This is a genomic window from Burkholderia sp. MS455, assembly GCF_016899445.1.
GTDB lineage: Bacteria > Pseudomonadota > Gammaproteobacteria > Burkholderiales > Burkholderiaceae > Burkholderia > Burkholderia pyrrocinia_C.
Map to the genome: position 1 here is coordinate 57,672 of NZ_CP041778.1, position 111,069 is coordinate 168,740.

Annotated in this window: 113 protein-coding genes and 2 pseudogenes (2 of these 115 running past the window's edge); 56 read left to right on the forward strand and 59 right to left on the reverse strand. The window is 65.4% G+C overall.

Annotated elements, in window-relative coordinates; translation table 11 throughout:
* On the reverse strand, positions 1 to 475 hold the beginning of the coding sequence (locus FPJ27_RS04635; RefSeq protein ID WP_175959858.1) for a patatin-like phospholipase family protein. The gene continues 740 nt to the left of window position 1, outside the view; the window shows 475 of its 1,215 coding nt (coding positions 1–475); it begins with the start codon at positions 473 to 475; its stop codon lies beyond the left edge, outside the window.
* A gap of 86 nt (positions 476 to 561) precedes the next feature.
* On the opposite strand from FPJ27_RS04635, the pseudogene FPJ27_RS04640 reads away from it, so the two are divergent.
* A pseudogene (locus tag FPJ27_RS04640) lies at positions 562 to 690 on the forward strand (RNA-guided endonuclease TnpB family protein); the annotation flags it as partial.
* A 61-nt stretch (positions 691 to 751) separates the two neighbouring features.
* Here the strand turns inward: FPJ27_RS04640 and FPJ27_RS04645 are convergent.
* Positions 752 to 1,537, reverse strand: coding sequence for a 3-hydroxybutyrate dehydrogenase (locus tag FPJ27_RS04645; RefSeq protein ID WP_204422164.1), 786 nt, complete (start codon positions 1,535 to 1,537; stop codon positions 752 to 754).
* Positions 1,538 to 1,587: 50 nt separating this feature from the next.
* Positions 1,588 to 2,328, reverse strand: coding sequence for an acetoacetate decarboxylase (locus FPJ27_RS04650; RefSeq protein ID WP_166955753.1), 741 nt, complete (start codon positions 2,326 to 2,328; stop codon positions 1,588 to 1,590).
* Positions 2,329 to 2,767: 439 nt separating this feature from the next.
* Here FPJ27_RS04650 and FPJ27_RS04655 point away from each other — a divergent pair, with 439 nt between their 5' ends.
* On the forward strand, positions 2,768 to 3,349 hold the full coding sequence (locus FPJ27_RS04655; protein ID WP_175959857.1) for an undecaprenyl-diphosphatase: 582 nt from the start codon (positions 2,768 to 2,770) through the stop codon (positions 3,347 to 3,349).
* Between the two features lie 26 nt (positions 3,350 to 3,375).
* On the opposite strand, the gene FPJ27_RS04660 is transcribed toward FPJ27_RS04655, so the two are convergent.
* The 3 genes from FPJ27_RS04660 to FPJ27_RS04670 form a co-directional block, all read right to left on the reverse strand.
* Positions 3,376 to 3,609 (reverse strand): hypothetical protein, encoded by a 234-nt coding sequence (locus tag FPJ27_RS04660; RefSeq protein WP_034181811.1) that lies wholly within the window; start codon positions 3,607 to 3,609, stop codon positions 3,376 to 3,378.
* 212 nt (positions 3,610 to 3,821) lie between these two features.
* The gene (locus FPJ27_RS04665; RefSeq protein ID WP_175959855.1) at positions 3,822 to 4,643 is read right to left on the reverse strand and encodes a siderophore-interacting protein; all 822 of its coding nucleotides are present in this window, start codon (positions 4,641 to 4,643) and stop codon (positions 3,822 to 3,824) included.
* A gap of 37 nt (positions 4,644 to 4,680) precedes the next feature.
* Positions 4,681 to 5,391: a PadR family transcriptional regulator gene (locus FPJ27_RS04670; protein ID WP_204422165.1), complete on the reverse strand. Its 711-nt coding sequence runs from the start codon at positions 5,389 to 5,391 to the stop codon at positions 4,681 to 4,683.
* An 808-nt stretch (positions 5,392 to 6,199) separates the two neighbouring features.
* On the opposite strand from FPJ27_RS04670, the gene FPJ27_RS04675 reads away from it, so the two are divergent.
* From FPJ27_RS04675 to FPJ27_RS04695, 5 genes are all read left to right on the forward strand, one after another.
* Complete coding sequence (locus FPJ27_RS04675; RefSeq protein WP_204422166.1) at positions 6,200 to 7,201, forward strand: FHA domain-containing protein; 1,002 nt, start codon at positions 6,200 to 6,202, stop codon at positions 7,199 to 7,201.
* Positions 7,198 to 11,238: a TOMM system kinase/cyclase fusion protein gene (locus FPJ27_RS04680; protein ID WP_204422167.1), complete on the forward strand. Its 4,041-nt coding sequence runs from the start codon at positions 7,198 to 7,200 to the stop codon at positions 11,236 to 11,238. Before FPJ27_RS04675 ends, FPJ27_RS04680 begins: the two co-directional genes overlap by 4 nt.
* A 33-nt stretch (positions 11,239 to 11,271) precedes the next feature.
* On the forward strand, positions 11,272 to 11,616 hold the full coding sequence (locus tag FPJ27_RS04685; protein WP_204422168.1) for a BMA_0021/BMA_0022 family TOMM bacteriocin: 345 nt from the start codon (positions 11,272 to 11,274) through the stop codon (positions 11,614 to 11,616).
* A gap of 16 nt (positions 11,617 to 11,632) precedes the next feature.
* Positions 11,633 to 11,995: a BMA_0021/BMA_0022 family TOMM bacteriocin gene (locus tag FPJ27_RS04690; protein ID WP_072445120.1), complete on the forward strand. Its 363-nt coding sequence runs from the start codon at positions 11,633 to 11,635 to the stop codon at positions 11,993 to 11,995.
* 90 nt (positions 11,996 to 12,085) lie between these two features.
* Positions 12,086 to 14,323, forward strand: a complete 2,238-nt coding sequence (locus tag FPJ27_RS04695) for a TOMM precursor leader peptide-binding protein (protein ID WP_204422169.1) — start codon at positions 12,086 to 12,088, stop codon at positions 14,321 to 14,323.
* A gap of 137 nt (positions 14,324 to 14,460) precedes the next feature.
* On the opposite strand, the gene FPJ27_RS04700 is transcribed toward FPJ27_RS04695, so the two are convergent.
* The 6 genes from FPJ27_RS04700 to FPJ27_RS04725 all read right to left on the reverse strand — a co-directional run bounded on the left by FPJ27_RS04700 (position 14,461) and on the right by FPJ27_RS04725 (position 20,299).
* Positions 14,461 to 15,033 carry an AidA/PixA family protein gene (locus FPJ27_RS04700; RefSeq protein WP_072445118.1) on the reverse strand — a complete coding sequence of 191 codons (573 nt, stop codon included), beginning with the start codon at positions 15,031 to 15,033 and terminating at the stop codon, positions 14,461 to 14,463.
* A 317-nt stretch (positions 15,034 to 15,350) separates the two neighbouring features.
* Complete coding sequence (locus FPJ27_RS04705) at positions 15,351 to 16,442, reverse strand: porin (RefSeq protein WP_204422170.1); 1,092 nt, start codon at positions 16,440 to 16,442, stop codon at positions 15,351 to 15,353.
* A gap of 177 nt (positions 16,443 to 16,619) precedes the next feature.
* Positions 16,620 to 17,342 carry an SDR family NAD(P)-dependent oxidoreductase gene (locus FPJ27_RS04710; protein ID WP_072445116.1) on the reverse strand — a complete coding sequence of 241 codons (723 nt, stop codon included), beginning with the start codon at positions 17,340 to 17,342 and terminating at the stop codon, positions 16,620 to 16,622.
* Positions 17,320 to 18,441 (reverse strand): 2,3-butanediol dehydrogenase, encoded by a 1,122-nt coding sequence (locus tag FPJ27_RS04715; RefSeq protein WP_204422171.1) that lies wholly within the window; start codon positions 18,439 to 18,441, stop codon positions 17,320 to 17,322. Before FPJ27_RS04715 ends, FPJ27_RS04710 begins: the two co-directional genes overlap by 23 nt.
* A gap of 1 nt (position 18,442) precedes the next feature.
* Entirely contained in the window at positions 18,443 to 19,747 is a 1,305-nt protein-coding gene (locus FPJ27_RS04720) for an MFS transporter (RefSeq protein WP_204422172.1), read from the reverse strand.
* Positions 19,748 to 19,765: 18 nt separating this feature from the next.
* Positions 19,766 to 20,299 carry a 2,4'-dihydroxyacetophenone dioxygenase family protein gene (locus FPJ27_RS04725; protein ID WP_072445113.1) on the reverse strand — a complete coding sequence of 178 codons (534 nt, stop codon included), beginning with the start codon at positions 20,297 to 20,299 and terminating at the stop codon, positions 19,766 to 19,768.
* Between the two features lie 185 nt (positions 20,300 to 20,484).
* Here FPJ27_RS04725 and FPJ27_RS04730 point away from each other — a divergent pair, with 185 nt between their 5' ends.
* The gene (locus tag FPJ27_RS04730; RefSeq protein WP_204422173.1) at positions 20,485 to 21,465 is read left to right on the forward strand and encodes a helix-turn-helix domain-containing protein; all 981 of its coding nucleotides are present in this window, start codon (positions 20,485 to 20,487) and stop codon (positions 21,463 to 21,465) included.
* A gap of 75 nt (positions 21,466 to 21,540) precedes the next feature.
* Here FPJ27_RS04730 and FPJ27_RS04735 read toward each other — a convergent pair whose 3' ends face one another.
* From FPJ27_RS04735 to FPJ27_RS04750, 4 genes are all read right to left on the reverse strand, one after another.
* On the reverse strand, positions 21,541 to 23,106 hold the full coding sequence (locus FPJ27_RS04735) for a GMC family oxidoreductase N-terminal domain-containing protein (protein WP_204422174.1): 1,566 nt from the start codon (positions 23,104 to 23,106) through the stop codon (positions 21,541 to 21,543).
* A 152-nt stretch (positions 23,107 to 23,258) separates the two neighbouring features.
* Complete coding sequence (locus FPJ27_RS04740; protein ID WP_072445111.1) at positions 23,259 to 24,227, reverse strand: helix-turn-helix domain-containing protein; 969 nt, start codon at positions 24,225 to 24,227, stop codon at positions 23,259 to 23,261.
* A 249-nt stretch (positions 24,228 to 24,476) separates the two neighbouring features.
* On the reverse strand, positions 24,477 to 25,424 hold the full coding sequence (locus tag FPJ27_RS04745; RefSeq protein ID WP_175959839.1) for an aldo/keto reductase: 948 nt from the start codon (positions 25,422 to 25,424) through the stop codon (positions 24,477 to 24,479).
* Between the two features lie 380 nt (positions 25,425 to 25,804).
* Positions 25,805 to 26,425 (reverse strand): LysE/ArgO family amino acid transporter, encoded by a 621-nt coding sequence (locus tag FPJ27_RS04750; protein ID WP_034181470.1) that lies wholly within the window; start codon positions 26,423 to 26,425, stop codon positions 25,805 to 25,807.
* Between the two features lie 109 nt (positions 26,426 to 26,534).
* On the opposite strand from FPJ27_RS04750, the gene FPJ27_RS04755 reads away from it, so the two are divergent.
* On the forward strand, positions 26,535 to 27,428 hold the full coding sequence (locus FPJ27_RS04755) for a LysR family transcriptional regulator ArgP (protein WP_072445109.1): 894 nt from the start codon (positions 26,535 to 26,537) through the stop codon (positions 27,426 to 27,428).
* A gap of 48 nt (positions 27,429 to 27,476) precedes the next feature.
* On the opposite strand, the gene fnr is transcribed toward FPJ27_RS04755, so the two are convergent.
* The 3 genes from fnr to FPJ27_RS04770 all read right to left on the reverse strand — a co-directional run bounded on the left by fnr (position 27,477) and on the right by FPJ27_RS04770 (position 29,772).
* On the reverse strand, positions 27,477 to 28,223 hold the full coding sequence (gene fnr, locus FPJ27_RS04760; RefSeq protein WP_072445108.1) for a fumarate/nitrate reduction transcriptional regulator Fnr: 747 nt from the start codon (positions 28,221 to 28,223) through the stop codon (positions 27,477 to 27,479).
* 103 nt (positions 28,224 to 28,326) lie between these two features.
* Positions 28,327 to 28,794 carry a universal stress protein gene (locus FPJ27_RS04765; RefSeq protein WP_204422175.1) on the reverse strand — a complete coding sequence of 156 codons (468 nt, stop codon included), beginning with the start codon at positions 28,792 to 28,794 and terminating at the stop codon, positions 28,327 to 28,329.
* A 567-nt stretch (positions 28,795 to 29,361) separates the two neighbouring features.
* Positions 29,362 to 29,772, reverse strand: a complete 411-nt coding sequence (locus tag FPJ27_RS04770; RefSeq protein ID WP_072445105.1) for a DUF3005 domain-containing protein — start codon at positions 29,770 to 29,772, stop codon at positions 29,362 to 29,364.
* A 278-nt stretch (positions 29,773 to 30,050) separates the two neighbouring features.
* On the opposite strand from FPJ27_RS04770, the gene FPJ27_RS04775 reads away from it, so the two are divergent.
* Together FPJ27_RS04775 and epsC are read left to right on the forward strand one after the other, a co-directional pair.
* Complete coding sequence (locus FPJ27_RS04775) at positions 30,051 to 30,284, forward strand: hypothetical protein (protein ID WP_034181465.1); 234 nt, start codon at positions 30,051 to 30,053, stop codon at positions 30,282 to 30,284.
* Between the two features lie 139 nt (positions 30,285 to 30,423).
* A complete protein-coding gene (epsC, locus tag FPJ27_RS04780) occupies positions 30,424 to 31,344 on the forward strand; it encodes a serine O-acetyltransferase EpsC (protein WP_034181464.1) in 921 nt (306 codons plus the stop codon).
* Between the two features lie 36 nt (positions 31,345 to 31,380).
* On the opposite strand, the gene FPJ27_RS04785 is transcribed toward epsC, so the two are convergent.
* The 3 genes from FPJ27_RS04785 to FPJ27_RS04795 all read right to left on the reverse strand — a co-directional run bounded on the left by FPJ27_RS04785 (position 31,381) and on the right by FPJ27_RS04795 (position 33,838).
* Positions 31,381 to 32,184 (reverse strand): SDR family oxidoreductase, encoded by an 804-nt coding sequence (locus FPJ27_RS04785; RefSeq protein WP_204422176.1) that lies wholly within the window; start codon positions 32,182 to 32,184, stop codon positions 31,381 to 31,383.
* Positions 32,184 to 32,813, reverse strand: a complete 630-nt coding sequence (gene folE / locus FPJ27_RS04790) for a GTP cyclohydrolase I FolE (protein WP_034181462.1) — start codon at positions 32,811 to 32,813, stop codon at positions 32,184 to 32,186. Before folE ends, FPJ27_RS04785 begins: the two co-directional genes overlap by 1 nt.
* A 98-nt stretch (positions 32,814 to 32,911) precedes the next feature.
* Positions 32,912 to 33,838, reverse strand: coding sequence for a LysR family transcriptional regulator (locus tag FPJ27_RS04795; RefSeq protein WP_034181461.1), 927 nt, complete (start codon positions 33,836 to 33,838; stop codon positions 32,912 to 32,914).
* A 116-nt stretch (positions 33,839 to 33,954) separates the two neighbouring features.
* Between FPJ27_RS04795 and pobA the strand changes: the two genes are divergently transcribed.
* The 7 genes from pobA (at position 33,955) to FPJ27_RS04830 (ending at position 40,972) form a co-directional block, all read left to right on the forward strand.
* Positions 33,955 to 35,187 (forward strand): 4-hydroxybenzoate 3-monooxygenase, encoded by a 1,233-nt coding sequence (pobA, locus tag FPJ27_RS04800; protein ID WP_204422177.1) that lies wholly within the window; start codon positions 33,955 to 33,957, stop codon positions 35,185 to 35,187.
* A gap of 142 nt (positions 35,188 to 35,329) precedes the next feature.
* Positions 35,330 to 36,046: a 3-oxoacid CoA-transferase subunit A gene (locus FPJ27_RS04805; RefSeq protein ID WP_034181459.1), complete on the forward strand. Its 717-nt coding sequence runs from the start codon at positions 35,330 to 35,332 to the stop codon at positions 36,044 to 36,046.
* 13 nt (positions 36,047 to 36,059) lie between these two features.
* Entirely contained in the window at positions 36,060 to 36,716 is a 657-nt protein-coding gene (locus FPJ27_RS04810; protein ID WP_047903702.1) for a CoA transferase subunit B, read from the forward strand.
* 88 nt (positions 36,717 to 36,804) lie between these two features.
* Entirely contained in the window at positions 36,805 to 38,178 is a 1,374-nt protein-coding gene (locus FPJ27_RS04815; RefSeq protein WP_204422178.1) for a 3-carboxy-cis,cis-muconate cycloisomerase, read from the forward strand.
* Positions 38,178 to 38,963, forward strand: a complete 786-nt coding sequence (gene pcaD, locus FPJ27_RS04820; protein WP_175959826.1) for a 3-oxoadipate enol-lactonase — start codon at positions 38,178 to 38,180, stop codon at positions 38,961 to 38,963. The genes FPJ27_RS04815 and pcaD overlap by 1 nt, the downstream gene beginning before the upstream one ends.
* 10 nt (positions 38,964 to 38,973) lie before the next feature.
* A complete protein-coding gene (gene pcaC, locus FPJ27_RS04825; protein WP_046548861.1) occupies positions 38,974 to 39,360 on the forward strand; it encodes a 4-carboxymuconolactone decarboxylase in 387 nt (128 codons plus the stop codon).
* Positions 39,361 to 39,613: 253 nt separating this feature from the next.
* Positions 39,614 to 40,972, forward strand: coding sequence for an MFS transporter (locus tag FPJ27_RS04830; RefSeq protein ID WP_072445100.1), 1,359 nt, complete (start codon positions 39,614 to 39,616; stop codon positions 40,970 to 40,972).
* 57 nt (positions 40,973 to 41,029) lie between these two features.
* Here the strand turns inward: FPJ27_RS04830 and FPJ27_RS04835 are convergent, their stop codons facing one another.
* Together FPJ27_RS04835 and FPJ27_RS04840 are read right to left on the reverse strand one after the other, a co-directional pair.
* Positions 41,030 to 41,278 carry a hypothetical protein gene (locus FPJ27_RS04835; RefSeq protein WP_034181454.1) on the reverse strand — a complete coding sequence of 83 codons (249 nt, stop codon included), beginning with the start codon at positions 41,276 to 41,278 and terminating at the stop codon, positions 41,030 to 41,032.
* A gap of 106 nt (positions 41,279 to 41,384) precedes the next feature.
* Entirely contained in the window at positions 41,385 to 42,002 is a 618-nt protein-coding gene (locus tag FPJ27_RS04840; protein ID WP_204422179.1) for a LysE family translocator, read from the reverse strand.
* A gap of 374 nt (positions 42,003 to 42,376) precedes the next feature.
* Here FPJ27_RS04840 and FPJ27_RS04845 point away from each other — a divergent pair, with 374 nt between their 5' ends.
* Together FPJ27_RS04845 and FPJ27_RS04850 are read left to right on the forward strand one after the other, a co-directional pair.
* Positions 42,377 to 43,150 (forward strand): isocitrate lyase/phosphoenolpyruvate mutase family protein, encoded by a 774-nt coding sequence (locus FPJ27_RS04845; protein WP_204422180.1) that lies wholly within the window; start codon positions 42,377 to 42,379, stop codon positions 43,148 to 43,150.
* On the forward strand, positions 43,137 to 44,183 hold the full coding sequence (locus FPJ27_RS04850; RefSeq protein WP_204422181.1) for a methylated-DNA--[protein]-cysteine S-methyltransferase: 1,047 nt from the start codon (positions 43,137 to 43,139) through the stop codon (positions 44,181 to 44,183). The genes FPJ27_RS04845 and FPJ27_RS04850 overlap by 14 nt, the downstream gene beginning before the upstream one ends.
* An 823-nt stretch (positions 44,184 to 45,006) precedes the next feature.
* Here FPJ27_RS04850 and FPJ27_RS04855 read toward each other — a convergent pair.
* Positions 45,007 to 45,567, reverse strand: coding sequence for a RidA family protein (locus FPJ27_RS04855; protein WP_204422182.1), 561 nt, complete (start codon positions 45,565 to 45,567; stop codon positions 45,007 to 45,009).
* The gene (locus FPJ27_RS04860; protein WP_239483231.1) at positions 45,564 to 46,631 is read right to left on the reverse strand and encodes an acyl-CoA dehydrogenase; all 1,068 of its coding nucleotides are present in this window, start codon (positions 46,629 to 46,631) and stop codon (positions 45,564 to 45,566) included. The genes FPJ27_RS04855 and FPJ27_RS04860 overlap by 4 nt, the downstream gene beginning before the upstream one ends.
* Between FPJ27_RS04860 and FPJ27_RS36290 the strand changes: the two genes are divergently transcribed.
* Positions 46,617 to 46,754, forward strand: coding sequence for a hypothetical protein (locus tag FPJ27_RS36290; RefSeq protein WP_233465565.1), 138 nt, complete (start codon positions 46,617 to 46,619; stop codon positions 46,752 to 46,754). The genes FPJ27_RS04860 and FPJ27_RS36290 overlap by 15 nt on opposite strands.
* 41 nt (positions 46,755 to 46,795) lie before the next feature.
* Here the strand turns inward: FPJ27_RS36290 and FPJ27_RS04865 are convergent, their stop codons facing one another.
* The 5 genes from FPJ27_RS04865 to FPJ27_RS04885 form a co-directional block, all read right to left on the reverse strand.
* Positions 46,796 to 47,806, reverse strand: a complete 1,011-nt coding sequence (locus tag FPJ27_RS04865; protein ID WP_204422184.1) for a class I SAM-dependent methyltransferase — start codon at positions 47,804 to 47,806, stop codon at positions 46,796 to 46,798.
* 23 nt (positions 47,807 to 47,829) lie between these two features.
* Positions 47,830 to 49,353 carry a class I adenylate-forming enzyme family protein gene (locus tag FPJ27_RS04870; protein WP_204422185.1) on the reverse strand — a complete coding sequence of 508 codons (1,524 nt, stop codon included), beginning with the start codon at positions 49,351 to 49,353 and terminating at the stop codon, positions 47,830 to 47,832.
* Positions 49,343 to 50,563, reverse strand: a complete 1,221-nt coding sequence (locus FPJ27_RS04875) for an MFS transporter (RefSeq protein WP_175694251.1) — start codon at positions 50,561 to 50,563, stop codon at positions 49,343 to 49,345. Before FPJ27_RS04875 ends, FPJ27_RS04870 begins: the two co-directional genes overlap by 11 nt.
* Positions 50,564 to 50,670: 107 nt before the next feature.
* Entirely contained in the window at positions 50,671 to 51,057 is a 387-nt protein-coding gene (locus tag FPJ27_RS04880; protein WP_072438009.1) for an ectoine synthase, read from the reverse strand.
* Positions 51,058 to 52,044: 987 nt separating this feature from the next.
* Positions 52,045 to 52,656, reverse strand: a complete 612-nt coding sequence (locus FPJ27_RS04885) for a TetR/AcrR family transcriptional regulator (RefSeq protein WP_204422186.1) — start codon at positions 52,654 to 52,656, stop codon at positions 52,045 to 52,047.
* 177 nt (positions 52,657 to 52,833) lie between these two features.
* On the opposite strand from FPJ27_RS04885, the gene FPJ27_RS04890 reads away from it, so the two are divergent.
* From FPJ27_RS04890 to FPJ27_RS04945, 12 genes and pseudogenes are all read left to right on the forward strand, one after another.
* Entirely contained in the window at positions 52,834 to 53,007 is a 174-nt protein-coding gene (locus tag FPJ27_RS04890) for a hypothetical protein (RefSeq protein ID WP_204422187.1), read from the forward strand.
* A 128-nt stretch (positions 53,008 to 53,135) separates the two neighbouring features.
* Entirely contained in the window at positions 53,136 to 53,723 is a 588-nt protein-coding gene (locus tag FPJ27_RS04895) for a tetratricopeptide repeat protein (protein WP_072438012.1), read from the forward strand.
* A 120-nt stretch (positions 53,724 to 53,843) separates the two neighbouring features.
* Positions 53,844 to 54,671: a hypothetical protein gene (locus FPJ27_RS04900; protein WP_204422188.1), complete on the forward strand. Its 828-nt coding sequence runs from the start codon at positions 53,844 to 53,846 to the stop codon at positions 54,669 to 54,671.
* Positions 54,672 to 54,786: 115 nt separating this feature from the next.
* A complete protein-coding gene (locus tag FPJ27_RS04905; RefSeq protein WP_204422189.1) occupies positions 54,787 to 55,809 on the forward strand; it encodes a hypothetical protein in 1,023 nt (340 codons plus the stop codon).
* Between the two features lie 356 nt (positions 55,810 to 56,165).
* Positions 56,166 to 56,321: a hypothetical protein gene (locus tag FPJ27_RS04910; protein WP_165948038.1), complete on the forward strand. Its 156-nt coding sequence runs from the start codon at positions 56,166 to 56,168 to the stop codon at positions 56,319 to 56,321.
* A gap of 534 nt (positions 56,322 to 56,855) precedes the next feature.
* Positions 56,856 to 57,041 carry a hypothetical protein gene (locus tag FPJ27_RS04915; protein WP_204422190.1) on the forward strand — a complete coding sequence of 62 codons (186 nt, stop codon included), beginning with the start codon at positions 56,856 to 56,858 and terminating at the stop codon, positions 57,039 to 57,041.
* On the forward strand, positions 57,042 to 57,308 hold the full coding sequence (locus FPJ27_RS04920) for a DUF1488 domain-containing protein (protein ID WP_034181437.1): 267 nt from the start codon (positions 57,042 to 57,044) through the stop codon (positions 57,306 to 57,308).
* A 249-nt stretch (positions 57,309 to 57,557) separates the two neighbouring features.
* Positions 57,558 to 59,234, forward strand: a complete 1,677-nt coding sequence (locus tag FPJ27_RS04925) for a SagB/ThcOx family dehydrogenase (protein ID WP_239483232.1) — start codon at positions 57,558 to 57,560, stop codon at positions 59,232 to 59,234.
* A gap of 67 nt (positions 59,235 to 59,301) precedes the next feature.
* Positions 59,302 to 59,550: a hypothetical protein gene (locus FPJ27_RS04930; RefSeq protein WP_239483233.1), complete on the forward strand. Its 249-nt coding sequence runs from the start codon at positions 59,302 to 59,304 to the stop codon at positions 59,548 to 59,550.
* A 65-nt stretch (positions 59,551 to 59,615) separates the two neighbouring features.
* A pseudogene (locus FPJ27_RS04935) lies at positions 59,616 to 60,334 on the forward strand (Crp/Fnr family transcriptional regulator).
* A gap of 248 nt (positions 60,335 to 60,582) precedes the next feature.
* On the forward strand, positions 60,583 to 60,786 hold the full coding sequence (locus tag FPJ27_RS04940) for a hypothetical protein (protein ID WP_072438017.1): 204 nt from the start codon (positions 60,583 to 60,585) through the stop codon (positions 60,784 to 60,786).
* Between the two features lie 496 nt (positions 60,787 to 61,282).
* Positions 61,283 to 62,155 carry a slipin family protein gene (locus FPJ27_RS04945; RefSeq protein WP_072438018.1) on the forward strand — a complete coding sequence of 291 codons (873 nt, stop codon included), beginning with the start codon at positions 61,283 to 61,285 and terminating at the stop codon, positions 62,153 to 62,155.
* Between the two features lie 307 nt (positions 62,156 to 62,462).
* Here FPJ27_RS04945 and FPJ27_RS04950 read toward each other — a convergent pair whose 3' ends face one another.
* On the reverse strand, positions 62,463 to 62,642 hold the full coding sequence (locus tag FPJ27_RS04950; RefSeq protein WP_072438019.1) for a hypothetical protein: 180 nt from the start codon (positions 62,640 to 62,642) through the stop codon (positions 62,463 to 62,465).
* Positions 62,643 to 62,668: 26 nt separating this feature from the next.
* Between FPJ27_RS04950 and FPJ27_RS04955 the strand changes: the two genes are divergently transcribed.
* Positions 62,669 to 62,887 (forward strand): hypothetical protein, encoded by a 219-nt coding sequence (locus FPJ27_RS04955; RefSeq protein WP_204422191.1) that lies wholly within the window; start codon positions 62,669 to 62,671, stop codon positions 62,885 to 62,887.
* A gap of 72 nt (positions 62,888 to 62,959) precedes the next feature.
* On the opposite strand, the gene FPJ27_RS04960 is transcribed toward FPJ27_RS04955, so the two are convergent.
* From FPJ27_RS04960 to FPJ27_RS04990, 7 genes are all read right to left on the reverse strand, one after another.
* Positions 62,960 to 63,301, reverse strand: a complete 342-nt coding sequence (locus tag FPJ27_RS04960) for a hypothetical protein (RefSeq protein ID WP_072438021.1) — start codon at positions 63,299 to 63,301, stop codon at positions 62,960 to 62,962.
* A gap of 46 nt (positions 63,302 to 63,347) precedes the next feature.
* Positions 63,348 to 63,554: a hypothetical protein gene (locus tag FPJ27_RS04965; RefSeq protein WP_110281321.1), complete on the reverse strand. Its 207-nt coding sequence runs from the start codon at positions 63,552 to 63,554 to the stop codon at positions 63,348 to 63,350.
* A gap of 10 nt (positions 63,555 to 63,564) precedes the next feature.
* Entirely contained in the window at positions 63,565 to 63,777 is a 213-nt protein-coding gene (rpsU, locus tag FPJ27_RS04970; RefSeq protein ID WP_034181433.1) for a 30S ribosomal protein S21, read from the reverse strand.
* A gap of 33 nt (positions 63,778 to 63,810) precedes the next feature.
* Positions 63,811 to 64,020, reverse strand: a complete 210-nt coding sequence (locus FPJ27_RS04975; protein WP_072438495.1) for a hypothetical protein — start codon at positions 64,018 to 64,020, stop codon at positions 63,811 to 63,813.
* A 47-nt stretch (positions 64,021 to 64,067) separates the two neighbouring features.
* Positions 64,068 to 64,352, reverse strand: coding sequence for a hypothetical protein (locus FPJ27_RS04980; protein ID WP_072438497.1), 285 nt, complete (start codon positions 64,350 to 64,352; stop codon positions 64,068 to 64,070).
* Positions 64,353 to 65,087: 735 nt separating this feature from the next.
* Positions 65,088 to 65,291: a cold-shock protein gene (locus FPJ27_RS04985; protein WP_034181431.1), complete on the reverse strand. Its 204-nt coding sequence runs from the start codon at positions 65,289 to 65,291 to the stop codon at positions 65,088 to 65,090.
* A gap of 297 nt (positions 65,292 to 65,588) precedes the next feature.
* Entirely contained in the window at positions 65,589 to 65,873 is a 285-nt protein-coding gene (locus tag FPJ27_RS04990) for a hypothetical protein (RefSeq protein ID WP_072438023.1), read from the reverse strand.
* An 842-nt stretch (positions 65,874 to 66,715) separates the two neighbouring features.
* Here FPJ27_RS04990 and FPJ27_RS04995 point away from each other — a divergent pair.
* The 4 genes from FPJ27_RS04995 to FPJ27_RS05010 all read left to right on the forward strand — a co-directional run bounded on the left by FPJ27_RS04995 (position 66,716) and on the right by FPJ27_RS05010 (position 69,091).
* The gene (locus FPJ27_RS04995) at positions 66,716 to 66,931 is read left to right on the forward strand and encodes a hypothetical protein (protein WP_072438024.1); all 216 of its coding nucleotides are present in this window, start codon (positions 66,716 to 66,718) and stop codon (positions 66,929 to 66,931) included.
* 413 nt (positions 66,932 to 67,344) lie between these two features.
* Positions 67,345 to 67,617 (forward strand): metal/formaldehyde-sensitive transcriptional repressor, encoded by a 273-nt coding sequence (locus FPJ27_RS05000; RefSeq protein ID WP_072438025.1) that lies wholly within the window; start codon positions 67,345 to 67,347, stop codon positions 67,615 to 67,617.
* Between the two features lie 11 nt (positions 67,618 to 67,628).
* Positions 67,629 to 68,903 (forward strand): CDF family Co(II)/Ni(II) efflux transporter DmeF, encoded by a 1,275-nt coding sequence (gene dmeF / locus FPJ27_RS05005; protein WP_204422192.1) that lies wholly within the window; start codon positions 67,629 to 67,631, stop codon positions 68,901 to 68,903.
* 2 nt (positions 68,904 to 68,905) lie between these two features.
* Complete coding sequence (locus tag FPJ27_RS05010) at positions 68,906 to 69,091, forward strand: DUF1289 domain-containing protein (RefSeq protein ID WP_175959801.1); 186 nt, start codon at positions 68,906 to 68,908, stop codon at positions 69,089 to 69,091.
* 150 nt (positions 69,092 to 69,241) lie between these two features.
* Here FPJ27_RS05010 and FPJ27_RS05015 read toward each other — a convergent pair whose 3' ends face one another.
* Genes FPJ27_RS05015 through FPJ27_RS05025 form a run of 3 tightly spaced genes read right to left on the reverse strand, consistent with a single transcriptional unit; the run spans position 69,242 to position 71,712 of the window.
* A complete protein-coding gene (locus FPJ27_RS05015) occupies positions 69,242 to 69,976 on the reverse strand; it encodes a polysaccharide deacetylase family protein (RefSeq protein WP_072438028.1) in 735 nt (244 codons plus the stop codon).
* A gap of 24 nt (positions 69,977 to 70,000) precedes the next feature.
* Positions 70,001 to 70,561 (reverse strand): hypothetical protein, encoded by a 561-nt coding sequence (locus FPJ27_RS05020; RefSeq protein ID WP_204422193.1) that lies wholly within the window; start codon positions 70,559 to 70,561, stop codon positions 70,001 to 70,003.
* Between the two features lie 5 nt (positions 70,562 to 70,566).
* Positions 70,567 to 71,712 carry a glycosyltransferase gene (locus FPJ27_RS05025; RefSeq protein WP_204422194.1) on the reverse strand — a complete coding sequence of 382 codons (1,146 nt, stop codon included), beginning with the start codon at positions 71,710 to 71,712 and terminating at the stop codon, positions 70,567 to 70,569.
* 517 nt (positions 71,713 to 72,229) lie between these two features.
* Here FPJ27_RS05025 and FPJ27_RS05030 point away from each other — a divergent pair.
* From FPJ27_RS05030 to FPJ27_RS05040, 3 genes are all read left to right on the forward strand, one after another.
* Complete coding sequence (locus FPJ27_RS05030; protein ID WP_204422195.1) at positions 72,230 to 73,534, forward strand: dicarboxylate/amino acid:cation symporter; 1,305 nt, start codon at positions 72,230 to 72,232, stop codon at positions 73,532 to 73,534.
* Positions 73,535 to 74,075: 541 nt separating this feature from the next.
* A complete protein-coding gene (locus FPJ27_RS05035; protein ID WP_072438031.1) occupies positions 74,076 to 76,010 on the forward strand; it encodes an SMP-30/gluconolactonase/LRE family protein in 1,935 nt (644 codons plus the stop codon).
* Positions 76,011 to 76,321: 311 nt separating this feature from the next.
* Positions 76,322 to 77,179: a peptidyl-prolyl cis-trans isomerase gene (locus FPJ27_RS05040; RefSeq protein ID WP_204422196.1), complete on the forward strand. Its 858-nt coding sequence runs from the start codon at positions 76,322 to 76,324 to the stop codon at positions 77,177 to 77,179.
* 22 nt (positions 77,180 to 77,201) lie between these two features.
* Here FPJ27_RS05040 and FPJ27_RS05045 read toward each other — a convergent pair whose 3' ends face one another.
* Positions 77,202 to 77,639 (reverse strand): GNAT family N-acetyltransferase, encoded by a 438-nt coding sequence (locus tag FPJ27_RS05045; protein WP_072438034.1) that lies wholly within the window; start codon positions 77,637 to 77,639, stop codon positions 77,202 to 77,204.
* A 43-nt stretch (positions 77,640 to 77,682) separates the two neighbouring features.
* Positions 77,683 to 78,216: a hypothetical protein gene (locus tag FPJ27_RS05050; protein ID WP_204422197.1), complete on the reverse strand. Its 534-nt coding sequence runs from the start codon at positions 78,214 to 78,216 to the stop codon at positions 77,683 to 77,685.
* 353 nt (positions 78,217 to 78,569) lie between these two features.
* Between FPJ27_RS05050 and FPJ27_RS05055 the strand changes: the two genes are divergently transcribed.
* Both FPJ27_RS05055 and FPJ27_RS05060 read left to right on the forward strand, forming a co-directional pair.
* Positions 78,570 to 79,862, forward strand: coding sequence for an MASE1 domain-containing protein (locus FPJ27_RS05055; protein ID WP_204422198.1), 1,293 nt, complete (start codon positions 78,570 to 78,572; stop codon positions 79,860 to 79,862).
* Between the two features lie 13 nt (positions 79,863 to 79,875).
* The gene (locus FPJ27_RS05060) at positions 79,876 to 80,691 is read left to right on the forward strand and encodes an alpha/beta fold hydrolase (RefSeq protein ID WP_072438039.1); all 816 of its coding nucleotides are present in this window, start codon (positions 79,876 to 79,878) and stop codon (positions 80,689 to 80,691) included.
* Positions 80,692 to 80,737: 46 nt separating this feature from the next.
* On the opposite strand, the gene FPJ27_RS05065 is transcribed toward FPJ27_RS05060, so the two are convergent.
* The 7 genes from FPJ27_RS05065 to FPJ27_RS05095 form a co-directional block, all read right to left on the reverse strand.
* Positions 80,738 to 81,760, reverse strand: coding sequence for a MerR family transcriptional regulator (locus FPJ27_RS05065; RefSeq protein ID WP_204422199.1), 1,023 nt, complete (start codon positions 81,758 to 81,760; stop codon positions 80,738 to 80,740).
* Between the two features lie 147 nt (positions 81,761 to 81,907).
* Positions 81,908 to 82,897, reverse strand: a complete 990-nt coding sequence (locus FPJ27_RS05070) for an amidohydrolase family protein (RefSeq protein ID WP_204422200.1) — start codon at positions 82,895 to 82,897, stop codon at positions 81,908 to 81,910.
* Between the two features lies 1 nt (position 82,898).
* Positions 82,899 to 83,846 (reverse strand): YncE family protein, encoded by a 948-nt coding sequence (locus FPJ27_RS05075; protein ID WP_204422201.1) that lies wholly within the window; start codon positions 83,844 to 83,846, stop codon positions 82,899 to 82,901.
* 50 nt (positions 83,847 to 83,896) lie between these two features.
* The gene (locus FPJ27_RS05080; RefSeq protein ID WP_204422202.1) at positions 83,897 to 85,189 is read right to left on the reverse strand and encodes an MFS transporter; all 1,293 of its coding nucleotides are present in this window, start codon (positions 85,187 to 85,189) and stop codon (positions 83,897 to 83,899) included.
* Between the two features lie 196 nt (positions 85,190 to 85,385).
* Positions 85,386 to 86,303, reverse strand: coding sequence for a dihydrodipicolinate synthase family protein (locus FPJ27_RS05085; protein WP_204422203.1), 918 nt, complete (start codon positions 86,301 to 86,303; stop codon positions 85,386 to 85,388).
* A gap of 8 nt (positions 86,304 to 86,311) precedes the next feature.
* On the reverse strand, positions 86,312 to 87,484 hold the full coding sequence (locus FPJ27_RS05090; RefSeq protein ID WP_204422204.1) for an L-rhamnonate dehydratase: 1,173 nt from the start codon (positions 87,482 to 87,484) through the stop codon (positions 86,312 to 86,314).
* A 59-nt stretch (positions 87,485 to 87,543) separates the two neighbouring features.
* Positions 87,544 to 88,590 carry a 4-hydroxythreonine-4-phosphate dehydrogenase PdxA gene (locus FPJ27_RS05095; protein WP_204422205.1) on the reverse strand — a complete coding sequence of 349 codons (1,047 nt, stop codon included), beginning with the start codon at positions 88,588 to 88,590 and terminating at the stop codon, positions 87,544 to 87,546.
* Positions 88,591 to 88,757: 167 nt separating this feature from the next.
* Between FPJ27_RS05095 and FPJ27_RS05100 the strand changes: the two genes are divergently transcribed.
* Positions 88,758 to 89,702: a LysR family transcriptional regulator gene (locus tag FPJ27_RS05100; RefSeq protein WP_204422206.1), complete on the forward strand. Its 945-nt coding sequence runs from the start codon at positions 88,758 to 88,760 to the stop codon at positions 89,700 to 89,702.
* 123 nt (positions 89,703 to 89,825) lie between these two features.
* Here the strand turns inward: FPJ27_RS05100 and FPJ27_RS05105 are convergent, their stop codons facing one another.
* Both FPJ27_RS05105 and FPJ27_RS05110 read right to left on the reverse strand, forming a co-directional pair.
* On the reverse strand, positions 89,826 to 91,100 hold the full coding sequence (locus FPJ27_RS05105) for an MFS transporter (protein WP_204422207.1): 1,275 nt from the start codon (positions 91,098 to 91,100) through the stop codon (positions 89,826 to 89,828).
* A gap of 442 nt (positions 91,101 to 91,542) precedes the next feature.
* On the reverse strand, positions 91,543 to 92,415 hold the full coding sequence (locus FPJ27_RS05110) for a LysR family transcriptional regulator (RefSeq protein ID WP_239483235.1): 873 nt from the start codon (positions 92,413 to 92,415) through the stop codon (positions 91,543 to 91,545).
* A 194-nt stretch (positions 92,416 to 92,609) separates the two neighbouring features.
* Here FPJ27_RS05110 and FPJ27_RS05115 point away from each other — a divergent pair, with 194 nt between their 5' ends.
* The gene (locus FPJ27_RS05115) at positions 92,610 to 93,647 is read left to right on the forward strand and encodes an NAD(P)H-quinone oxidoreductase (protein WP_204423060.1); all 1,038 of its coding nucleotides are present in this window, start codon (positions 92,610 to 92,612) and stop codon (positions 93,645 to 93,647) included.
* Positions 93,648 to 93,781: 134 nt separating this feature from the next.
* On the opposite strand, the gene FPJ27_RS05120 is transcribed toward FPJ27_RS05115, so the two are convergent.
* On the reverse strand, positions 93,782 to 93,937 hold the full coding sequence (locus FPJ27_RS05120; RefSeq protein WP_072438058.1) for a DUF3309 family protein: 156 nt from the start codon (positions 93,935 to 93,937) through the stop codon (positions 93,782 to 93,784).
* 195 nt (positions 93,938 to 94,132) lie between these two features.
* On the opposite strand from FPJ27_RS05120, the gene FPJ27_RS05125 reads away from it, so the two are divergent.
* The 6 genes from FPJ27_RS05125 (at position 94,133) to FPJ27_RS05150 (ending at position 99,740) form a co-directional block, all read left to right on the forward strand.
* Positions 94,133 to 94,807, forward strand: a complete 675-nt coding sequence (locus FPJ27_RS05125; RefSeq protein ID WP_204422209.1) for a histidine phosphatase family protein — start codon at positions 94,133 to 94,135, stop codon at positions 94,805 to 94,807.
* A 19-nt stretch (positions 94,808 to 94,826) separates the two neighbouring features.
* Entirely contained in the window at positions 94,827 to 95,858 is a 1,032-nt protein-coding gene (locus FPJ27_RS05130; protein WP_204422210.1) for a phosphotransferase, read from the forward strand.
* A 67-nt stretch (positions 95,859 to 95,925) separates the two neighbouring features.
* Positions 95,926 to 96,690, forward strand: a complete 765-nt coding sequence (locus FPJ27_RS05135) for an SDR family oxidoreductase (protein WP_204422211.1) — start codon at positions 95,926 to 95,928, stop codon at positions 96,688 to 96,690.
* Between the two features lie 7 nt (positions 96,691 to 96,697).
* Entirely contained in the window at positions 96,698 to 97,456 is a 759-nt protein-coding gene (locus tag FPJ27_RS05140) for a glucose 1-dehydrogenase (protein WP_204422212.1), read from the forward strand.
* Positions 97,457 to 97,489: 33 nt separating this feature from the next.
* Positions 97,490 to 98,734, forward strand: a complete 1,245-nt coding sequence (locus FPJ27_RS05145; RefSeq protein ID WP_204422213.1) for an acyl-CoA dehydrogenase family protein — start codon at positions 97,490 to 97,492, stop codon at positions 98,732 to 98,734.
* 100 nt (positions 98,735 to 98,834) lie between these two features.
* Positions 98,835 to 99,740, forward strand: coding sequence for a LysR family transcriptional regulator (locus tag FPJ27_RS05150; protein WP_204422214.1), 906 nt, complete (start codon positions 98,835 to 98,837; stop codon positions 99,738 to 99,740).
* Between the two features lie 34 nt (positions 99,741 to 99,774).
* Here the strand turns inward: FPJ27_RS05150 and FPJ27_RS05155 are convergent, their stop codons facing one another.
* From FPJ27_RS05155 to FPJ27_RS05165, 3 genes are all read right to left on the reverse strand, one after another.
* Complete coding sequence (locus tag FPJ27_RS05155) at positions 99,775 to 100,902, reverse strand: J domain-containing protein (protein ID WP_204422215.1); 1,128 nt, start codon at positions 100,900 to 100,902, stop codon at positions 99,775 to 99,777.
* A gap of 86 nt (positions 100,903 to 100,988) precedes the next feature.
* On the reverse strand, positions 100,989 to 101,312 hold the full coding sequence (locus tag FPJ27_RS05160; RefSeq protein ID WP_072438072.1) for a DUF4148 domain-containing protein: 324 nt from the start codon (positions 101,310 to 101,312) through the stop codon (positions 100,989 to 100,991).
* Positions 101,313 to 101,521: 209 nt separating this feature from the next.
* Positions 101,522 to 103,906, reverse strand: a complete 2,385-nt coding sequence (locus FPJ27_RS05165) for a DNA polymerase II (RefSeq protein WP_204422216.1) — start codon at positions 103,904 to 103,906, stop codon at positions 101,522 to 101,524.
* Positions 103,907 to 104,253: 347 nt separating this feature from the next.
* Between FPJ27_RS05165 and FPJ27_RS05170 the strand changes: the two genes are divergently transcribed.
* The gene (locus FPJ27_RS05170; RefSeq protein WP_204423258.1) at positions 104,254 to 105,171 is read left to right on the forward strand and encodes a hypothetical protein; all 918 of its coding nucleotides are present in this window, start codon (positions 104,254 to 104,256) and stop codon (positions 105,169 to 105,171) included.
* A gap of 81 nt (positions 105,172 to 105,252) precedes the next feature.
* Here FPJ27_RS05170 and kdgT read toward each other — a convergent pair whose 3' ends face one another.
* Positions 105,253 to 106,272: a 2-keto-3-deoxygluconate transporter gene (gene kdgT / locus FPJ27_RS05175; protein ID WP_204422217.1), complete on the reverse strand. Its 1,020-nt coding sequence runs from the start codon at positions 106,270 to 106,272 to the stop codon at positions 105,253 to 105,255.
* A gap of 280 nt (positions 106,273 to 106,552) precedes the next feature.
* Between kdgT and kduI the strand changes: the two genes are divergently transcribed.
* From kduI to kdgR, 3 genes are read left to right on the forward strand one after another with little or no spacing between them, the layout of a single operon-like run.
* The gene (kduI, locus tag FPJ27_RS05180) at positions 106,553 to 107,389 is read left to right on the forward strand and encodes a 5-dehydro-4-deoxy-D-glucuronate isomerase (RefSeq protein WP_204422218.1); all 837 of its coding nucleotides are present in this window, start codon (positions 106,553 to 106,555) and stop codon (positions 107,387 to 107,389) included.
* 4 nt (positions 107,390 to 107,393) lie between these two features.
* A complete protein-coding gene (gene kduD / locus FPJ27_RS05185; protein ID WP_204422219.1) occupies positions 107,394 to 108,200 on the forward strand; it encodes a 2-dehydro-3-deoxy-D-gluconate 5-dehydrogenase KduD in 807 nt (268 codons plus the stop codon).
* Positions 108,201 to 108,259: 59 nt separating this feature from the next.
* Complete coding sequence (kdgR, locus tag FPJ27_RS05190; RefSeq protein WP_204422220.1) at positions 108,260 to 109,141, forward strand: DNA-binding transcriptional regulator KdgR; 882 nt, start codon at positions 108,260 to 108,262, stop codon at positions 109,139 to 109,141.
* Between the two features lie 48 nt (positions 109,142 to 109,189).
* Here the strand turns inward: kdgR and FPJ27_RS05195 are convergent, their stop codons facing one another.
* Positions 109,190 to 110,788: an EAL domain-containing protein gene (locus FPJ27_RS05195; RefSeq protein ID WP_204422221.1), complete on the reverse strand. Its 1,599-nt coding sequence runs from the start codon at positions 110,786 to 110,788 to the stop codon at positions 109,190 to 109,192.
* Between FPJ27_RS05195 and FPJ27_RS05200 the strand changes: the two genes are divergently transcribed.
* Positions 110,745 to 111,069 carry the 5' portion of a hypothetical protein gene (locus FPJ27_RS05200; protein WP_204423260.1) on the forward strand. The gene runs 8 nt beyond the window's last position, so only the first 325 of its 333 coding nucleotides appear in the window; the start codon lies at positions 110,745 to 110,747; its stop codon lies off the right edge, out of view. The two genes, FPJ27_RS05195 and FPJ27_RS05200, sit on opposite strands and share 44 nt — an antisense overlap.

The window sequence follows — 111,069 nt, forward strand, 5'->3', positions numbered from 1 at the left end:
TTTCCGGATGGTCGGATACGCCCGGCAGCGGCGGCGGGAAGCGCGGCGAGAAGAAGCCCTGCTGGCCCTGCATCATCGCGCTTGCAGCCTGCGACGCGGTGAAGAACGTGCGGATCTGGTCGATGCTGTTGAACAGCGCGAATTCGAACGCGGCCGGTATCGCCGGAAAGAACGCCGGCTGGCAGATCGTTTCCCAGAACTCGCGCAGCCGCTCGACGCGATGCTCGGGCGCATTGCCGGCGATCAGCGCGGTGTTGAGCGCGCCGATCGAGATGCCCGCGATCCAGTCGAGCGGAATGCCCGCCTCGTGCAGCCCTTCGAACACGCCGGCCTGATACGCGCCGAGCGCGCCGCCGCCCTGCAGGACGAGCGCGATCGTTTCGTACGGCAATGACCGCGCAGCGGTCGGCGCGCCGGCTTCGTGCAGGTCCGTCTCATCGACGGCCTGCTTTTCTGTACGGGCATGCGGTTTCATCAGTTGCTCCGAGAAATCCCGCCATCGATGGCGGAGAGGAAAGGAGTGACGTCGACAGACGGCATTCCATCGTTAGAATGACCAGCATGATCCTTGTCTACCGCTATCGCGTGAAGTCGCTCAACGGACTCCTGAACAAGCAGAGCCGTGCGGTGAACTACGTCTGGAACTTCTGCAACGACACATGGAGGCACACGCTCAAGCGGAACAGGAAGTCCCGATGCGGACGTGCATCGCCAGGTGTGGGAATCGCCTCCCTTTAGGGAGGCGAGGACGTTACTGCATGAACCAGCCGTGGCTGACGATGAACGACTGGCCGGTGAGCGCGGCGCTCGGGAACGCCGACAGGAACAGCACCGTCTGCGCGACGTCCTGCACCGTCGTGAACACGCCGTCTACCGTGTTGCCGAGCATCACCTTCTTCACCACTTCCTCTTCGCTGATCCCGAGTTCCTTCGCCTGCTCCGGAATCTGCTTGTCGACCAGCGGCGTGCGCACGAAGCCCGGGCACACGACGTGCGAGCGCACGTTGTGCTTCGCGCCTTCCTTCGCGAGCACGCGTGCGAGGCCGAGCAGGCCGTGCTTGGCCGTCACGTATGCCGACTTCAGCGGCGACGCTTCGTGCGAGTGCACCGAACCCATGTAGATCACGACGCCGCCGCGATCGTCCTTGTACATGTGCTTGAGCGCGGCCTTCGTCGTCAGGAATGCGCCGTCGACGTGGATCGCCTGCATCTTCTTCCAGTCGGAGAACGCGTAGTTCTCGATCGGGTTGACGATCTGGATGCCCGCGTTCGACACGAGGATGTCGATCGAGCCGAACGTTTCGGCGACCTTGTCGATGCCGCTGTTCACGGCTTCCTCGTTCGTCACGTCCATCGCAACGCCGATCGCCTTGCCGCCTGCCTTGTTGATCTCGTCGGCGACCGCATTGGCGCCGTCCTGGTTCAGGTCGGCGATCGCGACAGCCGCGCCCGCTTTCGCGAGTTCCAGCGCAATTTCCTTGCCGATGCCGCTCGCGGCGCCCGTGACGACTGCGGTCTTGCCATTCAGGTTGCTCATTTCGAATTCCCGTGGTGAAAGGATTGACAGGGAGAAGGACTGCGGACGTGTTACTGAGCCAGGTAATCGTAGACGACTTCGCCGAGACCGAGTGTCAAATCTGCGACGAGATGCCGGGCTTCGACGATCTCGAGCACGGGCAGATCGGCCACCGGCGCGAGCGCGTGCGGCGCCAGCTCGAGCGATGCGGGGCCCGTCCACGCGCCCTTCATCTTGATGTCCTGCATGTAGTAGCGCACCAGTTCGCACACGCGCGCGGTGCCGTCGACGTGCGGAATGATCTTCAGCAGGAAATTGGGGCCGGCGAGACGCTTCGTCTGCTCGTCGATGTCGAGTTCCTTGTGCTTGTAGCCCATCGTGCCGGTCGCGACGCGCACCTTGCCGTAGTCGAGCGTGCCGAGGAGGTGATCGGTGTTCACGTGCAGGGTGGGCGACGCGAGCTTCTTCGGGAAGCCCCACAGCTCGCGGCCGCCGGCGATCGGCGGGTGATCGTCGAGATACATCGCGAGCGTGTAGCCGCCCGGCTGGCCGTCGTATTCGACGGGAATCACCTGGCCGCTTTCGGTGTAGTCGCCGAAACCGGTCGAATCGGCCATGCGGATGAATTCGTAATGCACGAGCGGCTCGGTGACCTGCAGCGGCTCGGGGACAATTTCGCGGAGACGGTCTGGATCGGTGCGATACGTGATGATCAGAAACTCACGGTCGACGAAACGGTACGGGCCCATCGGGAAGGCAGGGCTGGTCAACGGCATCGCAAACGCTTTCGATCGGACATCGCTGGGTTTCATGCGGACTCCTTGTTGTTGATCGCTTCGTGGATGAGTGCTCGTAATCGTATGCCTGTGCGTTGCCGTTGTGCGATGCCGCATTTGGAATTAATTGTTGCCGATTTCGACGGATTTACCGCGCAAATATTGAGACGAACGACGCAAACGGCCTGAATGGCGCCCGGCGCCCCGATGCTCGCACGCGTCGATGACGCCACGATGTGAAAAAGGTGAGTCTTTACGGGATGTCAGGTGAGCCTTTCCGGGAGACGGTCGCGCGGGAATATGACAATTTCGTGAACTTGTATTGAGCTGCAGGCTCTAAGTGCGTTCGCCGCGGCGGTCGCGCCCTGTCCCGCAGGCCTGCCGCATTAAGCATCGCTTAAGCGGGCGCGCCCTAGCATCGTTCGTGTCCGATCGGGCAACCGGTCGAATCTTTATGCCCCACGCAACCGGATTCATGCAGAACCTCAATCTCGCCCTCTTTTCCGCCATCAACGCCGGGCATGCGCCGCAGCCGGGTATGGCTCGCGTTGCGATCTTCGCCGCCGACTGGCTTGTCTATGCGCTGCCCGCGATGCTGCTGCTGACCTGGATCTTCGGCACGCGCCCGACGCGGCGCCAGGCGATCGAAGCCGGCGTCGGCGTATGCGCGGCGCTCGCGCTCGCGCAGCTGCTCGGACATTTCTGGTTCTCGCCGCGGCCGTTCATGGCCGGCGTCGGCGCGCAGCTGATTCCGCACGCGCCGGACAGCTCGTTTCCGAGCGATCACATGACGTTCGCATGGAGCATGGCGCTTGGCCTGATGCTCGGCGGCACGACCCGGCTCACCGGGTTCGTGATGGCCGCGATGGCCGCGGCGATTGCGTGGGGGCGTATCTATGCGGGCGTGCACTGGCCGTTCGACATGGCGGGCGGCGTGCTGGTCGGCACGGCCGGCGCGCTGGCTGCGCACCTCTACGGGCAACGTGTGACTGCGCTGCTCGAACGGTTCGGCGATTCGGTGCACGCGGCCGTGATGGGGCGCCGGCACGCGCCGTAAGCGGAAGGACGTCGGGCAGGAGGCCGTCAGCCGGGCGAGCCCGGCGTGTGGGCCGATTCGGCCGATGCGGACGGGCCGCCGCCCGCATCGTGCAGTTCGGGCGTATCGGCCGGATGCTGCGCGGCGTCGCGTTCAAGGGCGCTTTCCTTCAGGATTGCGCACATCGCGACGAACAGCGCGAGTACGACCGCGGCGAGGCCGCAATAGCCGGCGATCTTCAGGTTGCGAAGGAACGGCGAAGCGTGGCTTTCTTTTGTCATGACCGGGCGCTCCTGGACGGGCTGCGGCGGCTGTCGCGTGACAGCGGCGACGCAGACGTACATATATACCAGCCGCGATGCCGATGCCAAGCCCGTTGGTGCGCCGGCGCCACGGTCGCATCACCCGTTCGCCGGCCGGGTGCGCGTACGCCGGATGCCCGTATGCCGGATGCCCGTATGCCGGATGCCCGTATGCCCGTATGCCCGTGGCGTCAATCTTCCAGCGTTTCGTGCACGGCCGCCGCGCCGCGCTTCCAGTAGGCCGCCGCGCGGATGCGCGACTTGTCGACGCCGCGCTCGCCGGTCAGGTGCTGGCGCACCGCGCGCATCGACAGCGCTTCGCCGGCCGCCCACACGTAGCCGTCGCCGGACGGCGGCAGCGGCAGGTCGCGAACCGCATTCAGCAGCACGTCGCCGTCCGCCGCGTCGGCTTCCGCGCGGAAGCGCCAGATTTCATGCACGTCGGCGCGCGTATCGAACGAAATCTGCGCGGTGCGGTCCGCGACTTCCAGCACGGCCACCGCGCGCGCGCCGGCCGGCAGTTCCTCGAGACGCCGTGCGACAGCCGGCAGCGCCGTATCGTCGCCGATCAGCAGGTGCCAGTCGAAACCGGTCGGGACGACGAACGAACCGCGCGGGCCGCCGATACCCAGCCATTGGCCGACGCGCGCCTGCGCTGCCCACTGCGACGCGGGGCCAGGATGGTTCAGCACGAATTCCAGATCCAGTTCGCACGCGGCATGGTCGAAGCGGCGCGGCGTGAAGTCGCGCGCGACCGGCTTCGGTTCGCCTTCGGGAAACTCGGGGCCGTTCGCGCCGAGCGTCGGCATCGCGGGCCGTTCGGCGCCGGGCGGCGGGAAAAATACCTTCACGTGATCGTCGAACGATGCGGATTCGAAATCCGCGAGATCGGGGCCGCCGAGCGTGACGCGCAGCAGATGCGGCGTCACGGCATGCACGCGCAGTACCTGCAGCAGGCGGAACTTGAGGGTATGGCGCACGCGGGTCACGGTGCGCTCGGATGTGTTCTGCATCAATCCGTTCTCCTGATGTTTGACGGGGCGGCGCGGATTACGCGCCGGTGCCGCCTTCGATTTCGGCTGTTGCGCGGCGCATGATTGCCGCGATGCGGCGCTGTTCGTCGGGGCCGGCGGCGCTCTTGTGCAGCAGCGCCCGCTTGAGCGCGACGCGCGCCTCGACGAACTCCGGCAGCCAGCCGGCCTGCGATTCGTCCTGAGCTTCGTTGCCCGCCGATTCCCCGGCGAACGCGCGGCGCATGAATTCCATCTTGCGTGCGAGGTGCGTGAGGCGCGCGAACAGCGTGTCGACGCGTTCGCGCTGTGCGTCGAGATGCGCGCGGCCGGCGTCGGTCAGCGCATAGCGCTTGCGATTGCCTTCCGCCTGCGATGCGACGAAGCCGACTTCCTCGAGATAGGTGAGCGCCGGATACACCATGCCGGGGCTCGGGCTGTAGAAACCGTTCGAACGCGTGTCGAGCGCCTTGATCAGCTCGTAGCCGTGGCTCGGTTGCTCGGCGACCAGCGCGAGCAGCAGCAGCTGGAGATCGTCGGACGTGAACTGGCGGCCGCGCGGCATGCCGTCGTCGCCGAAATCGCCAAAGCCGCCGCGCCCGCCACGGCCGCCGAACGGGCCGCCGCCGAACGGATCGTGGCCGCGACGGTGGCGGCCGATCGCGTACCAGAGACCGGCGAACCAGTCAGGGCGGGCATGCGCACCATGACCGTCGCATCGGGCATGGCCGCGGGAGGGATTGTGTCGCATGATCGTGTCCTATATATCGTAAAACATATCTAAAGATATATATCGAAAGATAGGTCGTCAAGGGGATTTATTGGGGTGGGATGGAGGGGCGACCGTTTCCGTCTGCTTGCGATGAGGGTTCCCGTCGATGCGTTCCCTCAACCTCTTTGGCGAGTCGATCGGACGATCGCCGTAAGGTCTGATTTCGCCGTTGCTGCGAGCCGTTGATCGTGAGGCACAACCATGCCGCCCCTCATTCGCCTGCCGATGGCACAGCGAGAAACTCGCCGTTGTGCAACGGCCTCTCGGAATGAATGGAGCAATTCTAATTTCAAAAACGTTTACGGCAATTATTTTAATTGCCGAAATGGTTTAATTTATTTCCGATTCATCAAACAAAATTTCCGCGGCAGCAAAGGTGTTTGAATCCACCCCGTCATTCAATGTGATCTCATTCCGGCAACGCACGTCGGCCATGGCTTGCACGTCGATGAAGATTTTCGACCCTTTATTTGCAACCCGAAAATTCATCGAAAATGTAAAGCATTGCAATATAAAACCCGGAATTGAGTATTCCGATTGCGGCGCGTGATTTTATTTGGCAGGATTTTCAACAAGTTGCTCGATTTTAAAACAACAAAACGGTCGACCATTCAATTGACCGAAATAACAGGTGCTGGATGAGCAACGATTCGAAAGGAAGCTGACGAGAAATTTGGTAACGAGGCGGCGAACAGTCGATATTGTTCGCGATCATCGAATCAATCGCTCGCCCGGCAGCGCCGATGCGTCACTCGAGCGATCCGGGCGAATCCGACGCGGGGCGACCATGGCGATACTCAAGAACGATTCATCCGGAGCAGCGTGCCTGCTCCGCGCCTATCACGTGTTCGGCCGCGATGCCGCGCGCTGCGACACGGTCATCCGGGACGCGTCGGTGTCCCGGGTCCATGCCCATATCCGCTGGATCGGCGGGCGGTGGGAGCTCCACGATCACAGCAGCAACGGCACGTCGGTTTCGGGCGTGCCGTTGCGCCACGGCGAGCACGTGGTGCTTCAGCCAGGCGACGTAATCCGGTTCGGCAGGGCGGGTATCGCGCCATGGCGCGTCGATGCGCTCGACGATCCGGCCGATACGCTGTGGCCGATACGAGGCGCCGCGCATCCGATCGTGCTCGCGCCGCGCCAGATCCTGGCCACACGCGCCGCGCAGCCGGTCACGATCGTCCGGTCGCCGGCCGGCGAATGGCTGTGCGACGACACGTTGCCGCCGCGCGCGCTTCATGACGGCGATGAAGTATCGACCGGCGACGTCACGTGGCGCCTGGCGGTCGTGCGCAATGGCTCGACAATGATGCTCGCCGCGCCCGCGGATCCGGCCGCGCCGGCGCAATTGCTCGAATTCTTCGTCAGCCGCGACGAAGAGCACGTGCGCATGCTGTTGCATGTCCGCGGCGGCGTGGTCGACCTCGGCGAGCGCGCCCATCACTACAGTCTCGTCACGCTCGCCCGGGCGCGCGCGGCCGACATGCAGGCCGGCTACGACGCCGCCACGCAAGGCTGGATCGAACTCGACCGGCTGGCGCGCATGCTCGGCATCGACACGTCCCATGTCAACGTGCAGATTCACCGCGCCCGGAGCCAGTTTGCGGCCCTGCCGGGGCTGGACGCGAGCCAGCTCGTCGAGCGCCGGCGCGGCAGCGTCCGGTTCGGCGAATTTCCGTTCCGCGTCATGCGCGGCGAGCATCTCGAATGCCAGTCGGTGCCGGCCGCCCTGCCGCGTATCGGCGTGCATCGTCCGGCGCCCGACCCGGTCGCCCAATACTCGTGAGCACGGGAGAACCGGCCGTGTTGTCGACCGTGTCCCGCGCGCCCGTCGTGCCGGAAGCACTTGAACCCCGGCAACCCCGCCAGCCCGCCGCGCCTTTCGCGGAACTTGCCGGCAAGTGGCATTACCGGCTCGGCTCGCTGCTCGGCGAAGGCGGCAATGGCATGGTGTTTCGCGCGACCTGCGGCGAGACGGGGCAGGACGTCGCGATCAAGCTGATGCGGGACGACGCCGCGCGTACCGCGACGGAGCGCGCGCGCCAGCGTGTGCGCTTTCAGCGCGAGACGAGCCTGTGCGAAGCGCTGCGGCACCCGAACATCGTGGCGTTGCTGGACAAGGGGGTAGCGCCCGACGGCCGGCTGTTCGCCGTATTCGAGCTGGTACAGGGCCGGACCTTGCGCGATCGGCTCGCGGCTCAGGGGCCGTTGTCGGCCGCCGACACGGGCCGGCTGATGACGGAGGTGCTCGACGCGCTCGCGGCCGCGCATCGGCGGGGCATCGTGCATCGGGACCTGAAGCCGCAGAACATCGCGATCACGATGGCCGACGACGGGCCGCACGCGAAGCTTCTCGATTTCGGCATCGGCGCGTTGCTGCCCGGCATGGAAGACATCGCGCGTCAGACTTCGACACTGGCGACCGAGGTGCTCGGCTCGCCGCCCTACTGCGCGCCCGAGCAATTGCGCAACGAGCCGCCGACGCCCAGGAGCGATCTGTATGCGTGGGGCCTGATCGTGATCGAATGCCTGACGGGCGATGTCGTCATGCACGGCGCGAGCGTGGCCGACATTCTCTATCAGCAGCTCAGCCCGGTGGATGTCGCGCTCCCTCGGTCGATCGCGTCGCATCCGCTCGGCTCGGTATTGCGGCGTGCGCTGAGCAAGAATCCGGAACAGCGCGCCGCGTCGGCCGACGAACTCGCGGAGCCGTTTCGCGCGCTCAACTTCGCCGCGCTCGTCGGCCAGTTCGATGCCGGCCGCGCAAGCGGGCAGACGCGTCCGCGCCCGTTCGCGCCGCGCGGCGAGACGATCGCAACGGTGGGCGAGTACCGTCAGATCACCACGCTGTGCTGTTGCGTGACGATCACGGGAGAGGGCCGGCGGCGCCACGGCGGAACCGATCACGGCGACTTGCTCGACGGCTACGAGGAGCAATGGCTGACGAAGTGCGCCGACATCGCCGTCGGTTATGGCGCGCAGGTCGACGGACGGCTCGGCGACACGTTGCTGTTCCATTTCGGCCTGCGCGGCGACATCGACCGGCCGGCGCGCCGTGCGGCGCGCGCGGCGCTCGACATGGTGCGGGTGGCCGAGCGCGCACGGCTGCCGGCGTCGGTAGCGGCCGGCGGCGAAGGCTGGCGCGTCGAAGTGGCTGCCGCGATTCACGTCGGGCAGGTTCTCGCTCATGCGTCGCGCATGTCAGGCATCTCGACGCCCGCCGCGGCGGCGCGGCTGCTGCGGCTTGCCGGGCCCGGGCAGATCCTGATCAGCGACGATGCGCGGCTTGCGCTCGAACGGCATGCCGACTATCGGCCGACCTCGTTGCGGCTGGCGCGGGCGGGCCTCGTGCCGCAGCCGGTTCATGAATTGCTCGGCGAGCGTCGCGCCGATACGCCGTTCGATTCGCTCGATGCCGGCATGCGGGCACCGATGGTTGGCCGCGCGCGCGAACTCGACGCGCTGTTGCGCGCGTGGCGGGAGACGCTCGCACGGCATCGTCGGGTGATGCGTGGCGAGCCTGCGCCGCACGGTGTGCCGCGGCTCGTCGTCGGCGACGCGGGAATCGGCAAGTCGCGCCTCGTGCACGAGTTGTGCGAGGCTGTCCGGATTCAGGGCCACGCCTTCGCGCATTGCGGGTGCCTGCCCGAGCGGGAGAATCATGCGCTGTTTCCGATCCTGCGATTCATCGGCGCGCATTGGCATATCGACGCCGACAGCCCGGCCGGTCCCGCGCTCGCGGCGATCGACGCCATGATCGCGCCGCTCGAATGCGATCACGCGGCGGCCCGTGTCGCGCTCGCGACCTGGCTGGGGCTGCCCTGCGATGCGAAGGGGATCCTGTGGTCGAGTGCGCGCGAGCAGCACGCGCTGTTCGACGTCCTCGGGCAACTGATCGTGTCGCTCGGCAACGGCGCGCCGGTACTGCTCGTTGTCGAGGACGTCCAGTGGATCGATCGCTCGACCGAGGACTTTCTTGCGTACCTGCAGCGCTCGCCGCGCGCAGCGGCGCTCGGCATCGTGTTCACGTCGCGCCCCGACAAGCTCGGGCGCTGGCGCGGCGCGACCGAACGCGTGGTGCTGCGCCGCCTGCCGCGCGACGACGCGCAGCGCCTGATGTCGGCGTGTCTGGGCCAGGGCGTGCTCGATCCGGCCTGGCTCGACCAGCTCGCCCAGCGCACGGCGGGCATCCCGCTGTTCATCGAGGCCGTAGCGCGCGAGTTGACGATGAGCGGCACGGACGGCTCGCTCGCGGGGTTGCGGGAAACGGACGCTTATCCGCTTCCGCTCAGCCTGGGCGGCATGCTCGGTCTCGCGTTCGACCGGATCGACGACGCGCGCGATACCGCGCAGCTCGCCGCGACCATCGGGCTCGAGGTGGATGCGCAATTGCTCGCCGACGCGTCGCCGCACGATCGCGCCACGCTCGACGCGCATCTGCGGCTGCTGCTCGAAGAGCGGATCGTGTACGCGCAACATCGGCGCGATCGCGTGTTCTATTCGTTCCGCCACGCGCTGATTCGCGATGCGGCGTATGAATCGATGCCGCCCGCCGTACGGCGCGGCAACCACGCACGCGTCGGCCGCGCGCTGGTCGCGGAGGCCGACCGCGGTGCCGGTGCGCATGCGTTCGGCGTCGCCGGGCACTTCGCGCGCGCGGGTGCCTTCGCCGACGCGATCGCTCACGGCATCGACGCGGCACGCCGCGCACTCGAACGTTCCCGGTACGACGACGCGATCCGCTACGGGCAGTCCGTGTTCGACTGGCTCGGCAACGCCGACTACGCGCACCGCGAGCACGACAGCGCGCGGATCCGCGCCACGTTGACGCACGCGACGATGGCGCGGTTCGGCTGGGCGGATCCGCAGGTGCGCGAGCATGCGGAGCAACTGTTGCGGCAGATGCAGACGCTCGACGACCCGGAGCTCGAGATCAGCGCGCTATGGACGCTGTCGACCTACTACCACGTCGCCGGCGATCGTCCTACCGTACGCGGGATCGGCATGCGGCTCGACGCGCTCGCGACCGAGCGCGGCGATGCCGGCGTCCAGGTCGCGGCGGACGCGATGCGCGGCATGAGCCTGTGGGTCGACGGCGACTATGCGCGCGCCCGCGCCGCGTTCGATGCGGTGCTGGCCGGCTACGACGTGCGGCGCGACGCGGACCATCGGCGCATCCTGGGGCTCGATACGCGCGCGTGGACGATGGCGTCGCTCGCGAGCGTGCGCTGGTGCATGGACGACGATCCGCGAGCCGCGCTCGCGATGGCGCGCGACGCGGTGTATTGCGCGACCTGCCTCGATCATCTGCCGACGCTCGGCGTCACGATGATGTACCTCGCACGCACGCATCAGTTGGTGGGCGATCGCGACGCGGCCCGCACGCTGTCGGAAGCGATTCTCCGTCTGTCGGACGTGCATCGGCTGCGCGCGGTCGAGCACTACGCCGCGATCATTCATGCGTGGGCGCAAGGGAATCGTGCGGGCGTCGTCGCGCATCTCGATGCGCAGCGGCGGTCGGGCGGCCTGCTCGGCCTGACCTACTATGCGTCGCTGCTTGCCGAGCTGGACGCCGGGCGCGGCGATTACCACGCCGCGCTCGCGCAGATCGAGCAGTGTCTCGCGTGGTGCGAGTCGACCGGGGAACGGTATTACGAAGCACAGCTGCTGCTGAAGAAGTCCGAGTACTTGCGCCAGGCCGATCCGCGATGCGGCGGCGTGGCCGCGCTGGCCGCGTGCCGGCGTGCATGCGAAGTCGCGACAACGGCGGGCATGGGCCGCATTGCCAGGCTCGCCGAAGCGATGTTGCAGTCGTTGCCGTAAGTGGTCCCATTCGTCAATCAGGAGAACATACCGATGAGCAAGGATCTTCGATTACCGACGTACGAACAGTTTCTCGAATACCGGGCAACCGTCATCCGGGCGATCGCCCTCGCGTGGCATTCCCAGGCGTTTCTCGACGAACTCGAGGCCGATCCGGTCCACGCGTTGCGCGAGCATTTCGGCTATCACTTTCCGTTCAGCCTCGACCTGAAGGTGCAGACCAAATCGTCGGCCTGGACGCCGGGCGTCAACGGCGACTGGACGGGCGGCCGGAAAAACAAGCTCACCCTGTTTCTGCCGCCCGCACCGGCGGACGAGGCGCAATTCGCGCAGGCGCTGGCCGCGTACAACGCGAACCACATCACCATCATGGAATGACCTCGGGGAAACCGACATGGCAAAGGACAACGCTAATCCGACGCTCGAATCGATGCTGGAGTTTCAGAAGGTCTATCTGCGTGCGATCGCGCTTTCATGGCGGAACCCGGAGTTCAAGAGCGAGCTGCTGGAGAAGCCGCTGGAGACGCTCGCGAAATACTTCGGTTACCAGTGCCCGTGGATCATCGACATCGAGGTCGTCAAGACGGACGGCGATCATGGCTGGACGAGCCACGGAAACGGCAGCGGGAGCTGGAACCTGCCGCGCAACGTGATGACGGTCGGCATACCGGCGCAGCCGACGAACCTGGACGAAGAGGCCGTCGCGCTCGCGGCCTACTGCGACGCCGGGCCGAGCTACCTGTTCACCTGCTGCTGACCTGGCGCGGCCGAGCCGCGCACCGTCGCGTGCCCTGGGCCGGCTGCCCGGGGCACGCGATGTTTTTTACCCGCCGCACGGAACCCGACGATGCTTGATGACCTTTCGCGCGTGTTGCGCTTCAAACCGCATTTGCTCGTGCTCGATGCGGGCCCCGAGACGCTGTTCGTCGTCGACGAATTCAAACGCGCGATGCTGTCCGGTGCGATCTTCGTTCAGATCGCCGCTTGTTTGCGGGCGCGGATGACGATCGCCGAGATCGTGACGTCGCTTGCCGGCCAGTTTGGCGAATGGGATGTGCTCGCGCGGCTCGATCACCTGGTGCGTCGCGGATACGTGCGAGCCGACACGCCGCACGACGACGATGCGGCGCGCGGCTTCTTCGAGCGCGCCGGACTCGACGGCGACGCGGCCTGCGCGCGCGTCGCTCATCTGCGCGTCGCGGTCGAGGCGTTCGGCGCCGACGATGCGGCGCTCAGGCGCGCGTTCGACACGGCCGGCATCGATGTCGTGCCGGACGCCGAATTGACCGTCGCGATCGCCGATACGCACGACCGCGACGATCTCGCCGCGTGCGCCGCCCGCGTGGCAGCGCGCGGCGGCGCATTGCTCGTCGTGGCGGCCGGTGGCGTGCAGACGCTGATCGGGCCGTTGCTCGCCGGCCGCGGTGCGCTGGCCGACGCGCCATGCATCGAATGCGTGCGCTACTGGATTCGCATCAACCGGCCGGTCGAGGCGCTGCTTGCGCGCCATCACGGCAGCGACGCGACGCGTCTGCCGCCGGCCGCCTCGCGTGCCGGGGCAGCTGCAGCGGCGGCGCTCGTGGCGGCGACGGTCGAGCAGATCGCGGTCAGCCGCACGGCATCGGAACGATCGCAGACGCATATCGTGGCGCAGCGCATCGACACGTTGGCCGCCGAGCGGCACCGCGTGCTGAAGCGTCCGCAATGCCCATGCTGCGGCAATCCCGCATGGATGCGCGAGCAGGCGGCGCAGGCGCCGCGGCTCGCCGATCATGCGCCGTTGGCGCGCGCCGACGGCGGCTACCGTACCGCCGATCCGCAACAGGTGTTCGAGCGTTACGCCCATCTGATATCGCCGGTCAGCGGCGCGATCGCGTATCTGCACCCGATGCCGAAGCGGCACGCGGGCCTGCGCAAGGTCTATGCGTCGGGTTTTCTCGTGTGCCCGGCCGCCGTACCGGGCAGCAACCGGTTCGACAGGATCTGCTCGGGCAAAGGCCGTACCGACGATCAAGCCCGTGTGAGCGCGCTATGCGAGGCGCTCGAACGATTCAGCAGCGTGTATCAAGGCGACGAGGCGACGCTGACCGGAAGCATGGAAAGCTTGCTCGCCGATCCGGCATGCGACGCCCTACCGATTCACGTGAACGATCTTCAGCAGTTCAGCGAACGGCAATTCGACGCGCGCGACGCGATCAACGCATTGACCCGCGATGTTCGAAAGCAGGTACCGCCGCGTTTCACCGCGCGCGACGTCATCGACTGGACGCCGGCCTGGTCGCTCGTGACCGGCAGGCGCCATCTCGTGCCGCTGAGCTACTGCTATGCGGAAACGCCCGACAGTGCGCGGGTGCATGCCGCATGCGTGCACAATCCCAACGGCTGCGCGGCGGGATCGAACGTCGACGAGGCGATTTTGCAGGGCATGCTCGAATTGATCGAGCGCGATGCGGTCGCGATCTGGTGGTACAACCGGATCCCGCGCCCCGGCATCGATCTCGCAAGTTTCGACGATCCGTATTTCGATGCGCTCGTGCGCGAATACGCGACGTTCGGGTGGCGTTTGTGGGCGCTCGACATCACTACCGATCTCGGCGTGCCGACCGTGGCCGCGCTGGCGGAAAATCCGCAGGACGGGCGCTTCTCGATCGGCTTCGGCTGCCATCCGGACGGCCGAATCGCGGTGCAGCGGGCGCTGACTGAAGTCAACCAGTTGCTCGATGTCGCCGCCGAGGCGCCGCACCCGTGGGATCGCGACAGGCTCCCCGCAACGGAATTTCTGTACCCCGCGACGGACTTGCGCTGCACGACGCGCTCGACGTGGCGGCCGATCGACGCCGCGTCGTTGCCGGCGGCGATCGCGGATTGCGCCGGACGCATCGCGGCGGCCGGCATGGACGTGCTCGTCGTCGACAAGACGCGGCCCGACATCGGCTTGTCCGTGGTGCAGGTCATTGCGCCGGGGCTGTGCCATTTCTGGCCGCGTTTCGGCGCGCGACGGCTTTACTCGGTTCCGGTGGAACTGGGATGGCGCGCGCGGCCGTGCGGCGAACAGGAACTGAATCCGGCGCTGCTGTTTCTGTGACTTGACCGGTTGTCGTTTCATCGCGGCGGGATGGCTTCGCCGGCGGAAAGCGGCGGGCGGGCCGATTGCTCCCGCCCGGTGCTGCCGGGCGCCTCGCGCCGATCACGCCGCGGTCTTGTCGAGGCGCCGGTTCGAGATCACCCGTGGCTGATGGCGAGGTAAGCCTTCCAGGTGACGTAGCCCTTCAGGTGCGCGTGCCGGTCGTAAACGGCAGCGACAAACGCATAGGTCTCTTGGCCGGGACTGAGCACGGTGGCTTGCGCCCAGTAGTCTGCGCGCAGCTCTGTTTTCACACTGTTGTTGTCGGGCCAGCCCTGTTCCGGGTAAGGCTCGGTGGTGTTCTCGGTCATGTGCGAAACATAGCCCAGAAGGTTGCCGCTGATTGCTTGGATGCCGTACAGGAAGCACTTGTAGTTTTCCGTGTCCGTCAGCGACACGGTGCGCCAGTAAATCATGTCGTTGACGTTGGCCTTGAGCATCAAGTTGCTGCCGCCCTCGCCCTGGTACATACCTTGCACCGAGCCTTGGCCAAAGCCAGACGCCGCATCCGCCAGCGGGGTGATCATGTAGACGGTATCGGGGTTGTTCCCGAGCGCGGTCGCCTTTTCCGGCGTCGCGCCGAGCGTATTGTTGTTCTGTTTCAGAATCTCCTGGACATCGAATGCAATCAGGACGTCAATGAATTTGAAGCTATCCAAGGTATGAGACATGACAGTTCCTTTCACGCTTTATCGTTGAAGAACACTCTGCTGAGTGACGACGCCCGTGGCGCCGGCATCTCTCCCATCCTGCGAAGCAGCGCCTGCGGAGAAATCGGGCGCGTGGAAGAGTACCGACAGCGTACGAAGAATTGATCCGCGAATCGATTACACGTGGTTACAGTGCACGCGTGACGAGATGTGCGGCGCGTGCATGTGAATCCTGCATCCGGTGTATGGCTGTACCAGCGTTGCCGGAACCTGCGTCCTGCAGTTGCCCGGACAGGCCGGCCGCGGATCGCCGGCAGGATTCGCCGACAGGCTGGAACCTAGAACCGCGTACTGAACCCGACCCGGGCGATCGACTGCAGCGCGCCGCTCGACGCGCCGTTCGCATCCATCACGCCGTTGATCTGCGCGTTGCTGCCGTGGCTCGCGCGCTGGTGAACGCCTGCCACGTACACCATCGTGCGCTTCGACAGCCAGTACTGGACGGCGGCGAGGAACTGGTGCGCATGCGCGTTGTCGAGCGTGTCGTTGCCCTTCATGTACGTGTAGCTCGCGCCGACCACCCACGCAGGCGACGGATGCCACGCCGCACCGGCTTCCGCCGACCACGCGCCCGCGCCGTTCTGCGCGTTGCGCACGGTCGTGAAGAGTGCCTTCCCCGTGACCGTGCCGAGCGTGTAGTGCACGCCCGCCCCCCAGTTGCGCACGCTGGTCGGCGGCAGCCCCGCCGCCGCGCCGTATTTCTGATTCGTATAGGCTGCGCCCGCGCCGAACGGACCGTTGTCGTAGCTCGCGCCGACGCTGACCGTGTTGTTCGCGCCGACCGACCCTGCAACGTTGCCGAAACCGTACAGTGCGCCGAAGGTCAGGCCCGACAGCGACGGGCTCGTGTACTTGACGGAGTTCGCGACGCGATTGCTGCCTGCAACGCGATCCCAGTCGAACGCACCGGTCGGGTTGTTCGGCAGCGCGAGCTTGTCGAACGGCCCGTTGCGGAAGCCGTACAGGCCGACGAGATCCTGCGCGATCTCGTTGCCGCTCGCGGCGAGCGCATCGACCATGAACTCGTACTGGTTGCCGAGCGTGAGCTTGCCGTAGCGGTCGTTTTCCAGCCCGACGTAGGCCTGCCGCGCGAATAACCCGCCGCCGATGATCGAGCCGTTGCCGAGCGAATACTGATTCACGAGCCGGAAGATCGCACGCGTGCCCGCGCCGAGATCCTCCTTGCCTTCGAACCCGAGCAGGTTCGGAAAGAAGATGTTGTCGTCGAATTTCGCGTTTCCGCGACCGCCTTCGTTGCTGACGTAACTGAGGCCGGCGTCCATCAATCCGAACATCGTCACGCTGCCCTGCGCGAACGCCGCCGCCGGAATCGCGCAGGCCGCGAGTGCCAGAAGGGTCTTTTTCGTCATCTCCAAATGCTCCTCACATGTTTCCGATCGGGTCGGATATTTTTTGATTGGACTACTGAATGACATGAAAAAACATGAACCTGAATGATCCGGATTCAGGTGCAACCGAAAGGGACCGGGTCGCGCACGGCGCATCGGGAGCGGCTGCCTGCCCGCCGACACGCCGCGCGCCGAGCGCTATACCGTCGAATACCCGCCGTCCACCGGCACGACCGCACCGGTCACGAACGACGCGCCGGGCGAGCACAGAAACAGGATCGCTTCCGCGACCTCGTCGGTCGTGCCCCAGCGCCCGAGCGGCGTGCGCTCGAGGATCTGCCGCGACGCGTGCCCGTCGGCCATCAGCCCGCTGCTGAGCGGCGTGTCGATCCAGCCGGGCGCGACCGCGTTCACGCGAATGCCGCGATCGGCCCACGCCTGCGCGAGCGAACGCGTGAGCTGCGCGATGCCGCCCTTGCTCGCGCTGTACGCGGGCCGGTCCTTGCTGCCGAAGTACGTGTACATCGACGCGACGTTGACGATACTGCCGCCGTGCGCGGACAACGCCGGCAACGCGGCGTCGGATGCGCGCATCACCGACGTCAGGTTTACGTTCAGCACGAGCTCGAACTGGTCCATCCGGTATTCGTCCGCGTGCCGGCTGATGCCGACGCCGTTGACGAGCACGTCGAGCCGCGGCAGCGCGGCGATCGTGCCTGTCAGCGCATCGCTGTCGATCACGTTGAGTTCGATGCACCGGATGCGCTCGTGCACGGGCGCATGCGGGCCGGCGGCGTCGAGCCCGAGCGCGACGACCGATGCGCCGGCTTGCGCGAACCGCCATGCGGTGCGCGCGCCGATGCCCGATGTGCCGCCCGTCACGACGACAGTCTTGCCTTCAAACGCCAACGGACGACTCATGCTCGATGCTCCCGACAGTGTGTGCGCGGCGGGCGTACCGCTGCGCGGGGGAAACCAGGATCTTGATCTGGGTGCGATCGGCGAGCAGCGCGTCGAAGCCGTCGGCGACGGCATCTTCGAGCGACACGGTGCGCGTGACGATCGATGTGAGGTCGAGCGCGCCCGACGCGACGATGCGCAGCAGGTCTTCGTATGCATGCCGATAGCCGACGCTTGCCGTGAAGGTCAGCTCGTCGTTGACCGCGCGGAACGCATCGAAGCCCGCACGCGGCATCAGGCCGACCATCACGACGCGGCCGCCCTTGCGCAGCGCGTGCATCGCCGCTTCGAACGTGGCCGGCAAACCGGCCGCCTCGAAGCTCGCATCGACGCCGAGCCCGCCCGACGCCTCGCGGATCGCGTCGCGCAGCACGGCCGCGTCGAGCGAGCGCGCGTTGAACGAGTGCGTTGCGCCGAGACGCGCGGCGGCCGCGAGGCGCTCGGGCGACACATCGACCGCGACGATGGTCGTCGCGCCCTGCAGCTTCGCGAGCTGGATCAGCAGCAGGCCGATCGGCCCGAGCCCGAATACCGCGCAGGTGTCGCCGAGCCGGAGTTCGGCGCGGCGCAACGCATGCAGCGCGACGGCGGCGGGTTCCATCACGGCGGCCTGTTCGAGACTGACGCCGTCGGGCAGCCGATGCAGCATGTAGGCCGGCACGACCGCGAAGTCGGCCATCCCGCCGTCGCCCATCAGCCCGGCGAAGCCCATCGACACGCACAGGTTGTACGACCCCGAGCGGCAGTATGCGCATTGGTGGCAGCGATACTCGGGCTCGACGGCGACGCAGTCGCCCGGGTTCAGCGTCGTCACGCCTGCGCCGACTTCGACGACGGTGCCGCAGAACTCGTGGCCGAGCGTCAGCGGCGCGGTGCGCCGCGACAGCGGATGCGGCGCGTCGACGGGAATCGCGTGCGGGCCGTCCGCATATTCGTGCAGGTCGCTGCCGCAAATGCCGCAATAGGCGACCGCGATGCGCACCTCGCCCGGCCCCGCGCGCGGCGTGTCGATTTCCACGAGACGGACGTCGCGCGGGCCATGCCATTGAAGTGCGCGCATGTCAGCGTCCTCCGAGGTTCTGCGTATCGAGACGGTTCGCGGCGGCGCCGGCGAGCGCGCGCTTGCGCAGCACGGCAGGCGCGGTTTCGACGAGGCCGAACGACAGCCCGCACGCGAGGATCGCGCCGGTTGCCGACGTCCACATCGCGAACTGCAGGCCGTAGCGGTCGGCCGCGAAGCCGGCGACGGTCGGCGCGACGAAGCCGCCGATCAGCTCGCCGGCGCCCATGATCAGCCCGAGCGCGCTGGCGATCGCGCGCGGCGGCACCGTTTCGGCCGGGATTGTCGCCATGAACAGCGTGAAGCAGCCAAGGCCCGTGTAGGTCGCGAGCACGAGCGCGCAGAGCGCCCACAGCGAATTCGCGTGAATCATCGCGACGGGGCACGCGGCGGCGACCAGCGCGAACACGATCATCGTCGGCTTGCGGCCGATCCGGTCGGAGATCGCCGGCACCGCGAAGCCCCAGAACACCCATGCGGCGCCGAGGCAGGTCATCACGACGCCCATGTCGGACGGCGAAAGATGGCGGCTGTCGACGAGGAAGACCGGCGCGAACGAGATGACCACGACGAACCAAGTGAGGAAGAAGCAACTGATCAACACGCAGAGCAGGATGTTGCGTTCCTTCAGCAGCGCCCAGCGGTTGATCGCGGCGCCGCCCGCCGCTGCCGCGCCGACGGTGTCGGCCTGCGCGTGCCGTGCGCCGCCGGGCGGCACTTCGCGAACCCAGCGCCAGATGCAGAAAGCGATCAGGAAGCCCGGAATGCACGATACGTAGAACGCCTCGCGCCAGCCGTATGCGGTCGCAATGCCGATCACGACCGGCGGGCCGATCATCGCGCCGAGCAGGCCGGCGGCCGAGCCTTGCAGCAGGCCCATGTTCAGCCCGCGGCGGCTCGGCGTCGAACTCTCCACCATCAGCGACTGCGACAACGGCAGCACGGGGCCTTCGGCGATGCCCATCAGCGCACGGAATGCGATCAGGCTCGCGAAGCCGCCGACGAACCCCGACAGCGCAGAGCACACGGAAAAGCCGAGCACGGCCGCGATCAGCAGCGGCTTGCGCGTGCCGCGCGCGTCGGACCACGCACCGGTCGCGGCGCCGGACAGCGCCCACGTGAGCGCGAGCGCGGACGACACCATGCCGAGCTGCGCATTCGTCAGGTGCAGTTCGGCCGACATGAACGGGAACAGGAACGACAGCGCGAGGCGGTCGAAGAACACGAAGCCGAACGTCATGAACAGGATCAGCAGCAGCCTGTTCTCGTACGTCCATGCGAGCTTGGGGGAAGGGTGGGATGTCATGGCGGGCCTCGTCGCGCGTCAGCGGAACAGCTTCTCGATCGCTTGCGCGCCGAGGCCGACCTTCTCGTAGTGGGCCTTGCACATCGCGATGTACGAATGCACGTCGAAATAGCCGTCGGGGTTGCCTTCATCGTCGAGCCAGATCAGCGGCCCCTTGACGATGAAGAACGCGCGCATCGGCTCGGGATGGTCGAACGCGACGAGCGTGTGGCCTTCGCCCGGCGTCTCGTACACGAAATCTCCCTTCGTCGCGGTCCATTCGTGTTCCAGGTAGCCCCATTTGCCGGACAGCGTGTATGCGAATACCTCGTGCGGGTGATAGTGCCGGTTCACGAGCCCTGCCTCCTTCGCCATCAGGATGTCGCACCATTTGTTCTGCGACGGCGAGATCCACAGCGGCCGCGACGAAACCGTTTCGGTGAACGGAACGTAATAGCGCTCGTCGTCGGTGGCCGCGTTCGCGATGTAGGCCTCGGGCAGCGCATCGGGCTTGAACGGATTGGCAATCGGCGGGATGTTTTGCCAGAATTCGGCTACGGCTTTGTCGACCACGGCTTGTCTCCTTGTGTATGGGTGTCGTGGGTTCGACTTTAGCCAGCCGGTGCGGGTCGCTCTTGACTGGGCTGGACGAATTGCTTGACCGCGCCGGACAATGCACTGCACGACGTTTAAACGATCCATCCCCCAATTCCGCAATGCATGCCGCTCCGTACGACGGGGCGCCAGCAGGAGGCGACGTGACGAATTCGACCGTTTTTTCACGCACGCGAGGCTCGACGGCCGACGTGCCGGCGCGCGACCGGATGGCGTACTGGGATGCGTTCAACGCGGCGACGCTGGTGGGCCTGCGCTGCTCGTCGCTGTCGCCGGCCGGGCTCGAAGTCGAGAAGACCGACATCGCGCTGCCGGGCCTCGGTATCGCCGACATCAGCGGCCAGGATCACGTGATCGAGCGCAGCCCCGCCTTGGTGCGCCAGTTGCCGAAGGAATCGCTGTTCGCGTGCCAGATCCTGAGCGGGCGAGCGTATTTCATCCAGCGCGACCGGTGCCTGCTCGCGGAAGCCGGCGATGTCGTCGTCTACGACACGCGCGTGCCTTATCTGTTCGGATTCCTGACGCCGATGCGGCAGCTGCTGATCGATATCCCGATCACGACGTTCGACGACCGGCTCGATGCGGAACTGGCGGCGCTGCCGCTGCGGATCGCGCCGAAGCCGGGCGCCGGCGCGATGCTCGGCGCGACGCTGCGCGCGAGCGTCGAGCGGTTCATGAAGGATCCGGTCGAGCGCGATGCCGCGCGCTTTGCAGAGCACACGCGCACGCTGATCGCGGAACTCATCGACGCGGAAGTGAACGGCGCGGGCGCATCGCGTGCGTCGCTGTCGTACCTGCTGACCGCGAAGCAGTACATCGCGACGCATCTCGGCGAGCCGGAGCTCGGGCCGCAGGCGGTTGCCGACGCGGTCGGGCTGTCGCTGCGCCATCTCGGCCGGCTCTTTGCGGCCGAAGGCGAGTCGATCACGCAGCACATCTGGTCGGAACGGTTGTCGCATGCGCATCGCGAGCTGACGGATGCGCGGCTGCGCAAGACGAGCATCGGCGAGATCGCGTTTCGCTGGGGGTTCTCGAGCCAGGCGCATTTCAGCCGCGCGATTCGCGAGCGCTACGGCGCGTCGCCGATGGCGCTGCGCGAGGCGGCGCGCGCGGCCGAGCGCTGACGCCGGCGGGTTGCGGCGGCGCGTATGTCGTGCGCCGTTTTTGTTTTCAGTGCGGTGCGGCGCCCGCGCGCCGCGTCACTCCGCCAGCATGAACTCCGCGCAACGCTCCGCGATCATGATCGTCGGCGCGTTCGTGTTGCCGGACACGATGCGCGGCATCACCGACGCGTCGCAGATCCGCAATCCGTCGATGCCTTGCACCGCGAGGCGCGGCGTGACGACCGCGTGCGCGTCGTTGCCCATGCGGCAGGTACCGGCCGGGTGATAGACGGTTTTCGCGCGGCGCCGCACGTAGTCGGCGAGTGTCGCCTCGGTCAGCGTCTCGGCTTCGCGAACGATGCGCGCGAGCGAGGGCGCGCCGATGATCTGCCGGGCGAGCGCGACGCCGCGCACGAGGCCGTCGACGTCGGCCGGGTCGGACAGCGCGCCGCTGTCGAACCGGATCGGTGCGGCCGGATCGTTGCCGCGCAGTTGCACGGAGCCGCGCGAGCGCGGCCTGAGCAGGCACGGGTTGATCGACAGGCCGTGGCCGGGAAGCGGCTCGCGGTCGACGTCGCCGACGAGCGTCGGCAGCACGTGGAACTGGATGTCCGGCCGGCCGCTGCCCGTCGTATCGACGAACGCGCCGGATTCGACGACGTTCGACGTCAGCAGGCCCGTGCGGCACAGCATCCACTGCAGCCCGTGCCGCAACGCCTTCAGCCCGCGATCCTCGCCCAACAGGCTGACCGGCGCGTGGCTATAGCCGTAGATCGATACTTCGAGGTGGTCCTGGTAGTGCGCGCCGACGTCGCGACTGTCGTGCAGCACGTCGATTCCGTGCGCGTGCAGGTGCGCGCCGGGCCCGATGCCCGACAGCATCAGCAGCTTCGGCGTGCTCAGCGCGCCGGCCGCGAGCACGACGTCGGCACGTGCGGCCGCCGAACCCGTCGCGCCGCTTTCGGTGCACCAATCGACGCCAGTCGCGCGCCGGCCGTCGAACCGGATGCGCGTGACGCGGCAGCCGGTCAGCACGCGCAGGTTCGGATGGCCGATCGCATCGGCGAGATAGGTGGCCGCAGTGCTGCCGCGCTGCCCGTCGAAGATCGTCGTGTGATAGAAGCCGACGCCGTGCTGCGCGGCGCCGTTGAAGTCGTCGTTGTATGCGAGGCCCGTTTCCTGCGCGGCCTTTACGAACGCGAGGCTCAGCGGATGCCGGTAGCGCGTGTCGCCGACCTTCAATGGCCCATCGGTACCGTGAAACGGTTCGGAGAGCCGCAGGTGCGATTCGGCGCGCTTGAACACGGGGAGCACGTCGTCCCAGCCCCAGCCCGTGCAGCCGAGCGCGGCCCAGTCGTCGTAGTCGTCGCGCGTGCCGCGCACGTACAGCATCGCGTTGACCGAACTGCCGCCGCCGAGCGTGCGGCCCTGCGGCACGTAGGTCTTGCGTCCCGCCGCGCCGGGCTGCGGCTCGCTTTCGAACGTGACCGTGCGCCGCGTGCCGAGCACGCGGATGAACGTCGCCGGAATCCGGATGAACAGGCTGTCGTCCTTCGGGCCGTCCTCGAGCAGCAGCACGCGCCTGCCGGCCTTCACCAGCCGATGCGCGACCGTGCAGCCGGCCGAACCGCCGCCGACGACGATATGGTCGTATGTCTCCATCCCGCTTCTTCTCCTTGCTGTCGGGCGGCGGAACGAGTGCCGCCGCGCAGGAAGCCAGCTTAGCGAGCGATATGCGGCCCATTTGACCGGGACGGACGCCGTGCTTGCCTCGCACGGACACGGCGGCGGGTAGCGGGTTTTGCGGCGTCCGGTTACCGCGCGTCGGCTGGCGCGCGCGTGTCGCTCGGCGTCTCGCCGAAGCGTGCGCGATAGCTGCGGCTGAAGTGCGCGCTGTTGTTGAAGCCCCAGCGGAACGCGATTTCGCTGACCGTCAGGTGCTTCAGCGACCGGTCGCGCAGGTCGGCGCGGCAGCGTTCGAGCCGCCGCGCGAGGATGTAGCGCGTGAGCGGCATCCCTTCGATCTCGAACACGCGCGCGAGCTGGCGCGGCGACAGGTTGATCGCGCGGCTCACGGACTGACTGTCGAGATCGTCGTCGGCGAGATGGCTGTCGATGAACGCCTTCGCGCGCGACAACGTGTGGACGGTCGACTTCGTCGGCGACGCATCGCCGTCGCGCAGCCGCAGCATCGACTGCACGAGCTCGAGTATCGCAACGGCGCGCCGCTCGCGCGTGCCGGGCGCCGGCTCCTGCGGTGCGGCGAGCAGCGCGTACACCTGCCGCACAGCCCACGATGTCACGCCGTCGTCGCGATCGATCTTGACGAGGCTGCGGTAGCGCCACGGCCCGACACGTGCTTCGAACACGTCGCGCGGCACGTCGAGCACGGTCATCGCCATGTCGGCGGGAAAGCCGTGCCCGTACGGCACCGACGTGTCGTAGAGGACGATATCGCCCGGCGCGTGCCGCATGCAGTCGACGTCCTGGAACGTATAGCCTTGCCCTTCGTGCATCAGGCAGATGAACAAGGCGTCGCGCTGGTCGGCATGGATGTTGTGCGGCGTACGCACGACCGCGTGCCGGTTCGCGACGATGTCGCATGCGCTGAACAGCCCGAGATCGCGCTTGCGCAGCGTCGCGTCGATGCCTTCGGACGATTTTCCGCTGCATTCGATCCGCACGAGCGTGCGGGCGACATGGTCGACCCAGAAGTCGACGCGCTCGGCGCCGCGTACAGTGCGCGTCGAGATCGTGACGATCCCCGTGCTGGTATCCGGCATGACGTTCTCCCAATGACCGCCCGAGCGGCGCAGTCTCGGGCACGTCGAATGTCGCGGTCAATCCGTGAAAGACCGGGGCCGGTGCGCGACACGCTTGCAGCGGGGCGTTGCGGCCGGACGTGCGATCGATGTCCGGCTGGGTCAACGGAAGCGGCCGTGTCAGTCAAAACGCGAGTGCGATTTTCGGCTACGTAGCGCGCGTATCGCCACGCGCTGCCGACAGGTACCGCCGGCCTGCGGCCCCCGACTTCAGGTTGCGCTGGCCTCGTCGATCTGGCGGATGTCGTCCTGATCGAGCCGGATGCGGATCGCTTCGCCGAGCAATTCGAGCTGCGCGAGCGACGTCGCGCTCGCGATCGGCGCGGTGATCGTCGGCCGCGCGATCTGCCACGCGAGCGCGATCGCGGCCGGCTGCGTGCCGTGCTTCGCCGACACGGCATCGAGTGCCGCGAGAATGCGCAGGCCGCGTTCGTCGAGATAGCCGGCGACGCGATCGCCGCGCACGCTCTTCTTCAGGTCGGCCTCGCTGCGGTACTTGCCCGACAGGAAGCCGCTCGCGAGCGCGTAGTAGTTGACGACGCCAAGCTTCAGGTCGCGCACGACCGGCTCGAGATCGCGTTCGTAGTCGGCGCGGTCGATCAGGTTGTACTCGGGCTGGATGACCTGGTACGCGGGCAGGCCGTCGCGCTTGCTGATGTCGGCGGCTTCGCGCAGGCGCGCGCCGCTGTAGTTCGATGCGCCGATGATGCGAACCTTGCCTGCGTCGATCAGCGTCTGGTACGCGCCGAGCGTTTCCTCGAGCGGGGCCGTATCGGCGAGGTCGCGGTGCGAGAAATACAGGTCGATGTAGTCGGTCTGCAGGCGGCGCAGCGAATCGTCGGCGGCCTGCAGGATGTTGTCTTTCGTCAGGCCCGCGCGTGTCGAAAGCAGGCCGACCTTGGTCGCGATCACGACCTGTTCGCGCTTGCCGGAACGCTTGAGCCACTTGCCGATGATGGTTTCCGATTCGCCGCCGCTGTTGCCGGGCGCCCAGGCCGAATAGACGTCGGCCGTGTCGATGAAGTTGATGCCGGTGTCGGCGAGCGCGTCGAGCAGCGAAAACGATGCGTTTTCGTCGACGGTCCAGCCGAAGACGTTGCCGCCGAACGCGAGCGGCGAAACCTGGATGTTCGACGTGCCGAGAGTGCGTAGTGCCATGTTCTGCTCCGATATCGGTGGGGTGACGGGATTGAACTGCGCGATTGGCCAGGTCGAGCGCGACGAGACGGCGGGGTGCGCGGTGCGGTTCCACCGTTGTCGCAGGACAGCGGACATTCTCGCCGATCGGTTCGATTCGTGCAGGCGGTGCGTCGTCGCGATGACGGACGGCCTGCGACAGATGACGGACGCATCGTCCGTCACGTTGGTGGTCCGTGCGACTGCGTTGGATCTGGAGCTGAATTTCGCTGCGCGATGCGCTGCGGGAAGCGGGATGCCGTGTCGGCGGAAGCAGGCGGGAAGGCGGGACGCCCCCGACGTGGCGCAGGAGCGGATCGGCGCACAGGCGGCAAGCAGCCGCCCGTGCGATGGCGAGTCGGTCAGCGCAACTGCACGGCCGCGAGAAACAGCACCATGCTGCCGATCGCGCCATCCAGCACGCGCCACGCAACGGCCTTGCGGAACCACGGCGCCAGCAATCGCGCACCGTAACCGAGCCCGAGAAACCACACGACGCTGACCGCCATCGCGCCGATTGCGAACGCGAGCCGTGCGCCTTCCGGCTCGCGCGCGCCGGCCGTGCCGATCAGCAGGAACGTGTCGAGATATACGTGCGGGTTGAGCCACGTGAACGCGAGCGTCATCAGCACGATCGCGAGCCCGCTCTGCGGCGGCGGCGCGACCGCGTCGCCGCGCACGTCGAGCGTTGCGTGGCCCGGCTTGAACGCGCGGCGCAGCGCGTTGATGCCGAACCACGCGAGATACGCGAGGCCGACATACAGCACCGCGTGGACGAACGTCGGATAACGCTCGACGAGCACCGATGCGCCGCCGACGCCGGCGCCGATCAGGATCATGTCGGACAGCGCGCACAGCAGCACGATCTTGCCGACATGCGAGCGCATGATGCCTTGGCGGAGCACGAACGCGTTCTGCGCGCCGATGGTGACGATAAGCGATGCGCACAGTGCGGCGCCGTGGGAAAAAGCGAGCCAGTTCATGGTGGTGACAGCAATAGAAGCAGTAGACGGATGAATCGGGTAGCGCTAGTCTGCGGTCAGCATGAGAATAAGAGAAGCTAATTAACCTAATGCGGATTAAGGAAATCTAATGCTCGACTACGCCCTGCTCGATGCCCTCGCGGCCGTGATCCGGTACGGCTCGTTCGAGCGTGCGGCCAAGGAGTTGAACGTCACGCCGTCGGCGGTGTCGCAGCGCGTGAAGCTGCTGGAGGAGCGCGTCGGCAGCGTGCTGGTCAAGCGCGGGCAGCCGTGTGTCGCGACGACGTCGGGCGCACTGCTGTGCCGGCATACCGAGCGCGTGCAACTGCTCGAGGCCGAGCTGGGCGGCCGGATGCCGGCACTGCCGGGCCAGATTGCGAGCGCATGGCCGATGTTGCGCGTGGCCGTCAACGACGACAGTGTCGCGACGTGGTTCATCGACGCGGTCGGGCCGTTCTGCACGGAGCGCGAAACGTTGCTCGACCTCGTGATCGACGACCAGGACTACACGGCGGCGCGCATCCGCGACGGCAGCGTGCAGGGCGCCGTGACCGCGCAGGCCGAGCCGATCCAGGGATGCCGGTCGGAGCGGCTCGGGCGTATCCGCTATCGCGCGGTGTGCTCGCCGGCGTTTTACGAACGCTATTTCGGCGCGGGCATCACGCGCGATGCGCTGCGTCGCGCGCCGTGCGTGATGTTCAATCCGAAGGACGGGCTGCAGGCGCGTTTCATGCGGCGCGTGACGCGCGCGGATCTCGATCCGCCGCAGCACTGGATACCGCACGTCGCGGGCTATCTACGCGCATGCGAAACGGGATTGGGATGGGGGATGTGCCCGGACCGGATGGTCGACCGGCAGCTGGCGGCGGGCGAACTGGTCGATATGTCGCGCGGGCGCACCGTCGACATCGATCTTTACTGGCAGAGCTGGCGTCTGTCGATCGGCTGGCTCGACGATTTCAGCGCGGCGCTGAAGGCGCGCGCCGCGCTGTTTCTCGACTGATCGGTAACGTCACGCGGGCGGCGCGCGAGATGCGCGCGCCGTGCGGGATCAGACGCGATGCAGGCCGTCGAAGTCGATGATCTGCACATGACGGCCCTGCATTTCGATCAGGCCGCGCTTCTGGAACTTGGACAACGTGCGGCTGACCGTTTCGAGCGTCATGCCGAGGTAGCTGCCGATGTCTTCGCGTGTCATCCGCAGGTTGAATTCCGACGGCGAGTAACCGCGCTTCAGGTAGCGCGACGATACGTCGAGCAGGAACGCGGCGACACGTTCTTCGGCATTCAGCGAACCGAGCAGCATCGTCTGCGACGTTTCGCGCACGATCTGTTCGCTCATCAGCTTGTGCATGCGCAACTGCATCGAGCCGGCTTCCGAGCACAGCGCCTTCAGCGCGCTGTACGGAATCACGCAGACGGAGCTGTCTTCGAGCGCGACCGCGGTGCGCGGATGCGTGTCGTCGCAGATGCCGTCGAGGCCGAGCGCTTCGCCCGCGAGATGCAGGCCCGTGACCTGTTCGCGGCCGTCGTGGCGCGTGGCGACGGTTTTCAGCGAACCCGAGCGCACCGCGTACAGGTTGTCGAATGCGTCGCCTTCGCGGAACAGCGCTTCGCCGCGCTTGACGGGGCGCGCCGCGCAGATGACCGATTCGAGGCGGCTGAGCGCTTCGGGTGCCAGGCCCTGCGGCATGCACAGGTGCCGCATTGCGCACGACGAGCAGTGCGCGGCCTGGCGAGGAGCCCAGTTGCCGGCATGAGGCGTGGCGGCGGTACGTGTGGCGACGGGCGTCAGCATGATCGTTTACTCCGGCGTTGAATCGACTGAATCATTGTCCCACCGCAAGTTGTCGCTGTCGGGTGACAAAACGTCGCGACCGGCCGCGGATGCCGAACGCCGTTCATGCGGCTTGCTCGTCCGTGTTGGCGGCGGCCGGAATCAGCAGCACGGGCAGCGTCGCGTGCCGCACGCATTGTTCGGCGATGCTGCCGAGCACGAGACGGCGGAACCCGCGGCGGCCGTGCGTGCCGACCACGAGCAGATCGGCGCCGAACGCGTTCGCGCCCTCGAGGATCAGCTGCGACACATCGTTGAGCGACGTCGCTTCGGCCAGCTTCGTATCGCCTTTCACGCCCGCTGCCTGCATCAGCTTCGCGAAATCCTTCGCGAGCTCGTTGCCTTGCGCGACGAGCTGATCGCGCAGCACGGACGGATCGTAGCCCGGCACGTTGTAGTAGATCGCGGCGTTCTCGACGACGTAGAACGGTTGCAGCTCGGCGCCGTGTGCTTTCGCGAGCGCCAGCGCGGCATCGAACGCATGGCGGGACGTGTTGCTGCCGTCGACGGCAACCAGAATACGCTTGTACATAGTGTCTCCGAGTGGCGGGTTGAAACGAAGTCGGCCGGATGGCCGATCAGTCTGAGCAATGCTGCGAGGCAGGGTAAACCAATGGCGGGGACTTCGCAGTGTGGTGCCTGTCCTGCCGTGCTACAGCAGCGCCTCCGGCACCGCGGCGCACGGCCATGCGCGCAATGCATGCCGCACTGCGCGGCGCGTATCGCATGGCTGCGTCGCATCCGTCGTTCGCGTGGCCGCCGCGCGGTTCGCGACAGCCGGCTCCGAGCGATGGTGGATGAAGACCGCATCGTCGCCGGGAACGGATGCGCGGGTATCGGAATCGCGCGTTGCACAGGTGCACGCATCGCGGCGCGTGCATGCCGCACCGACACGGTGCAACAGCCGCGCCGATGAACCACGCGCATCGTCATTCAATCGCAACCGCGCCGTTTCGACATGACTTCGATCAACGCATGTGCGTCGGCGCGATTCGCGGCATGCATGAAACCGCCGATGCCGACGCGCGGAATCGTTCGCTTGCGCACCCGTCGCGCGCGCCGATCCGCAAACGAACGATCGATTCAAACGCCGCGCCGGCTACCTCGGTACGGCCGTCAACTCGATCACGCGTTCCGGCCGCCGTCCGTGGCCGGGCCAGTACGCGCTGCCGTACATCCGGTGGACGGGGCCGAACTGCGCATCGTCCGCGGGCGACGGCGCGGCGAAGCCTTTCTCGATCATCACGTAGCCCGCGCGTAGCGCGAACGCCGGATGGTTGCCGCCGGCGCGGCTGTCGAAACCGGCGAGGCCGTCGCCGGCTTCGGGCATCGAATCGACGAGCGACGCGTTGCTGCCCGTGATCTGGTCGGGCGAGATCGGCCCGCCGCCGGCGAGAAGCCACGCCTCGCGGTTCTTGCCGTCGGTGTCGACCGTGCTGTCGTGGGTGTCGTCGTTGTCGAGCTCGACGCTGTGCGGATGCAAACGACCTGTTTGACCGGATGATTCCATCACGGCTCTCCTGGCGGCGAAGCGCTTCGGATCGAAGCAAATCCCGTTCCGGGTTCGACGGGAAAAGGCGCGCGGGCGACCGCCGCGGTCGCGCGACGCGCACTGATTTGTCATGATTTATTTCAGCTAGAAGACGCGTTTTCTACAGAGTATGATTCTTTTCCTGCGAAGCGGCGACAGGGGATGCGATCTCGCCGCCTCTGCCCGCGCCGGGGCGCCGCAGCACCCTTAAAGACGGGTAGTGAACAACAAAGCAAGGGACTAGAGGTGGCGGATTCATGCAAGCGACTACTGCCTTCACGCACCGCGGTTATCTGTTGAATTGCGCGCCCGCACGCGCCAGTGACGGTTCGTTCAAGCCCTACGTCGTGATCTCCCGATCGAGCGACGGGGAGTTGGTTGCGAACCGTTTTTTCCCGACCGAGCTCCAGTTCAACGACGAAGGCGCCGCGATCGCGCACGCGCGCGACTGGGCCGTGCGCTGGATCGACGCGAGCAGCATCGTGATCTGACGCCATCGCGTTTCCTGCATCGTCGGCCGTCCGGCCGATCCCCCGGTGTGCCGCTCCCGGACAAAAAACGCGGTAATCTTGCGGAACCCGTCACTTTATTAGCGGCCGTGCGACCGAGCGCGGCCGCCTGCATTTGCATATGTCGACATCACCCGTCCGCCAGTGGGGCCTCGAAGAAATCGTAGCCGGCTTGCGCGAGTCGCGCGAGGAACTCCATCGCACGCGCCATCCGCGCGGCATCCGCGAACTGCCGTCCCGCGATGCGATCTGCAAGATTGTGACCGGCCTGCGCGCGTCGATGTTTCCGACGCATTACGGCGCACCGGATCTCACCGACGAAAGCGTCGACTACTACGTCGGCCACACGCTCGAAAGCACGCTGCGCGTGCTGTGCGAGCAGATTCGCCGCGCGCTGCCGTTCCTGCCCGAGCATGCGGACACGCCGTTCGCGGAACTCGACGAGCGCGCGTTCGAGATCGCGCGCGAGTTCGGCCGGCAGTTGCCGGCGGTCCGCGCGCTGCTCGTCAGCGACATCCAGGCCGCGTACGCAGGCGATCCGGCCGCGCAGCACATCACCGAGATCCTGCTGTGCTATCCGGGCGTGCTGGCGATGATGCACCACCGGCTCGCGCACGCGCTGCACCAGCTCGGCGTGCCGCTGCTCGCGCGCTTCATCAATGAAATCGCCCACTCGGCCACCGGCATCGACATCCACCCCGGCGCGCAGATCGGCCCGAGTTTCTTCATCGACCACGGCACCGGTGTCGTGATCGGCGAGACGGCGATCATCGGCGAGCGCGTGCGCCTGTACCAGGCCGTCACGCTCGGCGCGAAGAGCTTCCCTGCCGATGGCGAAGGTGCGCTGGTCAAGGGCAACGCACGGCACCCGATCGTCGAGGACGACGTGGTGATCTATGCGGGTGCGACGATTCTCGGCCGTGTGACGATCGGGCGCGGCTCGGTGATCGGCGGCAACGTGTGGCTCACGCACAGCGTGCCGCCCGGCACGAGCGTCGCGCAGACCAGGGCCCGCGAAGGCGGCAGCGCCGAGAAGCCGTAACGCGGCGCGCGGCCGCCGGCCGCCGCTGCGCGTGCATCAGTGCTTGCCGGCGGGCGAGCGGTGCTTGTACAGCACGTCCTGGTCGACGCGGATCAGGTTCTGCCCCGCATCCACCACGAAATCCACGCCGTTGTAGGCGTTGCCCGTCAGCAGCAGGATCGCGCTCGCGACGTCGTCGGGGCCCGCGATGCGCGCGAGCGGCGTCGATGCGCGGCTCGCGTGTTCGAAGTCGGCCTGCGTCTGGTCGTCGCTCGGCAGCATCAGCCCCGGGAATACCGCGTTCACGCGCAGCACGGGCGCGCATGACAGCGCGAGCATCTGCGTGAGGTTGCCGAGCGCGGCCTTTGCGACCGTGTAGCTGAAATGGTCGCGGTGAAAGTTTTCCTTGATCTTCTGGTCGACCACATTCACGACGACACCCTGCGTGCCGGCGGCACGCGCCCGTTCATAGAACGCGCGCGTGAGCAGGATCGGCGCGCGGCAGTTGACGGCCCATGCCTGGTCGAACGCCGCGAGATCGAAGCTCGGGAAATGGTCCTGCCAGAACACCGACGCGTTGTTGACGAGCACGTCGAGGCGCCCGAAGCGCGCATACACCTGGTCGATCAGCGAAGTGATCTGCGCGGCATCCGACAGGTCGGCCTGCAGCGCGATCGAATCGTGCCCGCGCTCGGCGATCGCGCGGGCCGCCGCGCGTGCGGCATCGGCCGAACGGTCGTAGTGCACCGCGGTGCGATAGCCGTGCGCGGCGAAATACTCGGCGAACGCGCGCCCGGCCCGGCGCGCGGCGCCGGTCACGAGCACGACGGGCGCATGCACCGTTTGCTTCGTCGACTCCATTACGTATTCGTCAGGTTGACTGAAGAAGGATTGGCGACGATCGACAGGAATTCGCGCCGCGTCGACGGATCGGTGCGGAACGAACCGAGCATGCGCGACGTGACCATCTCGACGCCCGGCTTGTGCACGCCGCGCGTCGAGATGCACTGGTGCGCGGCTTCGAGGATCACGCCGACGCCCTTCGGCTGCAGCACGTCGAACAGCGTATCGGCGATCTGCACGGTCATCTTTTCCTGGATCTGCAGGCGCTTCGCGAACGCGTCGACGAGGCGCGCGAGCTTCGAGATGCCGACCACGCGATGGTTCGGCAGATACGCGACGTGCGCGCGGCCGATGATCGGCACCATGTGGTGCTCGCAGTAGCTCTCGAAGCGGATGTCCTTCAGCACGATCATCTCGTCGTAGCCGTCGACTTCGCTGAACGTGCGCGCGAGGATGTCGCGCGGCTCCACCGCATAGCCGGCGAAGAACTGCTCGTACGCGCGCACGACGCGCGCGGGCGTGTCGACCAGGCCTTCGCGTGCGGGATCGTCACCGGCCCAGCGCAACAGCACGCGGACGGCGGCCTCTGCTTCTTCGCGGCTCGGCCGGGATGCGGCCTGCTCGGGCCGTGCGGATTTTTTACCCATGTAGTGGCTCCATCGAAGGCCGCCTGCGGCGGCCGATATCCGGCAATTGTTTCATGCTTTCGCGGGTCGTGCGTGCTAGCTCGAACAGGCCCTGGCGCTCACTTCGGCCATTCGTCCTGCTCGTCGTTGAACAGCGACGCGACCACGCCGCGCAGCCACGCGGTGCGCGGATCGTTGTGGTACTTGCGATGCCAGTGCTGCTTCAGGTCGAAGCGCGGCAACGCGAGCGGCGGCTCGACGGGCACGATGAACGCATGCTCGGCTGCGTACGCATAGCCGATCGCATGCGGCACCGTCGCGATCAGGTCGGTGCGGCTCAGGATGAACGGCAGGCTCATGAAGTGCGGCGTCTCGAGCACTGCGCGGCGCTGCATGCGCTGCTTCGCCAGGTATTTCTCGAGCACTTCCTGGCTGCGCCCTTCGGCGCGCACCACCGCATGCCCGCACGCGAGGAACTGCTCGACCGTGAACGGCGGCGTCTGTTCGAGCGGATGGCCGCGGCGCATCAGGCAGACGAACCGGTGCGTGAACAACCGTTGCTGGAAGAAGTTGTTGCCGTCCAGATCGGGGAAGTAGCCGACCGCGAGATCGATCGACCCGGCTTCGAGGCCGCGTCCGACTTCGTCGTGCGCGAGCGAGACCGAACGCAGGTTCGCGTGCGGCGCGCGCGTCGCGAACGCCTGCAGCAGCTTCGGCAGGAACACGATCTCGCCGACGTCCGACAGCGCGATCGAGAACGTATGCGTGCTCGCGGCCGGATCGAAGTCGTGCGGCGCGACGAGGCCGCGCTCGATCTGCGCGAGCGCGTCGCGTGCGGCCGGCAGCAGCGCGAGCGCGCGCGGCGTCGGCTCCATCCCGCGCGACGTGCGCACGAACAGCGGATCGCCGAAATACTCGCGCAGCCGGCCGAGCGCCGTGCTCACGCGTGGCTGGCTCACGCCGAGCAGGTCGCCGGCGCGGCTGACGTTGCGCGTGTCGTCGAGCGCGACGAGGTAGGGAATGAGGTTCAGATCGAGCGAATCCATCATCAGGCCAATATCTTCAAAACGTATACAACATATCTCCTGAATCGCGTTGCCGCATAGTCGGGAAAGCGCTCAAATGTGTTCCATTACTCGAACCAATGTTCAGGAGACGAACAATGCGCACCCAAGTCGCGATCATCGGCGCCGGTCCGTCCGGCCTTCTGCTTTCCCATCTGCTGCGCCTGCAAGGCGTCGATTCCGTCCTCGTCGAAGCGCGTTCGCGCGAATACTGCGAGAACCGCATCCGCGCCGGCGTGCTGGAGCAGGGCACGGTCGATACGCTGAACGAAGCCGGCCTCGGCGACCGGATGCGCCGCGAAGGGCTCGAACATCACGGGATCGAGCTGCTGTTCTCCGGGCAGCGCCATCGCATCGACCTGTCCGAACTGACCGGCGGCCGCGCGATCACCGTCTACAGCCAGCATGAAGTCGTGCGCGACCTGATCGCGGCCGGCGTCGAGCACGGCCACCCGATGCACTTCGAAGTCAGCGACGTCGCGCTGCACGACGTCGAAGGCGAACACCCGTTCGTCACGTTCAAGCACGCGGACGGCCGCGCGGACCGCATCGACTGCGACTACATCGCCGGCTGCGACGGCTTCCACGGCATTGCGCGCCAGACGATTCCCGCCGAGCGGCTGAACACGTTCGAGCGCGTCTACCCGTTCGCATGGCTCGGCATCCTCGCCGACGCGGCGCCGTCGCTCGACGAACTGGTGTACGCGCATCACGACAACGGCTTCGCGCTGTTCTCGATGCGCTCGCCGACCGTCACGCGCCTGTACCTGCAATGCAAGCCCGACGAAAACCTCGCCGAATGGTCCGACGCGCGGATCTGGGACGAACTGCACACGCGCTTCTCGAACGACACGGGCTGGACGCCGACCGAGGGCCGGATCACGCAGAAAAGCGTGACGCCGATGCGCAGCTTCGTGTCGGAGACGATGCAGCACGGCCGGCTGTTCCTTGCCGGCGACGCCGCGCACATCGTGCCGCCGACCGGCGCGAAGGGGATGAACCTTGCGGTCGCCGACGTCCGCGCGCTGTCCCGCGCGCTCGGCGCGCGCTACCGGACGGGCGATGCGACGCCGCTCGACACGTATTCGGCGACCTGCCTCGAGCGCGTATGGCGCGCCGAGCACTTCTCGTACTTCATGACGAACATGCTGCATTCGTCGCCGGAGGATTCGCCGTTCGTCAATCGCCTGAAGTTTGCCGAGCTGAAATACGTGACGCGCTCGCGGGCCGCCGCGCAGTCGCTCGCCGAAAACTACGTCGGGCTGCCGTTCGACGATGCAGGGACCCCCGAGGCAACCCGCCTTGACAACGCGCTGTGCACGACTCTATGATCGGCCCATCGTTCGCTAATCGAATCTAGGTTCGATTAGCGAACAAATGCCTGGGTCGAAATCGGCCCGGCGCGGCACGCGGCACGCGCGTGTCCCCTCGACAGGCCGCGCATCGTGCCGCGGGTTCGTATCAGGAAGAGACATGGTCAACAAGATTTTCGAATCGCTTCAGTCGGCGGTTGCCGACATCCACGATGGCGCGACAATCATGATCGGCGGCTTCGGCACGGCCGGCATGCCGTCCGAGCTGATCGACGCGCTGATCGAGCAGGGCGCGCGCGACCTGACGATCGTCAACAACAACGCGGGCAACGGCGAGACGGGCCTGGCGGCGCTGCTCAAGGCGAAACAGGTGCGCAAGATCATCTGCTCGTTCCCGCGCCAGAGCGACTCGCAGGTGTTCGATGCGCTGTACCGCGCGGGCGAGATCGAGCTGGAGCTCGTGCCGCAGGGCAACCTCGCTGAGCGCATCCGCGCGGCGGGCGCCGGCATCGGCGGCTTCTTCACGCCGACGGGTTATGGCACCAAGCTCGCGGAAGGCAAGGAAACGCGCGTGATCGACGGCAAACCGTATGTGTTCGAGACGCCGATCCACGCCGATTTCGCGCTCGTGAAGGCGTACAAGGGCGATCGCTGGGGCAATCTCGTGTATCGCAAGACCGCGCGCAACTTCGGGCCGATCATGGCCAGCGCCGCGAAGGTCGCGATCGTGCAGGTGTCGGAGGTCGTGCCGCTCGGCGCGCTGAACCCGGAACACATCGTGACGCCGGGCATTTTCGTACAGCGCATCGTCGAGGTGCCGCAGGCCGCCCATGCGGCCGAGCTGGCCGCCGAACACGCTGCATCGCAAGCCGCTTGAGGGAGATATCCAGATGAAACGACTGACCCGCGATGAAATGGCCAAGCGCGTCGCGCAGGACATCCCCGAAGGCGCGTACGTGAACCTCGGCATCGGCGTTCCGACGCTGGTGGCGAACCACCTCGACCCGAGCAAGGAAATCTTCCTGCACAGCGAGAACGGCCTGCTCGGCATGGGCCCCGCGCCAGCGCCCGGCGCAGAAGACGACGAACTGATCAACGCCGGCAAGCAGCACGTGACGCTGCTCACCGGCGGCGCGTATTTTCACCACGCCGATTCGTTCGCGATGATGCGCGGCGGCCACCTCGACTACTGCGTGCTCGGCGCGTTCCAGGTGTCCGCGAACGGCGATCTCGCGAACTGGCATACGGGCGCACCCGATGCGATTCCTGCCGTCGGCGGCGCGATGGACCTCGCGATCGGTGCGAAGCAGGTGTTCGTGATGATGGAGCACCTGACGAAGCAGGGCGAGAGCAAGATCGTCGCGCAGTGCTCGTATCCGGTCACCGGCGTGCAATGCGTGAGCCGTATCTATACGGATCTCGCCGTGCTCGACGTGACGGCCGACGGCCTCGCGGTGAGCGAGATCTTCACCGACCTGTCGTTCGACGAACTGCAGAAGCTGACCGGCGTGCCGCTGATCGACGCGACGCAAAAGGCCGCTGCCTGAACCGCAGGCGTGCCGGCGCGCGCGATCGAGCGCACGCCGGCGCGCTTGGGTGGACAATAGGCGCACGCCGTTTCCCCAATCTGATGCCATGCTCGAAGACAGCGCCCGCCTGACCTCCCTCATCTGCGGCACCGAGCCGCTCAACCGGATCTGGTCGCCGCGCGCGACGATCCAGCGGATGCTCGACGTCGAGGCCGCGCTCGCGCGCGCGCTCGCCGCGCAGCAGGTGATTCCCACTGCCGCGGTCGCGCCGATCGAACGGGCGTGCGACGCAAGCCGGCTCGACGCCGACGCGCTCGCGCACGGCGCGGCGCTTGGCGGCAATCTTGCGATTCCGCTCGTCAAGCAACTCACCGCGCAAGTGAAGGCCGACGACCCCGAGGCCGCGAAGTTCGTGCACTGGGGCGCGACGAGCCAGGACATCATCGATACCGCCACCGTGCTGCAGCTGCGCGACACGCTCGACGTGCTCGAGCCGATGCTCGACCAGGTGTGCGCATCGCTCGCGGCGCTCGCGCGCGCGCATCGCGCGACGCCGATGATCGGCCGCACCTGGCTGCAGCAGGCGCTGCCGATCACGCTCGGCCTGAAATTCGCCCAATGGCTCGATGCGCTGCTGCGCCATCGCGCGCGCTTCGCCGAATTGCGCGAGCGCGTGCTGGTGCTGCAATTCGGCGGCGCGGCCGGTACGCTCGCGAGCCTGCGCGAGCACGCGCGTGGCGTCACGGCCGCACTCGCGGCCGACCTGAAGCTCGCCGTGCCGGCCGTGCCGTGGCATACGCAGCGCGACCGCATCGCGGAAGCCGCATCATGCTTCGGGATGCTGACGGGTACGCTCGGCAAGATCGCGCGCGACGTGTCGCTGCAGATGCAGACCGAAGTCGGCGAACTCGGCGAGCCGGCCGCCGCCGGCAAGGGCGGCTCGTCGACGATGCCGCACAAGCGCAACCCGGTCGGCTGCGCGGCCGTGCTGACCGCCGCCGTACGCGCGCCGAACCTCGTCGCGACCGTGTTCGCGGGGATGGTCCAGGAGCACGAGCGCGCGCTCGGCGGCTGGCAGGCCGAATGGGATGCGCTGCCCGACCTCGCGCGGCTGACGGGCGGCGCGCTCGCGCAGATCGCGCAGATCGTCGCGGGCCTCGACGTCAATACCGAACGCCTTGCCGCGAACCTCGACCTGACGCACGGGTTGATCCTCGGCGAAGCCGTGATGCTCGCGCTCGGCGACCGGATCGGCCGGCTCGATGCGCATCACGTCGTCGAGCATGCGTCGAAGGAAGCCGTGCGCACCGGCGCGACGCTGTTCGACGTGCTCGCCGCCGATGCGACCGTGTCCGTCCACCTGTCGCGCGACGCGCTCGCGCGGCTGCTCGATCCCGCACATTACGTCGGCGAGGCGCAGGCCTATGTCGACGCCGTGCTCGCGCTGCATGCGGGTACGACCCAACCAGGAGAACATTGATGCCTTTCGCCACTGTCAACGGCGTGAAACTGCATTACCGGATCGACCGTGCCGCGCGCGACGACGCGCCGTGGCTCGTCTTCTCGAACTCGCTCGGCGCCGACCTGCAGATGTGGGCGCCGCAGATCCGTCCGCTCACGCAGCATTTCAACATCCTGCGCTACGACACGCGCGGCCACGGCCATTCCGACGCGCCGGCCGGTTCGTACACGATCGACCAGCTCGCGGGCGACGTGATCGGCCTGCTCGACCACGTCGGCATCGCGCGCGCGCATTTCTGCGGGATCTCGATGGGCGGGCTGACGGGCGCCGCGCTGGCCGCGCGCTACCCGTCGCGTATCGTTCGCGCGGTGCTGTCGAACACCGCCGCGAAGATCGGTTCGCCGGAAGTGTGGGCGCCGCGTGCGCAGAAGGCGCGCGCCGAAGGCATGGCCGCGCTTGCCGACGCCGTGCTGCCGCGCTGGTTCACCGACGCGTTCGTCGAACGCGAGCCGCGCCTGTTCGACGCGATCCGCGACACCTTCGTGCATACCGACAAGGACGGCTACGCGGCGAACTGCGACGCGCTGAACGCGGCCGACCTGCGCGAAGAGGTGAAGGGCATCACGCTGCCGGTGCTCGTCGTGACCGGCGCGAAGGACATGTCGACGCCGCCCGACCAGGGCCGAGCGCTGGCTGCCGCGATTCCCGGTGCGCTTCACGTCGAATTCGACGCCGCGCACATTTCGAACATCGAGTGCACCGGCGGCTTCAACCGCGCGCTGCTCGATTTCCTGACTGCGTGAGGCACCGGCGATGGACGACCAGGAACGTTACGAAGCAGGGATGAAGGTGCGCCGCGCGGTGCTCGGCGATGCGCACGTCGACCGTTCGCTCGAGAACCGCACCGAGGTGACCGACGAATTCCAGAACCTGATCACGCGCTATGCATGGGGCGAGATCTGGACGCGCGACGGCCTGCCGCGCCATACGCGCAGCCTGCTGACCATCGCGATGATGGTGGCGCTGAACCGCGGCGAGGAACTGGCGCTGCATCTGCGCGCCGCGCGCAACAACGGCGTGACGCGCGACGAGATCAAGGAAGTGCTGCTGCAGACCGCGATCTATTGCGGCGTGCCGGCCGCGAATTCCGCGTTCCATCTCGCGGACAAGATCTTCAAGGAACAGGACGGGGCCGCCTAGGACGGCCGCGTAAGACGGCCGGTCAGGAGCGGTCGGCTGAGGGCGACCGCAACCGATCGTGTGGCCCGCTGTCGCAAGCGGGCCGTCGACGACGGGATCGATGAACGCGCCGGCAGAGTATCGGCGCGCGGCGCACCGGATGGCCGGTGGGCGAACAAAGGAAGGGCGCGGCTGCCATGCCGTATTGCTCATACATATATGGGACCGGAGTAAGCGCTGAAGCGCCAACTCCGGTCGACACAGGAGACTCGCGATGAATCGCGCAACCACGGTCGATGTCCAGACCTTCATCAACGAGCAGCCGTTCGGCGGCTTTCAGTGGCTCGTGTTCCTCATGTGTTTCGTGATCGTGCTGCTCGACGGCTTCGATACGGCCGCGATCGGCTTCATTGCGCCGTCGCTGCTCGGCGAATGGAACCTGACCAAGCCCGATCTCGCGCCCGTGCTGAGCGCCGCGCTGTTCGGCCTCGCGTGCGGCGCGCTCGTGTCGGGCCCGCTGTCCGACCGGCTCGGGCGCCGCTCGCTGCTGCTCGGCTCGGTATTCCTGTTCGGTGTCGCGTGTTTCGTGTCCGCGTTCTCGACGACCATCGGACACCTGACGATCCTGCGCTTCGTCACCGGCGTCGGGCTCGGCGCGGCGATGCCGAACGCGGTCACGATGATGGGCGAATTCTGTCCGGACAAGCGCCGCGCGACCGTGATCAACCTGATGTTCTGCGGCTTCCCGCTCGGTGCCGCGTTCGGCGGTTTCCTGGCCGCGTGGATGATTCCGCATTTCGGCTGGCGCAGCGTGCTGATGCTCGGCGGCGTGACGCCGCTGCTGCTCGGCGTGCTGTTGCTGCTGAAGATGCCGGAATCGGTGCGCTTCATGGTCGCGAGCGGCCAGGCTGTCGACAAGATCCGCGCAACGCTCGCGCGCATCTCGCGCGACGCGCTGAATGCCGGCTCGTTCGCGATGACCGAAGCCGCGCCGCAGACGGGCGGCAAGGGGCTCGGCGTCGTGCTGTCGCGTTCCTACATCGTCGGCTCCGTGATGCTGTGGATCGCGTACTTCATGGGCCTCGTGATCTTCTACGCGTCGATCAACTGGATGCCGATCCTGCTGAAGGATGCCGGCCTGACGCCGAAGAGCGCGACGCTGATCTCGGCGCTGTTCCCGCTCGGCGGCGTGGGCGCCGTGCTATGCGGCGTGCTGATGGACCGCTTCAACGCGAACCGCGTGATCGCCGTGTGCTATGCGCTGACGGCGGTGAGCGTGTATGCGATCGGGCAGGCGGCCGGCAACGTCGGGCTGCTCGTGCTGGTCGTGTTCGTGGCCGGCGTGCTGATGAACACCGCGCAATCGTCGATGCCGGCGCTTGCCGCCGCGTTCTATCCGACCGAGGGGCGCGGCACGGGTGTTGCGTGGATGCTCGGCGTCGGCCGCTTCGGCGGGATTGCCGGGTCGTTCCTCGTCGCCGAACTGACGCGCCGGCACTTCACGTTCGCGGGCGTGTTCGCGACGATCGCCGTCGCGGGCGTGCTCGCGTGCATCGCGCTGCTGATCAAGCAGATGGCGCGGCCGCATGGCGTCGTGCAGCCGGCAGGCAAGATCGAGTCGCTCGGGCATTGAGCGAAGCGCGGGCCGGTGCGATGCGCCGGCCCTCTGTGAGCGGCGCCCTTCGCGCCGCTATTCCTCCGCGTCGTGTTCCTTGACGAAGTTGCGCAGATACGCGCGCAGCGCGGCCTCCCGGCCGCGATGATCGGCGAGGTTCGCGGCGCCCATCTCTTCCTCTTCGCCGAACAGCGTGGGCGGCGCGCAGTAAGTGCCGACTTCGATATTCTCGCGCAGCACGCGGATGTCGTGCGTGAGCGGGCGATACTCGGCGATCCAGTGCATCCCCTCGATGTGCTCGCCCGTCCTCAGCATTGGCTTCATCGGCTTTCTCCCGACAGCAGCGGCGCAACCGCGAAGCGGCTGCGCGCGCCCGTACCGAAAGGGTACGCCTGCATCACATGAATCTCAACGGGCGCGCTGTGAGCGCTCACTGCGGCAGCAGGTGCGCGATGAGCGGATACAGCGACAGGATCAGCAGCACGGCCATCGTCACGTTGAAGACGCGCAACGCGCGGCGGTTCGACAGGAAGCGGCGCAGGCCGAGGCCGAACGCGGCCCACAGGCTGATGCACGGAAAGCCGATCAGGATGAACACGACGGCCATCCACGCGGCGTTCATGCCGTAGTCGGCGGACAGGCGGATCGTCGTCGCGGCGGTCAGCACCATCATCCAGGCTTTCGGGTTGACCCACTGGAACGCGGCGGCTTCGATGAACGTCATCGGGCGCGGCTTGCCGCCGTTCGCCTTCACTTCGCCCGACGTGCCGATGCGCCACGCGAGGTAGAGCAGGTACGCGACGCTCGCGGCTTCGAGGATCGTGTACAGCAGCGGCAGGCGCCTGAACGCTTCGCCGAGGCCGAAGCCGACGCAGAGCATCAGGATCGCGACGCCGATACTGATGCCGAACAGGTGCGGCATCGTGCGGCGGAAACCGAAATTCACGCCGGATGCGAGCAGCATCGTGTTGTTCGGGCCGGGCGTGATCGACGTGACGAGCGCGAACAGCATGCCGGCGGGCAGCGCGCTCAGGGTGAGGAATTCCATCGCGGATTCTCCATTCGGTTCGAGACTGGGATGGAGGTCAGTTTAGCGACGGTTTGCGGTACAGTACCGGTACAGTTGGTTTGACGATTGCCGGTACGGGGGAGGGGGGAGGGCTGGCGATGGTGGGAGGTGGTGTTGTTGTCTCGCAGAAAAGATGTCCGCAGTCTCGATAAGTTGTCTTTGAATAAAAGACGGCATTTCAAGAGTGAAGGATGTGACCTGCGTCGATCTGCGGGAAATAGTCGGAGAATATTTGGTCGCAGGATGCCAGGGGAAGTAACGCGGTGGGACGAAAAAATACCCGTCTGGTTTTCGGTTGTGAGGTCATCGGTCTGAAACTCATACTTGAACCATATCCAAGTGAGGAACATTCCATGAAATTTGCCCAACTCCATCAACAAAACGAACCGCTGCTGCTTGCCAATGTCTGGGATGCCACCAGTGCTCGTGCGGCAGAAGCCGCCGGCTACGCGGCGCTCGGAACCTCCAGTGCAGCTATTGCCGATTTGTTGGGCTATGCCGACGGAGAAGGGGGCAGTTTTCCGGAATTGAAGGCGCTGGTCGCTCGTTTGCGATCCGTATCCGATCTGCCGCTGACCGTTGATGTCGAGGCTGGCTATGGCGCCACACCTGAGGCCGTGGTAGCCAATCTCCGCGAACTGGCCGCTCTGGGCGTGGCCGGTGTCAATCTGGAGGACAGCGTGGTGCGTGAGGGGCAGCGTACCCTTGTGGACGCAGATACCTTCTCGCGGCGTCTGCAAGATATCAATACGGGCTTGCTAGCATCCGGAGTCAAGCTGTTCCTCAACGTGCGCACCGATACCTTCCTGTTGGGCGTCGCCCATGCACGTGAAGAAACCCTTGCTCGCGGTCGGCGCTATGCGGAAAACGGGGCAAATGGTCTCTTTGTGCCCTGCGTAACCGATGAAGCGGATATCGCCGCGATCGTCGACGGTATTTCACTTCCGTTGAACGTGATGTGCATGCCGAATTTGCCGTCGTTCGAGCGATTGGCTGCACTGGGTGTCAAGCGCGTCAGCATGGGCAATTTCTTGCACCAACATGCGCTCCAAGTATTACAGAAACTTTTCATCGACGTGCGAGCAAGCCAGTCTTTCAAGCCGGTATTCGATCATGCAAGTCACTGACACTCGGCAGATCGATACTTATTACCGTGCGCTGGTTGAGCGCGCGGCGGACCATGTCGGCATCTTCTACGTTGGGGTGAAGACTACTGGTGTGTTTTGTATTGCGACATGCCGGGCGCGCAAGCCAAAACGCGAGAACGTTGTGTTCTATACAGAGCTCAAGGAAACACTCAACGCCGGTTATCGACCCTGCAAGGTATGCAAGCCGACCGAGAACGCTAACACTGCGCCACCCGAGGTGGCCGAGGCCATCGACTGGGTGCGCACTCATCCTAAGGAGCGTCTGAGTGACTATCTCCTCAGGCAACGCGGTCTTAGTCCGGAGCGTATTCGTCGCTGGTTCCAGCAGCACTACGGGATGAGTTTCCAAGCGTTCCAGCGTTCGCTGCGGATCAATACGGCGCTGGAGGAACTGAAGGCCGGTCGGAGTACCACCGAGGTCGCATTAGACAGTGGTTACGACTCGCTCAGCGGATTCGGCTACACCTGCAGGAAACTGACGGGGCGCGCGCCGACCGAGGCGACGAATGTCATCCTCATCCATCGCTTCACCACGCCCTTGGGACCGATGTTCGTGTGCGCCAGTGAGCAGGGCGTATGTCTGCTTGAGTTCGTTGATCGGCGGATGCTGGAAACCGAATTCAAGGATCTCCAACGACTCTTGCGGGCACGCATCCTAGCTGGGGAAAATGCTCACACGCGCCAAGCCGAGCGCGAAATCGGCGAGTACTTTGCCGGCACGCGCAAACAGTTTGATCTGACGCTAGACACGCCCGGGAGCCCATTCCAGCAATCGGTGTGGCAAGCGTTGCAGGCCGTCCCCTATGGAAGTACGGCCAGTTACGGTGAGCAGGCGGAGAAACTCGGCAAACCCCTGGCAGTGAGGGCAGTAGCGGGTGCCAATGGGGCTAATCGAGTCTCGATTGTCATACCGTGTCACCGAGTGCTGGGGAAGGATGGGACGCTAACAGGTTATGGCGGTGGCCTAGCTCGCAAGCAATGGCTTCTGGATCACGAGAAGCGCCACGCATAAATGAATGATTTTCTGTTGGTCGACCTTGGAGCGGTCGGCCTTTTTTAATGTCGATGGCCTTGATCACGGTATCGCTAGCAAAATTTCCGTGCCCTCGTAGGACGTACCCTGCGTAGCTCTGTACAGTCGAGCCCTCCTCGCCTGCCTCAAGCGAAACGCCGTAGCGAAGTACGTCGTCAACGTATGCCGCTCACGTGCTTTGTGCCGCACCATGCGCAAGGGAATAAAAGTGGATGAAGTTTATTTAGCTTAGGGGTCTGCTAGCGATGGCTGAAATTGTCGCAGGTTGCTGGTTACTATCGCTCCAATGAGAACGTGCTGTGTCTATAAAGGCTGACGTTCTCGGCGTGGAACATCAGATGGGCGAAACGGAGCGCAGAACGAAAGCGGTGCTCCGGACAGAACCCCCGGGCTGACCCGGGCGATTTGTAAAGCAAACTTAGTGTTGTGCAGTAAACGTTAACGCTTCCGCATTTCAGTGGCAGCTGATGCGGGGCGGCGGCTTCAGAACGCTCACGTTGCCTCGTGCGAATCGCATGAAGCGATTCGAGACATCGAGGTGGGGCCGCGACATTCTCAAGGGCGACTTTTCTGAGAATTTCCGGGGCTACTGACATCTTTTCTGAGACGAGAGGGATGTAGATTTCTCAGAAAAGATGTCCAAGTTCCTGATCTGTATAGAGGACCAAAGACACCTTTCCTGAGAGCCCACAGCGATTGTTGTCTCTCAGAAAAGATGTCCGCGGTCTTAGTAAGTTGTCTTTGAATTGATGATGAAAACGCCTTGGAATAATCCGCTTTAATCCGTGCAATTTTTGGAATTTTACGTCTGCGCCTTACCCCTCGCCGTGAGGCCGCCTTCAGCGGAATCCTGCCAGACGAATGCAACCAGATCCACTTCGACCGCAGCGTATCGAGGCAGCCGGAATGCGCTGAGTGACGTTCTGGCGTGTACGCCCGCTTCGCCGAACACGGAATACACCACCTCCGATGCGCCATCGGCGACGGCACTGTGTTCTTCGAATGCGGGGTCGCTTTGCATGTAGACGCCGATGCGCGGAACTGCCCGGACCCGATCGAGGGTGCCGAGTGACCGTTGTAATAGCGCGATGCAGCGTGCGGCACAGATCATCGCGCCGCGCCGACCATTGTCCACCGACACTTCCGATCCGATCAAACCGCGAATGGTGATTTCGCCGTTAAGCTTCGGAATTTGTCCACTGACGAAGATCTGGTTGTCACAGCGCATGAGCGGAGCGTACCGCCCGGCCGCACCAAAGTCGTCGTCTACGGCGAGTCCCAGCGCATCGGCAATTCCGCGGAATATCGCGTCCCGGTTCATGTCGATCATCTCCGTTTCGTCGTCCGGCGCTGTGGTATTCATTGATACACCGGCGGGGAATCGCGGGAGGTGCCCGTCGAATGCGTGATCGCGTGGCCGCCATACGCAACAGCCGCCGCGTCCCAGCCGACGTCGATGTGCGATGCCATGACCTGCAGGTCGCGCCAGTGACGTTGTGCAGGATGGGCGTCGAATGCCGCGGCGGTGCCCATGCTGCCGATCAGTCGTCGGATCGCGTCGACGCAAAGCTGCGCGATGAATGCGCGATCACGCCTGATGCGGACCGTCTCGGCAGGCGACACCGCGCGCCGCGCGGTGCCGGCCGTGTGCAAGGTGCGGACCAGCGCGTCGTAGAGACGACCCGCGCAGGTGAGCTCCGCGTCGCTTTTCGCGATGTGCCCGCAAAGCATCGCGTCGCAGCTTCTACCGCGGCTGCGGAGCGTATTGATGCAGTGCCGGTACGCGCCCTGTGCGCAGCCTAGAATCGGTCCGATGATCCACGTCGTGCTGTACGGGATGAGCGGCACGTCGTACAGATACGCGTCGGGATGCAGGTCGGCGCCGGCGGGATGCGGGCCAAAATAGTTCGAACGAGCGAAGATCCACTCGTCCGATACGTACAGATTGTCGAATGCAATATCCCTGGAACCTGTCGCGCGCATGCCGGACACGTGCCACGTGTCGAGCGCACGGACGTCTTCACGTCGAACCACGACCTTGAAGATCTCCTGGGCCTCCGGTGCGTCCGTCCCGCTGAGTCGTGCCGAGACGATCACCCAGGTTGCGTGATCGATGCCCGAGCTGTAGCGCCAGATGCCGTTCAACCGGAATCCGCTGCCGTCCCTGGCGAACGTGCCGTTCTGAACCGTGGCCGTCGCGAACAGCTGTCGCGGCCCGTTCGCGAAGATGATGTCCTGACAGGCGGCGGGCAGGCGCGCCGCAGTCGTCACATGTCCGCCGACGACACTTAACATCCAGGCCGTGGACGCGCACGCGGTGGCTGCGAGCCGCGCAGCTTCGACAAGTGTCGGGAAGTCCTGTTGCAATCCGCCGTAGCGGCGCGGTGTCAGCAGGTGGAGGAGCCCGGCGTCGTGCAGTTCGGCCATTGTCTCGGGCGACAGGCGCGCGAACTGATCGGCCGCCTGTGCGCGAGCCTGCCAGCGCGGGAGCAGTTGTTCGATGCGTCGGCCGATCTGCGTGCGCTCGAGTTCGAGCCCGTCCACGCATGACCGGATCGTATCCATTGACATGAGGTCATCATGCAGCTGCATCACGTCGCGTCTCCTCGCGGCCCGGCCACTCTGCGCGGTACGGGGTGATCGAAGCAGAACACGGGCTCGATGCAGGGTTCGCCGAGCAGCGAGACGAATTCCTCGATCGATCGTGCGTCGTTGGAGGCGACGAACTCGTGAAAATTCGTCCCGTTCCAGAGCAGATAGACATGTTCGAACTGCTCGTGGATCGACGCGACGAGCGTATCGAACGTCACCTGTCCGTTTTGCATCTGCGAAAGCATCTGGTTGCGCTTCCAGTCGATTTCCTCGCGGCTGAAGTAATGACTCTTGTGCAGTTCGTCCTTGACGCTCTCGCGCTTGTCGTACTCGTCGAGCGAATCGCAGTTGAGCTTCTCGAGGAAGAAGATCAATCCGTTCGGCTTGAGCAGGCGCGCGACATGACGAATCTGGTCCGCGCGATCCACGCCATAGAACTGAAATGCGGCAGTTTCGTAGATGTAGTCGAAAGTGCCGGAGAAGCGGTCGAGGCGTGCATGCTCCCGGAACAGCCGAGGGGTGACGTGGGCGAATGCCTGCGGGTGGAACGTCGAGAAGTCGTGATTGGCGAACTGGTTGAACGCCGTTTCGTTGGCCGGATTGGGCGAGTTCGTGAAAGTGCGGATCAGGCCGTTCGATCGTTTTGCCAGCGTTCTGCCGTTGGTGCCGTCGAAGGCATCGACTTCGTAAAACTCGAAGTGCTGATCCGCGTGCTGCCTGCGACGTTCGGAATACCGCGTGAGCGCGACGCCGACGCGCGACATTTCCTCCAGTATGGCTGGCACGCTGGCAAGAAAATGCGTGAACAGCGGCCCGGCTTCGGCGACCATCAGGTCGTGATACGCAAGCACGTCCGGATCGCGCAGCAAATGGCGGATGCGGCTCGCGACCGATTGCTTCGGCACCTGCGTCGCGCCCGTCGCAAGGCTGTGAAAATAACTTGCCATCCGGATCATCGACGCGCTTTCCAGGTATTGCTCCGCGCCGTCCTCGATTCCGCTTGACGTCATGGTTGGCCTCTTCACATGTGGTATCAGTTCAAACCCTGGGCGGACACCTTGCCGCCGAACGTTCTTGGCAGCGCTCGCAGGAAGTCGATGCTTGCCGGAACCGCGGCGGAATCCAGATGGCGGCGACAATGATCGAGCAGCTCGATTGCGTTGGCCGCAGATATCGCAGCCGGAACGACATAGGCTTTGGGGACGCGTGCCCCGTCTGACCGAGAAACCGGTACGACGAGCGCTTCCGCAACGGATTCGTGGTCGAGCAATACCCGCTCGACGGCGCGCGGATTCACCGGCACGCCGTCTCGAGTGAACAGGTCGCCCTTCCTGCATTGAAAGAACAGGAATCCGTCCTCGTCCATCGCGAACAGATCACCGGTCATGAACACGCGCGATTCACCGAAACATCCTTTGCGAATGACGCGGGCGGTATCGCTTTCGCGCCCCCAGTATTTCTCCATCAGCAGATCGCCGGCTACCGCCAGTTCACCGACCTGCCAGGGCTGGACCACGAGCGCATTGTCGTTGCCGACGAGGTAGGTTCTGATGCCCGGAATGGCTTTGCCGACCGAGCCGATACGTCGATCGAGTTCGGCGGGCGGCAGGCAGGCGATGCGTTTGCACTCGGTCGAACCGTAGTTGCAGTAGATCAGGACAGCGGGCAGCGCACGCCTGAGCAGGCGAATGTACTTGCCGGGCAACGCCTGTCCGCTGGTCGAGACATACCGCAGCGATTGCAGTCTCGAGGCAGGCAGGTCTCCCGATTCGCACAGACGGAAAAGCGCCGGCGGAAAGACATGCAGGCCGGTTACGCCGTGTCGCTCGATGATGTCGACGATGGCGGCGGCTGAAGCTGGCAACGCCGTCTCGACCACGGCACGGCCCCCGAACAGCAGCGGCATGACCGTGTTGTAAAAGCCGTAGTCCGAGCTCAAGCCCGGGGAGAAACTGAGCACGATGTCGCGTTCGCTATTGGCGAGATAGCCGGAGACCGAGCGGAACGCGGCAATCATGTTCCGGTGTGTGACGAGCACGCCCTTCGAATCGCCGGTCGAGCCGGATGTGTAGAAGATCGTTGCTGCGTCATCCATGGAGGGATTGCCCGCTTCGGATGCGCCGTCGGCCGCGAAGCAGACGACATATTCCGACAGGTCGCCGCGGGTCGCGTCGATCGTGACCGCGCGATGACGGGACGCGATGCGGGGCGAGGTCGATCGCGATGCCACGAGCGCGCTGGCGCCGCAATCCGCGATCTGCTGCTCCAGTTCGGCGGTGTCGATCGTGTGCCTGATGCATGCCAGTACGCATCCGGCCTTCAGGATGCCGAATGCAGCCGCCACCGCATGCACGGACATCTCCGAATAGATCGCGACGCGCGCGCCGGAGGGAATGCCGAGACGGTGAAGCGTATCGGCTATCGTCAACATCACGTCCAGCAATTCGCCGTAGGTTGCCGAACGTCCGTCGACCACCAGCGCGACTTTGTCTCGCCGGCCGCTCGCGCTGCGCTCGAAGTATTGCGGGAATCGTTCAATCATGGCATCAGCCTTCATGTGAGGACACCGAGGCCGACGAGGGGCTGTGGCCTTTTCGAATGCGGGGCGCGAGCGAGACCAGCAACCCGAGGCAACCCATGCACACGGATAGCACCATGATTACCGTGTCTGGTCCGAAACGCGTCGAGAACGCGCCTACCGCGACGCCCGCGAGCGGCTGTGTCATGTTGTTGAGGAGGATGACGACTCCCGTCGTCTTGCCGTAGTCGCGCGCGGGGATGATCTTCTGCCGCGTGCTCCGGATGTACACGTTGAACATCTTGTCGAATCCGACGATCAGGAGGAAGCCGAAAACGTACCCTGCAATTCCCGGGCTGGCTGCCGCGATAACGCCGCCGATACAGATCGAACCGAAGCCGACGAGGCCGAGGACGCGCCTCGGGACATGCAACCTCGCCGTCATCAGCAGAATCGCGATCGTCACGCACGCGCCTGCCGTTTGCAGTCCTGCGTAATAGCGTCCGCTTTCGTGATGAAAGCCGGTGACCATCGCGGCGGATGTCGCGAGCGTGACGCCGATCACGAGGTTCTCCGCGGCAGCCAACATGATGACGGACTTGAGGCCAGGGAGACGGATGACGTGAGACAAGGCCGTCTTGATCGGCGTGAACCAGGTGCCGTGCGTCCCTTCCGGCATCACGAATTCGAACGCGCTGGCCTTTTGCCAATAGGCGAGCGCGACGTCGGCTGTGACAAACAGCACGGCCGCGGCCACCACGACGAATTCCCAGCGCCACCACGACAGCAGGATCGCCGCGAGCATGGGGCCGAGCACCAGACCAAGCTGGTCGGCCAATTGCGAATACGACAACACTTTTTCGAAGCGATGGCTGCTGAATATCTGCGGCAGCATCACCTCGCGCGCAACGATGCCCTGACTCGTCAGCATGCCGCACAACGCGGACAGCGCGATCAGCCATCCGATGCCGCCGACGAGGTCGTAGGCGACGACGCCCGCGACGCATACTGCCGCGCGGAGAACCTGACTGACTCGCATCAGTTTCGTGGGCGAATACCGGTCGCAAAGCGCGCCTAGAAACGGGAAGCACAGGTATCTCGGCAGTGTTTCGAGCGAAAACGCGATGCCCGACCAGGACACGCGTCCTGTCATCTGAAAGATGACCAGCGGCACGAGAAACAACAGAATCTGGTCGGCGAGGCGGGCAAGGAAAAGCGAATGGAAAAAGGCTTGATGCTGGGCGCGCACGAACAGTCACCTTTCTTTTGCGCGGAGCACGCGATGCATGCGCGCTCCTGCGGACGTTGCCGGGAGGTCTGGTACCCCGGGGCCTCTTGGAATGAGCGTATCGAGCCTCAGTAAGCGGACGCTTCTGCAGACCCCAGGTTATGCCGTTCGTGTCCCTTGAGTGGGGGATTGAAGACGCTGACAAGCACCAGATCCCCGTCTTTGCCGCCGCGCAGGTAATGCTGGTCGTGTCGATCGAGCACGTAGATGGTGCCAGGGCGGATCGGAAAGACGTTACCGTTCATGTCCTCGACCTCGCCTTCGCCTGCAATGCAATAGCAGGCTTCGAGATGGTTGCGGTATTGCAGGAGCGATTCTGTTCCCGCACGCACCACCGTATGGCACACGCCGTAGCCCATGCCGTCCTTTTCCGTCAACAAGCGATGGCTTGTGCCGGAGCCCCATTCGACAAGCAGCCCATCTTTTTCGACGTCTCTCAGGTTCCTGACGAACATATTCGCACTCCTTTCTTTTTTGTAAGAAATTATTGTCCTGCTCTCAGCGGAAGCGAAGCCACGAAAAAGCAAGCCAGTGCCCGTAACAGAATGGCCGGCTAAATCATGTAGTTTTTCAACATTAACCGCTGATGGCGTGGCTGGTCAAGAGCGGGATATGGGGGAATTTCCGGTGATTATGTAAATCTACCTTGGAGGTGTTTGGGGTGAGGCTGGGCAGGAGCAATGTAGTTTATCTACATTTTTTGTGGGTTGCCTGGCTTGCCGACATAATCCGTGGCGGTGTTCCCTGGCAGCGACACTGCCTTGCGATCGCGACGTAGCGAACAAGCAGAGCGATTTCCGGTGCGTACCAAGACGTTCTCGTGTGGGCACGGCCGGCCGAGGCCAACTCGGAGTTCCTCCAGTGATTGGCATCGAATGGCGTGGCCGGATCTGACGTGCCGCAATTCGCCGCGACGACCCAGGCGACAATCGCATTTCCTGAACGTCTTCCGTTGGCGGGGGAAACCATGGACATGCAGTTAGCGGGTGAAGAACTGATAGTCAGATTCCGGGAAACAATCGACAAGGGCGTGAGCGGAATTCTGAGGCCGTGGCAGATCAGGCGGGAGGACCGCGCGCGACTGCAGGACCACCTACGCCGAGCTTCGGTCATTAGATCTCACGGTGTGGACGTCTCTTTTGACGGCCGATGACAGTCATCAGCCGCGAGGCGGCGTGACTATGCGGGAGATTTTTCCAAAGACAACTTTTCTGGGAATTCCCGCACCCAAGGACGTCATTTCTGAGACGGGCGATATCGAGTCATCTCGGAAGAGATGTCCGAGTTATTGATTTCAATAGGGTGCCAAAGACACCTTTTCTGAGAGCCCACAGGTGGTCTTTTTGTAGACCCGCAAAGCATGTTTGCCGCGTTACCCGGTCGCCGCTGCTTCGAGCGAACAACAATAGCGAAGCAAGTTATCTACCTATCAGGACAACCCGTCACGAGCGTTGCGTATGGGCGTCCGCATGTTTCGCGTGCCCGGTGCCGCCACGTATTTCCTGTTCCAGAAGCGCTTTCGCGGCTTGCCACGCTCGCCCTGCGGACGCCGAATCGTTGAACGCTCTCGCTTCGACTGTCGCACCGTCCAGCAGCATCATATAAACGGCCGCCAGCCGTTGTGCCGTTTCGGGCGAAACGAGAGCCGCGAGCAGTTCGGCGATCCATTCGACCATCTTGCGGCGATAGCGGATCGCGACATCCGAGATGGGGGCATACGCCGTTCCGAATTCGGCCAACGCGCGCTCGAACAGGCAACCGGCGAATGCCGGCGTATTGAACCACGCTTCGTACCAGTCGAAAATCGTCTTGACCCGCTCGATCGGATCGGTAACGTGCCGCAGTTGCGCGTCGATACTGCCTACGATCAGGTCGTAACGCTGAACCAGCACTTCCCGGATCAGCTCGTCCTTGCTCGGAAAATGCCGGTATAGCGTCATTCGGGCGACGCGAGAATCGTCGATGATCCAGTCGACACCGACCGGATGAAAACCGTGCTTCGAGAACAGTTCGGTAGCTTTATCTACCACCAACTGGCGTTTGCTGGCTCGCACGAACGGCTCCCTCCTTGATCCTTCCGACTGCGTAGATTCAACATTCTAGCATTGTACCGCTCGGTCACATCCGGTCTGGCCACCGACCTCCCTGACTTGGCGGGCCTGGCCCTGATACGCGTTCGCAAGTTGTCTTGACTATGATATAGACCGATATGTATCATTTGAAACTGGAAAATGACGGTCGATGATGCGTGCTTTGAAAAAACAGGAACGCCAGCCATCGATTTACCGCTCGACGGTGCCGCAGCGGGCACCGTGGCGGAATTGAAAGAATGCCGGAGCGGTGCCCTGTGCGCCTCGCCGGCTTCTGACGATGCAGTAGTAATACAAGACGACAAGAGAACCTGAGAGAGCCTTGGGCTGCGTGTCGGCGTTGGCGGATGTATTCGCACGCGCCGTGCGCAAACCGGTGCGCGCTCGCGGGGCGGGATCGCGCGAAGCAATCGGCGCGAATAAAACTTGAGGAAAGCACAAAAATGTACCGCCGTTTACTCGCACCGGGGCTGCTGTTGCTGCTGGCCGCGTGCGCGCAGGATCCGTCCGTGACCAGCAACACGGTGCGGATCTGCGACGACACCGGCTGTTCCTATCGACCTAAAGATCAGGTCTCCTACCAAAAGAAGGACGATGCGGAAGATCGCGAAGACCCTCGCATCGTCGCGCTGAAGGAGGCCGCGAAGGCCCAGCCGAAGGCTGCCTACGATCTCGGCCTGCGTTATTTCCGCGGCGACGGCGTGCGCCAGGACAGCTACCAGGCACTCAAGTGGATGCGCGACGCCGCCGAGCGCGGCGACCTGCGTGCGCAGAAGGCGCTCGGCAGTTTCTACCTGTTCGGCCTCGAGGAAATGGGCTCGGATCCGCGCGAAGCGGACAAGTGGCTGTCGATCGCGGCCGGCCGCGGCGACAAGGAATCGAAGAAGCTGCTCGAGCTCGCGCGCAAGGCGAAGAAGGAAGACGAAGAAGACTGGAAATGGCGCACGCAATGGCGTGACGTCTATTACGGCTACTGGAACTCGGGCTATCCGTACTACGGCGTCTGGAATCAGACGTACTGGTACTACTGACCGGGCCGGAAGCAACGGGGGCGGCAGCGGGGAGACCACCATCGCGCGCCATGCCGGGGGGCTTATCGACGTTCGTACGGACACGTAAGCCGAACAACGACTCTATCGATCGATAACGACATGAAGACCATCCTTTCCCATCGCCTCACCCAAGGTGCGCTGGTTGCAGCGCTTTGCGCGTCCGTCGCGGGCTGCGGCGGCGTGGTGACGCCCGGCGGCCAGAACGCCGGCGTGACGGGCGCCGCGGCAGGCGGCACGAGCGCCGGCGCCGATTCGGGGCTGCAGCGCTGCGCGTCGCCGCTCGGCACGATCGCGGTCGACGACGGCCGCAACGCCGACTGGTGGGGCCCGTTCGGCAGCGCGACCAAGATGACGACGATCGACCCGCTGCTGCGCCTGGCGGTGCAGCAGTCGAACTGTTTCGTGATCACGTCGATCGGCAACCAGAAGAGCGACGCGCGCCTGTCGCGCATCACGCAGTTGCAGCGCAGCTCGGGCGAATACCGCGCGGGCTCGAAGCAGCAGAAGGGCCAGCGCGTCGCGGCCGACTACTACATGGAACCGCAGATCGTCATCAACGATTCACCGATCGGCGGGATCGGCAGCATGATCGGCGGGCTGATCGGCAACGGCGCGGTGGCGGCGGTGGCGGGCCACCTGCAGATGAAGGCGTCGGTCGTGACGCTGACGCTGTTCGACGTGCGCTCGGCCGTGCAGATCGCGGCGTCGGAAGGCAGCTCGACGGCGACCAACTACGGTGCGGCGCTGGGCGGTTTCGGCGGCGGCGTGGGCGGCGCGCTTGCGGGCTTCTCGTCGACGCCGGAGGGCAAGGCGACGGTCGTCGCGTTCATCGACGCGTACAACAAGATGGTCGTCGCACTGCGCAGCTACAAGGCGCAGGACGTCAAGGGCGGCCTCGGCCGCGGCGGCCAGCTTCAGGTCAATTGACGTCCACGGACCGGCGGCGCGCCGCCGGCCGATTTCCGATACGTGAATGTCCGTGCGTGCGGCGTGATCTGCACGTATCGGCTTCGTTCGTCCTTTTCGTTCCGAGGTGACTCCGATGAAAGCCGTTGCATTGATCGCATTGACCTGTCTGGCGCTGACCGCTTGCGGCGGCGACGACAATTCCTCGCCCGCATCGTCCGGCAGCGGATCGGGCACGAGCAATAACGGCGGAAGCGGCGGCACTGGCGGCACGGGTTCCGGCGGTACGGGAAGCGGTGGCAGCGGCGGTTCGAGCGGCTCGGGCGGCAGCATGCTGACGCTGCGCTACGACGCCCAGCCGACCGCGGCGGATCAGGCCGGCTTCCTGACGCTGCTCAACAGTGAAGGCGCGAAGGGCTATCGTTATCTGGGCGACTACTTCTACAACGCGTCCAACGGCGGTTCGCGCTCGATCTTCGTGAGCGACGGCACCGCACAGACGTACACGTACCAGCTGCAGTCGACGCCCGCCGACATGACGGGCTTCGTCAGCCAGGCCAACGCGCAAGGCGCGAGCGGTTACCGCTTCGAAGGGCCGCTCACGTACGGCTATCTCTATCGCAAGGACGGCGGCTCGTCGGCTACCTATACGTATGCGACAACGGGCCTGCCGGCCGACACGAACGCGTTCCTCGCGCAGGCGAACGGCCAGGGCCAGTCGGGCTACTGGTTCGTGGGCCCGATGATGGTCGGATCGGTGCAGGCGAACGTGTACATGAAGAACAACGCGTCGAATTCGACTTATACGTACGACGCGCTGGTGCCGACGTCGAACGTCGGCGACTTCATCGCGCAGGCCAACAGCGAAGGCGCGAAGGGTTATCGCGCGAAAGGCGGGATGCTGTTCGGCAGCACGATTTCGTGGGTCTACGTGAAGGACCAGACGCAGTCGCCGACCTTCACGTACCAGTCGGCCGCGATCCAGGCGACCGGCGCCGGCTTCGTCCAGCAGTCGAACGATTTCGGCGCGCAGGGTTCTGCGTATCTGGGCGATCTCGCGCTTGGCACGACGACCCCGGTGATGGCGTCGTTCTATTTCAAGCCGGCCAACTGCACGGGCTTCCTGTGCACGACGCTGAATCCGCTCACGCAGAACTGAGCGGGTGCCTCTGGCGCAGCAGCATTGCGCAGGTCATTCGCTGCTGAATGACCCGCGCCCGCTGGATCGAGTGCCTCAGGTGCGCCACGTCATCCGTGGACGCATCTTTTGCCGCCGGCTTGCCGGCGGTATTTCGTTTTCGCGTACGGCAGAAGCCGGCCAAACGCCGGCCCCTTTTTGTCCGGCGGACCAGAAAATCGGCCGGAACCGAAGCGAAGCTGCCGGCCTCCATCGACCGCCGGGCCGGGGAAACGCTGATTCGTTTTCCTGAGGGACAGAAGCCGTGCCGGACGCTGGTTTCCGCGAGTGCATCACCTACAATGTAAAGATGGTCGCGACCTGTCAAGGAGGCTACCATGACTCAGTCAATGATTAGCTTTGTAGTTGGCCTGGCGGTCGTACTCGCCATCGCGGTCATGCTGGCGCTGCGTTACCTGCGCGACCACAAGGGCGAAGGGATGGTTCAGTGGCTTGACGCACATCACATGGGCTGGATGCACCACAAGCACTGACGGCGTGGTCGATGATGCGGTTCCGATCACGCTCCACGAAGCAGTGACGACAGTTGTGCGCGACGCTGAACAAGCCGCCGCGCACGCTGCGCGTCGTTTGGGTCGTGGGGCCGGGAAAATGCTGGCCGGCGGCCGCCCAGTCCGGTTGATGACAATAGTGTGGCCTGGAGGGAATCGTGCCGTTGATGGCCCTTGACGCGAGATAGCGCTTGCATGGCCGTGATATAGGGCGCATTCTCATGAGGTTCGATGTGTGCGACCGGTGATTTTGTTTCGACTCCTTACGCTTCCCCCTGTCCGCACGGTTCCGCAGAACGCTCACCACGATGACCCCGCGTGCGAACGTCGAAGCTGCGAACGTCGTGCGTCAACCCGGCCTCCCCGCGAGGCTCGATCCGGCAGTTCAGTGCGCAACAGAGGCCGTCGGCGGCAAGCCCGCGGGTAGTCCGTTCGTGCCTCCTGTGGGCCGGACGACGACGAAATTCGGTCGCCGCGACGGTCCTGACATTTGAAATTCATTTTTCGGGAACCGGCATGCCCAAGCAAACCGAAGGAAAGTCAGCCACGTCCGTCAGGCAAAACGATTACGTCGACGCGCAAAAGTCCCGCGCCCAGGCACTGAAGCGCGCGGACATCGAGCGCGCCGAGAAGCGACGCGAAAATGATGCCCGCCTCGATGTCAACGCGAGCAAGTGGCGTTATATCTGCCAGGAGGGTTAGATGGGAAAAATCGACGCGGCACTCAACTTCCCAAATCCCAGTCGCACCTACGACATGTCCAGACACTGCGTGTGCTTCTGGGGCTACGACAATGCTCGCGAGATTACCTTTCTGGTCGACGATGCGATGCTGGCGAAACTGAACTCCGACATGGATTCGAGCGAGCCCGCGTTGCTGGCGGCCTTCGACCGCAACCGCGACCGGATCCTGGGGCTCGCCAGAGATCTTTACAAGGGCGGCCCCCAGAACAGGTACATGATCTCGTGAGACGGGGCCGGTTTGCGCACGCACCCGACCCGACGTGTGCCTTCCTTCTGACCTGCACTGGCCGTGAGTAGTCGTCTGCGGGCGTCGGGACTGCCGATCGTTCGGGCGGAGAGCACGGACGGCTCGGTCCGGCGGGCCCGCGACCATTTCCTGTCGATCGCATACTGAAGAGTTCGGGGAAAACCAGCACTCGCACCTCTGCGAATTCGACGTTGAAGGAAGGGGAAGGCGCGCGCCGGATTCCCCGACATGATGACGGCCGCGCTTCAGCGTCGAGCCATCCGGTTTTGTACAGTGCGTATGCGGTATTCCGGGTCTGAGGTGGACATGGATCGGTCAAGGCATGCGCTGCTTGATTATCACGAACGCAGCAAGCACCGTCTCGACTTGTACGCTCCCGGCCCCGGGAGGCTCGACTGGGCAACCCAGCCGGACCCGTTCCGGGTGTTTCGCGGCGCACCGCGCGTTGCTCTGCCATTAGCCGCGGACACGCTGGCCACGCGCTACAACGCGTTGCGTTGCGGCAACCTGCCGCCCGCGCACGAATTCGATCTGTCCAGTCTGGCAATCCTGTTCGAACTCTCGCTCGGCTTGTCGGGGTGGAAATCCTATGGCACCCAGCGATGGGCACTGCGCTGCAATCCTTCGAGCGGGAATCTGCATCCGACCGAGGGCTATCTTCTGTGTCCGGCCCTGCCCGGCTTGTCCGCAGGCGTCTACCATTACCTGAGCCGGGATCATGCATTCGAACATCGTGTCGCGGTGGACGAGCCGCAATGGGCCGACGCGTTTTCGGGAAGTGGCGTCCTGGTCGGCATCAGCTCGATCCATTGGCGCGAAGCGTGGAAATATGGCATGCGCGCGTGGCGCTACTGCCAACAGGATTGCGGCCATGTCGTCGCCGCGATGAGTTATGCAGCAGCTGCGCTCGGCTGGCAGACGCGATTGATGGAGGCGGCTGCGGATGATGCAGTGGCCGATTTGCTTGGCGTGGACCGCCGCGAAGATTTCAGCGAAGCCGAAGCGGAGGCGCCGGATCTTTTGCTCTGGATCGGCAACCCCGAGATGCGACCCGATCTCGACAGCATGCGGATCGCTTTGGGCAGCGCACGGTGGCACGGGCGCGCGAATCAACTGAGTTCGGGGCATGTGGCCTGGCCGGACATCGATTCGATTCATCGCGCCACGCACAAGACCCGTACTCGCGAACCACCGTCGCCGAACCCGGAGCCGTGCCCGGCGCCGGCGACGCCAGCCCTCGATCTCGGCTTCGCCCGAATCGCCAGACAGCGTCGCAGCGCCGTGAATTTCGATGGCACGACGCGCATCGGCGACGCGGCCTTCTTCAGCATGCTGACCTGCCTGCTGGCACGTCCCGGCACACCGCCGTGGAATGCGCTGACGTCTCCTGCCGCGGTGCAGGCGGCGCTGTTGGTGCATCGCGTCGACGGCCTGGAGCCGGGCCTCTATATGCTCGCAAGAAACCCTGGCGCACTGCAGGATCTCAAGCGATCCCTGCGTCCGGAATGGCTGTGGCAAAAGACCGGGCCGGACGACCTGCCGCTCTATCTTCTACTGCCTTACGATTTGCGCGCGGTGGCAAGGTTGATCTGCTGCCACCAGGATATCGCCGCCGATTCCTGCTTTGCGCTCGGGATGATCGCGAGATTCGAAATCGCGTTGAAGCAGCCATGGCGTTATCGCCATCTGTTCTGGGAATGCGGGATGCTTGGCCAGGCGCTCTATCTCGAAGCAGAAGCCGCCGGCGTGCGCGCGACGGGGATCGGCTGCTTTTTCGATGATGAAATGCACGCGTTGCTCGGCGCGAAGGATCATGTCTGGCAATCCCTGTATCACTTCACCGTCGGTGGCGCGATGGACGATCCACGTCTGTCGGAATTTCCGCCGTACGAGAGACAGCCTTGACGGACAGCCCACGCGTCGATCCTGTCCCGATTCGACCTCTCCGGTCAATTTCACCCGGAGTGCTAGGATGATTGAACACGTGCAGAAAGTCATCATGGACGATTTCACATTCAGTACCAAAACGCACTTTGCGCGCATTCGTGTGATGGAATCTGCGCATGGTGCGTACCGAGGCTATGTGTATTTGCGCCGCACCAACGAGGGGCCGAACGATGATCCCCCATATCCGACCGATTTCGATCGGGAGCGGTACGATCTCGCGCTCGAAGATGCCAAGATCCTCGCGCAGCGTCTGCTTCGCGAGTTCGAGTCTTGAGCCGATGACGCGTCGTGGCGTCGAGCCGCTCCGGGTGGAGGCCGCAATCACTGCGGGAGCGACCTATGTCGGGGCAGCCATCTCAGATTGACAATCATCTGCTCGCAGCCTTGCCGGCAGAAGCTCTGGCGCATATTTCGCCGCATCTTGTGCTGGTCGACATGCCGTTGGGAAAGGTGCTGTACGAGTCGGGTGGCGCGCTCAGCATGTCTATTTTCCGACGACATCCATCGTCTCGCTGTTGTACGTGATGGAGGACGGCTCGTCAGCCGAAATTGCCATCGTCGGCAACGATGGGTTGATCGGCATAGCGCTGTTCATGGGGGGCGAAACGACCCCGAGCCGCGCGATCGTCCAAAGCGCCCGACACGCTTACCGACTCGATGCACGCATCCTGAAAGACGAGTTCCGTCGAGGCGGGTCGATGCAGCGGCTCTTGCTGCGCTACACCCAGGCGCTCATTACCCAGATGGCGTAAACCGCCGTCTGCAATCGACACCATTCAATCGATCAGCAGCTGTGCCGCTGGCTGCTGCTCAGTCTCGACCGGTTGCCATCGAGCGAACTGAAAATGACGCAGGAGTTGATCGCCAACATGCTCGGTGTCCGACGGTCGGGCGTGACGGAAGCTGCGCTGAAACTTCAGGATGCCGGATTGATCCGCTACAACTATGGACACGTCGAGGTATTGGATCGCTCCGGGCTCGAAAAGCGTGTGTGCGAATGCTACGGCGTGGTCAGGCGAGAATTCGACCGCTTGCTTCCCGATTTGAAACGACTTTAGAACCGGCACCGAGGCCACGCGCCTGTCCGTGCCATCGGGTTCGTACGGCAGCGTACCGACTGCCGAAGTCCGCAGGCGCATGGTCTTATATGACGCACAGACTGCTGATCGGCCGCAGACGTCATGGAGAGAGGTATGCCGTGATGGAAGCGGGCCGTTGCGATCCGTATCGCCTGCGCAGCTTGATCTCGACTCGGGCGGTGCAAGCCAATCCATGACGAAACGCGGTTTCCTGAGGGAGCTTGTCGATGAACGATCATCCGAAACGAGAAAAGAATTCGCAGGACGGGCAACAGGAACAGGCGGACGCACGCGCGACCGACGACGGCATGCCCGTTGTTCATCCGGACTGGCAAAGACGCCCTACCTTTTCGTGGAAAGCCGTCACACCCAAGCAACGCATTTCCGATGCAAGGAAACGTCTGGGCATGGGTTTTATGTCGAACCATTAACCCAGGCGTAGCAAAACTCCTCGCTCTCAAACAGAACGAGGAGCCGCCCCAGCAAGGCGGAACTCGAAGCCGGCCAAGCGCCGGCTTTTTACTTTGGCACGTCGCTCGTTACGACAAACAGATGAATCCGCTGAGCCCTCGTTCGCGAGCTACGCCAGGACAAGTTCGCGGCACGAGGACCGCGATGCGGTTATGCCATTTCGTTCGTACACTCGGCCACTAACGCTTCGCGGCTTATATGGCTGGCGCGATTTCGCCACGGCATCGATTTTGTCCACGAGCTCCTTGGCGCATTGCTCATACAGTGCATCGACCCGATCGGTCGCTCCGTGGCCCTGTCCGGGTACGTCACCGTACAGATTTGCAGCGCAATCCGGCGCACGTTCTGAACGGGTACCCAAACCGCTGATGCCTGGGTGCCAGAGGGCAACCGGGCGAACGGGTGTCGTGCTTCGTGACGCTGCCGGAAGTCGGCATCATCGAATGGAGCGCCACCATGAATCCCGTCACACTATTTCTTTCCGCCGCCTTTATGCTTGCCGCGCTAGCCGTCGGCGCCTTGGTCAATCCGTATCTCGCGTTACCCTTCTTCATCGTCGCCGTCCTTGTCGCGCTCTCCGTGAAAGTGGCAAATGTCTGGGAGAAGTTCGTGATCCTGCGCGTCGGGAAACTGCAGAGCGTCAAGGGTGCCGGTTTTTTCATGATTATCCCGATACTGGACAACGTCGTCGCAGTGATCGACGAGCGTATTCAAACGACGGCGTTCAACGCACAGGAGGCGCTGACCAGGGATACCGTGCCGGTCAACGTCGACGCCATCATTTTCTGGCACGTACACGACGCTCAGAAGGCGGCACTCGCCATCACTGATTACCGGCAGGCCATCGATCGCGTCGCCCAGACCTCGCTGCGGGAGATGATCGGTTCATCGATGCTGGCCACGCTGCTCTCCGATCGAAAGGCTGCCGATGAACACCTGGCAGACGAGATCGGTAGAAAAACCGCAGACTGGGGTATCACGGTACGGTCCGTGGAAACCCGGGATGTGGCGATCCCTGTCGCGCTGCAGGATTCGATGTCACGGCAGGCGCAGGCGGAACGCGAGAAGCAGGCGCGCGTGATACTCGGTTCGGCGGAGGCCGAGGTGGCGGCGAAATTCGTCGAAGCTTCGAAAGTCTATGAAAATCACCCGTCCGCACTTCAGTTGCGGGCAATGAACATCATCTATGAAACGACGAAGGAGCGCGGGGCCACGATCCTGATTCCGAGTTCGATGGTGGACAGCTTGAACCCGGTCCTGGCGTTGGCAATTGCCGGGCATGACGCGGCGGAGTCGACATCGCCGCCGACGCTCAAGACAGCGGCCTAGCCATGCAGACAGCGCGTGTCGCTCGCGACCGCGCTGCTCCGTGGCGCGGAGCCGTACTAGGCCGAAGCGCGGAACGAGGAAACGCTACGCAGATATGGGTTGGGCACGCCGGACGACGGGCCCCGGTCGCCCGAGCGGTGTCGTTGTGCGGAGCAGCGCTGGATCAAGGCCAGCGCCGAATTCCCGACCCGCCTTGGCCAGTGTGTCTGATGCCGCAACGTCTGCGTTGCAGCCTGCGCGATGCGCGCACGACGACACGAGGCGCGAACGTCAACCGCCGCCTGCGCCGGGAGCAGTGTCGCGTCATTTACTTCACCTGATGGTCGGGACGGAAGTAGCGCCACTTGCTCGCATTGGAGTCGATGCGGGCGTCGTTTTGCGTACGCTTGTCGGTCCGTTCGATGTCGGCCCGGGCGAGGTCGTCTCGCTGTTTTTGCCGGGTTGCCTGATCGCGTCGATCGATTGCCGTGCTTTCCTGGTATTTCATGATTTCCTCGGAGCGAGGTGAGCGGGTTGTCGGCCAGCCGCGGCGAATTCGCCGCGGTTGGTGGGTCGGATCTCTGCTGGAGCGATCTCGCCATCGACGATGTCCCTGCCGAATTGCATCGCCAGTTCGACGGCGAACACCGCCGTTTCCGGCGCGCCTTCGTGGAAAACGGCCGTGTCGCGCGGCCGCGGAGGCGGTCGAGGCCGGGCAGCAGCCAGCGGCACGGTTGCCGATCGATCGAGTGATGCGGTTGCAGACGGCGGTCTGCGCCATCTGCGTGATTGGACGCATTGTCGCTCGTGCGAGTGCTGCCGCGATCAGACATGCTCCCTGAGGTAGCGGATGCACTTCATCCGTAGACTCGCCCGACCCGCGAGAGCGTCTCGAGGAGGGGGCGCCGGGTCTTTCGCCGCACCAACGAGCGGCTCCGAAAATGCAGCGTTGTCGACCGGGCGGACCGACTTCGCTATCTGAAGCGACGCATGGCCTATCCAGACACGATCGCGCCACTCGCATTTCGCGCGATGGACGATCAGCCAGCCTTGCAGCGATTCGACGAGCTGAAAGGGCGACAGCCACTCGCGAGACTGCCTTTGGGTGACGAGTTGCAGGACAACCAGGAAATAGAGCAAATCAACGTACTTGGTCGGGACGCGCATAGTCCATCTTCTGGTTGTCGATGCTCGCGAGTGTGGCGGCGTCGGCTCATCCCTGGATGCTGAGCGCCTTCTCGATCGCGGCAATCAGTTTGAACGCATCGTCCCGCCCGATCAGAAAACCGCGGCTGGTGTACTCGCATCCGAACGCATAGAAGCTCGGCAGCAGTGTCACCATGTCTTTCTGCTGATCGAAATCGACTTCGCATTTCGTCAGCGGGAAAAACGGCGGCTCTTCGTCCGGCATCTTGTACACGATGTGCTCCCTAGTACATTTTGCGGGGCGGCAACATGCGCTTCGCGCGCAGGCGCTGCCTGGAAACGGCGCTGGCCTTTTTCCGCTTGCGTTCCGTCGTGGGTTTTTCGTAGCTGGTGCGACTGCGCAACTCGCGAATCAGCCCGGTTTTCTCGATGGTGCGTCGGAATCGCCGGAGCGCGACGTCGATCGGTTCGTTGACCTTGAGTGTGACTGTTGTCATGTGGATCCTGTTTGGGAACATTTGAACGGAAAACTAGCCGAGTCGTGTCATGACGGCGCTCGCTATCTCGTCGGACTCGAATTCCGAATATCCGGCTCCCATCGATAGCGCGCGTACCGCCACGAACATTTGCAGTTCTTGCTGATGGCTTCGTGCCGAGTCGGCGATTCCGGCGGGCAGGACGGTGCCGGTCCAGGTGACCTCACGCCGTCTGATCAAGCCGAGTAGTTCGTCGATGATCATGTTGTCCTCCAAATCGCCGACCGATTGCGTTGCGTTGCCGCGGCGTGTCAGAGCCCGTTGGAAAAGAAGCCCTGTTTCTCGCGATTGTCGTCGATGATGTTCTCGGCGTAGCGCAGCGAAGCGCGACGTGCGTCACCGGCGCTGTCAAACGGGGAGTTGTCGCGCAATCTGAACGTCTGGCTCTGCGTCACCGTGTCAGGGGTGCCGCGAAGGCAAATCTTGACTGCCGCGTCGAAACCGGCATCGTAGTTATGCGGACTGCCATCCGGCGCCGGTACGTGGGGGTAAATCAGTGGATAAATCTCGAATCCACGGTAGACATGCATGCTCATGGCAATCTCCTGGCGTTCGGCCACCACGAATTGCATGGGCGAACACATCCGGCCAGTATCGCCGTTGCAGGGCGTGCCGGTGGGGTGAAAGGGACAACGTTGCAGCGCGAGGGAGGGGCGATGCAGCAAGAGGGTAGATGGAGGGGTGAGCAGTCAGACGGCAAGTGATCGCCCGAATAAACCCATCATACGCGCATCGTTTGTCGGGCGTTCAACTTATTCCGGATTGTGCGCGTCGACGCGCTTCGGCCCATCACGCCGAGATCGCGCTGCACGGCAGCGGTGACCGCCTCTTTGCCTCTTCGTCGCGCAGCGGTTGGCTCGTTCCGCTATTACGGAGCAGGCGGGCGCTTCTTCGGGCGCGATTTCTCGATAGCGGGAGCCTTGGGCGGCACCCAGTTCAATGCCGTGCCGAGCTTGGGCAGGGTCATGGCAGGCTTGGCACGCGGAGGCGCCTTGTTACTGCGAGGTTGACTTCTGGTCATGCGGGTTCTCCTGCTGCGCGGCTTGAGCGATCCGCCGAGCGGGACTCGTCCGATCACGCACGCGCGGCTGGACACGCGCGCTGCGCGGGGGCTGGGCATCTGCATACGCGCATGCTCGACGTCCGAATGCGAAACGGATGACCCGGTCGAGCTTGCATCGGGACGCGTGGCGCCCGCGATGGAGGTGCGTATGCGCAGGAAGCGGCAGTTACGTGCCGCTCCGTGAACGGGACTGACGGCTTGTGGGGACTTACAGGCCGGTAATGTTCGACGCCTGCAGGCCTTTGGGGCCGCTCTTGGTTTCGTAGCTGACTTTCTGGCCTTCGGCGAGCGTTTTGAAGCCGTCGCCGCGAATCTCCGAGAAATGCGCGAACAGATCGTCTCCGCCTGCGTCGGGCGTGATGAAGCCGAAGCCCTTGCTGTCGTTGAACCACTTGACGGTACCGGTATCCATGTTAGATCTCCTGAAAATGGACGAGCGTATGCGCCCTGAATGGACGCGGGAAAAAATAATCAAGGAGGGAGAGGACAACGAATACCGCAGGCCGCGGTTAATGATGGGCAGCAATCGCGCTTCTTGAATACTTCAGCGGCTGACAGTACGCCTCGGCAACGAAGGTGTCAAGCGCTTTCGGCCGAGGGGCAGAACAAGCGACTGCCCAGGAAAATCAGCATTCCATAAAAAATGCGCGAAAAATCCCCGCGCGCGGCCCTTCGTCGGCCCTGGCCGTACGCCGTCCCGACCGCAACGTCAGAGGGTTGCCAGCAAATGCAGCTGATGCTCGGTCTCGGTTCCGGTGATCAACGTGAAGAACCCTGTTTCCCGACGCTCGATCATCGAAAGGCCCTCTGCATCGGAGAAGATGTTCCACGCGACGTCATCGACATGTGCGTACCTTCCGCGCGTTCGCGCGAACGCTCGCAGCAGCGGGCTCGCTTCGCGGCGGAGCACCAGGCGGTCTGCATTCAACACATAGGGTGGCCAGCCGGCACGAAGGACGAGGTAGTGGGGAATGGAACTTCGGTCGATTTTCATGGGTGGCGCTGTTTGTTCCAGGGAGGGCTTACGTTAGCCGGCCCAGCTCGTGTCATTGCGGTCCTTTGAACAGAGCGTCGATGTGGACGCGAAAGACCGTTGGTGACGTGCTCGTCGCTTGTGCGTCGACGCTGCTCGATTCGCTGGACATCGTCGAATGCATCTTCAGTATCGATATTCCCGGTTCGTGCAAACCAGGCACTGCATGCTTCGAATTCATCGGTGCTTCATGATGCCGGCCATGAGCATCGGCTCCCATGCGTGACCTGCCTCCTGAATGCCGGAGCCGTTTTCTGGAACCGGAGGTGCAGCTAGCCCAACTATACGCGCTGCCGTCGTGACTCACACCTCGCTACAGTACGAAGGCACGCTCCGGCGACGGGAATTCAATCGAAATTTCGCTATACAAACGTATAGAACGGCGTAGCATCGAATCATCGGGTGACCAATGACCGATCCCAGCGCCTTGCTCAGCGTGCCCCTCTGAATGCGATTCGGCCTCTCACCGTGGTCGATCGTCCGGGCACCATTGATAGTGCTGACGTTCCCCTCTTGTCCCGTCGCTTGAGCGTGGCTTCGGAGGTATTCCGGAGCAACGGGCTTTCATTTCTGCCTACGGGCGGCACTTCATTCGCCGGTCTATCCGCGACCATCGCTGCGAGGTCGATGCGGATGCTTTCCTGATGTTCGTATCGGGTCGTGCGCCACACTGCAAAAGCGAGATGGCGAGTCGTGAATCCTGTCAGGAGGCCGATCGGACAATGGCACTTCTTGAAGTCCGACGCTTTCTCGCGCTGCTCCCGCGACAGCCTGGTTCGCGGTAACCCAACAGGGAGGAGCCCATGCTCTTCAATTCGACACGGTTCCGAATCGATCCGACACCCCGCAGGGCTGACGGAGAGTACATCGCGCATGTGAGGATCACCACGGTTCTTCTGGATGGAGGCGAGCGGGAAGTGCACGCCAGCGGCGATCTGGCTGGTTTCGATGCGCGCGATGACGCGGTTGCATACGCGACAAAATGGGCCGAAGGATGGCTGACCGCCCAATTTGGTTGAAGCGAGCGCTGCTTGGAGCAAGTCTCCGTCGCACTCGTTTGCGTCGACTGTAACTTCAGCGGCATGACCCGCATTTGTGCTCGGTGTTGAGGCCGTTTGCGGCAGCAGGATCGTGCACAAGACACTCGTTCTACTTTCGCAAGCGGCCAAGGACACAGGCGGCCGACACAACGCCGGATCTGCGGCGTGTGGCTCGCACGGCGACGGCAGGGTGTCGACGAGCGCGCTGCAGTCCTGCCGAGCGATTTCGGCCTGGATCACCGCGTTGCCCGGGAAATGGTCGATCGCCCGAGGACGTTGAAATCCTTGTGCAGACGAAGCGACAGCGTTGTCGTCTTGTTCGGCATACCCCTACCCCCTATATGGAAAATCCTTTCCGGATATACTCCCCCCCGGTATATGAAAGGATCGCCATGAGCCACACCGTCAAGGAAAAGCAGAAGCTGCTGAATCGTGTCCGCCGGATCAAGGGACAGGTCGAAGCGATCGAACGCGCGCTGGAGGAAGAGCGCGGTTGCAACGAAATCCTCCAGCTCATCACGAGCGGCCGCGGTGCGATGAACGGCCTGCTCGCGGTCGTGCTCGAGGATCACATCCGCAGCCATCTTGTCGATGCCGAAGGGCACGAGGACGAGGGCAGCGCGACCGAACAGCTGATCGAAGTCGTTCACAGCTACTTCAAATAATCGGGGCAGGGATGAGCGACTTCAGGAACGACGCCTTCGGTGCAGGGCACGACCACATTTTTCTCGGCGCCGCACACGAACAGAACGAACGCAGGACCTGGATGGTCATCGCGCTGTGTGCGGCAATGATGGTGGCCGAGATCGTCGGCGGGTCGATTTTCGGCTCGCTGGCGCTCATCGCGGACGGGCTGCACATGTCGACGCACGCGGGAGCGATGATGATCGCCGCGCTTGCGTACACCTACGCGCGCCGGCATGCGAGCGACCCGCGATTCGTGTTCGGCACGGGCAAGCTCGGCGACCTGGCCGGCTTCACGAGCGCCATCGTGCTCGCGATGATCGCGCTGCTGATCGGCTATGAAGCGGTCGCGCGTCTGCTCGCGCCCGTTCCAATCCATTTCGACGAGGCCATTCCGATCGCGGTTGCCGGCCTGCTCGTCAACATCGCGAGCGTCTGGCTGCTGAGCGGCGATCATCATGGGCACGGTCATGGACATCACCACGGGCATGGGCACGACGATCACGACTATGACCACGATGAGGCGACGCACAAGGTCTTCGACCAAGGCGGCGCGTTCTTCGTGTCGATCTTCGAAGACGGCGTGCCGCCGGTGTTCCGGATCGCACCGGCGATCTCCGGCACGAAGCTCGGCGACGTCACGGCTGCATCGATCACGACGATTCGTCCGGACGGTACGCGGCAGGCGTTCGCGATGAGCGTGCGCGGTGCGTGCCTGGAGTCGGTCGAGAACATTCCCGAGCCGCATGAATTCAGGGCGATTGTCCGGTTGAACGGGCGCGAGCACGAACTCGCATTCGAGGAGCACGACCATGGCGCGTCCGCGGCGGCGGCGCGCGATCACAACATCCGGTCGGCCTACGTCCACGTGATCGCCGACGCGGCGGTCTCCGTGCTGACGATCGTCGGGCTGCTGCTCGCGCGCGCGTTCGGCTGGCTCTGGATGGACCCGCTGGCCGGCATCATCGGTGCGCTCGTGATCGCGAACTGGTCATACGGATTGATGCGCGACACCGGCGGCATCCTGCTCGACATGAGTGCGGACCGTCGGTTGGCGGACAACGTGCGCAGCGCAATCGAAGGCGGCGGCGACGCGATCAACGACCTGCACGTCTGGCGTCTCGGGCCGGGGCACATGAGCGCGGTCGTGTCGGTGGCGACGGACGACCCGAAGCGGGATTCGCGCTTCTATCACGGCGTGCTCCAGCGGTTCAAGGATCTGTCGCATGTCACCGTCGAAGTCGTGCCGGCGACGCGGAGGCAATAAGCATGGCGGTCAAATCGCCCTGCATCGACGTGTGCTCGTTCGACGGCAGAACGGGCTATTGCGTGGCGTGCCTGCGAACGCGGGACGAAGCGCGCGCGTGGAAGAAGATGACGGATCATCGGCGTCACCAGATCGTGAACGACCGGGGCCGGCGGCAGGCAAAGCTGGCACGGGAAACATCGGACTGATCGCGCACGCGCGGCAATCGCGGTGGCGACGGCCGCGATCCGGAAAACCTGGATTCGACAAAGGCATCGATCCGTGCGCCGGCATCGGCCGGATCGAATTCGGCGCCGACGCTTTACCATTTCGCCATGTCACAAGCGCTGTTCCCGGCGTTACCCGCGCTTGCGCACCCGCCACCGCGCACACTTGAACAGCAACCGAAGCGCACCGACACCGCCCGCTACCGGAATCCGCGGCAGCAGAAACGGATCGTCGGACGCGTCGGCGCACCCGCGCCGGGTCGTCGTCGCATTGCCGTACCCGGCGGCGATGACCTGATCGCGGACGCGCGCGTCCAGATCGCCGTACGGATAGCAGAACGATTCGACGCGCCGGCCGCTCAACGCTTCGAGCCGCCGCTTCGACTCGGTTACCTGAAGATCCGACACGTGCGCCGGCACGTGTGACAGCGCGACGTGATCGAGCGTATGCGAGCCGATTTCATGGCCGTGATCGTGCCACGCGAGCATGTCCTTGCACGTCATCAGCGGCGAGCGTGCGGTATCGGCGCCCGCATCCCAGTCGTTCTCGCCGCCGAACCGGCCGGCGACGAAATAGCAGGTCGCGGTGAACCCGAGCTCGTCCAGCACCGGCATCGCGTGCGTGAGCACGTTGAGAAAGCCGTCGTCGAACGAAATGCCGAAGACCTTTCCGCTGCGCTCCCCGCGCAGATACGGCTGCAGTTCGCGCACGCTCAGGCCGCGGTAGCCGAGCCGCCTGAACAGCGTCATCTGGCGGCGGAACGCGTCGGGCGCGACGCTCAGGCCGCGCAGCCGGTCGGGCGGCGGCGGCAGCGGGCGTATCTGGTGATACATCAGGATCGGATAGCGCGTGGCGGATAGAAGCATCGGCGGATCGTGACAAGGCAAGGGTTATGCGTCCTTGCGGAAAATCCGCAGGGTCTTGAAGTCGCCGACCTCGACGAAATCGGCATTCGCCGCCCATTGCTCGATGATCGGTTCGGCCTTCCGATAGGCCGACGAGCCCTTGTAGAACAGCAGGTGACCTTCGCGTGCGGTATGGCGGGCGAACAGGTCGAGCACTTCCGCGTCGGTCTTCGCGCCATAGCGGCTGTTCGTCTCGTCGCGGAATTCGCACAGGTGGAACAGCGTGACGACGTCGAACGACGGCAGCAGGTCCGAGTTGCTTGTATAGACGTCGCCGAAATACGTGAGGTAGGTCTTGCTGACTTCCGGCTGCCGCGTGACGAGATCGACATACGACTTGTATTCCTTCGGCGACGCCGTCACGCCGAAGACCGTGTTGTTCAGGTGAGGCCGCGCGCATGCCACGCCGACATGGTGGTGGCCGCCGGTGCCGAAGTGATAGATGCGGATGCCGTTGAGGCGAACGGATTCCAGCCACTCGACGAAGTGCACGTCGCACGGGCACTCCTGCGTCCGGAGGTCCCAATACTTCTTCCAGATATTCATGGCCATTACATGGACCTCAACGATGCCACCCAGCGATACGGGTTGTGTCGAATCGATTTCTGATAGACGGACATAGTCGCGTCGACGAATGTGTCGAACGAGAACTCGCGCTTGCCTTTCAGCCGCGCGCTGCGTCCCATCGCGCGGACGCAGCCGGGCTCGCGCACGATCGCGCGCAGGATCTCCCCGATCGCTTCGGGCTCGCGCGGCGGAACGACCCATCCGTCCACGCCCGGCTCGACGTTCTCGGGCAGCCCGCCCACGCGCGTCACGATCGCGGGGCAGCCCAGCGACATCGCTTCGCGGCACGCGTACGACAGGCTCTCGTGGTACGACAGCACGAACGACACGTCGATGATCGAGAACGGCGCGCATACGTCGTCGAGCCGTCCGGTGAATGCGATGCGCGACGTCATGCCGTGCCGCGCGATCTGCTCGCGCTGGTCGCAGGACGGCTCCGCACCGACCAGCAGCACGCGAAACCGCTCGCGCTCGTGCTCGGGCAGGCGGCCCAGTGCCGCGATCAGATCCATCCAGCCTTTTTCCGGCGCGGTGCCGGCGCTGCTGCCCAGCACGATCGCGTCCGCGCCGGACGGCCCGAACAGCGCGACCTTGCGGCGGCGAATCTCGTCGCCCGCCAGTCGTTCCGCGGCCTGCCTGCGCACGCCGTGCTTGACGACCGTGACGTTCCCGTACGGCGACCGGAGCGCGAGCATGCCCGCGACATAGTCGCTGACCGCGATGGTGTGGTCGGTCGCAAGCCGTGCACGCAGCAGGTTGCCGAAGCTGTCGGCGCGATACGTGTTGTGCTTGGTGAGCACGACCGCGGGCCGGTGCCGGCACCCGAGCAGCGCCAGCATCACCTGCCGGTGGTCGGCGGATCCGTTGACGTGAACGACGTCGAAGCGCTCGGCGACGATCCGCTGGCGCAGCCGGACAAGCTCCTGGCACAGCCGGTTCCAGCGCGGTTTGAATTCCATGTCGAAGATGGCCACGTCGGGGCTGTCCTTCAACAGCCGCGACAGGCGGCTTCCCTCCGGCGACGCGACGGTCACGCGGTGATGCCGGCTCATCGCGGCGGCGAGATCGCGGACGTAGGTATCCTGGCCGCCGCCATAGTCGCCGTGGAAGTTGGTGTACAGAATGTTCATCACGATGCCGATTTTTCCCGTTCATTCATTGGGAGGACTGCTTATCAAGAGAACGAATCGCCCTGTCTGGAACAATGGCTCGAACGCGATTGCGCATTGCCGCCCGGGCGTGACGGCAACGCGAATCATTTCCAAATATTACATAGGGGTTACGCGCGGTAGTGTCGAGGTCTGCGCATCTTTGTGCGAATGTGTCGCGATCGTCTTCCCGTGTCGTCGCGGGTCGGCGCGGGCGGCCTGTCCGTCGAGGTCGCGGCGCTCGACGGCCGCTCGCGCCGTTCGGCCGGATCGCGACAAAACCCCCCTTTCCGGCGGCCGCATGGACGCAGATCAACCGCCTTTTCTTTCAGATTTGAAAGCCGGCGCGCCATTTGCGTTAGAATGCCCCCCCCTGTCCGCCCTGGCGACCGCCGGAAGCGGGCCCGTCGCGCGCATGGCGACGTGAGTTCCGATTCGCAGCCGGACGCGAATGATTTTCCAGCCGTTAGAAGCACACGCTCTGTAATTTGGATTGCTAATGAATAAGAAGCACAACATTACCAGGTACATCGTCGTCGCGATGATTCTTGGTATCGCAGTGGGTTACGCGTGCCATAGCGCGTTTCCCGACCCGAAGATGGCCAAGGAAGTCGCCGGCTACGTGTCGTTGCTGTCCGACGTGTTCCTGCGATTGATCAAGATGATCATCGCGCCGCTGGTATTCGCGACGCTGACCGTCGGCATCGCGCAGATGGGCGACGGCGGCGCGGTGGGCCGCGTGGGCGTCAAGGCGTTCGGCTGGTTCTTCATCGCGTCGTTCACGTCGTTGCTGCTCGGCCTGCTGACCGCGACGATCCTGCAGCCGGGCAGCCACCTGAGCCTGCCGTTGCCGGCGTCCGACGCGGCCCTCAACCTGAAGACGGGCGCATTCACGCTGAAGGATTTCGTGGTCCACCTGGTGCCGAAATCGATCGCCGAGGCGATGGCGAACAACGAAATCCTGCAGATCGTCGTGTTCTCGATCTTCTTCGGCACCGCGCTGTCCGCGCTCGGCGAAGCGGGCAAGCGCCTGACCGGCGTGATCGACGATCTCGCGCAGGTGATGCTGAAGGTGACGGGCGCGGTGATGTGGTTCGCGCCCGTCGCGGTGTTCGCGGCGCTGGCGTCGACGATCACGACCGAAGGGCTCGGCATCCTGCTCACGTTCGCGAAATTCATGGCGAGCTTCTATCTGGCGCTCGCGCTGCTGTGGGGCGTGCTGACGCTCGCCGGCGTGACGTTCCTCGGCAAGCGCGCGTTCACGCTGATCCGGCTGATCCGCGAGCCGTTCCTGCTGTCGTTCGCGACGGCGAGCTCCGAGGCCGCGTATCCGAAGCTGCTGGATGCGCTCGACCGCTTCGGCGTGAACCGCAGGATCTCGAGCTTCGTGCTGCCGATCGGGTACTCGTTCAACCTCGACGGCTCGATGATGTACTGCACGTTTGCCGTGCTGTTCATCGCACAGGTGTACAGCATCCATCTGCCGCTGGGCACGCAGATCACGATGCTGCTGATGCTGATGGTGACGTCGAAGGGGATGGCGGGCGTGCCGCGCGCATCGCTGGTCGTGATCGCGGCGACGCTCAACCAGTTCAACATGCCCGAAGCGGGGCTGCTGCTGATCATGGGCGTCGACATGTTCCTCGACATGGGGCGCTCGGCCACCAACGCGGTCGGCAACTCGATCGCGGCTGCCGTGGTCGCGAAGTGGGAAGGGCAGCTCGACGCGCCGCGCGACGACGATGATCCGGACGGAGGGCGCGTCATGCAGGTGAAGGTGCCGGAGACGTCGGCATCGGCATGATGCGTGGCAACGCGGCGACGACGGCGCTTTGCCTGCTCCGCGATCAATGACAATCGCCGGCCTGGATTCGAAACGGATTCAGGCCGGCGATTTGTTCTTGGTGCAATGATTCCGCATTGCATGCGGTAGCTTTTTCCCGATTCGCCGGAGACGGCATTCGTGGTTTCAATCTTTCGTCGTTGAACCAGCTGCGATATTCCCGCGGGCGAACGGCCTGATTTCTCCGGGTTCGCTCATTCCCGATCGAGCGCGCAAGTGAACATTCACTGTCGCACCGCCGCGCCCGCTGTCGGGGTGCCCGGTTGCCACGGGCGATGCGATCGAAGCCGATTCGGCGAAAAGCGCCGTGGCACGGACGGTCCGCAATTTTTTTCGATTTATATAACGCTATTCTCGCCCTGCTCATTATCGAACGCATGCCGCACGTAATACCGACTGCGCCGGATGATTCAGCGGAACAATTTACGCATCGCGGATTTCAAGCCATCCGGCCGGCCGCCCCCTCATGTGAATGTTTGCCCCATTCAGGAGAGCATCAGTCATGGTCGCTGGAAAACGTATTCAGGCTGCGCTTCTTGCCGCCGCAATCGCCGCGATCGCGCCGGCCGCTCACGCAGGCAACACCACCGACTGGCTGGCGAACACATACGGCACGCTCGCGGCTCATGTCGGCAACGTCGCGCGTTCGATGTGGGTCGCGCCCGAAGGCGTCATCTACACGGCGTCGATGTGGGACGAAGATGAAGGCGGTGTCGCGATCTACCAGAACGGCAAGAGCGTCGGTTCGATGGGCACGCATTCGGAATTCCAGGGCAGCGCGATCACGGGCAACGCGACGTCGCTGTTCGTCGCGTTGCAGCCCGGCAAAACCTACGGCAGCGGCGCGGTCGGGCGGTACAACCGCGCCACGAAGTATCGCGACCGCGTGATCCAGATCAGCGCGGCGACCAACCAGCCGCGCATCGACGTCGTCACCGGGCTCGCGACGGCCGGCTCGCTGCTCTATGCGAGCGACTTCTACGGCAATCGCGTGCGCGTGTTCACCACCGACGGCGTCTGGCAGCGGGACATCAACGTGTCGGGGCCGGGCGCGCTCGCGGTGGATGGCGCGGGCAACGTGTGGGTCGCGCAGAAGAGCGCGGGTTCGGTCGTCGGCTTCAGCCCGGCCGGCGCGCTGCTGAACACGATCCGGCTGCCGGCCGGGTCGAAGCCGTCGGCGCTGTATTTCGATGCGGCGGCCGGGCAGCTCATGGTGGGCGACGAAGGCCCCGACATGAACGTCAAGCGCTATACCGTGTCGGGCCGGCCCGCGCTGGCCGGCACGTTCGGCGTGCGCGGCGGCTATCTCGACACGACGACGGGCATCAAGGGGCAGGTCGGCGCGAAACGCTTCACGCGCATCGCCGGGATCGGCAAAGACAGTGCCGGCAATCTCTATGTGCTCAACAACCCGTGGGGCGGAAGCTGGGATCTCGGCCGCAACGGCGCCACCGACATTCATGCGTACAGCAGCGCCGGCAGCCTGCGCTGGACGCTGCAGTCGCTGAACTTCGAAGGCATCGCCGCGCCGGACCCGGTCACGGACGGCGCGCTGTTCTATGGCGGCACGCACGTATATAGCGGCAGCGCGGGCGGCACGTTCGTCGCGAACACCGTCGATCCGTTCACGTACCCGTCGGATCCGCGCATCAACATGAGCGACACGCAGCGCGACGAGCATTTCGGGCTGCTCGCGTCCGTCGGCGCGAACCGGATCCTCGTCGCGGCGGGGCAGAATCCGCCAGTCTTCTATTTCTTCCATTTCAATGCGGCGAACGGCTATGTCGCGATTCCGGACGGATCGATTCCGGGCCCCGCGTTCAACACGACGCAGCGCGTCACGAGCGGGTTCAGCCTCGACAGCAAGGGCGGCGTGTGGGCCGGCCTCGACAAGACCGGCGCGATCTATCACTACCCGCTGACCGGTTTCGACGCGAGCGGCAAGCCGTCGTGGGGGGCGGGCGTCGCGACCCGCGTTCCCGCCAGCATCCAGCCGCTGACGCGCATCGTCTACCTCGCGGACAGCGACACGATGGTGCTCGCGCAGGGCGCGGTCGGGACCAACGACTGGACGTCGATCGGCACGCGCATCGAGGTGTATCACGGCTGGAGCGCGGGCAACACGACGAAGCCGGATCCGGTGATCACGCTGCCGCACAGCGGCGCGAAATCGATCGACGCGGCCGGCAACCATCTGTTCGTCGGCTACTGGTTCAGCAGCAGCGGGCCGCTGTGGCCGAACGTCGACGCGTTCAACCTCACCACCGGCAACCTCGACACCACGCTGGTCAACACGAGCCCCGCGACCGTCGATACCAGCAGCGCGATCGATGCGATGTACAGCATTCGCGCGTACCGCCGGTCGAACGGCGAGTATGTGGTGATGAAGAACAACGTGAAGGGGAACAGCATCACCGTGTATCGATGGACGCCTTGACGGCGGTGCGGCCGGTGCCGGTGAAGCGTGCCGGTCGCCGCTTCGACTGGCGGCCGGGCCCGCGAAGCAACGATCGTATTCGACGTCTACGATGAACGGCGCGCGCAACGCGCGCTTCGCCGCCTTGTGCGGCCGCCCCCGACCTCCCGACGCGCAAACGCGGTTCCGTGCACAATGACAGCGGCACGGGCGGAGGCTGCCTGTGCTCGTGATGTCGAACCTGAATGAACGGTTGCGCCGATGTGCTGCTGCGTCGGCGAATCTGCGCGGCAGCCCCATGCCGCGTTCCTTGAGCACGAAGCGATCAAACGATGAAGATGAAAACGACACCGAGCCGGCTGTTGCTGATTGCCGCGCTGGCGGGCGTGCTGAGCGGTCCTGCCCTCGCCCAGACGGCGGCTGCGTCGCAGCCGTCCGGCGCGACGGCAACCGTCGCGACCGTCAACGGCACGGCGATCACGCAGGCGGACGTCGATGCGGTGCTGCGCGCGTCGGGGCAGCCCGACTCGCCGCAGATCCGCGACGCGATCAAGCAGCAACTGATCACGCGCGTGCTGGTTCAGCAGGCCGCGGAGAAAGCGAACTACGCGGACAAGCCCGAGGTCAAGGCGGCGATCCAGCAGGCGAAGACGAATGCCGAGGTGCAACTGTACGTGCGCGACAACGTGAAGCCCGAGCCGGTGACCGACGAGCAGGTCAAGGCGCGCTACGACGCGCTCGTCGCGGCGCTCGGCAAGAACGAGTACAAGCCGCGGCTGATCGTCGTCAGGGATCCGGCGACGGCCGCGACCGTGCTGAGCGAGCTGAAGTCGGGCAAGTCGTTCGACGGGCTGGCGCGCCAGTACAGCATGGCGCCGAGCCGCGATGCCGGCGGCGAGCTGCCGTGGGTGAGCTTCAATACGCCGGCGGCGGAAGGCAAGACGGGCGGATTGCCGCTGCCGATCGCGCAGGCGCTCGAGAAACTGACGGTGGGCGCAGCGACGAAGGATTCGATCCCGGTCGATGGCGTGCGGGCCATCGTGAAGCTGGATGCGAAGCGGCCGACGCAGGTGCCGGGCTTCGAGACGGCGAAGCCGGTGCTTCAGCAGCAATTGCAGGCGATTGCGGTCGAGAAGGCGAGTGCGCAGATGGTCGGCAAGTTGCTGAAGGACGCGAAGATCACGCAATAGCGCGGCGTCGATATGTGACGCGTCACGCGCGCCAGACGAGGCTCGCACTCGTTTCCGTTTCCGATGCGGGCCGGAAGCCGAGCCGTTCGTAGAGGCGCCGCGCCGGATTGCCGTGCAGCACGCTGAGCGATACGCACACGTTCTCGCGTGCCGCATCGGTCAGCAGTTCGCGCAGCACGGCTTCGCCGATGCCCCGGCCCTGGCGGGCAGGGAGGATCTGGATCTGATGGACGTGCCATTCGCCGGCGGAGCGCGTCACCTTCAGCAAGCCGATTGCATCGGCGCCTTCGCAGACGATCATCGCGTCTTCGAAGTGCGCGCGGATGCGCCGGTCGTGCGCTTCGTCGTCGGTCGGCGCGCCGACCCGTTGCAGATGCTCCGTCATCGTGAGCCGGCGGAGGGTCTGCAGGAAGGGGAGGTCGGCCAAGGAGGCAGGACGCAGATCGATCGCCGGTTTCATGAGGGATGACGGGTTGTGTTGGGAGCGTGGCCTTCGACGCGGATCAACGGCCGGGCAACTGAATCTGCAGGCCGGCCGGGCGATGTTCGAGGACATCCGTGACCTCGTATTCGGTTTTTGCGCCGTCCGAGGTTTGCCACTGCTGCATCCGCACTTGCTGGATCTCGCGCCCGCGCAGCCATTTGAGGACGGCGAAGAGCCCCTTTCTTGCCCGGGGCGCGGCGATGCCGAGCGCGGTCAGGATCGTGACCGCATTGGCGAGCGCCGTGCCTTCGTTGCCGCTCAGCATGTCGCGCATGCGGCCGAGCAGCGATGTCGCGAGCGTGAAGTCGACGCCGAAGCTGCCGGTCTTGAAGCTGCCGCGCACGTTCACCTGCGGCCGAACCTGATCGCCGCACAGCGCGCGGGTCGACGCGTCGAGCAAATCGCCGATTGCAAGCAATGCGGGTGCAAGTTCGCGCACGTCCATCTCGGACGATTCGAGCGCGGGCCCGTCGTACGTGACGCGAAATCTGCTCATTGCATCAAAGGGGCCGATATCGGCCGTGCCGGTACGGTTTCCATTGGGTGCGGTCATCCGGAATGTTGGCTGGAGACGTGGACGATACCTGAAACGAACGCTTTCGGATGCCTTTCATGTCAGTCGTGATCGACCGGCTGCGCGCGATTTTGGCCGTCCGGCCAAGACGACACGCTGACCTGTCCTGATAGCGTCCGGCAAACGACGAACTTTTCCGATACTTTGCCGGTCACAAGCGCCGACTTGCGGGGTACCGCCGGCCGATCGATGCGCTTCCGGCTCCGGTATTCCCCCGTCCGCTCCCGCCGCATATCATGCGCACATCGCGTACGCGCCGGTGGCCGGCGCGCCTGCCGTTGACAACGCGGCCGGCGCGCTCGCCCGCACGGCGCAGCACACAGGAATCCTCGATGGACACCAAACGTTCCCGCCCGGGGCTCGTCGCCGCGCTGCTCTGGGCGGTGCTGTATCTCGCGACCGGCTACATCTCGCACGAGTTCAACGGCCCCGTCCGGCTGACGGGCTATATCTGGCTGCCGGCCGGCGTGACGGTCGGCGCGTTCATGTTGCGGCCGTTGCGCGAATGGCTGACGCTGGCCGGCGCGTTCCTCGTCGCGCAGCTCGCGCTGACCGGCATCGAACACGGCAGCCTGGTCAACGCGGTGCTGTTCACGGTCGACGAAGTCGGCGCGGCCGCGCTCGCGGTGTGGCTCGTTCAGCGCGTGCGCTTCTCGCTCGAAGGGCTGTATTTCCTGCGCTCGGTGATCCTCGCCGGGCTGATCGCGGGCGTCGTCGGCGCGATCGGCGGCGCGGCGTGGTACGCGACGCTCAAGGACGCGTCGTTCTTCGACGTGTGGTTCGTGTGGGCAGCTTCCGATTTCGTCGGCGTGCTGCTGGTCACGCCGGTGCTCGCGTCGTGGTCGCGCTTCCGCGCGCACCGTTCGGGCGATCACGAGCGCTTCGACCTGATGCTCGGCGTCGTCGCGTTCGTGCTGCTCGCGATCGTCGCGCTCGTGATCTTCGACGGCGACACGTCGCAGAAATTCGGTACGGGCGCCGGCTTCGCGTTCACGTATGTCCCGCTGTTCCTGACCGTCGCGGTGACGCTGCTGCTCGGCGGCCGCGCGGGTTCGTCGTCGGTGCTGATACTTGCGTTGATCGTGATCGAGCAGACCGCGCAGGGCGACGGCCCGTTCGCATCGTTCCACGAGCACTACGGCAGTTCGCTGCTCGAGGCGCAGCTCTATCTGGCGGTCGCGTCGCTGCTGGTGCTGACGGTGAGCACGCTGAAGACGACGCGCGAACGCGTGCACGAGCATGCGGCGGTGCTGCAGAACAACATGGAGCTCGCGCTCGCGAGCGCCGGCCAGATCGCGTACGTGCTCGATCCGGAGTCGGGCCGGATCGAGTGGAGCGGCGACGTCGAGCGCGTGTTCGGCGTCGGCGTCGAACACGCGCAGATAGCGAGCGTGCCGCTCGTGCTCGAACGCGTGCAGCCGGGCGACCGCGCTGCACTGAGCGACTACTGGAATGCGGAGATCGCGGGCGAGGATCGCGCGTCGCTGTCGCTGCGTGTCGTGCAGCGCGACGGCGGCACGCAGACGATCACCGATCACGGCGCGCCGCTGCTCGATTCGAACGTCGACGTGACAGTAGTCGCAGGCGTCTGGCAGATCGAGCGTGTGTGGCCGGCGGACGAATGAGCGGACGCGCGTCATGACAGGCCGCACGGGCGTCCTGCTGATCCACGGGCTCGGCGGCACGCAATACGATCTCGGTTCGCTGCACAAGGCGATGCGGCGCGCGGGCGGCGACACGCACATGATCACGCTACCGGGGCACGGCACGCGCCCCGAGGATCTGATCGGCGTGCGCGCTGAGACGTGGCTCGACGCGGTGACCGAGCAGTATCGCGCGCTGGAACGCGAGTACGACACGCTGCATGTCGTGGGCATGTGCATGGGCGCGCTGGTCGCGCTGCTGCTGTGCCGCCGCGTGCAGCATGCGCGCGGCCGGCTCGCGTTGCTGGCCACGCCGGTGTTCATCGACGGATGGTCGACGCCGTGGTATCGGTCGCTGCGGCATGTGCTGTATCGCGTGCCGGGTGTGGCCGAGCGGATGCGCGTCGAGGAGGGCGAGCCGTTCGGCATCAAGAACGCGACGATCCGCGCGATCGTGAAGAAGAAGTTCGAGCGGCAGGACGGTTTCCACTATGCGTGGGTGCCGCTCGCGTGCGTGCGGCAGGTCGACCGGATGCGCGACTGGGCGCTCGAGGCCGCGGCCGATACGCGATGCCCGACGCTCGTGCTGCATGCGCGCGAGGACGAGCTGACGAGCCTGCGCTCGGCCGATTTCCTGCTGGAGAAGATGCCCGACGCGCGCGGGATCGTGCTGGAGAACAGCTACCACATGATCTGCGCGGACAACGATCGCGACGACGTCGCGCGGCACGTGCTCGAATTCTTCGGGTTCGATCCGGGGTGCGCGGTGAGTCCGGCGATGGCGCGCAGGATGGGGCGGCTGGAGTCGTGACGGTCGATGTGCCGGCCTGTTGCCGGCACCAGGAACCGATGACGGCTTACGCCACTTCCGGCCGACGCGCGATCCGCTCGCGGATCTCGGGCGACGCAAGGCACGTGGCAACCGCTTCGTAGCCGGGGGCACCCGGGTAAGGCGCCACGCGCGAAGGCGGGCTGTGATTGGCCGGGCACAGGATGATCGATTCGTTCGGCCCGACCGCCGACAGATCGAGGATCGCCGACGAGCGCGTCAGCAGGAACAGCGGCCGCATCCCGGCGGTTGCGCGTTCGCGCAGATGGGCGATCAACGCCTGTTGCGTGGGCCGGTAGAGATCCTGTTCGATCATGTCCACGACCAGCGCGCGCGGGCCATCCGCTTCGAGACTGACGAGCAGCGCAGTCAACGCTGCCGACGGCGTCGCGCCGTTGCGGGCAAGCGCGGCCGATGCGCGGTCGACGCGCGACTTCAGTTCCGGATCGACGCGCAACGCATCGCATGCGGCAGCGCCATCGTGTTCCAGCCGATCGAGGCCGACGAACGCGGCGCCGGGCAGCGCGTCGGCCAGCCGAAGCGCCAGCCGCGTCTTGCCGCTTCCCAGCGAGCCGATGATGTAGTTCAACGGCCGGATATCGCGACACTCGAACCACTCGCCGCCCCACGGCCACGGCAGGCTGAACGCGACGCCGGCGCCGGTATCGTCGAGCAGCCGCGCCAGTTCGCCGTCGGCCGGCATCCGGCCGCGCGCAAGGCCGGCACGGATCGCGCGCACGCTGTCGATCTTGCGCACGAGATCCTGAATGCCGTGCTCAAGCACTGCTTCGTGAGCGGCCAGCGCGCCGTCCAGGCCGCGTGCATCGCCATCGAGCACGCTCGCCACCTGTGCCAGACTGAGGCCGAGCGCTCGCAGCGCCGCGATGTCGGCCGCGCGTGCGAGGTCGTCCGGGCCGTAGGCACGGTATCCGGCAGGCGTTCGCTCCGGTGTCACGAGGCCGTGCTGTTCGTACAGCCGCAACGCCTTGACCGATACGCCGAGCTGCGCGGCTGCCGCCGATGCGCTCAAACGGGGCGTGGACGTACCCATCCGTCACCTCTCTCTGCTGTCGATTCGTTGTGGACAGCATAAAGGCGACCCCAAGGGCCGGGTCAAGCACGATTACGGGCGAAGGGGCGAATACGCGACCGGGCGGATGCCCGATCGACGAGATGGGGAAAGGCGCGGAAAGCGGCGTTATCCGCGAGCCGGCCGGGATGGCCCATCGAGCGCAATCCGGTAAACGCGCACCGCGTTGTCATGCCAGATCGCGCGGCGTGCCGCGTCGTCGAGGTTCGCCATCGCGCGGGCGAACGTGCGCAGCAGCGCGGGATAGGACACGCGCAGGCCGGCCACCGGGAAGTTGCTGGCGAACAGGCAGCGTTCCCAGCCGAAGATCGCGATCGTGTCGCGAATGATCCGCGCGTTGTCCGCGTCGTTCCACGCGGCGTCGCGCAAGCCGAGTTCGGAAATCTTCACGGCCACGCGCGGCGATGCCGCAAGCGCTTCCATGCCGCGGCGCCAGCGCGCGAGCCCTGCGTCCGAACGATCCCACGGCAGCCCGGCATGTTCGAGCACGACGTCGACAGCGGGTGCGTCGGCGAGCAGCGCGGCCGCGTCGCCGAGATGCCAGAACGGCACGCGCAGATCCCAGCACAGGCCGTGCACGGCGACGCGTTCCAGCGCGGCCGGCCAGCGCGGATCGTGCAGCGTGCCGGGCCCGTCGACGGGCGTATCCGGCGACGATGCGGTGCGCGGCTTGAAGCGTATGACGCGCACGCGCGGCCACGCGGCTTGTTCGGCGAGCCGTTCGTCCGCATCGCCGGCCAGCAGGTCGACCCACGCGACGACTGCCGACGGCAGCCCGTGCGCCGCCGCGACTTCGTGCAGCCAGCGCGTTTCCGCCAGCGCTTCGTCGCGTGCGCGTTCGGCCTCGACGTGCACGCTGGCGACGATCGGCGCGCGTTGCGCCGCGTGCCGGAAATCGTCCACGCCGAAATCGCGGCACAGCGCCGCGTAATCGCCGAACATGAAGCGCGCCGGATCGTAGTGCGTCTGCAGCCACGGATAGTGCGCGCCCGCATCGAGCTTCCACAGGTGGTGATGCGCATCGACGAGCGCATCCGGCATGCCGTCGGGCGGCGACTCTTCGGGCGCCGATCCGTCGGGCGGCGCTCCGTCGCGCATGTCAGCGCGCTCCCGCGAGCACGTACGACGCATCGGGCTCGCGCAGCGTCGCCAGCGCGCCGACGAAACGCCAGGTTTCGAGATCGAGTTCGCGCACGTAGTCGTCCTGGAACGATACGTAGGCGACGCGCCGCGACGGATGGAACGACAGTGCGGTCGGGTTCGCGGGCAGCGCGATGCGTTCGATTTCCTCGAGCTGGCGTGCATCGAACACGGAGATCGATCGTTCGCCCGAGTTGGTCAGCAGCAGCAGGTCGCGGCCGTCCGGCGCGCTGGTCCGGTAGATGCGGTTCGGATCGCTGCGCGTCTTCACGCGGCGGCCGCAGGTCATCGTCTCCGTGTCGATCTCGACGAGCGTGTCGTCGCCGCGATTCGCGACGAACAGCGTGCGCTCGTCGGCCGACAGCGCATTGCCTTCGGGGCGCGGGCCGGGCATCACCGCGCGCGGCGCGACCGTCGCGTCGCGCGGATGGAACTGCGTGACCGTGTTCGACAGCAGGTGCACGCCGTACGCGCGGCTCGCGTCGCGCGTGAGCGTCACGAGGTGCGTCTTCACGCCGCCGGACGGCACGGCCATGTTCGGCACCGGCTGCCGGGTCGGCTCGTCGAACACGAGCAGCATGTCGTGCGCCTCGCTCATCGCGTACAACCGGCCGTCGCGGTCGCTCGCCATGCCGTGTGGCCGGTAGTACGGCCACAGGTCGAGCATGCGCGTGTGCGTGCGCTCGACCAGGTCGATCTCGGCGATCCGGTGGTCGCCTTCATGGCCGCGCGACCACGCGGTCTCGATCCCGAAGATACCGACATACGCGTAGCGGTCGTTCGCGTCGACGGTGAACTCGTGCGGGAAGTTCGGCAGCACGATGTGCTTGAGCGCGGCTTTCGTGTCGAGATCGTAGAAACTGAAGGTATGGGCGCATTTCTGCACCAGCAGCAGGATGTCGTTCAAGGTGTGTCTCCGTAATTTCGTTCGCGGGCCTGCATGTCAGGTATCCCGTATCAGTCCTCGCAGCGCTTCGGCAGCGTCAGCGCGAGCAGGCCGGCCACCGCGAGCGTGACCGCCAGGCTGTACACACCGGCCGCCGAGCTCACGTGCTGGGTCAGCACGCCGACCGCGTACGGGCCGCAGAATCCGCCGAGATTGCCAAGTGCATTGATCAGGCCGCGCGCGCTGCCGGCCGTCTCGACGCTGCACAGCTTCGGCGGAATCGCCCAGAACACGCCGGCGGCCGCCTGCAGGAAGAAGCCGCAGCCGATCAGGAACGCGAACGACACGGCCATCGACGCGTGCGTGAGCACCGACAGCGCGAGGCACGCGGCGAAGCCGACGAGCGGCAGCAGCACGAACAGGCGTCGTTTGCCGGTTCGGTCAGACAAATACGACGTGACGAACATCCCGATCACCATCGCGACATACGGCAGCATCGCGAGCAGGCCGACCTTTCCCATCCCGCCGTGCGTGAGGTTCTTCAGCAGCGTCGGCAACCACATCGTATAGCCGTAGATACCGACCTGATAGCAGAAGTTGATTGCGATGAGCAGCCAGATCGTCGGGTTGCGCAGCATCTCGCCGAACGATGCAGCGGCCGGCGTGCCGGCCGCGCGCTTGCGTTCCTGCTCGTCGCGCAGCGCGTCGAGGATGTACGCCTTCTCGCGCGGCGACACCCAGCGCGCGGTTTCCGGGCCGTCGTCGGCGAGCAGCATCCACGCGACCAGGCACAGCAGCGACAGTGCGCCCGCGCTGTAGAACAGGTGACGCCAGTCGTACGCGGCGAGGATGAAGCCGGACAGCGGCGCGGTGATCATGCCGGCGAGCGGCACGAACATGATGACCATCGCATTCGCGCGGCCGCGTTCGCGGTCGGGGAACCAGTGGCTGACCATCGTGAGCACGACGGGCAGCATGCCGCCCTCGGCCACGCCGAGCAGGAAGCGCAGCGCCAGCAACTGCCAGGTGTGCGTGACGAGCCCGGTCAGCACCGACAGCACGGCCCAGCTCACGAGCGACCATGCGATGAACTTCTTGCCGCTGCCGAGCGCCGCGCGGCGGCCGCCGGGAATCTGCAGGAACAGGTAGCCGAAGAAGAAGATGCCGCCGGCGAGACCGGCCATCGTCGCGTCCATGCCGAGCTCGGCGTTCATCCCGCCGGGCATCGCGAACGCGATGTTCACGCGATCCATGTAGGAAATGATGCAGGCGAGCAGCAGCGGCGGAATCACGCGCAGCCAGCGGCGGCGCGGAATGGCTTCGCCGGCTTCGTATGCCGGGGTGGCCGGGGTCAACGAATTCATGATGTCTCCAATATTGTCGATCTGCGGCAGCGATCTTCTGATGGACCGCCGTCACGCCGTGACGAATCCGCACGGGGCTAACCGCCGATGCGCAACGCATGTACGCATTCCCCATCGGCGCGAACGTCTGTCCGGCCGCGCGGCGTGCGCCCCGCGGGCTGGAGCCGTGAAGCGCACACCGCATGCACCCGAACGTCTAATGCCCCCAGCGCAGCACGAGCGGGTCGAGCCGGCGCGCGACGTCGAGCAGCCCGGCCCGCACCTGCGGATGCAATTCCGGCCACGGCGCGCGCGGCCGGTCGCACGCGATCACACCGCCTTCCAGCATCAGCGCCTTCGCGGTCAGAAAGCCCGACTGGCGGTTCTCGTAGTTGATCAGCGGCAGCCAGCGCGCGTACTGCTCGCACGCTTCGTCGCGGCGCCCGGCGAAATACGCGTCGGTGATCCGGCGAATCCCGTCCGGATAACCGCCGCCCGTCATCGCGCCGGTCGCGCCGGCATCGAGATCGGCGAGCAGCGTGATGCCTTCCTCGCCGTCCCACGGCCCCTCGATCGCGTCGCCGCCGAGCGCGATCAGCTCGCGCAGCTTCGACGCGGCACCGGCCGTCTCGATCTTGAAGTACGACACGGCATCGATCTCGCGCGCGAGTGTCACGAGGAACGACGCGGACAGCGCAACGCCGCTTGCGGGCGCGTCCTGGATCATCAGCGGGATGTCGAGGCCGTCGCTTACCTCGTGGAAGAACGCGCGGATCGATGCCTCCGGCACGCGAAACGTCGCGCCGTGGTACGGCGGCATCACCATCACCATCGCCGCCCCCAGCGCCTGCGCGTGCCGGTTGCGCTCCGCGCAGATCCGCGCGCTGAAGTGCGACGTCGTGACGATCACCGGCACGCGGCCCGCGACGTGCTCGAGCGTGGTGCGCGTGATCAGGTCGCGTTCGTCGTCGCCGAGCGCGAACTGCTCGGAGTAGTTCGCGTGGATGCAGAGGCCCTGCGAACCGGCATCGATCATGAAGTCGAGGCAGCGGCGCTGGCCGTCGAGATCGAGCGCGCCGTGCGCGTCGAAGATCGTCGGCGCGACCGGAAAGACGCCCTGGTAGCGTGCGTTCATGGTCGGCCTCACTCGACGATGTCGAACTGGTCGAGGAATTCGGTCTTCAACGTGAGGCCGAGGCCCGGCACGTCGTCGCGCAGTTGCAGGAAACCGTTTTCGGCCACCGGCTCGCCGTCGAAGATGTAATAGAACAGCTCGTTGCCGACCTCGACGTCGAACATCGGGAAGTACTCGCTCATCGGCGACGCGAGCGTGCTCATCGTCAGGTGATAGTTGTGCATCTGGCCCGCATGCGGAATCACCGGCACGCTGTACGCCTCGCACAGCGCGTTGATCTTGTGCGCCATCGTGATCCCGCCGACGCGGTTCGTGTCGTACTGGACGACCGACACGGCCTTGCGGTCGAGCAACTGCTTGAAGCCGTACAGCGAGAACTCGTGCTCGCCGCCGGAGATCGGAATGCGCGTCAACTGGTTCAGCTCCGCGTAACCGTCGATGTCGTCGGCGATCACCGGTTCCTCGAGCCAGCGCGGCTGGTATTTCTCGAGCTTCGGCAGGATGCGCTTCGCATACTCGAGATTCCAGCCCATGTAGCACTCGAGCATCAGGTCGTTGTCGTAGCCGATCACCTCGCGGATCGCCGCGACCGACTTCAGGTTCTCGACCACCCCCTGCTGCCCGTGCGCCGGCCCGTAGCCGAAGCGCATCTTGAACGCGCGGAAACCTTCCTTCATATAGTGCTGCGCCTCGTCCTGCATCGCCTTCAGGTCAGTGCGGTAGAGCTTCGAGTAGTAGCAGGGGATCTTTTCCTTGGCGCGGCCGCCGAGCAGCTTGAACACCGGCTTGCCGACGCTCTTGCCGAGGATGTCCCAGATCGCGATGTCGACCGCCGAGATCGCCGCCATGCCGATGCCCTTGCGGCCCCACGCGTGGGTGGCGCGATACATCCGCTGGTTCAGGTATTCGTAGTCCCACGGATCCTGGCCGATCACGAGCGGCGCGAGGTACTGGTCGATGATGACCTTCGCGACGAGCGGCGCGAGCGCGACGTTGCCGAGGCCGACGATGCCGTCGTCGGTCTCGACTTCGACGACCGTCCACGAATGGAAGCGGAACGTGCTCATCGTTTCCTGCGGCGCGTACAGCAGGTCCATCGCATTCGAGCAGAAGTTGCCCTGCGGCGGGACGGTCTTGCCCTTCCACTGGAATACGCGTGCGCGCACGGACCGGATTTTCATGATGGTGTCTCCGAGAATCGATGTTGTCGTGTGTGAAAGGCGGGCGGCCGGCGCGGCCGTCACGCCGGAACAGCGGGGGTGCGGCGCGCGGCGCCCATCCGGCACGCGATCTGCAGTGCCTGCCAGGTCGCACCGACGTCGGCCGTGCCGCGGCCCGCGATGTCGTACGCGGTGCCGTGCGCGGGCGTCGTGATCGGCACGGGCAGCCCGCCCTGCACGGTCACGCCGCGCGAGAAGCCGAGCAGCTTGATCGCGATCTGCCCCTGGTCGTGGTACATCGTGACGATCGCCTGATAGTCGCCGGCCTGCGCCTTCAGGAAGATCGTGTCGGCGGGGAACGGGCCGTGGAACGGCTCGTCGGTCGGCCAGTCGCGCGACTGCAGCTTGCGCACCGCGGGCTCGATGATGTCGACTTCCTCGCGGCCGCAACTGCCGCCGTCGCCGCCGTGCGGGTTGAACGCGGCGATCGCGACCTTCGGCGCGGCGACGCCGTTCGCGAGCAGCGACCGGTAGATCAGTTCGGATGCCTGTTCGATCCGCTCGATGCTCAGGCAGCCCGCCGCGTCCTTCAGCGGGATATGCGACGAGATGCGCGCGGTCCACAGTTCGCCGAGCGTGTTGAATTCGCAGAAATAGCCGGTCACGCCGAGCGCTTCGGCGAAGTGGTGCAGTTCGTCGTCGTGCTTCAGCCCGCCGAGCTTCATCGCGTACTTGTTCAGCGGCGCGAAGCAGATCGCGTCGATGTCGCCGGCGAGTGCGGCTTCCAGGCATTGATCGAGCACGGCGAGCGTCGAACGGCCGCCGGCCGCGCCGGCGTGGCCGACGGTGACCTGTGCGGGATCGACCGTATCGACTTCGACGAACGCGGCGCGCGCGGTTGACGGCCGTCCGCGCACCGTGGCTAGCGATGCGACGGGTTCGACGTCGATCTGCACGCCGGCGACGCGCTGGCCGGCTTCCCACAGCCAGCGATCGCCGATCAGCACGAGATTCGCGTGCGCCGTCGCGTCGGGCCGCGCGAGCAGTTTCGCGATCAGTTCGGCGCCGATGCCGGCGGGGTCGCCGAGCGTCAGCGCGACGACGGGCAGGGGGGCGGCGGTCGTCATGCGGCGTCTCCTTGGCGGGCCGCGCGTCGGGCGGCGGTCGGTTTCGTGTTCATGCTGCGTCTCCGGTGGCGGCGCGTGGCCGTTCGTGTATGGGGTTCATGCTAGGTAGACGGAATGAGTCGGTAAATTGAAAACTCTTGATGAATCGATAACCTGGAGTAATCGAAATGGGCTCGATCGATCGACGAGACTCGACTCCCCAATTGCTGAACCGGCTGCGCATGCGGCAGATCGCGCTGTTGCTTGCCGTGGACGAATGCTCGACGCTGCGCGCGGCGGCCGAGCAGATGGGCCTCACGCAGCCGGCCGCGACGAAGATGCTGGCCGAACTCGAGAGCGCGCTCGGCCAGCGGCTGTTCGATCGCATCGGGCGCGGGCTGGTGCTGAATCCGGCCGGCGCGCGCGTGCTCGGCTATTTCCGTGGAATCCGCGGCAGCGTGGAGGCGTTGAATCGCGAACTCGCCGAACTGCAGCTTGGTAGCGCGGGGCGGCTGGCGATCGGCAGCATCATGGCGGCGTCGCCGGGGCGGCTCACCGAGGCGTTGGTGCAGTTGAAGGCGCGTTACCCGCTGCTCGCGATCGACATCGCGGTGGACACGAGCGACCGGCTGATGCCGCAGCTTCGCGAAGGCGTGCTCGAGGTGGTGATCGGGCGCAACGTCGGGACCGATTGCGACTTCCGGGTGGTCGACGACGAGGCGCTCGCGATCATCGCGGGCCGCGACCATCCGCTCGCGGGCGCCGGGCCGGTCGAATTCGACGCGCTGCTCGATTACACGTGGATCCTGCAGCCGGCCGGCAGTCCGGCGCGCGAGGTCGTCGAGCGCGAGTTCCGCGCGCGCCACCAGCCGATGCCGCGCGGGCTGGTCGAAACGGGCTCGATCCTGACCACGATGAACCTCGTCGACCGTTCGACGATGCTCGGCGTGATTCCGCTGACCGTCGCGCAGCGCAACGCGGAGCACGGGCTCGTCGCGATCCTCGATTACGAGCTCGATCAAAAGCTGCCGTCATACGGCAGCCTCGTGCGGCGCGACCGGCCGCTGAGCATTCCCGCGCAGCAGTTTCTCGCGCTGTTTCACCGGGAGGGCGTTCAGGACGACGACGATTGAAGAGAGGGCTCGCGGGGTATGCCCGGTTTGCCGATCACGCATCGAGGAACGGAGCGATGCGTGATGGCGACACGGGCGATACGAGCGATACCGGCAACCCGGGCGCCACGGCTGCGAACCGCTTCAGCGCGCCGACGGCGCGGCGGGCGCATCGGCGAGCGATGGCATCGATGCGGACAGCGTGCGATCCGGACGAATCCGCAGCGCGGCGACGATGCCGATCATCAGCATTGCGACCGACCCGATGAACGGCACCGTCCAGCTACCCGTGCGGTCGACCAGATAACCGAATAGGATCGGCGACAGGATCCCCGCGATCGCGGAACCCGCGTTCATCATCCCGCTGGCGATGCCGGCGTGGGTCGGCGCGATGTCGCTCGGCACGGCCCAGATCGGCCCGATCGTCAGTTCGAGGCACAGGAACGACCCTGACAGGCACAGCGCGATGCCGGCCGTGGAATGCACGAACGCGAGCGGCAGCAGGCAGACGAGCGCGCCGGCGAAGCTCGTGACGATCACGCTCTGGCGCGACAGCGCGAGGTTGCCGGTCTTACGGTAGATCCGGTCGCAGAGCCAGCCGCCGAGCGTGTCGCCGACCACGCCCGCGAAGAACACGCCGGACGCGAACAGCGCGGTCGATTTCAGGTTCAGGCCCTGGCCGTTCAGGAAGAACGTCGGGAGCCACGTGAAGAACAGCCACGCGGTCCAGCCGTAGCAGAAGTAGACGAAGATCGTCGGCGCCATCCGGCGGAACAGCGGCCCCCACGGCGTCGGGCCGGACGGCGTGACGAGGCGGGCGGCGCCGCGCGCGTTGCCATCGTCGCCGCCGAGCGGGTGCTCGCGGAAGCCGACGATCCACCACGCGAGCCACACCAGCGTCACCGCGCCGATCACGAAGAACGCGGCGCGCCACGACAGCCACGTCATCAGCGCGGCGACGATCGGCGGCGTGACCGCGTTGCCGAGCCGCGAGAACGAATGCGTGAAGCCCTGCACGACGCCGCGCCGCTCGCGCGGGAACCAGTGCGTGATCGCGCGGGCCTGGGCGGGCAGCGTCGCGCCTTCGCCGATGCCGAGCAGCAGGCGCGCGGCGAACAGCAGCGCGAGACTGTGCACGAGCCCGGTCGTGAAGGTCGAGACGACCCAGATCAGCCCGCAGCCGATCAGCGTGATGCGGGCGCCGAACCGGTCCGCGATCCAGCCGCCGCCGATCTGGCAAATTGCATACGAATATGCGAACGCGGAGAACGCGATACCGAGTTCGGTGTTCGACAACCCGAGTTCGGCCTTGATCGCGCCGGCCGCGGTCGCGAGGTTCACGCGGTCGACGTAGAGGATGAATGACAGCGCGCACAGCAGCCATAGCGTGTGGCGCCGTTGACGGTGATCGTTAGGCATGTGTCTCGCTCCGTTGTCGTGCGCGGCATGGCGTGGATGCCGCGCTGATTGGCGGGGCCAGCATCGCGCGCCGGCTCGGACGCTGTCTAATGAATCTTTTGGATCATTTGATAACCTGAAGCATGCGTTGCAGCCCGATCGTGGCTCCGACGCGGCGATCCTGTATCGGCGGGAACTCGGCGCGCACGGCAGGCAGCCGGTGGGGAAAGCGACGGCCAAGGTCGGCGCGGACGAGATCGTCATCAACGGGCAGAACTCGGCGTGGATCTCGGACGGGGCGGTCGCGCAGGTCGCACTCGCATGCATGGCGGCCGACTACGGCGATGGGTTTTACGGCGAAGGCGAGTGCAGCGCGTTCACGAACGGCATCGCGACGATCCTGCCGCTCGATCTGCCGGTCATGTCGACGGCACCACCGGCGCGCGCCCGCGTGCCATCCGCATCATCGATGCGCGGTGAACGCGAACACGATCTCGTCGATCGCCGCGCGGATGCGCGCAGTGTGGCGCAGGTCGCGGTGCGTGACGAGCCAGACCTCGTAAGGCGCCTGCCTCATGCGCTCCGGCCACAGGCGGACGAGCCCGTCGCGTTCGCCCATATAGACGGGAATCTCGCCGATGCCGAGGCCCGAGCGTACCGCGGCGCGCGCCATCAGGTTCGAGCTCATGCGCGCGACGATGCGCCCGCCGTCGATCGGCTCGCCGGCGAGGGTCGGCGTGCGGCTGGCGTCGATGTACGGCTGGTAGACGATGAGGTCGTGGCCCGCGAATGCGTGGCCGCGCTCGGGCTCGCCGTGCCGGTGCAGATAGTCGTGCGACGCGAACAGGCCCATGTCCCATTGCGCGAGGCGGCGTGCGACCAGATCGGGGTTGTCGGGCCGCACCGTACGGATGGCAATGTCGGCTTCGCGCTTCGCGAGATTCAGGATTTGCGTCGACGTGTTCAGCGCGAAGGAGACGTCGGGATGCTTCGCATGCAGCCGCGCGATCGACGGCATCACGAACTCGATCGCGAGTGCATCGGTCGTCGTGATCTTCACCTCACCGGCAAGCCGCCGGTCGACACCCTGCGTCAGCCGCACCAGCTCGTGTGCATGTTGCTCCATCGCCTCGGCGGCGCGCAACGCCAGTTCGCCGACCGGCGTGGGCAGATAGCCTTTCGACGAGCGCAGGAACAGCGTCGCGCCGAGCATGTGCTCGAGCGTCGCGAGCCGCCGCCCGACCGTCGCCTGATCGACGCCGAGCGTCTGTGCCGCGCGGCGCAGCGTGCGCTCGCGATGAATCGCGAGGAATACGCGTGCGTCGTCCCAATTCATCGTTTGTCCCGACTGATGCATTTTTGCATTCCCCGATCGGCAATTCGCTGCGTGCCCGCGAGCGGCATCGCCCATAGACTGGCCTCACACACATTGCGATGCCGCGATTCGGGGATGGCCCGCGAATCGGCCGCGCATCGACGAACGTTGAGGATCATATCGTGATTGACGATGCCCAAACCCTGCCCGCCGACATGACCGCGATCGAAATCGTGCGCCCCGGCGGCCCTGAAGTGCTCGTGCCGGCCACACGCTCCGTGCCGTCGCCGGGCCCCGGCGAAGTGCTGATCCGGATTCACGCGGCCGGCGTAAACGGCCCCGACGTATTCCAGCGCAAGGGGCTGTACGATCCGCCGCCCGGCGCGTCCGACATTCCCGGCCTCGAGATCGCCGGCGACGTCGTCGCGGTCGGGCGCGGCGTCACGCGGTTCGTCGTTGGCGACCGCGTCTGCGCGCTGATTCCCGGTGGCGGCTATGCGCAATACGCGGTGGCGAACGAGAACAACACGCTCGCGATTCCCGACGGCCTCGGCATGGCCGAAGCGGCGGCGCTGCCGGAGACCTTCATGACGGTCTGGCTGAACCTGTTCCAGCGCGGTCGGTTCGAGGCCGGCGAGAGCGTGCTGATCCACGGCGGTGCATCGGGAATCGGCACGACGGCGACGATGCTGGCGAAGGCGTTCGGCGCGTCGACGATCATCACGACCGTCGGCTCGGACGCGCAGCGCGACGCGAGCATGCGGCTTGGCGCGGATCTCGCGATCGACTACCGCAGCGAGGATTTCGTCGACGAGGTCGCGCGCTTCACGGGCGGCAAGGGCGTCGACGTGATCGTCGACATCATTGCCGGCGACTATGTCGCGCGCAATTTCGCGGCGGCCGCTGTAAATGGCCGCATCGTGCAGATCGGCGTGATTAAAGGCCCCGCGAAGGAGCTCGACCTGTTTCCGATGCTGACGAAGCGGCTCACGCACATCGGCTCGACGCTGCGCTCGCGCACCTACGCGGAGAAGGCGCAGATCATTCGCGAGCTCGAAGAGGCCGTGTGGCCTCTGATCCGGCAAGGGGCCGTCAAGCCGCAGGTTTACCGGCTATTCGATCTTCGCGATGCGCGCGCCGCGCACGAACTGATGGATTCGGGTCGTCATATCGGCAAGATCGTACTGGTGACGCCCGCGGCGGATCGATCGTTGCAGGCCGCCGTCGAGGGAAACACCACGCGTTCCACATGATCGGCAGCGGCTTCAGCCCCCGTCGGAGGGGCTGAAGCCGCAGGCAGGGAATGCCAGACAATCCGTGATACTGAATATGTCGCCGCATCCCGCCGGAACAGGCTGCCAGGCAGCACGACCGGCACCTCCGGGCCTCAGATTTGACCCAACAGCACCAGCACGACGACGATGACGACAATCAGCCCGACGGTGCTCGACGGCCAGTAGCCCCAGCTTCGGCTGTGCGGCCATGTAGGAAATGCTCCGATGAGCAACAAAATCAGTATGACGATAAGGATCGTACCGAGCATCGCATCCCTCCTGGAATATGGTCGACTTGACGGCGGTTGGCGCCGCAATTCCCGTGCCGCCGGACGGGGTCCGGTAAACGAGCCCGATGGGGGGCGACTGGATTCATGAAGTGAATACCAGTCGATTCAGAAAATAAATTTCAAAAATGCATGGCCGCCCCCTATGCTGAATCCTTCTGATCTGGCGGGCATGCGATGGCTGAACTTTTTCTGGTACGGCACGGGCAGGCGTCGTTCGGCACTGACGACTACGACCGGCTGTCCGCGGCCGGCGAGCAGCAGGGCGTGTGGCTCGGCGAATACTTCGCGCGTCAGGGCCTCGCGTTCGATCGCGTGATCTGCGGCACGCTGAACCGCCACGCGCAGACGGTCGACGCGATCCTGCGCGGGATGGGCCGCGAAGGTGTGCCGTACGACCGCCATCCGGGCCTGAACGAATACGACTTTCACGGGCTGTTCGCGGCCGCGGCCAGCGACTATCCGGAAATCGCACGCCTCGCCGCCGGTTCGATGAAGGAGCACTTCCGCGCGCTCCGGCAGGTGCTGCACCTGTGGTCGGACGACAAGCTGGGGGATTCGGCCCCCGAAACCTGGGCCCATTTCCAGCAGCGCGTCGCTGCTGCGCGCGACGCGATCCGTCACGCAGGCGGCCAGCGCGTGCTCGCCGTGAGCTCCGGCGGCCCGATCGCGGTCACCGTGCAGCAGGTGCTCGCGGCGCCGCCGTCGAGCGCGATCGCGCTGAACCTGCAGATCCGCAACAGCAGTCTTTCGCAGTTTTTCTTCAACGCCGATGCGTTCCACCTCGCGTCGTTCAACGGCATCCCGCATCTGGAGGATCCCGAACGGCACGCGCTGCGAACCTACGGCTGACCCACGAACGATCGCGACGATGACGAATCCTTCCCAGCAACTCGATGTGGCCCGCCTCACGCGCTATCTGGAAGCGCACGTGCCGGGCTTCGAAGGCCCGGTCGACACGGAGAAGTTTGCCGGCGGCCAGTCGAATCCGACTTTCCTGCTGCACGCGAAGAGCGGCCGCTACGTGCTGCGCCGCCAGCCGCCGGGCGAACTGCTGAAATCCGCGCATGCGGTCGACCGCGAATTCCGCGTGCTGACCGCGCTGTCGGGCACCGCCGTGCCGGTCGCGCGTCCGTATCACCTCTGCGTCGACCGCGACGTGATCGGCAGCATGTTCTACGTGATGAGCTTCGAGGACGGCCGGATCTTCTGGGATCCCGCGCTGCCGGAGCTGCCGAAGGCCGATCGCGCGGCCTGCTACGACGCGCTGCTGCGGACGATGGCCGCCTTGCACGACGTCGATGTCGACGCGGTGGGCCTTGCCGACTACGGCCGCCCCGGCAATTACTTCGAGCGCCAGATCGGCGTGTGGACGAAGCAGTATCGCGCGGCCGAAACCGAGCGCCTCGACGCGATGGAGACGCTGATCGACTGGCTGCCGAAGGCGTGCCCCGAGGACACGGGCCGGCCGGCGCTGGTGCACGGCGATTTCCGGATCGACAACCTGATGTTCGCGCGCGACAGCTATCGCGTGCAGGCCGTGCTCGACTGGGAACTGTCGACGCTCGGCAACCCGCTCGCCGATCTCGCGTATTTCTGCATGTGCCTGCGGCTGCCGTCCGGCGGGCAGGTGCGCGGGATCGCGGGCCTGGATCGCGCCGAGCTCGGCGTACCGGATGAGGCGGCGATCGTCGCGCGCTATTGCGAACTGCGCGGGATCGAGCCGATCCGCGACTGGCATTTCTACCTCGCGTTCAGTTTCTTCCGCCTCGCGGCGATCGCGCAGGGCGTGAAGGCACGCGCGCTGCAGGGCAACGCGTCGAGCGAGCAAGCGCTGCGCGTCGGCGCAATGGCCGGCCGGCTCGCCGAACTGGCCGTGAGCGTGATCGACGCGCATCGCTGAAATCGCCGGCATCGCCGGGATCGCAGAACGGCGACACGACAAACCATCAATGGAGGAGCACAACGACATGGCAACGAATCTGTTCGACCTGACCGGCAAGATCGCGCTGGTGACGGGCGCGAGCCGCGGCATCGGCGAGGAAATCGCGAAGCTGCTTGCAGAGCAGGGCGCACACGTGATCGTGTCGAGCCGCAAGTTCGACGATTGCCGGGCCGTGGCCGACGCGATCGTCGCGGCGGGCGGCCGCGCCGAGGCGCTGGCGTGCCACGTCGGGCGGCTGGACGATATCGCCGCGACGTTCGAGCATATTCGCGGCAGGCACGGGCGGCTCGACATCCTCGTGAACAACGCGGCCGCGAATCCGTATTTCGGGCACATCCTCGATACCGACCTCGCCGCGTACGAGAAGACGGTCGACGTGAACATCCGCGGCTACTTCTTCATGTCGGTCGAGGCCGGCAAGCTGATGAAGGAGAACGGCGGCGGCGCGATCGTCAACACGGCGTCGGTGAACGCGCTGCAGCCGGGCGACCGGCAGGGCATCTACTCGATCACGAAGGCGGCGGTCGTCAACATGACCAAAGCGTTCGCGAAGGAATGCGGGCCGCTGGGCATCCGCGTGAACGCGCTGCTGCCGGGCCTGACGAAAACGAAGTTCGCGGGCGCGCTGTTCGCCGACAAGGACATCTACGAGACCTGGAAGGCGAAGATCCCGCTGCGCCGCCACGCGGAGCCGCGCGAGATGGCCGGCACCGTGCTGTATCTCGTGTCGGACGCGGCGAGCTACACGAACGGCGAATGCATCGTCGTCGACGGCGGCCTGACGATCTGAGCGCGCGATGAAAATCGACAGCTACGCCGGACAGACCGTGATGATCACCGGCGCCGCGAGCGGCTTCGGCGCGTTGCTCGCGAGCGAGGTGGCCGCGATGGGCGCGCGACTGGCGCTCGGCGACCTGAACGGCGAAGCGCTCGAACGCGTGGCCGCGCCGCTGCGCGCGGCCGGCGCCGACGTGATCGCGCAGCGCTGCGACGTGCGTGTCGAAGCGGACGTCGCGGCGCTGGTGCATGAGGCCGCCGCGCGCTTCGGGCGGCTCGACGTCGGTATCAACAACGCGGGCATCGCACCGCCGATGAAGGCGCTGATCGACACCGACGAAGCCGATCTCGACCTGAGCTTCGCGGTGAACGCGAAGGGCGTGTTCTTCGGAATGAAGCACCAGATCCGCCAGATGCTCGCGCAGCGCGAAGGCGTGATCCTGAACGTTGCGTCGATGGCCGGGCTCGGCGGCGCGCCGAAGCTGGCCGCATACGCGGCGTCGAAGCATGCGGTGGTCGGGCTCACGAAGACGGCTGCGCTCGAATACGCGCGCCACGGCATTCGCGTGAACGCGGTGTGCCCGTTCTACAGCACGACGCCGATGGTCACCGACAGCGATCTCGGCGACCGCCAGGATTTTCTCGCGCAGGGCTCGCCGATGAAGCGGCTCGGCCGGCCCGACGAAATCGTCGCGACGATGCTGATGCTGTGCGCGAAGGAAAACACTTTTCTGACCGGGCAGGCCGTCGCCGTCGACGGTGGTGTCTCGGCCTTCTGACCGAACCGAACAAGGAATCTCGAGGAGTCGATCATGGACTTTGGCTACACCCCGAAAGTGGAAGAACTGCGCGAACGCGTGCGCGCGTTCATGGATGCGCACATCGTGCCGCGCATCCGTCAGTGGAACGAGGAAGTGCATGCGGGCCAGTATCCCGTGTCGTTCATGGAGGAGCTGAAGGAACGCGCGAAGGCGGAAGGGCTGTGGAACCTGTTCCTGCCGCACCTGAAGGGCGACGAGCCCGGCACGGGCCTGACGAACCTCGAATACGCGCCTCTCGCCGAGATCATGGGGCGCGTGAGCTGGGCGTCGGAGGTGTTCAACTGCAATGCGCCGGACACGGGCAACATGGAGCTGCTGCACATGTTCGCGACGCCCGAGCAGCGCGAACAGTGGCTGCTGCCGCTGCTGCGCGGCGAGATCCGCTCGGCGTTCGCGATGACGGAGCCCGACGTGGCGTCGTCGGATGCGACGAACATCACGACGCGCATCGAGCGCGCGGGCGACGAGTACGTGATCAACGGCCGCAAGTGGTTCATCACGAACGCCGCGCATCCGAACTGCAAGATCTTCATCGTGATGGGCAAGACCGATCCCGGCGCCGAGTCGCACCAGCAGCAGAGCATGATCCTCGTGCCGCGCGACACGCCGGGCGTGACGATCGTGCGCAACATCACGGTGGTCAATCACCATGCGCCGGAAGGGCACTGCGAGATCACGTTCGACAACGTGCGCGTGCCGGCGCGCAACCTGCTCGGCGAGGAAGGCAGCGGCTTCGCGCTCGCGCAGGCCCGCCTCGGGCCGGGCCGCATCCATCACTGCATGCGTTCGATCGGCGCGGCCGAACTCGCGCTGGAACTGATGGTCGACCGCGCACAGTCGCGCGTCGCGTTCGGCAAGCCGCTGAACCGGCACGGCACCGTCGGCGAATGGATCGCGCGCTCGCGCATCGAGATCGACCAGGCGCGCCTGCTGGTGCTGAAGGCCGCGTGGATGATCGACAAGGTCGGCGCGAAGGCCGCGCGCAAGGAAATCTCGATGATCAAGGCGCTCGTGCCGACCGTGTATACGGACGTCTGCGACCGCGCGATGCAGGTGTTCGGCGCGGCGGGGTTGAGCCCCGATACGCCGCTCGCCGATCTGTGGACCTGGGGCCGCGCGCTGCGCTTCGCCGACGGCCCGGACGAGGTGCACCTGCAGGCGATCGCGCGGATGGAGATCAAGGACGGCGAGCCGGGCTCGACGGCGCCTTACCTGACGCCGCCGCCGCGCGATTGAGCGGCGCGCCGGGATGTGCAACGCACCTGGTGCCGCTCGCGGGGCCGGCGTGGACGAACGAATGGCGCACGCCTTAAGATGCCGGCAAGGAGATTCGGCGATGCGCCTTTCGAAGATTGATCTGAACCTGTTCGTCGTATTCGAGGCGATCTACAACAAGCGCAACCTGACGCGGGCGGCCGAGGTGCTGAACCTCACGCAGCCGGCCGTCAGCAACGCGCTGGCGCGGCTGCGCAAGACGCTGAACGATCCGCTGTTCGTCAGCACGCCGGCCGGGATGATGCCGACGCCGATGGCCGAGAACATCGTCGGCCGCGTGCGCGAGGCGCTGCAACTGCTCGATTCGAGTGCGCACGAAGGCGACGTGTTCGATCCCGCATCGTCGGCACGCGTGTTTCGGCTCAGCATGAGCGACCTGACCGAAGCGCTGCTGCTGCCGGCGCTCGGCGAACTGCTGCAAACGCATGCGCCCGGCATGCATGTGCGCAGCTACACGATGGACCGCCGCGAAGTGGCCACCGCGCTCGCGAACGGCTCGGTCGACATCGCGATCGACGCACCGCTGATCGGCGATCTGCATCTGCACCAGGCGCTGCTCGTGCGCGACCGCTACGCGTGCATGATCCGCGACGATCACCCGTTCAAGGGCAACACGCTGACCATGGACGACTACCTGTCGATGGGGCACATCCACGTGTCGAGCCGCCGCAAGGGCAGCGGGCACGTCGACGCGGAACTGACGCGTCTCGGGCTGCGCCGCAACATCCAGATGCGCGTGCAGCACTACATGGTCGCGCCGCTGATCGCGATGCGCGGCGATCTCGCGCTCACGGCGCCGCTGCGGCTGCTGCAGCGCTATCCGGCGCGTATCCTCGAACTGCCGTTCGAGATGCCGGGTCTCGATTACTTCTGCTACTGGCATCGCAGCGCCGATCAGGACCAGGGCAGCCGGTGGCTGCGCGAACAGTTGATGACGCTGATGGGCGGGATGGGCGAGCCGCGGTGACGCTCGACGTTCTGCGGGCAGAGCGCGTGTGCGCTTAAAACGGATCGTCGTCGACGCGGGAGGATGCTTGCCGGCGCTTCATGCCTTTCAGCCAGTCCCTGACCTTTTCCGGATCGTCGAACTCGCGCAGCGCCACGGTCAGGTCGTGGTTGCTGCGCTGCATGCCGGCAATGTCGCGCGCGAGCATGCGGACGACGGTATCGGGCGCCAGCTTGACGGACGGCGCGATTCCATACGTCCGCCGGAAACCGGTCTCGACGTGCAGGATCTCCTGATCCAGTTCGCGGATCTGTTCCTCCAGGATGCCGTTGTAGCGCGTCAGCCGATCTTCGCCGAGGCCGGCGATCGCGCGCCGGTCGATCTGCTCGATCTCCAGTTGCAGTTCCAGCAGTTGCAGGAGATTGCCTTTCGCATAAGCGCGGTTGACCCGCTGCATCAGCACGGTCTTGCGTTGCTGCTCCTGCGGATCGGTTTCGCGATCGGGATGCAGCGCGCTCGCGAGCTTGCGATAGACCTCGCGGATCGACTTGCTCGATTCGGCCTGCTCGGCTTCGCGTTTGGCTGCCGCGGCGGATTGCCGGGGTGCTTTCTTGCGCTTCGCGCGCTGTGCCTCGCGGGCCTCGTGGGCGGCCATGTCGCGCTTGAACTGTTCGTCCTGTTCGGCTTGCATGCGCTCGGCAAGTTCGTCGGGAGACAGCGTGTCGAGATCGTCTGCCGGTTCGGCGGCGGGTATCGGTTCAGGTTCCGGCTTCGTCCGCGCCGGGGCGGCCGCTGCGTGGCCGTCGTCGCGGGATGTGCCGTGCCGGTTGTAGATGACTTTCAACGCCGCGTCGTCACTGACGTCGAGCAGGTCGCGCGCCATATCGGCGATCAGCCCGGACAGCGTGCGCTGGTCGGCCTTGCTCAAACCCTTCTGCAGGAACGCGTCGTCGAGCAGATTGAGCAACCGGATCCGCAACGCCGTCGACGCCTGCTCGAGCGGCAACAGCCCGTCGACGAATTTTTTCTGGAAGATCGGCATGACGGCTTCCCACGCACCGAGACGTTCGCGCCGTTTTTCGATGTGCTCGACGAGCGTATTGAACGTCTTCTGGGCTTTCGACAGGCTGGCTGTCTCGTGGCTGGGCGCGATGACGACCGCGGCTCCGCGACGTGCGGTCATGATTGATGTCCTCCGGCCGCGGCAGGAGGCGCGGCAGGCCGGTATTTTAGCCGGACGAGCGCGCCCCCGAAACGACCGGCAGCGCGTTACCGCTTCATTGTCGCGACCGCCGGCGTGCCCGAATCCGTGCCCGGTGCGCCGTTCGCCCCGTAGGCGGCTTCCGCGCTCTTGCGTTCGGCGAGGCGCTTGGCGGCCAGGCGTTCCTGCGCGGCGACGATGTCGCCCGGATAGTTGTCGCCGTCGCCGGCAACCGGCTCGTAGCCGACCGATTCGAGGTCGAGCAGTTCCTGGCGCACTTGCGCGCGCGTGAGCGTCGAGTGCGACGACTGCGCGTACGACGCGGCCGGTGCGGCGAGAAGGGCGGTGGCGGTAGCGGCGACGGCGGCGATGGTGACGATGACGGATTTCACGGTTTCCTCAGATGATTTCGTTGCGGTTCGGCACGAATTCGCTTCGCTGAACCGACGAGACAAGTTTAGGAACCCGGACTGGCCGGATAAATGGCGATTCCTGACCAGCTGTGTTGCAGGATGAGTCAGAGTGAACGTGCGTGCGCAACACGACGAAGATCGACGTCAGGCGGAGGAGAGTTTGCGGTGGCGTGCGCAGCGCCGTTGCATCAATCGCCGAACAACTGCCCCTGCCCGGAGATGACGCGTTCGAAATCGTCGCGCAGGAACGGCAGGATCGCATCGGCGACGGGCTGCAACTGGCGGCTCAGGTAGAACGCGTAGTCGATCGGCGAGCGCATCGTTTCGAGCGGCTCGGGGCCGGCCGTCGTCATCACGTAGCTGATCCAGCCGCCGCGCTGGTACTGCAGCGGCCTGCCGTGCGCCTGGTTGAACTCGTCGGCGATCCGCGCCGCGCGCACATGCGGCGGCACGTTGCGCTCATATTCGCGCAGCGGCCGGCGCACGCGCTTGCGATAGACGAGCTGGTCGTCGAATTCGCCGGCGAGCGTGCGCCGCACGTAGTCGCGGATGAAATCCTGGTACGGCTCGCGCCGGAACACGCGCCGGTACAGCTCGCGCTGGAACTGCTGCGCGAGCGGCGTCCAGTCGGTGCGCACCGTTTCGAGCCCCTTGAAGACGAGGTCCTCGCCGCCGTCGGCCGTCGCCGCGAGGCCCGCGTAGCGTTTCTTGCTGCCTTCTTCCGCACCGCGCACGGTCGGCATCAGGAACCGGCGGTAATGCCGCTCGTACTGCAGCTCCAGCGCGCTTTCGAGCCCGAAGTGGTCGCGCAGGTGCGCGTGCCACCAGCGGTTCACGTGCTCGACGAGCCCGAGGCCCTTGTGTCCCGCTTCGTCGTCGTCGTGCGCGCGACCGAGCCAGACGAACGTCGAATCGGTATCGCCGTAAATCACTTCGTAACCCTGAGCTTCGATCAGCTCGCGCGTGCGGTGCATGATCTCGTGGCCGCGCATCGTGATCGACGACGCGAGGCGCGGGTCGAAGAAGCGGCATCCCGTCGAGCCGAGCACGCCGTAGAACGAATTCATGATGATCTTCAGCGCCTGCGACAGCGGCGCGTTGCGCTGGCGCTTCGCGTCATCGCGGCCTTCCCACACGCGCCGCACGATATCGGGCAGGCAATGTGCGGTGCGCGAGAAGCGCGCGCCGAGAAAACCGGGCACCGATGTGTCGTCGCCGGGGTTCGCGAGCCCTTCGATCAAGCCGACCGGATCGATCAGGAACGTGCGGATGATCGACGGATAGAGGCTCTTGTAGTCGAACACGAGCACCGAGTCGTACAGGCCGGGGCGCGAATCCATCACGAAGCCGCCGGGGCTGTTTTGTCCCGTCACGTCGCCGAGGTTCGGCGCGACATAGCCGAGCCGGTGCATGCGCGGCAGGTACAGGTGCGTGAACGCCGCAACCGAGCCGCCGGTGCGATCGGCGGCGAGCCCGGTGACGCTCGCGCGTTCGAGCGCGAAGGACAGCAGGTCGGCCTTGTCGAAGATGCGCGTGACGAGCTCGCAGTCCTTCAGGTTGTAGCGCGCGAGCGCCGGCTTGTCGTGGTCGAAGCGGCGCTGGATTTCGTCCATCCGCTGGTACGGATTGTCGATCGACTTGCCTTCGCCGAGCAGCGCTTGCGACACGTATTCGAGGCTGAACGACGGGAACGTCCATGTTGCGGATTTCAGCATGTCGATGCCGTCGAGGATCAGGCGGCCGGCCGCGCCCGCGAAGAAGTGGTCGGGCTGCTGGCCGTGTGCGCGCCAGTCGAGCACGCTGCCGCCGCGCCCGAGCTTCAGCGGCACGCCGTATTGCTCCGCGTGCGCATGCAGGATGCGCAGGTCGAACTGCACGAGGTTCCAGCCGATCACCGCATCGGGATCGTGTTCGTCGAACCAGTCGTTCAGCCGCGCGAGCATCGCGGGCCGGCTGTCGCAGTAGTCGAGGCGGAAGTCGACGGCGCTCGCGTCGCCGCTTTCGTCCCCGTTCGGCGGGCCGAGCATGTAGACCTGTCGTTGCCCGCAGCCTTCGAGCGCGATCGAATACAGTTCGCCGTGGACGCTGGTTTCGATGTCGAGCGACACGCAGCGCAGCGCCGGGCGGTAGCCGGTCGCGGGCTTCAGCTCGCCGCCGGTCAGCGTGTCGTCGTTGCCGGGCTGGCCGCGAAACTGCACGCATGCCGTGATGAAGCGCTCCATCGCGTAGCGGTCGGGCGGCTGCACGTCGGCTTCGTACACGTCGACGCCGGCCGCCGCGAGGCGCTTCTGGAGCCCGGACAGGTGGCGATAGCGCCGGCAATAGAGACCGACGACCGGGCGCTGGCTGAAATCGCGCAGCGCGAGCGGGCGCAGTTCCGCATCGCGTTCGCCGGCCAGTGTGCGTTCGGCGAGCGCCTGCTGTTCGGCCGGAATGAACGCGACGGCTTCCTGCGGGCGCAACCGCACGCGGCGCGGACCGTGTTCGGTTGCCAGCCAGAACTCGATCTCGATACCGGTCGCGGTGTCCCGCCAGTGGCGGGTAAGGATGAAACCCTGCTCGAACGCCGTCAAAACGCTTGCTCGTCGTGGATGCTCAGGCGGCGGATTTTAGCGCTTGGGCGCGGTCTGTGCCGATGGCGGGCGCATATGGCATCAGGTGGCAGGAAGCCGCGGTGCGACGCGCCATCCTGTGTGTGCCGCATCGGTCGGCCGCAGTAGCCAGCGGCGCGCAACGACCCTGTGCCGCTTCTGCGTGACGTATTCGTCCACGGTGAGTTCTCGCACATGCCCCTTATACTCGATTGCACCGACGTGCGTCGCAATCATCACTGGCACCCTCGCGCCCGGCGCTTTGCCTACATCGAAGTCAGAATCGGCACGAGAATCCCCACCATAGCCTCATTGACCCCGGAGTCCACATGAATTCGCCCACCCGGCCCGTCTCGTTACCCGTTGCGGCGGCTCTCGTCGCAGCGCTCATCATCACGGTGCTGTTTCTATCCGGTCTCTACGTGCAATTGACGAAGTTCTCGCCAACCTCGCAGACGGTGGCTTTGCAACTGGCCAGTTTCATCGAGAACCTGGTGTTTCGAACTGGCCTGGTTTATCTGATTGTTCGATGGCACGGGGAGCATCGCGATCAGCTTGCGTTCCGGCGCCCCGCGTGGCTGCTGACGGTCTATGCGTTATGCCTGCTGGTCTGGCAGATCGCGCAGATATTCATCATCCAGGCGGTGGTGCTAAGTCTGGCCGGCAATGGCACCCATCTGACGGCCATCGTGAAGCTCATCGCGCCGGTGAGTGCCGTCCTCTATGCGTTCGTGGCCTGGCTTGCGTGGTGGTTCGTCACGCGCATGTTTCGCGACGATGCATTGCCCGAGGCGCCTCGCGGTCACGCAGCGCGGTACATTGCAGGCCTCGCGGCCTGGCTGTTCGCAAGCGTATGGCTGCTTTTGATGACCTGGACGGTGCCGATATTGCTCGACAACTTTGACGACGACCTCGCGCGTGTGATGTTCAGCTACGTTGGCGCGGTTGCCGTTCCAGCAGCATTGGTTTTTGCGGGAGCGAGGCTCGGCCTGCCTCGTGATCTCGTTCGACTGTACGGCTGGCGTCTGCTGGGCGCATCGCTCGCGGCGATGGCATCCGTTTCGGTTTTGTTCTATTTGGCGTTGCACTCGCTGGGCAACCTGCTTGGGGTGAGTGTGTTGTCCGGAATGATGGCGATCGTTGTTCTCGGCGGAGCCTTTGTGGCTTACTGGGTGTGGTTCCGCGTGTTCTACGCTCCTGTTGGCCGCGACATTGTGGAAACGTCTCAGGGAATGCCGTCGTCGTAGAAGCCGAACGTGGATGGGGGCGATTCGCCGGCGCACGGCACGACGGCGGATCACCGGAAGATTACAGTTCCCGACGCCCCCTCACACATGCCCCTCATGCTCGACCACTCCCCCGCGCGCCGCTCGCCCGGCAACCACCACCGGCGCCCCTGATATCCGCGCCACCCGCTTCGCCCACATCGCCGTCAGAATCGGCACGAGAATCGCCGTAACGAGGCACGCAGTCGCGACGATCGCGGTCGCGGCCGGCACCATCGGTTTGAACCTCGGAATCATCTCGCCGATGATCGCCGGATTCGCGACCGCGGCGCCGGCTGTCGACGACGCGGCGAGCCCGGCCGTGCCGTTGCCGCCGCCGACGAATTTGTCGGCGAGGATCAGCGGCACACCCGTCACGACGATCACCGCGAGCCCGAGCGCGATGCCCGGCAGGCCGCTTTTCGCGATCACGTTGAGATCGATGCCGTTGCCGAGCGCGAAGCCGAAGAACGGGATCAGCGGATGCACGCAGCGCCCGAACAGCTCGCGCAGGTCCGCATCGAGGTTGCCGAGCGTGAAGCCGATCAGGAACGGCAGCACCGCGCCGACGAACAGCCGCGTCTCGAACACCGCGACGCCGGCCGCGCCGAGGATCAGCATGCTGACGAGCGGCCCCGATTCGATCGACATCAGCACGAACGCGCCGGCTTCCTCCTTGCTGCCGTACTGCTGCATCACGGCCGCATAGAGGCCGCCGTTGGTCATGTCCATCGACGTCGTGATCGCGAGCAGCGACAGGCCCGCGAACAGGCCCGTCCGGATGCCGTCGTCGGGGATGAACCGCGCGGCGATCAACGTCGCGAGCCACGCGACCACGATCTTCGTCGCGAGCAACGTGCCCGATTTGCGCAGCACGACGCCCGTCGCGCGCAGGTTGATCGTCGCGCCCATGCAGAAGAACCACACGGCGAGAATCGGCACCGTCCCCGCGATCAGGCCATTGGTGAACGAGCCGAAATACTTCCCGGCATTCGGGGCGAACGTATGCACGCACGCGCCGAGCAGCATCGGGACCAGCATGAGCCCGCCGGGAATGCGGTCGATGGCCTGTTTCAGCTTCACGTCTCCTCCGTGGACGTCGATGCGTCCCGTTGTCAAATGATGTCTGCTGACTGACTATAGGACATGATTCGGAACGCCGGTCCGTTTTTATGAATTTGTCGGCTAGTCGTATACCCGTAATACAATAAATTGCTGATAAAAAAGGGATTAATTGCGCAGTGGCGCGATGCGAAGAATTCGGTTCGTCGTTCCGAATTTGCAAAATTTGTGCTTCAATTCATCGTATGACCGTCGGCCGCACAGGCATCGGCGGCGTGTCCATCCCCCACGGAGAACCGGCATGGAAGTGCGGCAGGGCATACACAGCGAACACGCGAAAGCGCTCGATACGGCCGGCCTGCGCCGGCATTTCCTGGTGGAAAACCTGTTCGCACCGGACGCGCTGTCGCTCACCTACAGCCATATCGACCGCATCATCGTCGGCGGCGCGTGGCCGGCCACGCGGCCGGTCGAGGTGCCTGCGTCGCTCGGCGCCGCGATGGGCGTGAGCCATCTGCTGGAGCGGCGCGAACTGGGCGCGATCAACATCGGCGGGCCCGGCTGGGTCGAGGTCGACGGGCAGCGTCACGCGGTCGGCACCGAGGAGGGGATCTACATCGGGCAAGGCGGGCAGGGCGTCGTGTTCGGCAGCGACGATCGCGCGCATCCCGCGAAGTTCTACGTGAACTGCGCGCCCGCGCACACCGCGTATCCGACGCGCACCATCACGCTTTCGCAGGCGTTGCCCGAAACGCTCGGCGATGCGGCGACGAGCAATCGCCGCACGATCTACAAGTTCATCGTGCCCGACGTGCTGCCCACGTGCCAGTTGTCGATGGGGATGACGAAGCTCGAGCCGGGCAGCCTGTGGAACACGATGCCGTGCCATACGCACGAGCGCCGGATGGAGGTGTATTTCTACTTCAACCTCGCCGACGATGCGGCCGTGTTCCACATGCTCGGCGAACCGCAGGAAACGCGCCACGTGGTCGTGCACAACGAGCAGGCGGTGATCTCGCCGAGCTGGTCGATCCACTCGGGCGTCGGCACGAAGGCGTACACGTTCATCTGGGGGATGGTCGGCGAGAACCAGGTGTTCAAGGACATGGACCACATCGCCGTCGCCGACCTGCGCTGACACCATGAAACGCGACAACCCCGATCTTCCTTCCACCGATGCGTGTTCCGCGTTCGCCGGCCTGTTCGACCTGACCGGCAAGGTCGCGATCGTCACCGGTTGCAACACGGGGCTCGGCGCGGCGATGGCTGTCGCGCTCGCGTCGGCCGGCTGCGACATCGTCGGCGCGAACCGCTCGGCGCCGGATGCGACGTCGGCACGCGTCGCAGCGGCCGGGCGGCGCTTCGTCGACGTGCGCGCGGACCTGTCGACGCTGGAGCCGGTCGAGCGGATCGTCGGCGGCGCGGTCGATGCGTTCGGTCACGTCGACATCCTCGTCAACAACGCGGGCATGATCCGCCGCTGCGACGCGCTTGATTTCACCGAGGCGGACTGGGACGCCGTCGTCGACGTGAACCTGAAGAGCGTGTTCTTTCTGTCGCAGGCGGTTGCGCGGCAGATGGTGCGGCAGGGGCGCGGCGGCAAGATCGTGAACATCGCGTCGATGCTGTCGTTCCAGGGCGGCATTCGTGTACCGTCGTACACGGCGTCGAAGAGTGGCGTGCTCGGCCTTACGCGCTTGCTCGCGAACGAATGGGCGGCGCGCGGCATCAACGTGAACGCGATCGCACCCGGCTACATGGAGACCGACAACACCGCGCAGCTGCGCGAGGACACTCGGCGCAGCGACGAAATCCTCGGCCGCATCCCGGCCGGCCGCTGGGGCGTGCCCGACGATCTCGCGGGCGCGGCCGTGTTCCTCGCATCGCGCGCGTCGGACTACGTGCACGGCCACACGCTCGCCGTCGACGGCGGGTGGCTCGCGCGCTGACCGTATCGCATGGCGGACGCGTTATGCTCTCCCGTTTCGCATCTCATGGGTTCACGGACATGACAGCAACGCCCAGGCAGCGCAAGCGCGATCAGGCGAACATGGCACCGCAGGCCGACCCGTCGGCGGCCGGCGCCGCGGAGAAGGCCGATTCGGTCGCGGCCGTCGGGAAGGTCTTCACGATCCTCGCGGCGCTCGGCGATCGCCGCGAGATCGGCATCAGCGAGCTGTCGCAACAGCTCGGCATGTCGAAGACGACGGTCCATCGCTTCCTGCAAACGCTCAAGACGCTCGGCTATGTCGCGCAGGAAGGCGAGACCGACCGCTACCGGCTGACGATCCGGCTGTTTGAGCTCGGCAGCAAGGCGCTGGAGAGCGTGGACCTCGTGCGCGAGGCCGATCTCGAGATGCGCCGCATCGGGCAACTGACGCGCGAAGCCGTGCACCTCGGCGCGTTCGACGAGGACGCGATCATCTACATCCACAAGATCGACGCCGATTACGGGCTGCGCATGCAGTCGCGGATCGGCCGGCGCAATCCGCTCTACAGCACGGCGATCGGCAAGGTGCTGCTCGCGTGGATGTCGCCCGACGAGGCGCGTGCGGTGCTGGCCGGCATCGAGTTCAGGAAGTCGACCGCGAAGACGCTGTCGTCGGCGGACGCGGTGATGAGCATCCTGCCGCATGTGCGGCAGCAGGGCTACGGCGAGGACAACGAAGAACAGGAAGACGGCCTGATGTGTCTTGCCGTGCCCGTGTTCGATCGTTTCGGCCGCGTGATCGCGGGGCTGTCGATTTCGTTTCCGACGATGCGCTGCGGCGCGGATACGAAGGCACATTACATCGCATTGCTGAAGGAATCGGGGCAGGCGATTTCGGCGCGGCTCGGGCATCGCCCGGAAGCGGCCGGCATCGAGCAGGCGGCTGTCGCGCAGGATTGAGCGTTCGAGGTGCGCGCAATATGGCCGCGCACCTCGGCGGCAACGCCGCTACGCCCATGCGCAATCGCGCCTCAGGTTCTCCGCCGGCTGCGGCCACTGATACAGGTAGCCTTGCGCATACTGAATCCCGATCGCCTCCAGCGCGCAATGCTGTGCTTCGGTCTCCACGCCTTCGGCGATGATCTTCAAGCCGTAGTAATGCGCGACGGCGGCGATCCCCTCGATCAGCCCTGCGCCGCCATCGCTCAGTCGTGCGATGAACTGGCGATCGATCTTCACGTAATCGAACGGAAAGCGCGACAGCATGTCGAGATTGCTGTGATTCGTGCCGAAATCGTCGATCGCGAACTTTGCGCCCTTCGACCTGAGCGCATGGAATATCGCGGTGGTCCGTGCGTTCTTTTCGAGCAGGATGCGCTCGGTGACTTCGAGCACCAGCGTAAAGCCGGGCGGCAGCGAGCGGATTGCTTCGTCGACGACGGATACGAACCGCGCGCTTTCGAGATCCTTCGGCGAGACGTTTACGGCGATGCGCAGCGGCACGGACGGCGTCAGCGCGGTCAGTTCGGACACGGCCGTCCGCAGCACGAATTCGGTCACCTTCGGCAGGATCGTGCTCGATTCGACCTGCGGGATGAACAGGGCCGGGCTGATTGACCCCCATTTCGGATGGTGCCAGCGCAGCAGCGCCTCGACGCCGACTGTCCTGCACGTCCGGACGTCGACGATCGGCTGGTACACGACATGGAACTCGTTGCGCCTGAGCGCTTGGCGAACGGCCTTCAGCAACAGCCGCCGCGGCGCCATCGCCAGCAGGTAGGCGGCCGTCACGAGGCCATCGGCGAGCAGCGCGATCGTCATGCAGATCAACCGATAGTGGCGCTGGACCTGCGACGCGTAGTGCGTCGACGCGGCGACCGACACCATGAACGGCCATCGGTGCGACGCGATCGTGCTTCCGTCTGCGAGGCCTGCGTCCGATTCCGGCGCGTACTTTCCGTTCTGGTCGAGATGGCCCGAACCTGCGATCGACAGCGTCGCGGTTTCCGTGCCGTGATGGGCGCCGCGCGCGAGCGCGTCGGCCACGTAGTCGCCCTCGATCAGGTAGAGAACACCCGCGCCGCGCGCGGTGGCGCGAAACACGGACAGCGCCGGAATGCCGTGCTGAAACGGCGTCTGGCGCAACAGCGTGACGCTTGTCGATCCCGGTTCCGGCTCGCGCGTGTATGCGTCGAGCGGCACGTCGATCGCGCCGAGCGCCGACGAGCACGTGACGCGACCGTGGTTCACCAACCCGACGGCACGCAGGTAGCGCAGGCGAGTGCCCACTTCGGCCAGCGTCCGGAAGATCGTCGCGCATGGCCGTCCGACGAGCGCGGTCAGTTCGTCCGCATGTCGCAGACGAACGCCGTCGAGGATGCGGTCCACCGATGCCACGATGTCGTTCGCGGTGACGCGCTCGTGAGTGGCGACGGCATCGCGCGCGTAGCGATCGGCAAGCACGATCGCCAAGGTCGGCACGAGCACGCAAACGATTAGCGTAACGAAAAAGACAACCCGCGGCCACGCGCCGCTGCGCTGGAAAACTGGCTTAGAGCCTGGCGTGAGCGCCGACATTCCCGCAGTTGCCTTTGGTGTTGTTCGCATGGAGACGCAGGCCGAACCGGTCGATGCGCAAACGGCAAGCATGCGTCATGCCGGGTCCGGCAATACGGCGCGCGCCGATATCCCGATGCTGATCGATTCAACGGTCGTGAGGGCCATGGGCGGCGGCACCTCGCGATCGGCCATTCATCCGGCGGCTCGCGTCCATAACATGGGCCTGTTGCGCATGTACGTTGACGGAGCACACCGAAAAAAACCCCGGCCGCAGGATCGTGCGGCCGGGACGAAAGACACCTTCTCTTGGCACGAGGATGGTGCGCGCC

Bases quoted from the DNA above. Each gene is read 5' to 3' on its own strand.
- FPJ27_RS04655 (WP_175959857.1), top strand. From the start codon at position 2,768: ATGCAGAACCTCAATCTCGCCCTCTTTTCCGCCATCAACGCCGGGCAT.
- dmeF (WP_204422192.1), top strand. From the start codon at position 67,629: ATGAGCGACTTCAGGAACGACGCCTTCGGTGCAGGGCACGACCACATT.
- FPJ27_RS04840 (WP_204422179.1), bottom strand. From the start codon at position 42,002: ATGGAATTCCTCACCCTGAGCGCGCTGCCCGCCGGCATGCTGTTCGCG.
- FPJ27_RS05105 (WP_204422207.1), bottom strand. From the start codon at position 91,100: ATGCCTAACGATCACCGTCAACGGCGCCACACGCTATGGCTGCTGTGC.
- FPJ27_RS04775 (WP_034181465.1), top strand. From the start codon at position 30,051: ATGCAAGCGACTACTGCCTTCACGCACCGCGGTTATCTGTTGAATTGC.
- FPJ27_RS05120 (WP_072438058.1), bottom strand. From the start codon at position 93,937: ATGCTCGGTACGATCCTTATCGTCATACTGATTTTGTTGCTCATCGGA.
- FPJ27_RS04710 (WP_072445116.1), bottom strand. From the start codon at position 17,342: ATGAGTCGTCCGTTGGCGTTTGAAGGCAAGACTGTCGTCGTGACGGGC.
- FPJ27_RS05045 (WP_072438034.1), bottom strand. From the start codon at position 77,639: ATGAAACCGGCGATCGATCTGCGTCCTGCCTCCTTGGCCGACCTCCCC.
- FPJ27_RS04750 (WP_034181470.1), bottom strand. From the start codon at position 26,425: ATGAACTGGCTCGCTTTTTCCCACGGCGCCGCACTGTGCGCATCGCTT.
- FPJ27_RS04990 (WP_072438023.1), bottom strand. From the start codon at position 65,873: ATGAAAATCGACCGAAGTTCCATTCCCCACTACCTCGTCCTTCGTGCC.
- FPJ27_RS05145 (WP_204422213.1), top strand. From the start codon at position 97,490: ATGGACTTTGGCTACACCCCGAAAGTGGAAGAACTGCGCGAACGCGTG.
- FPJ27_RS04735 (WP_204422174.1), bottom strand. From the start codon at position 23,106: ATGGAGACATACGACCATATCGTCGTCGGCGGCGGTTCGGCCGGCTGC.
- FPJ27_RS04880 (WP_072438009.1), bottom strand. From the start codon at position 51,057: ATGTTCGTCAGGAACCTGAGAGACGTCGAAAAAGATGGGCTGCTTGTC.
- FPJ27_RS05155 (WP_204422215.1), bottom strand. From the start codon at position 100,902: ATGACCGCACGTCGCGGAGCCGCGGTCGTCATCGCGCCCAGCCACGAG.
- FPJ27_RS04975 (WP_072438495.1), bottom strand. From the start codon at position 64,020: ATGATCATCGACGAACTACTCGGCTTGATCAGACGGCGTGAGGTCACC.
- FPJ27_RS05055 (WP_204422198.1), top strand. From the start codon at position 78,570: ATGGACACCAAACGTTCCCGCCCGGGGCTCGTCGCCGCGCTGCTCTGG.
- FPJ27_RS05085 (WP_204422203.1), bottom strand. From the start codon at position 86,303: ATGAACGCACGCTACCAGGGCGTCTTTCCGGTCGCGCCGACGATCTTC.
- FPJ27_RS05015 (WP_072438028.1), bottom strand. From the start codon at position 69,976: ATGCTTCTATCCGCCACGCGCTATCCGATCCTGATGTATCACCAGATA.
- FPJ27_RS04850 (WP_204422181.1), top strand. From the start codon at position 43,137: ATGCAAGTCACTGACACTCGGCAGATCGATACTTATTACCGTGCGCTG.
- FPJ27_RS04860 (WP_239483231.1), bottom strand. From the start codon at position 46,631: ATGGCCGAACTGCACGACGCCGGGCTCCTCCACCTGCTGACACCGCGC.
- FPJ27_RS05010 (WP_175959801.1), top strand. From the start codon at position 68,906: ATGGCGGTCAAATCGCCCTGCATCGACGTGTGCTCGTTCGACGGCAGA.
- folE (WP_034181462.1), bottom strand. From the start codon at position 32,813: ATGGGTAAAAAATCCGCACGGCCCGAGCAGGCCGCATCCCGGCCGAGC.
- FPJ27_RS05170 (WP_204423258.1), top strand. From the start codon at position 104,254: ATGAATTCGCCCACCCGGCCCGTCTCGTTACCCGTTGCGGCGGCTCTC.
- FPJ27_RS04785 (WP_204422176.1), bottom strand. From the start codon at position 32,184: ATGGAGTCGACGAAGCAAACGGTGCATGCGCCCGTCGTGCTCGTGACC.
- FPJ27_RS05135 (WP_204422211.1), top strand. From the start codon at position 95,926: ATGGCAACGAATCTGTTCGACCTGACCGGCAAGATCGCGCTGGTGACG.
- pobA (WP_204422177.1), top strand. From the start codon at position 33,955: ATGCGCACCCAAGTCGCGATCATCGGCGCCGGTCCGTCCGGCCTTCTG.
- FPJ27_RS04920 (WP_034181437.1), top strand. From the start codon at position 57,042: ATGGGAAAAATCGACGCGGCACTCAACTTCCCAAATCCCAGTCGCACC.
- FPJ27_RS04905 (WP_204422189.1), top strand. From the start codon at position 54,787: ATGAAAGCCGTTGCATTGATCGCATTGACCTGTCTGGCGCTGACCGCT.
- FPJ27_RS04895 (WP_072438012.1), top strand. From the start codon at position 53,136: ATGTACCGCCGTTTACTCGCACCGGGGCTGCTGTTGCTGCTGGCCGCG.
- FPJ27_RS04690 (WP_072445120.1), top strand. From the start codon at position 11,633: ATGGCAAAGGACAACGCTAATCCGACGCTCGAATCGATGCTGGAGTTT.
- FPJ27_RS04865 (WP_204422184.1), bottom strand. From the start codon at position 47,806: ATGACGTCAAGCGGAATCGAGGACGGCGCGGAGCAATACCTGGAAAGC.
- FPJ27_RS05125 (WP_204422209.1), top strand. From the start codon at position 94,133: ATGGCTGAACTTTTTCTGGTACGGCACGGGCAGGCGTCGTTCGGCACT.
- FPJ27_RS05050 (WP_204422197.1), bottom strand. From the start codon at position 78,216: ATGACCGCACCCAATGGAAACCGTACCGGCACGGCCGATATCGGCCCC.
- FPJ27_RS05020 (WP_204422193.1), bottom strand. From the start codon at position 70,561: ATGAATATCTGGAAGAAGTATTGGGACCTCCGGACGCAGGAGTGCCCG.
- FPJ27_RS05195 (WP_204422221.1), bottom strand. From the start codon at position 110,788: ATGCGAACAACACCAAAGGCAACTGCGGGAATGTCGGCGCTCACGCCA.
- FPJ27_RS04815 (WP_204422178.1), top strand. From the start codon at position 36,805: ATGCTCGAAGACAGCGCCCGCCTGACCTCCCTCATCTGCGGCACCGAG.
- FPJ27_RS04700 (WP_072445118.1), bottom strand. From the start codon at position 15,033: ATGTCTCATACCTTGGATAGCTTCAAATTCATTGACGTCCTGATTGCA.
- FPJ27_RS04755 (WP_072445109.1), top strand. From the start codon at position 26,535: ATGCTCGACTACGCCCTGCTCGATGCCCTCGCGGCCGTGATCCGGTAC.
- FPJ27_RS04650 (WP_166955753.1), bottom strand. From the start codon at position 2,328: ATGAAACCCAGCGATGTCCGATCGAAAGCGTTTGCGATGCCGTTGACC.
- FPJ27_RS05115 (WP_204423060.1), top strand. From the start codon at position 92,610: ATGACCGCGATCGAAATCGTGCGCCCCGGCGGCCCTGAAGTGCTCGTG.
- FPJ27_RS05110 (WP_239483235.1), bottom strand. From the start codon at position 92,415: ATGAATTGGGACGACGCACGCGTATTCCTCGCGATTCATCGCGAGCGC.
- pcaC (WP_046548861.1), top strand. From the start codon at position 38,974: ATGGACGACCAGGAACGTTACGAAGCAGGGATGAAGGTGCGCCGCGCG.
- FPJ27_RS04950 (WP_072438019.1), bottom strand. From the start codon at position 62,642: ATGAAATACCAGGAAAGCACGGCAATCGATCGACGCGATCAGGCAACC.
- FPJ27_RS04960 (WP_072438021.1), bottom strand. From the start codon at position 63,301: ATGCGCGTCCCGACCAAGTACGTTGATTTGCTCTATTTCCTGGTTGTC.
- FPJ27_RS04980 (WP_072438497.1), bottom strand. From the start codon at position 64,352: ATGAGCATGCATGTCTACCGTGGATTCGAGATTTATCCACTGATTTAC.
- FPJ27_RS04805 (WP_034181459.1), top strand. From the start codon at position 35,330: ATGGTCAACAAGATTTTCGAATCGCTTCAGTCGGCGGTTGCCGACATC.
- FPJ27_RS04995 (WP_072438024.1), top strand. From the start codon at position 66,716: ATGCTCTTCAATTCGACACGGTTCCGAATCGATCCGACACCCCGCAGG.
- FPJ27_RS04740 (WP_072445111.1), bottom strand. From the start codon at position 24,227: ATGCCGGATACCAGCACGGGGATCGTCACGATCTCGACGCGCACTGTA.
- FPJ27_RS05090 (WP_204422204.1), bottom strand. From the start codon at position 87,484: ATGAAAATCCGGTCCGTGCGCGCACGCGTATTCCAGTGGAAGGGCAAG.
- FPJ27_RS05100 (WP_204422206.1), top strand. From the start codon at position 88,758: ATGGGCTCGATCGATCGACGAGACTCGACTCCCCAATTGCTGAACCGG.
- FPJ27_RS04765 (WP_204422175.1), bottom strand. From the start codon at position 28,794: ATGTACAAGCGTATTCTGGTTGCCGTCGACGGCAGCAACACGTCCCGC.
- FPJ27_RS05065 (WP_204422199.1), bottom strand. From the start codon at position 81,760: ATGGGTACGTCCACGCCCCGTTTGAGCGCATCGGCGGCAGCCGCGCAG.
- FPJ27_RS05070 (WP_204422200.1), bottom strand. From the start codon at position 82,897: ATGCGCGACGGAGCGCCGCCCGACGGATCGGCGCCCGAAGAGTCGCCG.
- FPJ27_RS05150 (WP_204422214.1), top strand. From the start codon at position 98,835: ATGCGCCTTTCGAAGATTGATCTGAACCTGTTCGTCGTATTCGAGGCG.
- FPJ27_RS04715 (WP_204422171.1), bottom strand. From the start codon at position 18,441: ATGCGCGCACTTCAATGGCATGGCCCGCGCGACGTCCGTCTCGTGGAA.
- FPJ27_RS05025 (WP_204422194.1), bottom strand. From the start codon at position 71,712: ATGAACATTCTGTACACCAACTTCCACGGCGACTATGGCGGCGGCCAG.
- FPJ27_RS04705 (WP_204422170.1), bottom strand. From the start codon at position 16,442: ATGACGAAAAAGACCCTTCTGGCACTCGCGGCCTGCGCGATTCCGGCG.
- FPJ27_RS04795 (WP_034181461.1), bottom strand. From the start codon at position 33,838: ATGGATTCGCTCGATCTGAACCTCATTCCCTACCTCGTCGCGCTCGAC.
- FPJ27_RS04910 (WP_165948038.1), top strand. From the start codon at position 56,166: ATGACTCAGTCAATGATTAGCTTTGTAGTTGGCCTGGCGGTCGTACTC.
- FPJ27_RS05030 (WP_204422195.1), top strand. From the start codon at position 72,230: ATGAATAAGAAGCACAACATTACCAGGTACATCGTCGTCGCGATGATT.
- FPJ27_RS04670 (WP_204422165.1), bottom strand. From the start codon at position 5,391: ATGCGACACAATCCCTCCCGCGGCCATGCCCGATGCGACGGTCATGGT.
- FPJ27_RS04745 (WP_175959839.1), bottom strand. From the start codon at position 25,424: ATGGCACTACGCACTCTCGGCACGTCGAACATCCAGGTTTCGCCGCTC.
- fnr (WP_072445108.1), bottom strand. From the start codon at position 28,223: ATGCTGACGCCCGTCGCCACACGTACCGCCGCCACGCCTCATGCCGGC.
- FPJ27_RS04830 (WP_072445100.1), top strand. From the start codon at position 39,614: ATGAATCGCGCAACCACGGTCGATGTCCAGACCTTCATCAACGAGCAG.
- FPJ27_RS04845 (WP_204422180.1), top strand. From the start codon at position 42,377: ATGAAATTTGCCCAACTCCATCAACAAAACGAACCGCTGCTGCTTGCC.
- kdgR (WP_204422220.1), top strand. From the start codon at position 108,260: ATGACAGCAACGCCCAGGCAGCGCAAGCGCGATCAGGCGAACATGGCA.
- rpsU (WP_034181433.1), bottom strand. From the start codon at position 63,777: ATGACAACAGTCACACTCAAGGTCAACGAACCGATCGACGTCGCGCTC.
- FPJ27_RS04695 (WP_204422169.1), top strand. From the start codon at position 12,086: ATGCTTGATGACCTTTCGCGCGTGTTGCGCTTCAAACCGCATTTGCTC.
- FPJ27_RS04675 (WP_204422166.1), top strand. From the start codon at position 6,200: ATGGCGATACTCAAGAACGATTCATCCGGAGCAGCGTGCCTGCTCCGC.
- FPJ27_RS04940 (WP_072438017.1), top strand. From the start codon at position 60,583: ATGAACGATCATCCGAAACGAGAAAAGAATTCGCAGGACGGGCAACAG.
- FPJ27_RS04665 (WP_175959855.1), bottom strand. From the start codon at position 4,643: ATGCAGAACACATCCGAGCGCACCGTGACCCGCGTGCGCCATACCCTC.
- kduI (WP_204422218.1), top strand. From the start codon at position 106,553: ATGGAAGTGCGGCAGGGCATACACAGCGAACACGCGAAAGCGCTCGAT.
- pcaD (WP_175959826.1), top strand. From the start codon at position 38,178: ATGCCTTTCGCCACTGTCAACGGCGTGAAACTGCATTACCGGATCGAC.
- FPJ27_RS04645 (WP_204422164.1), bottom strand. From the start codon at position 1,537: ATGAGCAACCTGAATGGCAAGACCGCAGTCGTCACGGGCGCCGCGAGC.
- FPJ27_RS04870 (WP_204422185.1), bottom strand. From the start codon at position 49,353: ATGAAGGCTGATGCCATGATTGAACGATTCCCGCAATACTTCGAGCGC.
- FPJ27_RS05080 (WP_204422202.1), bottom strand. From the start codon at position 85,189: ATGAATTCGTTGACCCCGGCCACCCCGGCATACGAAGCCGGCGAAGCC.
- FPJ27_RS04925 (WP_239483232.1), top strand. From the start codon at position 57,558: ATGATGACGGCCGCGCTTCAGCGTCGAGCCATCCGGTTTTGTACAGTG.
- FPJ27_RS05040 (WP_204422196.1), top strand. From the start codon at position 76,322: ATGAAGATGAAAACGACACCGAGCCGGCTGTTGCTGATTGCCGCGCTG.
- epsC (WP_034181464.1), top strand. From the start codon at position 30,424: ATGTCGACATCACCCGTCCGCCAGTGGGGCCTCGAAGAAATCGTAGCC.
- FPJ27_RS04835 (WP_034181454.1), bottom strand. From the start codon at position 41,278: ATGAAGCCAATGCTGAGGACGGGCGAGCACATCGAGGGGATGCACTGG.
- FPJ27_RS04915 (WP_204422190.1), top strand. From the start codon at position 56,856: ATGCCCAAGCAAACCGAAGGAAAGTCAGCCACGTCCGTCAGGCAAAAC.
- FPJ27_RS04890 (WP_204422187.1), top strand. From the start codon at position 52,834: ATGACGGTCGATGATGCGTGCTTTGAAAAAACAGGAACGCCAGCCATC.
- FPJ27_RS04985 (WP_034181431.1), bottom strand. From the start codon at position 65,291: ATGGATACCGGTACCGTCAAGTGGTTCAACGACAGCAAGGGCTTCGGC.
- FPJ27_RS05000 (WP_072438025.1), top strand. From the start codon at position 67,345: ATGAGCCACACCGTCAAGGAAAAGCAGAAGCTGCTGAATCGTGTCCGC.
- FPJ27_RS04900 (WP_204422188.1), top strand. From the start codon at position 53,844: ATGAAGACCATCCTTTCCCATCGCCTCACCCAAGGTGCGCTGGTTGCA.
- FPJ27_RS04720 (WP_204422172.1), bottom strand. From the start codon at position 19,747: ATGACATCCCACCCTTCCCCCAAGCTCGCATGGACGTACGAGAACAGG.
- FPJ27_RS05095 (WP_204422205.1), bottom strand. From the start codon at position 88,590: ATGACGACCGCCGCCCCCCTGCCCGTCGTCGCGCTGACGCTCGGCGAC.
- FPJ27_RS05060 (WP_072438039.1), top strand. From the start codon at position 79,876: ATGACAGGCCGCACGGGCGTCCTGCTGATCCACGGGCTCGGCGGCACG.
- FPJ27_RS05035 (WP_072438031.1), top strand. From the start codon at position 74,076: ATGGTCGCTGGAAAACGTATTCAGGCTGCGCTTCTTGCCGCCGCAATC.
- FPJ27_RS04810 (WP_047903702.1), top strand. From the start codon at position 36,060: ATGAAACGACTGACCCGCGATGAAATGGCCAAGCGCGTCGCGCAGGAC.
- FPJ27_RS05130 (WP_204422210.1), top strand. From the start codon at position 94,827: ATGACGAATCCTTCCCAGCAACTCGATGTGGCCCGCCTCACGCGCTAT.
- FPJ27_RS04855 (WP_204422182.1), bottom strand. From the start codon at position 45,567: ATGAATACCACAGCGCCGGACGACGAAACGGAGATGATCGACATGAAC.
- kduD (WP_204422219.1), top strand. From the start codon at position 107,394: ATGAAACGCGACAACCCCGATCTTCCTTCCACCGATGCGTGTTCCGCG.
- FPJ27_RS04685 (WP_204422168.1), top strand. From the start codon at position 11,272: ATGAGCAAGGATCTTCGATTACCGACGTACGAACAGTTTCTCGAATAC.
- FPJ27_RS04945 (WP_072438018.1), top strand. From the start codon at position 61,283: ATGAATCCCGTCACACTATTTCTTTCCGCCGCCTTTATGCTTGCCGCG.
- FPJ27_RS04660 (WP_034181811.1), bottom strand. From the start codon at position 3,609: ATGACAAAAGAAAGCCACGCTTCGCCGTTCCTTCGCAACCTGAAGATC.
- FPJ27_RS04770 (WP_072445105.1), bottom strand. From the start codon at position 29,772: ATGGAATCATCCGGTCAAACAGGTCGTTTGCATCCGCACAGCGTCGAG.
- FPJ27_RS04930 (WP_239483233.1), top strand. From the start codon at position 59,302: ATGATTGAACACGTGCAGAAAGTCATCATGGACGATTTCACATTCAGT.
- FPJ27_RS05140 (WP_204422212.1), top strand. From the start codon at position 96,698: ATGAAAATCGACAGCTACGCCGGACAGACCGTGATGATCACCGGCGCC.